This window comes from Streptomyces sp. CA2R106 (assembly GCF_037034245.1).
Classification (GTDB): Bacteria; Actinomycetota; Actinomycetes; order Streptomycetales; family Streptomycetaceae; genus Actinacidiphila.
The window spans coordinates 1-115,343 of record NZ_JBAGKC010000021.1 but is presented as its reverse complement, the minus strand read 5'-3'; the positions used below and the strand labels follow the sequence as shown (position 1 = coordinate 115,343).

General features: G+C 72.2%; 97 protein-coding genes, 2 tRNA genes and 1 pseudogene (1 of these 100 running past the window's edge). 63 read left to right on the top strand and 37 right to left on the bottom strand.

Annotation, left to right across the window (positions count from 1 at the left end; genetic code table 11):
* The 3 genes from WA788_RS25445 to WA788_RS25435 all read left to right on the top strand — a co-directional run.
* Positions 1-367, top strand: the 3' portion of a protein-coding gene (locus tag WA788_RS25445; protein ID WP_335981043.1) for an N-acetylmuramoyl-L-alanine amidase. It extends 1,562 nt beyond the left edge of the window; the window shows 367 of its 1,929 coding nt (coding positions 1,563-1,929); its start codon lies beyond the left edge, outside the window; it ends in the stop codon at positions 365-367.
* 92 nt (positions 368-459) lie between these two features.
* Positions 460-1,839, top strand: a complete 1,380-nt coding sequence (locus tag WA788_RS25440; protein WP_443034096.1) for an IS30 family transposase — start codon at positions 460-462, stop codon at positions 1,837-1,839.
* 251 nt (positions 1,840-2,090) lie between these two features.
* On the top strand, positions 2,091-3,758 hold the full coding sequence (locus WA788_RS25435; RefSeq protein ID WP_335981042.1) for a beta-1,3-glucanase family protein: 1,668 nt from the start codon (positions 2,091-2,093) through the stop codon (positions 3,756-3,758).
* Between the two features lie 116 nt (positions 3,759-3,874).
* Here WA788_RS25435 and WA788_RS25430 read toward each other — a convergent pair whose 3' ends face one another.
* Positions 3,875-4,930, bottom strand: coding sequence for a cytochrome P450 (locus WA788_RS25430; protein ID WP_335981041.1), 1,056 nt, complete (start codon positions 4,928-4,930; stop codon positions 3,875-3,877).
* A gap of 161 nt (positions 4,931-5,091) precedes the next feature.
* Positions 5,092-5,181, bottom strand: a complete 90-nt coding sequence (locus WA788_RS25425; protein WP_335981040.1) for a tryptorubin family RiPP precursor — start codon at positions 5,179-5,181, stop codon at positions 5,092-5,094.
* A gap of 341 nt (positions 5,182-5,522) precedes the next feature.
* Between WA788_RS25425 and pepN the strand changes: the two genes are divergently transcribed.
* Together pepN and WA788_RS25415 are read left to right on the top strand one after the other, a co-directional pair.
* Entirely contained in the window at positions 5,523-8,060 is a 2,538-nt protein-coding gene (gene pepN / locus WA788_RS25420) for an aminopeptidase N (protein WP_335981039.1), read from the top strand.
* 25 nt (positions 8,061-8,085) lie between these two features.
* Complete coding sequence (locus tag WA788_RS25415) at positions 8,086-8,418, top strand: hypothetical protein (RefSeq protein ID WP_335981038.1); 333 nt, start codon at positions 8,086-8,088, stop codon at positions 8,416-8,418.
* Positions 8,419-8,459: 41 nt separating this feature from the next.
* Here the strand turns inward: WA788_RS25415 and WA788_RS25410 are convergent.
* Together WA788_RS25410 and WA788_RS25405 are read right to left on the bottom strand one after the other, a co-directional pair.
* Positions 8,460-8,532, bottom strand: a tRNA-Trp gene (locus WA788_RS25410).
* An 88-nt stretch (positions 8,533-8,620) separates the two neighbouring features.
* Positions 8,621-10,141 (bottom strand): MFS transporter, encoded by a 1,521-nt coding sequence (locus WA788_RS25405; protein ID WP_335981037.1) that lies wholly within the window; start codon positions 10,139-10,141, stop codon positions 8,621-8,623.
* A 173-nt stretch (positions 10,142-10,314) separates the two neighbouring features.
* On the opposite strand from WA788_RS25405, the gene WA788_RS25400 reads away from it, so the two are divergent.
* From WA788_RS25400 to WA788_RS25380, 5 genes are all read left to right on the top strand, one after another.
* Complete coding sequence (locus tag WA788_RS25400; protein ID WP_335981036.1) at positions 10,315-10,962, top strand: TetR/AcrR family transcriptional regulator; 648 nt, start codon at positions 10,315-10,317, stop codon at positions 10,960-10,962.
* Positions 10,963-11,074: 112 nt separating this feature from the next.
* Positions 11,075-12,223, top strand: a complete 1,149-nt coding sequence (locus WA788_RS25395; RefSeq protein WP_335981034.1) for a Fic family protein — start codon at positions 11,075-11,077, stop codon at positions 12,221-12,223.
* A gap of 44 nt (positions 12,224-12,267) precedes the next feature.
* Positions 12,268-13,131, top strand: coding sequence for a Gfo/Idh/MocA family oxidoreductase (locus tag WA788_RS25390; protein ID WP_335981033.1), 864 nt, complete (start codon positions 12,268-12,270; stop codon positions 13,129-13,131).
* The gene (locus WA788_RS25385) at positions 13,128-14,069 is read left to right on the top strand and encodes an ADP-ribosylglycohydrolase family protein (protein ID WP_335981032.1); all 942 of its coding nucleotides are present in this window, start codon (positions 13,128-13,130) and stop codon (positions 14,067-14,069) included. The genes WA788_RS25390 and WA788_RS25385 overlap by 4 nt, the downstream gene beginning before the upstream one ends.
* 440 nt (positions 14,070-14,509) lie before the next feature.
* Positions 14,510-15,631 (top strand): response regulator, encoded by a 1,122-nt coding sequence (locus WA788_RS25380; protein ID WP_335981031.1) that lies wholly within the window; start codon positions 14,510-14,512, stop codon positions 15,629-15,631.
* A 54-nt stretch (positions 15,632-15,685) separates the two neighbouring features.
* On the opposite strand, the gene WA788_RS25375 is transcribed toward WA788_RS25380, so the two are convergent.
* Entirely contained in the window at positions 15,686-16,996 is a 1,311-nt protein-coding gene (locus WA788_RS25375) for a carbohydrate-binding protein (RefSeq protein ID WP_335981030.1), read from the bottom strand.
* A 311-nt stretch (positions 16,997-17,307) separates the two neighbouring features.
* Between WA788_RS25375 and WA788_RS25370 the strand changes: the two genes are divergently transcribed.
* Positions 17,308-17,859 carry a hypothetical protein gene (locus tag WA788_RS25370; protein ID WP_335981029.1) on the top strand — a complete coding sequence of 184 codons (552 nt, stop codon included), beginning with the start codon at positions 17,308-17,310 and terminating at the stop codon, positions 17,857-17,859.
* A gap of 328 nt (positions 17,860-18,187) precedes the next feature.
* Here WA788_RS25370 and WA788_RS25365 read toward each other — a convergent pair whose 3' ends face one another.
* The 3 genes from WA788_RS25365 to WA788_RS25355 are packed head-to-tail and all read right to left on the bottom strand — an operon-like array spanning position 18,188 to position 20,658.
* A complete protein-coding gene (locus tag WA788_RS25365; RefSeq protein WP_335981028.1) occupies positions 18,188-19,039 on the bottom strand; it encodes an alpha/beta fold hydrolase in 852 nt (283 codons plus the stop codon).
* On the bottom strand, positions 19,040-19,243 hold the full coding sequence (locus WA788_RS25360; RefSeq protein WP_335981027.1) for a hypothetical protein: 204 nt from the start codon (positions 19,241-19,243) through the stop codon (positions 19,040-19,042).
* Positions 19,240-20,658 carry an FAD-dependent oxidoreductase gene (locus WA788_RS25355; protein ID WP_335981026.1) on the bottom strand — a complete coding sequence of 473 codons (1,419 nt, stop codon included), beginning with the start codon at positions 20,656-20,658 and terminating at the stop codon, positions 19,240-19,242. Before WA788_RS25355 ends, WA788_RS25360 begins: the two co-directional genes overlap by 4 nt.
* Positions 20,659-20,930: 272 nt before the next feature.
* Here WA788_RS25355 and WA788_RS25350 point away from each other — a divergent pair, with 272 nt between their 5' ends.
* On the top strand, positions 20,931-21,902 hold the full coding sequence (locus tag WA788_RS25350) for a helix-turn-helix domain-containing protein (protein ID WP_335981025.1): 972 nt from the start codon (positions 20,931-20,933) through the stop codon (positions 21,900-21,902).
* Between the two features lie 55 nt (positions 21,903-21,957).
* On the opposite strand, the gene WA788_RS25345 is transcribed toward WA788_RS25350, so the two are convergent.
* Positions 21,958-22,893: an aldo/keto reductase gene (locus WA788_RS25345; protein ID WP_335981024.1), complete on the bottom strand. Its 936-nt coding sequence runs from the start codon at positions 22,891-22,893 to the stop codon at positions 21,958-21,960.
* 503 nt (positions 22,894-23,396) lie between these two features.
* Here WA788_RS25345 and WA788_RS25340 point away from each other — a divergent pair.
* The 3 genes from WA788_RS25340 (at position 23,397) to WA788_RS25330 (ending at position 28,080) form a co-directional block, all read left to right on the top strand.
* A complete protein-coding gene (locus WA788_RS25340; protein ID WP_335981023.1) occupies positions 23,397-25,472 on the top strand; it encodes a hypothetical protein in 2,076 nt (691 codons plus the stop codon).
* 501 nt (positions 25,473-25,973) lie between these two features.
* Positions 25,974-26,696, top strand: coding sequence for a hypothetical protein (locus tag WA788_RS25335; RefSeq protein WP_335981022.1), 723 nt, complete (start codon positions 25,974-25,976; stop codon positions 26,694-26,696).
* Between the two features lie 640 nt (positions 26,697-27,336).
* Positions 27,337-28,080 (top strand): hypothetical protein, encoded by a 744-nt coding sequence (locus tag WA788_RS25330; RefSeq protein WP_335981021.1) that lies wholly within the window; start codon positions 27,337-27,339, stop codon positions 28,078-28,080.
* A 192-nt stretch (positions 28,081-28,272) separates the two neighbouring features.
* Here the strand turns inward: WA788_RS25330 and WA788_RS25325 are convergent, their stop codons facing one another.
* The 4 genes from WA788_RS25325 to WA788_RS25310 all read right to left on the bottom strand — a co-directional run bounded on the left by WA788_RS25325 (position 28,273) and on the right by WA788_RS25310 (position 30,247).
* Positions 28,273-28,677, bottom strand: a complete 405-nt coding sequence (locus WA788_RS25325; RefSeq protein WP_335981020.1) for a type II toxin-antitoxin system VapC family toxin — start codon at positions 28,675-28,677, stop codon at positions 28,273-28,275.
* Positions 28,670-28,948, bottom strand: coding sequence for a type II toxin-antitoxin system Phd/YefM family antitoxin (locus WA788_RS25320; protein ID WP_335981018.1), 279 nt, complete (start codon positions 28,946-28,948; stop codon positions 28,670-28,672). Before WA788_RS25320 ends, WA788_RS25325 begins: the two co-directional genes overlap by 8 nt.
* Before the next feature lie 581 nt (positions 28,949-29,529).
* Positions 29,530-29,988 carry a type II toxin-antitoxin system VapC family toxin gene (locus WA788_RS25315; protein ID WP_335981017.1) on the bottom strand — a complete coding sequence of 153 codons (459 nt, stop codon included), beginning with the start codon at positions 29,986-29,988 and terminating at the stop codon, positions 29,530-29,532.
* Positions 29,978-30,247, bottom strand: coding sequence for a type II toxin-antitoxin system Phd/YefM family antitoxin (locus WA788_RS25310; protein WP_335981016.1), 270 nt, complete (start codon positions 30,245-30,247; stop codon positions 29,978-29,980). Before WA788_RS25310 ends, WA788_RS25315 begins: the two co-directional genes overlap by 11 nt.
* Positions 30,248-30,326: 79 nt before the next feature.
* On the opposite strand from WA788_RS25310, the gene WA788_RS25305 reads away from it, so the two are divergent.
* Positions 30,327-30,707 (top strand): hypothetical protein, encoded by a 381-nt coding sequence (locus WA788_RS25305; protein ID WP_335981014.1) that lies wholly within the window; start codon positions 30,327-30,329, stop codon positions 30,705-30,707.
* A 24-nt stretch (positions 30,708-30,731) separates the two neighbouring features.
* A complete protein-coding gene (locus WA788_RS25300) occupies positions 30,732-31,538 on the top strand; it encodes a Shedu anti-phage system protein SduA domain-containing protein (RefSeq protein WP_335981013.1) in 807 nt (268 codons plus the stop codon).
* 118 nt (positions 31,539-31,656) lie between these two features.
* Here WA788_RS25300 and WA788_RS25295 read toward each other — a convergent pair.
* Positions 31,657-31,730, bottom strand: a tRNA-Gly gene (locus tag WA788_RS25295).
* A gap of 179 nt (positions 31,731-31,909) precedes the next feature.
* Between WA788_RS25295 and WA788_RS25290 the strand changes: the two genes are divergently transcribed.
* Positions 31,910-32,098 (top strand): hypothetical protein, encoded by a 189-nt coding sequence (locus tag WA788_RS25290; protein WP_335981012.1) that lies wholly within the window; start codon positions 31,910-31,912, stop codon positions 32,096-32,098.
* A 155-nt stretch (positions 32,099-32,253) separates the two neighbouring features.
* Positions 32,254-32,829: a dCTP deaminase gene (gene dcd, locus WA788_RS25285; protein ID WP_335981011.1), complete on the top strand. Its 576-nt coding sequence runs from the start codon at positions 32,254-32,256 to the stop codon at positions 32,827-32,829.
* A 30-nt stretch (positions 32,830-32,859) separates the two neighbouring features.
* Here dcd and WA788_RS25280 read toward each other — a convergent pair whose 3' ends face one another.
* Complete coding sequence (locus WA788_RS25280) at positions 32,860-33,327, bottom strand: DUF2000 domain-containing protein (RefSeq protein WP_335981010.1); 468 nt, start codon at positions 33,325-33,327, stop codon at positions 32,860-32,862.
* Between the two features lie 52 nt (positions 33,328-33,379).
* Entirely contained in the window at positions 33,380-34,336 is a 957-nt protein-coding gene (locus WA788_RS25275; RefSeq protein ID WP_335981009.1) for a Yip1 family protein, read from the bottom strand.
* A 141-nt stretch (positions 34,337-34,477) separates the two neighbouring features.
* On the opposite strand from WA788_RS25275, the gene WA788_RS25270 reads away from it, so the two are divergent.
* On the top strand, positions 34,478-35,368 hold the full coding sequence (locus tag WA788_RS25270) for a DsbA family protein (RefSeq protein WP_335981007.1): 891 nt from the start codon (positions 34,478-34,480) through the stop codon (positions 35,366-35,368).
* 130 nt (positions 35,369-35,498) lie between these two features.
* Here the strand turns inward: WA788_RS25270 and WA788_RS25265 are convergent, their stop codons facing one another.
* Complete coding sequence (locus tag WA788_RS25265) at positions 35,499-37,757, bottom strand: (Fe-S)-binding protein (protein ID WP_335981005.1); 2,259 nt, start codon at positions 37,755-37,757, stop codon at positions 35,499-35,501.
* Between the two features lie 311 nt (positions 37,758-38,068).
* Here WA788_RS25265 and dnaK point away from each other — a divergent pair, with 311 nt between their 5' ends.
* The 5 genes from dnaK (at position 38,069) to WA788_RS25240 (ending at position 43,025) form a co-directional block, all read left to right on the top strand.
* Positions 38,069-39,943 carry a molecular chaperone DnaK gene (dnaK, locus tag WA788_RS25260; protein WP_335981004.1) on the top strand — a complete coding sequence of 625 codons (1,875 nt, stop codon included), beginning with the start codon at positions 38,069-38,071 and terminating at the stop codon, positions 39,941-39,943.
* Positions 39,940-40,644, top strand: coding sequence for a nucleotide exchange factor GrpE (gene grpE / locus WA788_RS25255; protein WP_335981003.1), 705 nt, complete (start codon positions 39,940-39,942; stop codon positions 40,642-40,644). Before dnaK ends, grpE begins: the two co-directional genes overlap by 4 nt.
* A gap of 41 nt (positions 40,645-40,685) precedes the next feature.
* Positions 40,686-41,882, top strand: coding sequence for a molecular chaperone DnaJ (dnaJ, locus tag WA788_RS25250; protein ID WP_335981002.1), 1,197 nt, complete (start codon positions 40,686-40,688; stop codon positions 41,880-41,882).
* 4 nt (positions 41,883-41,886) lie between these two features.
* Positions 41,887-42,363, top strand: a complete 477-nt coding sequence (locus WA788_RS25245) for a heat shock protein transcriptional repressor HspR (RefSeq protein WP_335981001.1) — start codon at positions 41,887-41,889, stop codon at positions 42,361-42,363.
* Positions 42,364-42,518: 155 nt separating this feature from the next.
* Positions 42,519-43,025 carry an FBP domain-containing protein gene (locus WA788_RS25240; RefSeq protein WP_335981000.1) on the top strand — a complete coding sequence of 169 codons (507 nt, stop codon included), beginning with the start codon at positions 42,519-42,521 and terminating at the stop codon, positions 43,023-43,025.
* A 10-nt stretch (positions 43,026-43,035) separates the two neighbouring features.
* Here WA788_RS25240 and WA788_RS25235 read toward each other — a convergent pair whose 3' ends face one another.
* From WA788_RS25235 to WA788_RS25220, 4 genes are all read right to left on the bottom strand, one after another.
* Positions 43,036-43,617 carry a hypothetical protein gene (locus WA788_RS25235; protein WP_335980999.1) on the bottom strand — a complete coding sequence of 194 codons (582 nt, stop codon included), beginning with the start codon at positions 43,615-43,617 and terminating at the stop codon, positions 43,036-43,038.
* A complete protein-coding gene (locus tag WA788_RS25230; RefSeq protein WP_335980998.1) occupies positions 43,614-44,174 on the bottom strand; it encodes a thioredoxin family protein in 561 nt (186 codons plus the stop codon). The genes WA788_RS25235 and WA788_RS25230 overlap by 4 nt, the downstream gene beginning before the upstream one ends.
* Before the next feature lie 178 nt (positions 44,175-44,352).
* Positions 44,353-44,760 carry a pyridoxamine 5'-phosphate oxidase family protein gene (locus tag WA788_RS25225; RefSeq protein ID WP_335980997.1) on the bottom strand — a complete coding sequence of 136 codons (408 nt, stop codon included), beginning with the start codon at positions 44,758-44,760 and terminating at the stop codon, positions 44,353-44,355.
* 60 nt (positions 44,761-44,820) lie between these two features.
* On the bottom strand, positions 44,821-46,125 hold the full coding sequence (locus tag WA788_RS25220; protein ID WP_443034095.1) for a cytochrome P450 family protein: 1,305 nt from the start codon (positions 46,123-46,125) through the stop codon (positions 44,821-44,823).
* Between the two features lie 134 nt (positions 46,126-46,259).
* Here WA788_RS25220 and clpB point away from each other — a divergent pair, with 134 nt between their 5' ends.
* The 4 genes from clpB to argG all read left to right on the top strand — a co-directional run bounded on the left by clpB (position 46,260) and on the right by argG (position 51,858).
* On the top strand, positions 46,260-48,890 hold the full coding sequence (clpB, locus tag WA788_RS25215; protein ID WP_335980996.1) for an ATP-dependent chaperone ClpB: 2,631 nt from the start codon (positions 46,260-46,262) through the stop codon (positions 48,888-48,890).
* Positions 48,887-49,447: a YbjN domain-containing protein gene (locus WA788_RS25210; protein ID WP_335980994.1), complete on the top strand. Its 561-nt coding sequence runs from the start codon at positions 48,887-48,889 to the stop codon at positions 49,445-49,447. Before clpB ends, WA788_RS25210 begins: the two co-directional genes overlap by 4 nt.
* A 190-nt stretch (positions 49,448-49,637) precedes the next feature.
* A complete protein-coding gene (locus tag WA788_RS25205; RefSeq protein ID WP_335980992.1) occupies positions 49,638-50,243 on the top strand; it encodes a GNAT family N-acetyltransferase in 606 nt (201 codons plus the stop codon).
* A gap of 163 nt (positions 50,244-50,406) precedes the next feature.
* Entirely contained in the window at positions 50,407-51,858 is a 1,452-nt protein-coding gene (argG, locus tag WA788_RS25200; protein ID WP_335981055.1) for an argininosuccinate synthase, read from the top strand.
* Positions 51,859-51,984: 126 nt separating this feature from the next.
* Here the strand turns inward: argG and WA788_RS25195 are convergent, their stop codons facing one another.
* A complete protein-coding gene (locus tag WA788_RS25195; RefSeq protein WP_335980991.1) occupies positions 51,985-52,305 on the bottom strand; it encodes a DMT family transporter in 321 nt (106 codons plus the stop codon).
* 145 nt (positions 52,306-52,450) lie between these two features.
* Positions 52,451-53,662, bottom strand: coding sequence for a pyridoxal phosphate-dependent aminotransferase (locus WA788_RS25190; protein ID WP_335980990.1), 1,212 nt, complete (start codon positions 53,660-53,662; stop codon positions 52,451-52,453).
* Between the two features lie 379 nt (positions 53,663-54,041).
* Between WA788_RS25190 and WA788_RS25185 the strand changes: the two genes are divergently transcribed.
* The 4 genes from WA788_RS25185 (at position 54,042) to WA788_RS25170 (ending at position 59,130) form a co-directional block, all read left to right on the top strand.
* Positions 54,042-54,563 (top strand): DUF2617 family protein, encoded by a 522-nt coding sequence (locus tag WA788_RS25185; protein WP_335980988.1) that lies wholly within the window; start codon positions 54,042-54,044, stop codon positions 54,561-54,563.
* A gap of 181 nt (positions 54,564-54,744) precedes the next feature.
* Entirely contained in the window at positions 54,745-56,409 is a 1,665-nt protein-coding gene (locus tag WA788_RS25180) for a polyamine aminopropyltransferase (RefSeq protein ID WP_335980986.1), read from the top strand.
* A 236-nt stretch (positions 56,410-56,645) separates the two neighbouring features.
* The gene (locus tag WA788_RS25175; RefSeq protein WP_335980984.1) at positions 56,646-56,939 is read left to right on the top strand and encodes a hypothetical protein; all 294 of its coding nucleotides are present in this window, start codon (positions 56,646-56,648) and stop codon (positions 56,937-56,939) included.
* Between the two features lie 100 nt (positions 56,940-57,039).
* Complete coding sequence (locus WA788_RS25170) at positions 57,040-59,130, top strand: hypothetical protein (RefSeq protein ID WP_335980982.1); 2,091 nt, start codon at positions 57,040-57,042, stop codon at positions 59,128-59,130.
* On the opposite strand, the gene WA788_RS25165 is transcribed toward WA788_RS25170, so the two are convergent.
* Positions 59,125-59,586: a hypothetical protein gene (locus WA788_RS25165; RefSeq protein ID WP_335980981.1), complete on the bottom strand. Its 462-nt coding sequence runs from the start codon at positions 59,584-59,586 to the stop codon at positions 59,125-59,127. The two genes, WA788_RS25170 and WA788_RS25165, sit on opposite strands and share 6 nt — an antisense overlap.
* 173 nt (positions 59,587-59,759) lie before the next feature.
* Here WA788_RS25165 and WA788_RS25160 point away from each other — a divergent pair, with 173 nt between their 5' ends.
* From WA788_RS25160 to WA788_RS25125, 8 genes are all read left to right on the top strand, one after another.
* On the top strand, positions 59,760-60,668 hold the full coding sequence (locus tag WA788_RS25160; protein WP_335980980.1) for a CoxG family protein: 909 nt from the start codon (positions 59,760-59,762) through the stop codon (positions 60,666-60,668).
* A gap of 60 nt (positions 60,669-60,728) precedes the next feature.
* Positions 60,729-61,526 (top strand): aldose epimerase family protein, encoded by a 798-nt coding sequence (locus WA788_RS25155; RefSeq protein WP_335980979.1) that lies wholly within the window; start codon positions 60,729-60,731, stop codon positions 61,524-61,526.
* 75 nt (positions 61,527-61,601) lie between these two features.
* Positions 61,602-62,141, top strand: coding sequence for an orotate phosphoribosyltransferase (gene pyrE, locus WA788_RS25150; RefSeq protein ID WP_335980978.1), 540 nt, complete (start codon positions 61,602-61,604; stop codon positions 62,139-62,141).
* Positions 62,142-62,347: 206 nt separating this feature from the next.
* The gene (gene fbaA / locus WA788_RS25145; protein ID WP_335980977.1) at positions 62,348-63,370 is read left to right on the top strand and encodes a class II fructose-bisphosphate aldolase; all 1,023 of its coding nucleotides are present in this window, start codon (positions 62,348-62,350) and stop codon (positions 63,368-63,370) included.
* A 110-nt stretch (positions 63,371-63,480) separates the two neighbouring features.
* Positions 63,481-63,894, top strand: a complete 414-nt coding sequence (locus WA788_RS25140; protein WP_335980975.1) for a DUF3151 domain-containing protein — start codon at positions 63,481-63,483, stop codon at positions 63,892-63,894.
* 229 nt (positions 63,895-64,123) lie between these two features.
* Positions 64,124-64,960, top strand: a complete 837-nt coding sequence (locus WA788_RS25135; RefSeq protein ID WP_335980974.1) for a tryptophan 2,3-dioxygenase family protein — start codon at positions 64,124-64,126, stop codon at positions 64,958-64,960.
* Positions 64,953-66,317, top strand: coding sequence for a kynureninase (kynU, locus tag WA788_RS25130; RefSeq protein WP_335980973.1), 1,365 nt, complete (start codon positions 64,953-64,955; stop codon positions 66,315-66,317). The genes WA788_RS25135 and kynU overlap by 8 nt, the downstream gene beginning before the upstream one ends.
* A gap of 3 nt (positions 66,318-66,320) precedes the next feature.
* Positions 66,321-67,271, top strand: a complete 951-nt coding sequence (locus WA788_RS25125; RefSeq protein WP_335980972.1) for an alpha/beta hydrolase family protein — start codon at positions 66,321-66,323, stop codon at positions 67,269-67,271.
* A gap of 78 nt (positions 67,272-67,349) precedes the next feature.
* Here the strand turns inward: WA788_RS25125 and WA788_RS25120 are convergent, their stop codons facing one another.
* Entirely contained in the window at positions 67,350-68,024 is a 675-nt protein-coding gene (locus tag WA788_RS25120) for a Crp/Fnr family transcriptional regulator (protein WP_103890795.1), read from the bottom strand.
* A 293-nt stretch (positions 68,025-68,317) separates the two neighbouring features.
* On the opposite strand from WA788_RS25120, the gene nth reads away from it, so the two are divergent.
* The 3 genes from nth (at position 68,318) to WA788_RS25105 (ending at position 71,075) form a co-directional block, all read left to right on the top strand.
* On the top strand, positions 68,318-69,115 hold the full coding sequence (gene nth / locus WA788_RS25115) for an endonuclease III (protein WP_335980971.1): 798 nt from the start codon (positions 68,318-68,320) through the stop codon (positions 69,113-69,115).
* Positions 69,112-69,795, top strand: a complete 684-nt coding sequence (locus WA788_RS25110) for an NUDIX hydrolase (RefSeq protein ID WP_335980970.1) — start codon at positions 69,112-69,114, stop codon at positions 69,793-69,795. Before nth ends, WA788_RS25110 begins: the two co-directional genes overlap by 4 nt.
* A gap of 80 nt (positions 69,796-69,875) precedes the next feature.
* Positions 69,876-71,075 carry a MarP family serine protease gene (locus WA788_RS25105; protein ID WP_335980969.1) on the top strand — a complete coding sequence of 400 codons (1,200 nt, stop codon included), beginning with the start codon at positions 69,876-69,878 and terminating at the stop codon, positions 71,073-71,075.
* Between the two features lie 381 nt (positions 71,076-71,456).
* Here WA788_RS25105 and WA788_RS25100 read toward each other — a convergent pair whose 3' ends face one another.
* The 6 genes from WA788_RS25100 to WA788_RS25075 all read right to left on the bottom strand — a co-directional run bounded on the left by WA788_RS25100 (position 71,457) and on the right by WA788_RS25075 (position 80,241).
* The gene (locus WA788_RS25100; RefSeq protein ID WP_335980968.1) at positions 71,457-72,512 is read right to left on the bottom strand and encodes an alpha/beta fold hydrolase; all 1,056 of its coding nucleotides are present in this window, start codon (positions 72,510-72,512) and stop codon (positions 71,457-71,459) included.
* Positions 72,513-72,525: 13 nt separating this feature from the next.
* The gene (locus tag WA788_RS25095) at positions 72,526-73,002 is read right to left on the bottom strand and encodes a phage holin family protein (protein ID WP_335980967.1); all 477 of its coding nucleotides are present in this window, start codon (positions 73,000-73,002) and stop codon (positions 72,526-72,528) included.
* Positions 73,003-73,083: 81 nt separating this feature from the next.
* Positions 73,084-74,481, bottom strand: coding sequence for a Na+/H+ antiporter NhaA (gene nhaA, locus WA788_RS25090; RefSeq protein WP_335980966.1), 1,398 nt, complete (start codon positions 74,479-74,481; stop codon positions 73,084-73,086).
* Positions 74,482-74,716: 235 nt separating this feature from the next.
* Entirely contained in the window at positions 74,717-76,675 is a 1,959-nt protein-coding gene (gene acs / locus WA788_RS25085; protein WP_335980965.1) for an acetate--CoA ligase, read from the bottom strand.
* Between the two features lie 87 nt (positions 76,676-76,762).
* Complete coding sequence (locus WA788_RS25080) at positions 76,763-79,072, bottom strand: SulP family inorganic anion transporter (RefSeq protein ID WP_335980964.1); 2,310 nt, start codon at positions 79,070-79,072, stop codon at positions 76,763-76,765.
* A 170-nt stretch (positions 79,073-79,242) separates the two neighbouring features.
* Positions 79,243-80,241: an ATP-binding protein gene (locus tag WA788_RS25075; protein WP_335980963.1), complete on the bottom strand. Its 999-nt coding sequence runs from the start codon at positions 80,239-80,241 to the stop codon at positions 79,243-79,245.
* Between the two features lie 105 nt (positions 80,242-80,346).
* Here WA788_RS25075 and WA788_RS25070 point away from each other — a divergent pair, with 105 nt between their 5' ends.
* Positions 80,347-81,204, top strand: coding sequence for an oxidoreductase (locus WA788_RS25070; protein ID WP_335980961.1), 858 nt, complete (start codon positions 80,347-80,349; stop codon positions 81,202-81,204).
* A gap of 369 nt (positions 81,205-81,573) precedes the next feature.
* Here WA788_RS25070 and WA788_RS25065 read toward each other — a convergent pair whose 3' ends face one another.
* Positions 81,574-82,419 (bottom strand): HAD family hydrolase, encoded by an 846-nt coding sequence (locus WA788_RS25065; RefSeq protein WP_335981054.1) that lies wholly within the window; start codon positions 82,417-82,419, stop codon positions 81,574-81,576.
* 449 nt (positions 82,420-82,868) lie between these two features.
* Between WA788_RS25065 and ssd the strand changes: the two genes are divergently transcribed.
* From ssd to WA788_RS36110, 7 genes and pseudogenes are all read left to right on the top strand, one after another.
* The gene (gene ssd / locus WA788_RS25060; RefSeq protein WP_335981053.1) at positions 82,869-83,987 is read left to right on the top strand and encodes a septum site-determining protein Ssd; all 1,119 of its coding nucleotides are present in this window, start codon (positions 82,869-82,871) and stop codon (positions 83,985-83,987) included.
* On the top strand, positions 83,984-85,138 hold the full coding sequence (locus WA788_RS25055) for a TadA family conjugal transfer-associated ATPase (protein ID WP_335980959.1): 1,155 nt from the start codon (positions 83,984-83,986) through the stop codon (positions 85,136-85,138). The genes ssd and WA788_RS25055 overlap by 4 nt, the downstream gene beginning before the upstream one ends.
* A 356-nt stretch (positions 85,139-85,494) precedes the next feature.
* Positions 85,495-86,319, top strand: coding sequence for a type II secretion system F family protein (locus WA788_RS25050; RefSeq protein ID WP_443034094.1), 825 nt, complete (start codon positions 85,495-85,497; stop codon positions 86,317-86,319).
* Positions 86,316-87,137, top strand: a complete 822-nt coding sequence (locus WA788_RS25045; protein ID WP_335980958.1) for a type II secretion system F family protein — start codon at positions 86,316-86,318, stop codon at positions 87,135-87,137. Before WA788_RS25050 ends, WA788_RS25045 begins: the two co-directional genes overlap by 4 nt.
* A gap of 92 nt (positions 87,138-87,229) precedes the next feature.
* A complete protein-coding gene (locus WA788_RS25040) occupies positions 87,230-87,451 on the top strand; it encodes a DUF4244 domain-containing protein (RefSeq protein ID WP_335980957.1) in 222 nt (73 codons plus the stop codon).
* The gene (locus WA788_RS25035) at positions 87,438-87,851 is read left to right on the top strand and encodes a TadE family type IV pilus minor pilin (protein ID WP_335980956.1); all 414 of its coding nucleotides are present in this window, start codon (positions 87,438-87,440) and stop codon (positions 87,849-87,851) included. The genes WA788_RS25040 and WA788_RS25035 overlap by 14 nt, the downstream gene beginning before the upstream one ends.
* Before the next feature lie 47 nt (positions 87,852-87,898).
* Positions 87,899-88,096: pseudogene (locus WA788_RS36110) on the top strand (Rv3654c family TadE-like protein); the annotation flags it as partial.
* Positions 88,097-88,309: 213 nt separating this feature from the next.
* Here WA788_RS36110 and WA788_RS25025 read toward each other — a convergent pair.
* Positions 88,310-90,835 carry a DEAD/DEAH box helicase gene (locus tag WA788_RS25025; protein ID WP_335980954.1) on the bottom strand — a complete coding sequence of 842 codons (2,526 nt, stop codon included), beginning with the start codon at positions 90,833-90,835 and terminating at the stop codon, positions 88,310-88,312.
* Between the two features lie 191 nt (positions 90,836-91,026).
* Between WA788_RS25025 and bldG the strand changes: the two genes are divergently transcribed.
* From bldG to WA788_RS25005, 4 genes are all read left to right on the top strand, one after another.
* Positions 91,027-91,368, top strand: a complete 342-nt coding sequence (gene bldG / locus WA788_RS25020) for an anti-sigma factor antagonist BldG (RefSeq protein ID WP_031520166.1) — start codon at positions 91,027-91,029, stop codon at positions 91,366-91,368.
* A gap of 81 nt (positions 91,369-91,449) precedes the next feature.
* Positions 91,450-91,869: an ATP-binding protein gene (locus WA788_RS25015; protein ID WP_335980953.1), complete on the top strand. Its 420-nt coding sequence runs from the start codon at positions 91,450-91,452 to the stop codon at positions 91,867-91,869.
* Positions 91,870-92,147: 278 nt separating this feature from the next.
* Positions 92,148-92,816 carry a small secreted protein gene (locus WA788_RS25010; RefSeq protein WP_335980951.1) on the top strand — a complete coding sequence of 223 codons (669 nt, stop codon included), beginning with the start codon at positions 92,148-92,150 and terminating at the stop codon, positions 92,814-92,816.
* 49 nt (positions 92,817-92,865) lie between these two features.
* Positions 92,866-94,458, top strand: coding sequence for a DUF7059 domain-containing protein (locus tag WA788_RS25005; protein ID WP_335980950.1), 1,593 nt, complete (start codon positions 92,866-92,868; stop codon positions 94,456-94,458).
* 96 nt (positions 94,459-94,554) lie between these two features.
* Here the strand turns inward: WA788_RS25005 and WA788_RS25000 are convergent, their stop codons facing one another.
* Entirely contained in the window at positions 94,555-94,971 is a 417-nt protein-coding gene (locus WA788_RS25000; RefSeq protein WP_335980949.1) for a DUF2752 domain-containing protein, read from the bottom strand.
* 477 nt (positions 94,972-95,448) lie between these two features.
* Here WA788_RS25000 and topA point away from each other — a divergent pair, with 477 nt between their 5' ends.
* From topA to WA788_RS24980, 4 genes are all read left to right on the top strand, one after another.
* Positions 95,449-98,325, top strand: coding sequence for a type I DNA topoisomerase (topA, locus tag WA788_RS24995; protein WP_335980948.1), 2,877 nt, complete (start codon positions 95,449-95,451; stop codon positions 98,323-98,325).
* Between the two features lie 158 nt (positions 98,326-98,483).
* A complete protein-coding gene (gene tmk, locus WA788_RS24990; RefSeq protein WP_335980947.1) occupies positions 98,484-101,843 on the top strand; it encodes a dTMP kinase in 3,360 nt (1,119 codons plus the stop codon).
* 132 nt (positions 101,844-101,975) lie between these two features.
* On the top strand, positions 101,976-105,401 hold the full coding sequence (locus WA788_RS24985) for an AfsR/SARP family transcriptional regulator (protein WP_335980946.1): 3,426 nt from the start codon (positions 101,976-101,978) through the stop codon (positions 105,399-105,401).
* A gap of 12 nt (positions 105,402-105,413) precedes the next feature.
* A complete protein-coding gene (locus WA788_RS24980; RefSeq protein ID WP_335980945.1) occupies positions 105,414-106,127 on the top strand; it encodes a DsbA family oxidoreductase in 714 nt (237 codons plus the stop codon).
* Between the two features lie 37 nt (positions 106,128-106,164).
* Here the strand turns inward: WA788_RS24980 and WA788_RS24975 are convergent, their stop codons facing one another.
* Positions 106,165-108,408, bottom strand: coding sequence for a sigma-70 family RNA polymerase sigma factor (locus WA788_RS24975; RefSeq protein WP_335980943.1), 2,244 nt, complete (start codon positions 108,406-108,408; stop codon positions 106,165-106,167).
* Between the two features lie 91 nt (positions 108,409-108,499).
* The gene (locus WA788_RS24970) at positions 108,500-109,384 is read right to left on the bottom strand and encodes a TetR/AcrR family transcriptional regulator (RefSeq protein ID WP_335980942.1); all 885 of its coding nucleotides are present in this window, start codon (positions 109,382-109,384) and stop codon (positions 108,500-108,502) included.
* Positions 109,385-109,704: 320 nt separating this feature from the next.
* Between WA788_RS24970 and WA788_RS24965 the strand changes: the two genes are divergently transcribed.
* Both WA788_RS24965 and WA788_RS24960 read left to right on the top strand, forming a co-directional pair.
* Positions 109,705-111,162: an NAD(P)/FAD-dependent oxidoreductase gene (locus tag WA788_RS24965; protein WP_335980941.1), complete on the top strand. Its 1,458-nt coding sequence runs from the start codon at positions 109,705-109,707 to the stop codon at positions 111,160-111,162.
* A 113-nt stretch (positions 111,163-111,275) separates the two neighbouring features.
* The gene (locus WA788_RS24960) at positions 111,276-113,045 is read left to right on the top strand and encodes an ATP-binding SpoIIE family protein phosphatase (RefSeq protein ID WP_335980940.1); all 1,770 of its coding nucleotides are present in this window, start codon (positions 111,276-111,278) and stop codon (positions 113,043-113,045) included.
* Position 113,046: 1 nt separating this feature from the next.
* Here the strand turns inward: WA788_RS24960 and WA788_RS24955 are convergent, their stop codons facing one another.
* Positions 113,047-114,345, bottom strand: coding sequence for an MFS transporter (locus tag WA788_RS24955; protein WP_335980939.1), 1,299 nt, complete (start codon positions 114,343-114,345; stop codon positions 113,047-113,049).
* Between the two features lie 164 nt (positions 114,346-114,509).
* On the opposite strand from WA788_RS24955, the gene WA788_RS24950 reads away from it, so the two are divergent.
* Positions 114,510-115,070 carry a MarR family winged helix-turn-helix transcriptional regulator gene (locus WA788_RS24950; protein WP_335980938.1) on the top strand — a complete coding sequence of 187 codons (561 nt, stop codon included), beginning with the start codon at positions 114,510-114,512 and terminating at the stop codon, positions 115,068-115,070.
* Positions 115,071-115,343 lie beyond the last annotated feature (273 nt).

Here is a 115,343-nt window from a genome sequence, read left to right as displayed (position 1 = left end):
GTACGGCGGCCAGAAGGTGTGGTTCGACAACCCCGACGGCGCCAACACCGTCCGCGCCCGCCACGTGAAGATCCTCACCACGTCCGGCGACACCGCCGCCCCGCTCTACGGCGAGGCGTACCCGGACGCGTCCGAGTACCCCGCGGGCCTGTCGGCGGACTCCGCGCCCGCCTTCACGAAGTACGCCTTCCCGGCCGGGCAGGCGTACGTCGCCACGGCCGCGCCGGCCAACCGGGACGACTTCTACCCGGCCAACGGCACCACCCGCCCCACGGAGACCTACATCCAGGGCGCCGGGACCGTCTACACCATCCAGTACAACCACCGGCTCGCCCTGGTCGACTCCTCGACGGTCACCCAGAGCTGACCCACCCCGCACCACCTCCAGGGCCCCCGCGCGCACCCGGCGGGTTCTAATGATCCCCGCAACGCCCTGTAGTTCAGGGAGTTGCGGGGATCATGGATTTCGTGGTGTTGAAGGCGGGGTTCTTCGAGGCGCTGGATCGGGAGGGCGGCAGCGTCACCGCTGCGGCTCGTGCGGTCGGTGTGAACCCCAACACGGCGTTTGGCTGGGCCCGTAAGGCCGGTGTCCGTGGTCTGGGCAAGCCCCGTAGGGCCGGTCACCCCGGCCGGGCGGAGTACGAGCGGCTGCGCGCGGCCGGGGTCCGGCGCCGTGATGCCGCCGCGCAGGCCAGTGTCCACGAGCGCACCGCCCGGGACTGGGACCAGGGCATCCGGCAGATCGGCCACTCGCGCCTGCACCCCGACGGCCGTCTGATCGACTACAAGACCGGTGTGACGACCACTGCCACCGCCACGGAGCCGTCCGTGGCCGCCGTCGAGGCCGAACTGCATCCCCGGTTCCTGACCGTGGCGGAGCGGGAGCTGATCGCAGACATACGGCGCGAGGGCCGCTCGCTGCGCGCGATCGGCCGGGAATTGGGCCGGCCTGCCTCCACGGTCAAGCGCGAGATCGACGCCCGTTCGGCCGACGGCGCCTACCGGCCCCACCGGGCCCAGCGAGCGTGGGCAAAGAGCCGCGCGCGCCCCAAGGACTCCAAGCTCGCCCAGGACGGCCCGCTGCGCGACGTCGTCGCGGATCGGCTACGGGAACGCTGGTCACCCGAGCAGATCTGCCACGCTCTGCCCATCGAGTTCCCCGACGACGAGAGCATGCGCGTGAGCCCGGAAACGATCTACCAGGCCGTCTACGTCCAGGCCCGCGGCGGACTGCGCCGCGAGGTCGCACACGCCCTGCGCACCGGGCGCACCCGCCGCAAGCCGCACCGCAGCCCGGACCAGCGCACCCGCCGGTTCGTCGACGAGATGGTGATGATCTCCGAACGCCCCGCCGAGGCCGCCGACCGGGCGGTGCCCGGCCACTGGGAGGGCGACCTGATCGTCGGCCCCCGCAGCGAGAGCGCGATCGTGACCCTGGTCGAACGCTCCACCCGCTACGTCCTGCTCGGGCACCTGCCCGGCGGCCACACCGCCGAGGAGGTCCGCAATGTCCTGGTCCCCCTGGTCCAGACCCTGCCGGGACACCTGCGCGGCTCACTGACCTGGGACCAGGGCTGCGAGATGGCCGCGCACAAGCAGTTCACCATCGCCACGGGAGTCCCCGTCTACTTCTGCGATCCGCACTCACCCTGGCAGCGCGGATCGAACGAGAACACCAACGGCCTGCTGCGACAGTACTTCCCCAAAGGAACCGACCTGTCCGTCCACAGTCCCGAAGACCTCGAACACGTCGCCCAACAGCTCAACGGCCGACCACGCAAAACGCTCGGCTGGAGAACCCCAGCCGAGCGCCTGCGTGATCTACTGACGACCACATAGCCATCAGGTGTTGCGAGGACCCCAAGAATCCGCCACCCAGCGCCCGGGGGCCCTGCCACGCCCGGGCCCGGGCCGGGGCGGTTTTGGGGGTTGTGTGGGGGCGGGGTGAGGGCCGGGGACAGGTTTTGCGGGGACTTTCCTTGACGGCATTGGTCCAGTCCAATACCGTCTCGTCCACCCAGCACGCTCGCACAGCGCATCGCCCCCACCCGTCGCGCTACTGACGGAACGTCACCCCCCAGGGAGCATCTGTGGTTTCCCGACGTTCGTTTCTCGCCGCCGCCGGTGTCACCGGCGCCGCGGCCGCCCTCACGCCGCTGACACCGCTGTCGTCACTGCTTCCGCAGGCGTCCGCCGCCGGTGTCTCGCTGCCGCTGAAGTTGGCGAACAACTCCGGCCAGGGCACCGTCTACGCCTACGTCTCCGGTTCGGACAGCAGCGGTTGGCCGGTCTTCGTCTCCTCGGACGGCACCGCGCACCGCCTGCCGAACCCGTCCTCGACGGTCACCCCGATCGCCGACTACTCCATCGCGCTCGGCGCCTCCGGCTCCTCGGTCACGGTCAACCTCACCGACTACGTCATCGGCGGCCGGGTCTGGTTCTCGATCGGCCAGAAACTCCAGTTCTTCGTCAACCCCGGCACTCCCCCCGGGCTCGTCCAGCCCGCGCTGGTCAGCTCGGACCCGAACTGGAACACCAACTGGACGTTCTGCGAGTTCACCTTCAACAGCGCCAACCTCTACGCCAACATCTCCTACGTCGACATGGTCGCGCTGCCGATCTCCATGGCCAGCACCGGCGCGAGCGGCAACCAGTCGGTCAGCCCGCTGCCCACCGGCGCGCTGGCGTCCATCGCCTCCGGCCTCCAGTCCCAGCACGCCGCCGACGGCGCCCCGTGGGACCACCTGGTGGTCACCGACTCCTCCGGCGGAGTGCTGCGGGTGCTGTCGCCCTCGCACGCGCCCGTCGACTTCGGCGGCTACTGGGACGACTACCTCAACCGGGTGTGGACGCACTACGCGAGCACCCCGCTCACCGTCAACGGCCAGGGCAGCATCGGCTCGTACAGCGGCACCGTCTCCGGCGGCGCGATCGTGTTCTCCGGACTGAATGACAACGGTGTCGCCTTCACCAAGCCCAGCGCCGTGGACATCTTCGGCTGCGCCTCGGGCCCGCTCTACAACTCCGGCGCGGACGCGCGCGGCGCGGTGGCCGCCCGGCTCGCCGCCGCGATCAACCGCAGCAGCCTGCTGGTCTCCGGCGGCAACAACCAGCCCGACGGCGTGAGCGCGTCGCAGTACTACCAGGACTCGGTCACCAACCACTACGCGCGCCTGGTGCACCAGTACGCGAACATCGGCTATGCCTTCCCGTACGACGACGTCGGCCCCACCGGCCAGGCGCCGGTCGACGGCCACATCCAGGACGGCGCCCCCACGTCGTGGACGGTCTCGCTCGGCGCGGGCGCCGGCTCGGGTACGGGCGGCGGCGGTGGTACGGGCACCGGCACCAGCGCCTACAGCACCATCCAGGCGGAGTCGTACTCCGCGCAGAGCGGCACCCAGACCGAGTCCACCACCGACTCCGGCGGCGGGCAGGACGTCGGCTACATCGCCAACGGCGACTGGCTGAAGTTCTCCTCGGTGAACTTCGGCTCCTCCTCGCCGAAGCAGTTCGTGGCCCGGCTGGCGTCCGGCGCGGACGCGGGCGTCAGCGGCGCGATCCAGGTACGGCTGGACAGCACCGGCGGCACCAAGGTCGCCGAGATCGACTTCGCCAACAACGGGGGCTGGCAGAACTGGCAGACCGTGCCCGCCAACGTGGTCGCCTCGGCGACCGGCGTGCACGACGTCTACCTGGTGTTCGCGGGCAGCAGTTCGGACTTCGTCAACATCAACTGGTTCACGTTCACCAGCTGAGCGCTGTCACCGCCGGTCGATGATGTGCGGCCGCCGCCGGGGCAACCGGCGGCGGCCGTAGGCGGCTTCGCAACGTGGCTATGCAACGTGGCTTCGCAACACGTATCGCGCAGCGCTCAGTTGCCGCTGCCACGCACCATGCGCAGCTCGGCGATCTCCAGCAGGCCGTCCAACTCGACCTTGGCGCGCGTCTGGTGGGGGCTGACGCGCAGACCGCTCTCCCGGACGATCGTGAGCAGCCGCTCGGCGAGCGGCAGCACCATGTGCCGGCCCCAGCAGCGTTCCGAGGCCGGGCCGAAGGGCAGGTATCCCGGGTGGGTCTCGCTGTCGAGTCCGTCCCAGCGTTCGGGTGCGAACTCGGCCGGGTCCTCCCACAGTCCGGGGTCCCGGTGGCTGAGCAGCGGCAGCAGCAGGACGTCGTCGTCGGCGCGGATGCGGGCGTCGACCGCGGCGAACTCCGGTGAGGCGACGCGGAGGATGTTCCATGACGGCGGCAGCAGCCGCAGCGCCTCCAGGATGACGTTGCGGTCCGGCACGTCGTCGGCGAACGGCGCCCCGAGCCACAGCGCGTTGGTGACCAGGGCGGAGACGGTGAAGCACACCGGCGCCGCCACCCGCCGGTACAGGTACATCGCATAGCGCCGGTCGGCGTACGACGTCGAGCCGAGCACCAGCGCGGCCAGCCGCGACAGGGGTACGTCCCGGCGCGGCGGGCGCAGGAACGCGGCGCCCGAGGCGACGGCGGACCAGGTGATCTTCGGGGTGAGTTCGAGGCGCCGGTCGACCAGCACGCGGAAGCGCAGGCTCTCGTCGCCGAAGACGAGGTCCCGCAGGTAGGTGTGGGCGACGTGCGGCCAGGTGCCGCTGAGGTCCGGCACGGGCCCGCCGGTCCGTTGCAGCGCGGCCCGTACGTCGCCGCCGACGGCCTGCATGAAGGCGGCGGCGTCGGTACGGTCGACGAGGCGGCCGCGGACGGGTTTGAACGTCGGGCGCTCGGCGGCGTTCGCGGGCCGGGTGGCGAGGACGCCGTTCATCAGGTCGGGGCCCGCCAGGCCGACGGTGTCGGGCTCCAGGCGGAACAGCGGGCTGCCGAGGTGGCGGTCGAGCAGCGCCTGGATTCTCGGGGCGAACTCCACCGGCCGGGTGCGGCCACCGGCACGTAGCTCGGGCATGCGCGGACTCCCTGGAGGCGGGTGGGCGGGCCGGGTGCGGGTGGGCGGGGGCGGGCGGCGGGCTCTCCGGTCGCCGGCCGGCACGGGCCTGCTCGGACGGGCTGCGGAACGCCGGACCCGGGCCCGTGCAGGCGGGCCCGGGTCCGGCGCGGCCGCCGCCGTCAGACCCAGCCGTACCAGGCGTACGCCTTCAGGCTCTTCTCCGGACGGAACCTCTTGACCAACCGCACCAGCTTCATGGACACCTCCACACAGCGCGCAGACGCGAACGGGCGATTCGGACGTTCGAAGAGAGCCCGCTGCGCTCCGGCATCGATCCCCGGGGCCCAGAAAGCTCACCGCGAAAGGTGAACCCCTGGGGGAACAAAGGTGCTTACGGGGCTCACGTGGCAAGTATTCCGTGCCCGCGGCCGGTCGAAACGGAATGGGCCGGACCGGGCGGCAGGAGCGCGTGCCGGACCGGGCCGGGGTGTCCGCGACCGGCCGCGGGCGGTACGTCCCGACAGGATACGGTCCGAGAGGGTACGTCCTGGCGGTTCGCTGCCTGCGGAATCGGGTTGTCCGGCGGGCCGCCGTGGGACAGCATGCGGGCATGCCAGCCCTGCTCCGTGACGAAGCCCAGGTCCGCGCCCAGCTGCTCGACGTCCGCTCGTACGCCGTCGCCCTGGACATCACCCGCGGTGCGGACACCTTCCGCAGCACCACCGTGATCCGGTTCGACTGCGCCGAGCCCGGCGCGGCGTCCTTCGTGGACATCGAACCCTCGGTGCTGCTGCGTGCCGAGCTGAACGGCCGCCCGCTCGACCCCGCCACGCTCGACGGCAACCGCCTCCCGCTGCCCGAACTCACCGCTGCCAACGAGCTGTTGGTCGAGGCCGACCTGCCCTACTCGCACACCGCCGAGGGCCTGCACCGCTTCACCGACCCGGCCGACGGCGAGACGTACGTGTACACCGCCTGCGCGCCCGACCTCGCCCCGAAGGTCTTCGCCTGCTTCGACCAGCCGGACCTGAAGGCGCCCTTCACCTTCACCGTGACCGCCCCCGAGGGGTGGACGGTGATCGGCAACGGCGCCACCACGGCGCTGCCCGACGGCAGGTGGCAGGTCGGCGCGATCGGCCCGATCTCCACCTACCTGACCGCGGTCGTCGCCGGCCCCCTGCACCAGGTGCGCGCCGAACACGACGGCATTCCGCTCGGCCTGTACGCGCGCCGCTCGCTCGCCGCCGAACTCGACCGCGAAGCGCCGGAGTTGTTTGCTCTGATGGGCGCCTCCTTCGACCGCCTGCACCAGCTCTTCGACGTGCGGTACCCCTTCGACGGCGGCTACTACCAGGCGTTCCTGCCCGAGTTGAACTGGGCGGCGATGGAGAGCCCGGGCTGTGTCACCTTCGAGGACAAGATGCTCTTCCGCTCCGCGCCGACCGACGCGCAGCGCGCCCAGCGGGCCATGGTGGTGTGCCACGAGATGGCGCACATGTGGTTCGGCAACCTCGTCACCCTCCGCTGGTGGGACGACGTGTGGCTGAACGAGTCCTTCGCCGAGGTGCTCGGCTACCGGATCGCGGCCGAGGCCACCGGCTACACCAGCTCCTGGACGCTCTTCTCCGCCCGCAAGGGCTGGGGTTACGACGCCGACCAGCGCGCCACCACGCACCCGGTCGCAGCCACCGGCGCCGGCTCCGCCGCCGAGGCGCTCGCCGACTTCGACGGCATCTCGTACGCGAAGGGCGCGTCCGCGCTCCACCAGCTCATGCACCGGCTCGGCGACGAGGCGTTCTTCGACGGGCTCAACACGTACTTCGCGCGGCATAGTTGGGGCAACGCCGAGCTGGCTGACTTCATCGACGCGCTCGCCGCCGCGGCAGGGCCGGAGGTGCCGGGGTGGGCCGACGCATGGCTGCGGACCACTGGCGTGGACACGCTGCGGGTCGAGGTCGAGGTCGGGGCTGCGGCCGAGGTGGGGGCTGGGGCTGGGACCGGGCCGGAAGCCGATGCGCCGGAAGGAGCCGTCGCCTCGGCCGTCCTGGTCAACGACGGCACCCGCCCGCACCGGCTGCGTCTGGGCGTGTACGAATGGGACGGCGGCGCGCTCGTGGCGCACCGCCGGCTGGACGTGGACGCCGCGCCCGGCAGCCGTACCCCGCTGCCCGAGCTGACCGGCGGCCCGCGCCCGGCCCTGATCCTGCCCAACGACGGCGACCTGACGTGGGCCCGTATCCGGCTCGACGCCCGTTCGGCGCAGACCGTTGCCGCGGAACTGTCGGCCATCGAGGACGAGTTGAGCCGCGCGGTGCTGTGGGAGCACCTCCGCGACCTGACCCGCGACGCCGAACTCCCGGCCGCCGCCTATCTCGACCTCGTCGCCGCCCATCTGCCGGCCGAGCGCTCGGACAGCATCGTGACGGGCGTACTCGACTTCACCCGGGGCCACGTCGTCGCCCGTTACCTCGGCCCAGCCGATCGGCCCGCCGCCCGACTGCGGATCGGCGCCGCCGCCCGCGCCCTGCTGGCCGCACCTGACGCCGGGCCCGGGCTGCGCATCGCCGCCCTGCACGGCGTGATCGCCCACGCGACGGGGGAGGCACAACTCGCCGAGCTCACCGCCTGGTTGGAAGACCGCGACCTGCCCGACGGCCTCACCCTGGACACCGACCTGCGCTGGGCCGCGCTGGTCCGGCTCGCCGCGACCGGGACCGTCGACGAGGAGCGGATCGCCGCCGAACTCACCGCCGACCCCAGCGACGCCGCCGCACTGGGCGCCGCCCGCGCCCGCGCCGCCCTCCCGGACGACGCCGCCAAAGCCCGCGCCTGGCAGCAACTGTTCACCCCCGGCGCCCTCACCGGTCCCCTCCTCGCCGCCACCGCCGACGGCTTCTGGCACTCCGGTTCACCCACCACCCAACACGCCTACGCCCAGCGCTACTTCGACGAACTCCCCACCGCCGCCGACCGCGGCCCCGCCGTCACCACCGCCCTCGCCCGCCGCCTCTTCCCCACCACCCCCCACCCCGACACCCTCCGCGCCGCCCACCACCTCCTCACCCGCACCGACCTCCCCCCGTCCCTCCACCGCCACCTCTCCGACAGCCTCGACGACCTCCACCGCACCCTCCTCCACCACCCCTGACCCCCGCCCACGGAAGGAGCCGGCGATGCCTGACCACCACGAGGGCACGGCGACCATCGAGTGGTGGGCCAACTCGTCGACGTGCCTGGCCCGCCTCGGCGTGTACGTCACCATCCGCGCTGCCCACGAGTGGACGTGTGAAGCCTGGTTCACACCTGCACTGTCCCCGGAGGACCAGGAGGGCTTCGACTTCCTGATGGAACTCGACCCGCTCTTCACGCTGCGCTTCGATGAGGGCGGCACGCTCCTGGTCGACGTCGTCGCCGTACCGGATGACAGCGGCCGGCTCTCGCTCACTGCCCATGAACCGGCGAACGACCGACGGGCTGGTACGAGGCGGGCAGCTCCCGCGGGCTGAGGAGGAGGGCCCGTCGTTTCGGCGCTCGCCGGGCGGGTGGGTGGAGCCGACCGGATGCGAACCGGCGTCCTCGCGGTTTTGGAGACCGCGCGTCGACCCCTGCGCTACGGCTCCCCCCGCCCCGACCCTGTCCCGGCATCCGCCGACGCCCCCGCTGACGGCTCCGCCCGGCTCCCGCCGCTGTTCGCGGCGGGAGCCGCGGTCAGGCCGGGACCCCGTCGGGGCGTTCCGCGGCGGCGCGGTCCGCGTCGTCCGGGTCCTCGTCGTGGTGCTCCTCGACGCTGTGGGAGTTCGTCAGGCTCAGCGAGCCGCCCGCGGCGATCAGGCCGACGGCGACGGCGATCACGCCGTAGGTGATCCGCTCGCCGTGGAAGAAGGACTCGACGAGGCTCCGGCTCCAGGTGCCTGCCGGGAGTTGGGTGGTGACCAGCGCGGCGATGAGGGTGCCGACCACGGCGGTGCCGATGCTGGAGCCGACCTCCTGGGCGGTGTCGTTGAGGGCCGCGCCGATGGACGTGCGGTTGGCCGGCATCGCGTCGACGAGCGCGACCGCGCAGATCGTCATGATGGTGCGCAGCCCCACCGTCATGACCACCATGCAGACGGCGATGACGGCGTACCCGTGGTAGACGCCCCAGGACATCCCGCCCAGCGCCGCTGCGAGGCAGACCGAGCCGACCAGGCAGGCGACGCGGTGGCCGAACCGGCGCGCGAGCCACTCCGACAGGGGGGTGGCGCCGAGCAACGTCACGATGATCGGCAGGTTCGCCAGGCCCGCCCGCACCGGGCTCCACCCGTAGGCGTACTGGAAGTGCAGGATCAGCCCGAACATCACGCTGGCCATCGCGATCGCCATGCCGATCTGCGCGATGGCGGCGCCGCGGACGGTGCCGTTGGAGAACAGCCGCAGGTCGAGCATGGGCTCCTTGCTGCGCCGCTCGTGCCAGACGAACGCGATCCCGGCCACGAGGGCGCCGGCGATCGACCCGACGGTGGCCGCGGACTGCCAGCCGTTGTCGACGCCGCTGGTCAGGGCGTAGCAGGCGAGCCCGATGGTGCTGATGCTCAGAACGGCGCCGGGCAGGTCGAGCGCGTCGCGGGTCAGGCCCTCCGGACGGTCGGCCGGGACGCCGAGCCGGACGCCGATGCACGCGATCAGCGCGATCGGGGCGTTGACGACGAGCAGCCACTCCCACCGCACATGGGCGAGCGCGGTGCCGCCGAGCAGCGGGCCGAGGACGAAGCCGGACATGCCGACGATGATCATCACGGTCATGGCGCGCATCCGCAGCGCCTTGTCGTCGAACAGCCGGAAGACCAGCGAGTTCGTGATGGGGGCCATCGCGGCGGCCGCGACACCGAGCGCGGCCCGCAGCGCGATCAGCTCGCCCGCGGTGGTGACGGCGATCACGCACAGGCTCAGCGCGCCGAACACGGCGAGGCCGACCAGCAGCACCCGGCGGCGGCCGAGCCGGTCGGCCATCGACCCGGCGGTGAGCAGCAGGCCGCCGAAGGTCAGTGAGTACGCGCCGGTGACCCACTGGAGCGCGGTGGTGCCGCTGCCGAGGTCGCGGCCGATGGTGGGCAGCGCGATCGACAGCAGCGTGTTGTCGACCATCTCGACGAAGAAGGCCAGGCAGAGGGCGGCCAGCGGAATCCAGGCCGCCCGCAGGGACGGATAGGTGGCGGATGGCGCGGTCTGGGGAGGCGGGGCGGTGGTCATGGCGGCCCTCCTATCGAACGAGGTTCGGCTATCGAACGGGGTTTGAATATCGAACGGCGTACGATGAGCTAAGATAGAACAACGTTCGATCGAGAGCAAGTCGCGTGGGGATGTGAGCCATGGCAGAGGTGAGGAGCCGCCCGGGGGCAGGGCGCCGGCGTGCGTCGCATTCGATGGAGTCCGTACTCACCGAGGCGGTGGCCCTGCTCGACGAGGCGGGGGAACCCGCGCTGACCTTCCGGGCGCTCGCGCAGCGGCTCGGCGGCGGCGTCGCCAGCATCTACTGGTACGTCGCGAACAAGGAGGAACTGCTCGACCGCGCCACCGACCACGTCATCGGCTCGGTGCTCGCCGACCTCGAGGCGCTCCCCGAGCGCGACGACCCGATCGACGCCCTCCGCGACATGGCGCTGACGCTCTTCGACGCGATCGTGGCCCGGCCCTGGCTGGGCTCGTACTTCATGCGCAATGTCGGCGTCCAGGGCAACTCCCTGCGCCTGTACGAGCGGCTCGGCCGGCAGACCCTCCGCCTCGACCTCGACGCCCTCCAGCGCTTCCACGCGGTGTCCGCGGTCATCGGCGTCGTCGTCGGCTCCGCGGTCGACCTCGGGCAGGAGCCGCCCCAGGAGGTCCTCGGCGGCGCCGTGAGCCGCGAGGAGTACCTCGGCCGCTACGCCCAGGCCTGGCGCGAACTCGACCCCGAGGAGTTCCCCTTCGTCCTCGAGATCGTCGACGAGTTCGACGGCCACGACGACATCGACCAGTTCCGCTCCGCCCTGGAACTCACCCTCGCCGGCCTCCGCCTCCAGTCCACCACCTGACCGTCCGGGCCCGCCGCGCCGGCATCAGGGCCGACACCCGCGCCGGCGCCCGCGTTCCGACGGCCGGCGTCGGGTCATGCGGCAATGATAGTTAGTAGGTATCATTGGACGCATGCTCTATGCGACGCCGACCCTGACCCCCGACGACGAGCGCGTTCTGGCAGAGGTCGTCGGGATGCGCTCGGAGCTGCGGCACGCGGTGAGCCAGGCGCCGTCGAAGTGGACGCAGGACCTGCGCCGTGCGCTGACGGCGTCGGCGATCGCCGCGTCCAACACGATCGAGGGCTTCCAGGTCGACGTGCGTGACGTCGCCGACCTGATGGACGGTGAACGGGAGGGCATCGACGCCAGCGAGGCCGACAAGGCGGAGACCCTGGCCTGTCAGCAGATGATGACCTACATCCAGTCGCTGTACGACGTCGCGGATTTCACCTACAGCAAGGGGCTCCTCAACGCCCTGCACTGGATGCTGCAAGGCCATCACCACAGCCGCCGCAGGCCGGCCGGGCAATGGCGTCCGATGCCCATCTTCATCAGTGCCGCGGGCGATCCGCTCAGCGTCGAGTACGAAGGTCCGCACGAGGACCGCCTGCCCGCACTCGTCGGCGAGCTGGTGGACTGGCTCAACGAGGGCGACCTCGATGTGGACCCCCTGATCCGTGCCGCCATGGCCCACCTCAACCTCGTGAAGATCCACCCGTGGGTCGACGGCAACGGCCGGATGTCGCGCAGCCTGCAAACCCTCGTCATCGCCAGGGAGCATGTTCTGGCACCCGAGTTCTCCTCGGTCGAGGAATGGCTGGGGATGCCCGGGCATACGTGGGACTACTACAAGGTGCTCCGTGACGTCGGCGGCCCCGTGTACTCGCCGGAGCGCGACACGGGGCCGTGGATCTCCTTCAACCTGCGCGCCTATCACGAGCAGGCGCAGCGCGTACGCCATCGTGTGGAACGTTCGACGGATGTGTGGGTCCTGCTCGACGGCTACTCCGCGGCGCTCGGCGTCAGCGAACGGCAGGTCTCCGCGTTGCACGAGGTGGCCATCACCGGGCGGGTGCGCCGCTCGCGCTACGAGAAGAGCGAAGGACTCAACTCCCAGCAGGCCACGCGGGACATGCAGGCCCTCGTCAGGTCGGGAATCCTCGCCGCCGTCGGGCAGACCAAGGGGCGCCACTACGTGGCCGGCGACCGCTTCCCCCCGGACGTCCTCGAGGCCGCCCACCGCCGCCACACGATCCGCGACCCGTACGATCCTCACTGACCGCCGGTGGCCTGGTCCCGTACCCCGGGCGGCGGAGGAGGGTCATGCGCATCGGCATCGTCGGCACCGAGAGCAGCCATGTCGACCACATCGTGCACCACCTTAACGTCGAGGCCCTGGGCGGCGATGCCCGCGTGGTCGCGCTGAGCGGCGGCGCCTCGGAGCGCAACGAACTCCTGTGCGCGAAGGGCGGGTTGGAGCGGATCGTCGAAGTGCCTACCGATCTGCTGGGCTTGGTCGACGCCGTGATGGTCACCGACCGCGACGGCGCCCTGCACCGCGCCCACGCCGTGCCCTTCCTCGAACAGGGCCTGCCGGTCTTCGTGGACAAGCCGCTGGCCTGCGACATCGCGGACGCGGAGGCGATCATCGCCGCCGCCCGCGCCCACGACGCGCCGCTCACCTCGTACTCGGCGCTGCGCGCGCTGCCCGACACCGACGCCCTCGCCGCCGAGACCGCGGCCCACGGCGGGGCGGAGGTCGTCGCCGTGTCCGGCCCCGCCGACCCGCAAGGCCCGTACGGCGGTGTCTTCTTCTACGGCATCCACGCCGTCGACACGGCCCTGCGCCTGGCCCCCGGCCCCCTCGGCGACATCCACGTGGCCCGCACCCCCACGACCCTCACCGCGACCACCACCGCCGGCACCACCCGCGTCGTCGTCACCCTCGTACGCCCCACCGAGACCGCGCAGATCCCCTTCCACGCCATGGCCGCCACCCGCACCCACCTCACCCAGCGCACCCTCACCCTCGGCGACCACTACCTCCTGCCGGGCCTGCGCACCTTCCTCCACATGGCCCGAACCCGCCAACTGCCCCTGTCCTACGACGCGTTGCTCCACCCGATCCACCTCCTCCACGAGCTCGCCCGCACCCCCGGCGCCCCGACCCCACGGCTGCCGAAATGACACCCCGCGAGGACCGCGCCGCCGGCGCGGTGGTCGGTTCGGCCGTAGGAGACGCGCTGGGCGCGCCGTTCGAGTTCGGCCCGGCGGGCGCCTTCTCGGCCCGCTTCCCCCGCCCCGGTGGCGGCGGGGAGATGTGCGGTGGCGGCGGCTGGGAGCCCGGCGAGGCCACGGACGACACGCAGATGGCGGTGCACGTCGGCGAATCGCTCCTGGAACGGGGCGGGTTGGACCTGCCGGACGTGTTCGCGCGCTTCCGGCGGTGGGCTGCGGCCGACCCGAAGGACATCGGCCTGCAGACCGAGGACGTCCTGACCAACGGCCTGCCCTGGGACAGTGCCGCCGCGGAGCACTTCCGCACCAACCAACGCGCCGCCGGCAACGGCGCGTTGATGCGCGCGGCCACCTCCGCGGTCTACTTCGCCGCACACGGCCGCAGCGCCACGATGGAGGCCGGACGCCGGCTGTCCGCCCTCACGCACGGGGACCCGGCGGCGTGGGAGGGCACCGCGATCCTCCACGAACTGCTGCGCGTCGCGCTGTCCGGCGGCGACCCGCTCACCGCGATCCCCGCCACCCTCGCCGCCGCCCACGACGACCACCGCGACCGCTACGCGACCGTCCTGGCCCCCGACTGGCACCCTTCCCGGGCCTCCGAGTTCAACGGCGCCGTCTGGCCCTGCCTCGGCTCCGCGGTCTGGGCGGTGCGCACCACCACCTCGTACGAGCACGCGGTCCGCGCAGCGATCGACCTCGGCGGCGACACCGACACCGTCGCGGCGGTCACCGGCGCCCTGGCCGGCGCACTCCACGGCATCACCGCCGTCCCCGCCCGCTGGACCACCCCGCTCCACGTCCCCCTCCCGGCAACGCCGGCCCCCCACCGAACCCTCCGACTCCCGCACCTCACCCACCTCGCCCACCGCCTGGCGACCGCCTGACGCGACGCTTCCGGGCAGCCGTGTCACCCGACTGCTGCCAGGGTGTTGCCCGTCCGCTGCGGTGGGTCCCGTTGCGGGCCGCAACGGTGTTGCGTGCCGCCAGTCTGGATGCCGTCGGGCCGATCGGCCGGGCAGGGCGTGCGGCGGCACCCGCCGCGGAAAGAGGTCTTCAGTGCGTACACCGTTACTGACCGTCAGAGCGGCGCTGGTCTTCACTCTGGCCGTGCTGGCGGGACTCGGCGCCGGAGTGGTGTCCGCGGTGGGCGGCGTCGAGCCCACCCAGTGTGTTCTGTGCGGAGCAGGGACTTTCGGTGTGGCGGTTCCCTTCTTCGATCGGCTCATCGGCGGTACCGGGCCCGAGTGAGAGGAGCCGACGCCATGCTTGGCATCGGACCAGAACCGCCCGGTGCGGAGACCTGTGGACAGGAGGGCACGGAGGGATGGGCGAATTAAGGCCGCTGGCCGAAGAGTTGGACGACGACTGCCGAGCGTTCGCGCAGGCGCTGCGTACGCTCTTCGCCGGCTTGGGGGTATCGGTGCGTCGGTACGCTGCCCGGCGCTACCGCGACGCCGGGACGGTCTCCCGCTACCTGGGCGGCACGCGGGTGCCGCCCTGGGAGTTCGTGGTCGAACTCTTCGCCGACCTCGCCGCGGATCACGGCGCTCCGGCGACGCCGCTGACCCTGGAACGCGTCCGTGAACTGCACCGCCTCGCGGTCCAGGGCGGTGTCCCCCCGGCGGACGGGGTGCAGGTCCTTCAGCAGCAACTGGCCGACGCCGACCGTGAGGCACGCCGCGCCACCGCGCAGGAGGACGTGCTCGGCGATGCGTTGCTGGACCGCCAGCACCGCATCGCCGACCTCGAAGTGCGTTTCAGTCTGCTGGAGTCGCAGTGGTTGGCCGAACGCACATCGACCCAGCTGCCGCCGGACGGGTCGGGCAGCGTGGACGACCTGCTCGCCGAGCGCCGGCGACTGGAGAGCCAGGTCAGGACACTGGAGACGGAGCTCGAGGAGACCCGGCTGCGGGTCATGCTCGCGGAGTCCCGGTGCGACGTCCTGGAACGGCAACTTGCCATCGCCGAAGGGCCGTTGCCCGCACTCGGCACGATCGAGCAGGCCCCTGCCGCTGTCCTGGCCCCCCCGGCCGAGGCGATGTTGCGGAACCCGGCGCGCATCCTGATCGTGGACGACAAGCAGCCCAACCTTCTCGCACTCGAGGCGGTGCTGGCCGGTCTGGGGCACGAGGTCGTGACCGCGGACTCGGGCCAAGCCGCGCTCAAGGCCCTGCTGGACAGCGAAGGGTTCGCCGTCATCCTGCTCGACGTGCAGATGCCGGACATGGACGGCTACGAAACGGCCCTCCACATCAAACGCCGGGCCCGCACCCGCAACATCCCCATCGTCTTCCTGACCGCCATGGACCACGACCCGGCGCACATCTTCCGCGGTTACACCGCGGGCGCCGTCGACTACCTGGTCAAGCCGTTCGATCCCTGGATCATCCGTGCCAAGGTCGAAGCCTTCGTCCAGATGCACCTGGAGGCCCGCGCCACGCCGTGACGACGGCGGGCCGCGCACGGGGGTGCCGTGCGCGGCCCGATCGCGGCGGGGCGGTCAGTGCCCGAGGTCGCTCAGGAACTTCTTCGTGTACTCCAGCGCAGTCGTGCTGGGGACGGAGTTGCAGGTGGGGGAGGCGTACGTGTACGAGCAGGGCGTGTCCCGGTCCAGCGACCAGTAGTGCAGCCCGGCCAGGCCGTTGCTGACCGCGTACGACGACAGCGTGTCCACGTCCGCGGCGGTGAAGGTCTCGCTGGTGGCGTCGTTCATGCCGATCATCGGGGTGACGGCGATCTTGCTCGCCGGGACCCCGTAGGTGTGCTCCAGGTTCTTCACGGCCTGGATCGCCGACTGCGCCATCTCGCAGGTGCCGCCGGAGACGACGCACACGCTGCTGGAGGCGTTGCCGTAGTCCATGGTCATCAGGTTGATGACGTACTTCTGGAGGTTGGAGGCGAGGACCGCCTTGACGACCGTGTCGCCGAGCGAGTTCACGCCGCCGTAGCCGCCGTCGGACGCGCCCAGCGTGGCGAGGGTGAAGGAGAACTGGAGGTTCGGGTACTGCGCCTGCGCGCCGGCCGCCGCGGCGACCAGGTTCTGGATGTCCGACGCGCTCTGGCCGCCTTCGATGTCGAAGTCGATGCCGACCAGGTTGGGGCTGGCGTAGCGGGCGATGAACGACTCCATGCCCGCCGTCGAGCCGCAGGTGAAGCTTCCGGCCGCGCCGCCGGTGGACACGACGTAGTTCAGCCCGGCGGACTTCAGCTGCGGCACGTTCTCGGCGGCCCAGGAGGCACCCGGGACGCCGCCCCAGTTCTCGCTGCCGCAGGCACCGGTGGCGAACGAGACGGTGAGCGCGGGCAGGTTCGGCACGTACTGCGACACCAGGCTGCCGGAGCCCACCACCGGCAGCGCGGACCCGGTCACGGCCGACTGCATCTGGTAGGTGTTCCAGTTCATGTTGATGGTGACGTCCTTGTACGGGCTGAAGAGCAGCCCGCTGGCCGAACCCGTGCCGGTCCCGCCGCTGCCGCCGGTGGAGCCGCCCGTGGACCCGCCGGTGGTCCCGCCCGTGGACCCGCCGGTACACGCGCCGGCCGATGTCCAGGGCTGTCCGCTGCCGGCGCCGCCGTTGCTGGTCGCGGGGTCGTTGCCCTGAGTCCAGTAGTTGGCCGTGTAGTTGGTCCCGTTCTCGCTCGCCTGCTGGCCGGCGGTGTAGACCGTGCTGGAACTCCACGCCGCGGCGCAGGTGGAGGCCGCCTGCGCGGCGGGCGCCGAGGCCATCGCGAAGGCCGCGCCGCCGATGGTCAGCCCGAGTGCCGAGCCGGTGATGAGTGCCTTGCGCAGAACGTGTCTTCCGACGCGCATGGGAATCCTCCAGGAGTGAGGGGCGCTCTTGCGTCGCGGCGCCTCGCCCCGCTGACCCGGTGGGTGGGCGAGGCGGCCGCTTCGCACGTGGGGGTGAACGAAGTGGTCCTGAAACGTCGAGCAGATTGGTCAAGACCAATATGTAGGGGCGGCGCGCGGGCCGGTCAACCCTTCAACAAAGTTGCATAATTACTTTGGCCGGATCGGGCGGCAGCCCCCAGGGGGCCGACGGGGGTGGAGACGCGATCTCCACCCCGAGCTCAACCCGTGGGTTGAGGGAACGGGGCCCGCCGCAGCGGATGCTCGATGCCATGACCACCACCGACTGGATCATCGACATCGTCCTCGTGCTCATCGTCTTCCGGCAGATGCGCGAGGAGCGGCTCACCGTCCGGACCGTGCTGCTGCCGCTGGCCATCATCAGCTGGGCGGCGGCCACCTACCTGCACCACATCCCCACCGCCGGCAACGACCTGCTGCTGGCGGGCATCTTCGTCGCCGTGGGCATCGCCTTCGGCCTCGTCGGCGGTCTGCTCACCCGCGTCCGGCTGGCCGACGGCCACGTACGGATACGCGCCTCCGTGGGCGCGGCCGCCCTGTGGGTGGTCAGCATGGGGTTCCGGCTCGGTTTCGCCGTGTGGTCCTCGCACCCCTCCGGTGAGGTCCACGTCGCGCACTTCTCCGCCGCGCACGACATCACCAGCGCCCAGGCGTGGGTGGTGGCGCTCATCCTGATGGCGTTCGGCGAGGTCGTGGTCCGGCTGGGCACCATCGTCCTGCGCGGGCAGCTGCTGCTCGGCCGCGCGAAGCGCGACGGAACGGCCGCCTCGGAGCAGCAGCCCCGGCCCGCCGAGTACGTCTGACCGCCGCGGCGGCCACCCCACCCCACCCCATCCCACCCTTGCCCGGCCCGGGACTCCGACCCGCGGTCGGGCGCAGCGCACCCGGTGGACGCTCCGCGTCAGATGGCGACGACGGTCAGGGAGCCGTCCAGCCCCTTGAATCCGGCGGCGTCGCGGGTGAACCGGGGGAGGCCCTGGACGGAGGCGATGGCGGGGATCGCGAGGTCCGTTCGTCACCTGGCAGCACCATGTGGCCACCGTGTGCCGCTGCTCGCTGCTCGCTGCTCGCTGGACGCCGCCACCGCCGCCGGCCCGCCTCGTCGGTGGCGTCAAGACGTGGCGGGAGCCGTCATCCGTCTGACTCGAGGATGCCGAGCAGGAGGTGTGCGAAACGGTCGGGCTCGCGGATGGGCAGTGCGTGGCCGGAGCCGGGAACGTGGACGGTCCGGACCCCCACCTGCTCCCAGACCGCCTGGCTGGCGGCGGCGTCGAAGATCTGGTCGCCGTCGGCGATGACGGCGGTGACCCGCGCGCGTGCCGATGCGCTGAGCTTCGACAGGAAGGGCCGGAAGTCGATGACGTGCCGCAGTACCCCGGCGACCGACTCGGCCGGCGTGGCCTCGGCGATGGTGGCGACGCACTTGATGTCGTCGGCGTCGGCGGAGGTGTCGTCCGCGCGGTTCGCCAGGATGCGGCGGGCGAACGTCGTGCCGTCGTGCGCGGCTCCGACAAGGGCCCCGACCGCCTCGGGCGTGACGAGCCCTGCGGCCGGATCGTCCAGCGGCACCGGACCGTTGACGTTGGGCGCGCAGGCCAGGACGGCGGCTGCCGCCGGCCCGAGCCCGCCATGGGTCTGAAGCCAGGACTGGATGACGCCGGCGCCGAAGGACCAGCCGACCAGGATCGGCGAGACGGTCCCGGCCAGCACCGCGTCCAGGTCGCGTGACCAGAGTTCCGCGCCGGCCACCGGACCGTCGGCCGTGAGCAGTTCGGGCGCGAGATCGGTGTCGGAGCGGCCGTGGCCGCGCAGATCGAACGCGAGCAGGCGGTAGCGGTCGGCAAGTTCCGGTACGGACATCACGCCTTCCCACATCTGGCTCGAACCGCCGAGGCCGTGGACGAAGACGAGGGGGCGTCCGTCCCCCCGGCCCTTCTCGACGACATTGATGCGAACGCCGTCTTCGGTGGTCACGTCAGGCATTCAGATCTCCGAACACAGGATGAGCGGGGGTGCGACGGCCTGAAGGCCGCGGACCGGTTCCGGGCCGACCCGCACAGCCGCCTCAGCGGCGAACCACGCCAGCAACTCCTCGAGCGCCGAGTCGTCGTGCACCGCACGGTCCGACAGCCCGGCGTACCGGTCGATCACGGTGTCGACCGCGGTCTCGGTCTCGGTGCCGGTCACTGCGCCGCAGCTCCCTCGGTGGCGGCTGCCGCCTTCGCCAGGATCACCGGATCGAACAACGTGCCCGGGTGACGCAGCATGTAGGACACGTTGTTGAACGCTTTTGACACCTCCGGGTCGACGAGGGAGGCACCGACGATCTGTGCCATGGCCAGGCGCTGCTGCCGCACTTCCTCCGACACCTCGGTCCCGTTCTCGGCGTCGAGGCGGGCGGCGTCTCCGCCCGCGGACACGGCCCAGGCCGCGTCGACGACCACCTGCTGGAGGCGGAAGAACTCGGTGGCGGCCTCGTCGAGGTCGGCGCCACTGCCGAGGTAGGAGGCCAGGCAGGAGGCGTGCAGCGCGGCGGAACTCATGCCCTGGCCGTAAACCGGGTTGAAGGACGCCACGGCGTCCCCCACGCTGACCAGGCGCGCCGGCAGGCGTTCGGCCTCGGCGAAGTGGCGCCGCCGGCTCTCCGCCTGGTGGTACGTCACCACGTCGCGGGTGACGCCGCCGCTGGTGACGTCGTTGAAGACCGGAGGCAGCGCGGCACAGTGCGCGCGGAACTCGTCGATCGTCCTGCCGGGCCGGTTGTCGCCGTAGCCCATCAGCATGACGAGCCACTGCTGCCCTTCGACCGCGGTCGCCGCGGCGACGGACACCCCGCCCGACGGGTACTGCGGCGTGAACAGTTGCAGCACCGTCGCCACTTCCAGCTCCGGGAACTTCGCCTGGCGCTCGAACAGGGCGGTGGCGTAGTTGACCGGGGCTTCCAGCCGTTCCAGCCGGGGCTGGTCGTAACCGTCCTGCCCGAGCCAGTGCGAGAGCCTGCTGGAGCGTCCCATGGCGTCCACGACGAAGTCCGCCGCGAGGACTCCCTCCGCCCGCTCGCCCTGACCGCCGGTTCCGGCCTCGGTGAAGCGCACACCGGTGACGGCGCCGCCGCCGCACCGCAACCCGGTCGCCTGCGCCCGCAGGACCGAGACATTGGGCAGGGCGGTGACCCGGTCACGGACGAGGGTCTCCAGCAGCGGACGCCCGATGGCGAGGAACTGGTGGTCCACGCCGTCCGGCGCCTGCCGGGCGTCGTCGTAGCCGACGAACTGCTTGTCCGGTCCGGCCAGCGACGCGCCGCGGTCCCGCGCCTCCTGCGAGACGCCGGGAAGCCACCGCTCGATCCACCGGCGGCCGGCGGGCAGCAGCGTGTGCACCTGCTGGTCCTGGGGCACTCCGGGGCGCGACCGGGCCTGCGCCGATATGTCGTCGGGCTCGACGATGACGACCTCGCGCGCGTGGTCGGAGAGCACCCGTGCCGCGAGGAGTCCCGCGATGCTCCCGCCCATCACGCACGCGGTGTCGAACAGGACGGGTGGGTCGTGCGGCGGCTCAGCGCCGACGAGGCTCTCGAAAAGAGCCACTGCGGATTCGGACACCGAGAACTCCAGCCGGTGAGTGGAACGGACCTGGACCGGCGGATCAGCGCCCAGGCAGTCGGAACCAGGACCCGCGAGGGTCCGGCGGGACCCGCTCCGTCCCGGGGGGGAGGGCGGGAAGCGCCTGCTCATGCTCACAAGGCCCGCACGCCGGAGGCCAGTACCGGCCTGCCGAGTGCGTGGTACTTCCGTGCCACCCGAGACGGCGCCGTGCGCCCGGCCTGGGGTGGTGGGCCGGGAGTGGCGGCCGGTGCGGAGTAACGTTGCGCGGGATGAGCACCGAAGTGAGCGTGTCTCCATGGCGGATCGGGGACCCCTCGACGCCTGTGGTCGACATCACCGTGCCGTACGCGAACGAGAACCGGAACCGTGTGCTGCTCGGGGAGTGGCGGCGTCAGGGCGGCGAGCGGGTGCCGGCGCCGCCCATGCGGCTGCCGCGGCACGGCGCGGGGACGTACCGCGCGCGCATCTGGAAGCAGAACCTGCTCGACCTCTTCCTCGAGGACCAGTACAGCGACGCGGTCGCGGGCAGCACCGGGGGCCCGGGCGGGCACCTGGAGGACCGGATCGTGACGAGCGTGACGCTCAGCGGGGAGTGGCGCTTCGCCACGGAGAGCCAGCGGACCACGGCGGCGGCCGGAATGGTGTGCGTGCGCAGGAACGAGGACCCGTGGGACTTCGAGGTCGCCCGCGGCACCCGGGCGATCACCCTGGTCCTCCCCGCGAGCGAGATCCGCTTCCCGGCGAACACGCGGGCGGTCACCGCGGAACAGACCTCACCCGCCGCGGCCCTGCTGCTCGCCCAGCTCCGGCTCTGGACGGAACTGGCGGACGGACTCGGCGCCGCCGCCGGCGGCGCGGCCCGCAACGCCACCCTGGAACTGTTCAGAGGCCTGATGAACGACCAGGTCATCGACGACGCCGAGTTCGCCCCCGCGCTCCTCAGGGCGGCGATGGACCACATCGAGACCCGGCTGCTCGCCGACCCCGACCTCAGTCCCCGCGGGATCGCGGCGGCCCTGAACGTGTCCGTCCGCACCCTTTACCGCGCGTTCGGCCAAGCGGCCACGCCGCCGGTCATGGGATACGTGCGCGAACGCCGCCTCGAACGCGCCAGGGCGGAGCTGGCCTCGACGCGGCTGACCGTGTCCGAGATCGCCGCTCGCTGGCACTTCGCCGACAGCAGCCACTTCGTCAAGGCGTACAGGAAACGATTCGCCGAGCCCCCCACCGCGGCCCGCTAGGACTCCCCAGGCCGCCGACGGGGCGGCCCCCTTCGAGCCCGCCCCGCTTCCGGCTTCAGGGAACGCGGTGGCCCCCGGCACGGAACAGTTCGTACCACTCGGCCCTGGTGAGCCCAAGGTCGGAGCCCTGGGCGGCGCCCGCGACGCGCTCCGGGTTGGTGGTGCCGAGCACGACCTGCATCTGGGCCGGGTGGCGGGTGATCCAGGCAGTCGCGATGGCGATGGCGGGGACGTCGTACCGGGAGGCGAGCCGGTCGATGACGGCGTTGAGCTCGGGATAGTCCGGCGAGCCGAGGAAGACACCGTTGAAGAAGCCGGCCTGGAAGGGGGACCACGCCTGGATGGTGATGTCGTTGAGCCGGCAGTAGTCGACGATCCCGCCGCCATCCAGGGTCGCCGCCTGCTGCTCATCGAGCATGTTCGCGGCGACCCCTTGCGCGATGATCGGCTCGTGCGTGATCGACAGCTGGAGCTGGTTGGCCACGATGGGCTGGCGTACGAACTTGCGGAGCAGGTCGATCTGGCGCGGGGTGTGGTTCGACACACCGAAGGCGCGCACCTTGCCCGACGACTCGAGTGCGTCGAAGGCCCGGGCCACCTCTTCGGGCTCGACGAGTGCGTCGGGGCGGTGCAGGAGCAGGATGTCGATGCGGTCGGTGCGCAGGGCCGCGAGTGAGCCCTCGACCGACTTGACGATGTGCTCGTAGGAGAAGTCGTAGTACGGCCCGTCCGTCACGATCCCCGCCTTGGTCTGGATCGTGATCTCGTCGCGCTGTGACGGACTCAGCGCCATCGCGTCGGCGAAGCGGCGTTCACACGCGTGCAGTTCGCCCCCGTAGATGTCGGCGTGGTCGACGAAGTCGATCCCCGCGTCGCGTGCGGTGCGGACGAGCTCGCGGACCTCGTCGTCGGACTTGCGGGCGATACGCATCAGGCCGAGCACGATGTTCGGAGCGAGGATGTCGGTGCCGGGCATGATGAACGTCTTCACGGCGGGTTCCTTTCCGGTGTCCAGGTCTGCACAGTACAAGCCGGGGCCTGTCCGCTGCCGTGGGGCGCTCGCAAGGGACTTGAGGACGGTTGCAAGGCGGCCGGCCGCCTCCCCGGAGACACGAAGGTGCTCAGTGACGGCACGACGTCCGAAGCCATCGATGACGTCAAAGCCGATGACACCGTACTGGCCGCCAGCCCGCTGACCGGTGAGACCAGGCCGGAAAAGGTGCGCTGACGGCCTCCGCCTCCCCGACGGCCGCACCACCCGCATCGCCCACGTCCGAGACGACATCGGCCACATCTTCACCTACAACCTGACGGTCACCGACCTCCACACCTACTATGTGCTCGCGGACGCGACACCGGTCGGCGGAGTCGGAACACCTCACTGGCAGCCCGCAAGACAAACATTGATCCCAGCGTAGATGGACAGCGATCTGCGGCGCGCGTCGGCTGCATTGGAAATGCAGTGAATTTTTATTCTGATGTAGAGGGTGGGGAATGAGATATCGCGTGGTTGTCGGGCAGTTGGTGCCTGCCCTGGTGGCAGCCGTGTGGGCCGCGGGCCTTTCCGTTGTGTCGGCCCCCGCCGCGCAGGCGACTGCTCCCGGGAATCCAGGACTGCTGGCGGGCTCGAAGATCATCAACGGGGGTGAGGTGACCACGGCCACGGAGAACCCGGACGGGTCCCGCCTCATCCTGCACCTGATGTCCGGCGGCAATTCCGATCAGGGCGGCGGCGTCTCCTGGGCACCCGACGGCACGCGGGTCGCCTACACCAACGGCGCTCCGGCAGTGGACACCTACCTGCCGGACGGCACCGGCGAGCAGTTCGTCGCTGAAGGCGGGGCCGATCCGACGTACACGACGGACGGTGCCACGATCATCGAGGCGATATCGAGTGGGCCGGACTACACCCAGTACCAGCTCTACAAGTCGCCGGCCGCAGGCAGCCCGACCGGGCAGCAGTACCAGGACCCGCCCCCCTGGTTCGCCGAGCCGACGGGCGGATCGGACCGCTATCCGAGCGTGTCGTCGACGACCGGCGAGGTGATCTTCGAGCACGACGCCGCCGGAGCCTCGGACATCTGGACCGACCACGGCAACGCCACCGCGGGGTTGTTGATCGCCAACGGCCGTCAGCCGGACATCTCGCCGGACGGCTCGTCCATCGCGTTCTACCGCCTCGTGAACGGCTACGACCAGCTCTTCGTGCAAGCCGCGGACGGCTCCGGCACGGCCACTCAGGTGACCAGCGGCTCCACCAACCACACGTACCCCAAGTGGACTCCGGACGGACTGGGGCTGGACTACAACGCCAACCCGGGCACCAACTACCTGGACACCGTCGGCCACCACCTGGTGCTGGCGTCGAAGGCGGACTCCGTCATCCCGGGCGGCCTCTTCTCGGTGAGCCAGCAGCCCACCGGCACCTCGTCGCTCGGACAGGCGGCCTCCTTCCACTCCGTCAGCCCTCAGCGCCTGCTCGACACCCGCAACGGCACCGGCGAGGTGACCAAGGGTGCAGTTCCGGCGAACGGGACCCTCGCGGTGTCGGTCGGCGGCGCCGTACAGGCGCCCTCCCGCTCCCTCACCGCCGCGGTGCTGAACGTCACGGTCACCGGGGCCACCGCCGGCGGGCACCTGACGGTGTACCCGGAAGGCTCCGACCTGCCGAGCACGTCCAACCTCAACTGGTCGACCGGCCAGACCATCTCCAACCTCGTCACGGTCCCCGTCGGCCCTGACGGAGAGGTCGACCTGACCAACCAGAGCAGCGGCAGCACCCAGGTGATCGCCGACCTCCAGGGCTACTACTCCACGCAGGACTCCGGTACGGGCTACACGCCGGTCAGCCCGACGCGCATCCTGGACACCCGAAGCGCCTTGGGCGGCTCCACCCGAACTCCCCTTACCGACAGCACCATCAAGCTCGCCGTGCGCGGCAAGGCCGGGGTGCCGGCCGGCGCCGACTCCGTCGCAGTCAACCTGACCGCCGTGCACACCAGCAGCTCGGGCTACCTGGAGGCGTACCCGGACGGCACCACCACCCCGACCGTCTCCAACGTCAACTGGAACCACTCCGGCGCCACTCTGGCCGGGCTGGCCATCGTCCCGATCGGCACGGACGGCAGCATCGCCATCAAGGTCCACGGCACAGCCGACGTACTCGCCGACGTCTCCGGTTACTTCAGCGCGTCGTCCAGCGGGCACCCTTACGTGAGCCTCGCACCGCACCGCCTCCTCGACACCCGCCATGCCATCGGCGTGACCACCACCTCCGCGCTGGCCGGTGGCCACACCCTCGCCTTCCAGGCCGCAGGCGGCACCACCGGCGTCCCCAGCGGCACCAAGGCCGTCGTCCTCAACATCACGGTGACGGGTTCCACCGCCGCCGGACACGTCATCGCCTGGGCCGACGGCGGCACCCAGCCGACGACGTCCAACCTCAACTGGAGCGCCGGCCAGACCATCGCCAACCAGGTGATCGTGCCCCTCGGCACCGACGGCAAGGCCGAGTTGTACGTCAACAGCACCACGCACCTGATCGCCGACGTCTTCGGCTACTACAGCTGATCCCTCCGGAACCGACCTCCGCCCATGGCGCCCGGCGACCCGAACTCCTCTCGGGCCGCCGGGAGACGCCCGCTTCATCTGGTCGGCCCGTCGCTTTTCCTCAAGCGTCGTCGACAGAGTCGGACAACAACGAAGCCCCCAGATCTTAGATCCAGGGGCTTTCTTATGGAGCGGATGACGGGAATCGAACGCGCGCTCTGAGCTTGGGAATGACGGAATTCCCGGGCATCTGTACCGGCCGGTGGCAGGCACGATCCTGAAGTGCTGGCTGGGGCAGGGCCGTTGGTGGCTGCGTCGACCACGGTGCGTGGTGTGGGAGCGGTGCGGGTCGTACGACTGGACGGCGTCCCCGCTGCGTTGATGTCTCGACCGGCGGCGCGCTCGATGGGACTGTAATCCTTCGGTAGGACGGCGATGGAAGCTGTAACCGTGGAAAGCGCGGGCAGGGGATCTGATGCGGTGCGCCGACTCGGAGAGACTTCGATCTCGGGAGGAGTCCACGTGACAGCGGATGTCTTGCTGCTCCAGCGGCTCGAGGCGCTTATGGATCATCTGGCGCCGGAGGAGAGGGTTCGGCTCGGGGGCCCGCTTCTGGGCCTTGAGCCGGCGCGGCAGCGCTACGAACTCGTGGAGTGCAATCGGCTTGCGCTGGGTCGAGTGCTGGGCCGAGATCTGCGACTTGTGCACCGCCACCAAGCCGAACTGCTCGACCTCCTCTCGCTGGATAGCAATATGACCAACCAGTTGGTGTTCCCGCTCGTTACGGCACTGGGACGGCGGCCGGTCCTGCAGTACATCGTCGACGCAGTCGGCCAAGGGGAGTGGCCGCAGCGGGCGAACGCCTCCGCAGCGGCCTATTGGGTCCCGAAAGGGCCGGGCATCCCCGGTCGAGAGGAGCTCTTCACCGCGGTGAGGGACGGCGTCATGTCGGCAGCCGACGCGAGGGCGAGGCTGCGACGCCTCCGGGCACAGCCCGAACAGACGGGCAACGACTCTGTCGCCGATCTGTGGCCCGAACTCTGGCTTGCGTCCATGAGGGCTTTCGTCGACTGCGACGATGACGGCCTGCGCCTACGGCTGCACAGAGCCTTTCCTCTGGCCGCCGCACACTACCCACCCGAGGCCGCACCACTGCGCGAAGAAGCCGAACGCATCGCGCTGGCACAGCCGGAACGGTTCGGCCGGTTGCTCTGGGGTTCCACGGGTTACGGGCTCGCCATCTGACCGGCCAGGAACCGATGCGACTGCCACCTGCCCAGCCACTTTCCGTACGGTCCACCGATCCGACGGGCGGAGCTGCTGGACGTCGGTGGTGGTCAGGGCGGGGAGCAGGTTCACGGTTCTCCTCGCGTGCGGCTGGGCTGCCTCGCGGTGGGTTCGGTTGGCGTCAGTCCCGGGTAGAGACCTCGGGCAAGATGGCGGAGTAGGGCACGCCGGTGCGTTTCGCGTGGGTGACGATGTCGGTGGTGCCCGCGTAACTGCGGGCGGTTGGCGGCCCAGACGGCCAGGAGGACGTCCACGACACCGCCGAGGATTCCGCTGCCGGCCTGCCCGATCACCGTGGTGAGTGCGGCCCGGACGAGCCGCGCCGCACGGTCCGGCGGTCCGCGGTGGCCGCTGATGCCCAGTCGCACGTCGACCTGCCTTTACTCCGTCGTTGATCAGAGGTGGACGCCGTGGAATCGTTCGTCGAAGTCCCTGGCGGCCCGCGGCGGTGGTCGAGGTGTGGGAGCGGCGAAGGAGCCGGCGGCCTGCTGTTCGTTGGCGAGCGCGGCGCGCCGTTCCGCCGTTCCGCCGCTCGACCTTCGGCCGCGGGTGGCGCGGGCCCCTCCCGTCGGCATGCCGCCGCTATCTTCTTGGAGTTATGGCGGACGACAGCTTCGGTGTCCTGTTGGAACGGCTGGCACTCGGCAAGATGGGCGAACTTGTCGCTGCTGCCCACCAGGCGGGCACGAGGAGCGAGTTGGAGGCTGTGCTCCGTGGCGGGTCGCCGGGATCGGATCTCTTGCGCGTGCTCGCTCCCGTTCTCGGGTGGCATGCTGCTGACGTTTTCGCTCTGGCCGATGTGTCCCTCCCCGACGATCTCCGTCCTGCGGACCGGTCGACGGGAGGCGGGGTTCCCGCGTTGGTCCGGTCGTTCATCGCCTTGGGCTTGGAGCAGCAGGCGGAAGTCCTTCACTTCGTGGCGTCCATGCCTGCCGAGAGGCCGGCGGCGCCGGTTCGGACGCCCCCGCACATGGTCTATCCGTCCGGCCCCGGCGGGATTCTCATGCGCCTGGCCCGGAATCGCGGCCTCGGTTGGAGTGCCACCGCCCAAACGCTGGCGGTCACCACGGGGCGCTACTGGTCGGCGGCGACGTACGGAGGTATGGGCCATGGCCGCGTTTCCCTGAGCTCTGAACTGCTCGGGGATTTCTCTGCTCTGCTCGACATCTCCGAGGAAGATCTCACGGCGGTGACGGGTACCGCTTTTCCCGTTTTCACTGCTGAGCGGAAAGCAGATTTGCAGCGAGTTGGCGACCTGATCTGGCAGGTGCGGTGTTTGAGTGCGAGCCAACTGGGGCAGGCCAGGGCGCGGGCAGACGCGATGGCGGTGAAGGAGCGGTAATCGCCAGCTCGGCAGTCTCAAATTGCACGCCAATGGCGCGCCGATCACGGGGCCGTCGCGAAGCAGATGCTGGTCAGCGCGGCTTCGGGCTGATCAACGTGCATCCTGCAGCCTCCAGCGCCGGCCGAAGCTGACCGCCATGTACCGCTGGACGTGGTGCGGATGTGGTGCGGACCGCGTGGGGCGGGTCTGTCAGACGGCGACGACGGTCAGGGAGCCGTCCAGCCCTTTGAAGTCGTCGGCGTTGCGGGTGAAGAGGGGAAGGCCCTGGACGGATGCGATGGCGGCGATCATGAGATCCATCCTCCGGGGGCGTGGATCGCGCCCTGAGGCGATGGCAAGCGCTACGAGGGTGCCGTAGCGCGCAGCTGCGTCCCCGTCGAACGAGAGGGGGTCGAAATCGGCGACTGCCGCGCCCAGTTTTTCCATGCGGGCGGCGCGGACGGCAGCGTTCTTGGCCATGACGACCCCTTGCTGCAACTCGGCCATCGTGATGGCGGTGAGTTCGGGGACTGCGGGAAGGTCTGCCGGGTCGAGCACGTCCAGATCGATGTACGTGCAGGTGTCGAGCACACCGGCCGGGTGGCGCTCAGCCATGGTTGCGCTGCCAGGGGTCGTCGTCGCCGGCACGGTCTTCGGTCCCGAAGAACTCGTCCGCTTCCTGCCGCATGGCGGCGGCGTCGACGCGCGGCAGTCTGCGGTGCCGTTCCACCAGCTCTTCGGCACTCAGACGGCGCCTGCGGTGCAGGGGACGCAGTTCTGCGACCTCGGTGCCGTTGCGGGTGATGAGGTAGGTCTCGCCGGCTTCGACGGCGTCCATGACGGCTGCGGATCTGTTGCGGAACTCGCGCTGGGTGATGGTCTTCATGACCCGAGTGTAGCGCGTCGTGTCTCACGGTGCTACGAGCCGTTGAGGTGGTGCCGCTGGGCAAACGGGGCTGTGACCGCCGGGTGGCTGCCGTCGTCGAGGACCGAAGTTGGGGCCATGACCAGGAGGAGGCCGACTGTCCAACTTCGCGAACGCACCAAAGACCCGGAGCGAACGCCGGTCATGCCGGGGTGCTCGCGGCCCAAAGCCACCTGACCGCCCCGGCGCGCCCGTGCGGCTCGGACGTTCCAGTCGGCGGCGTGGAGACATCTGGGTGGCGGAGCCGCCGCACTCCGACAGGAGGAGGCGTTGCAATTTCTTTCATCGGGAAATGACGGGGAGGTAATCGAGCCGCGAATGAATTAAGCCCCAGGTCTCTGACCTGGGGCCTTGCAATGGAGCAGATGACGGGAATCGAACCCGCGCTCTGAGCTTGGGAATCATGGGGGTCTTGGTGGCATCTTTGCTGGTCGGCTGTCCGCGCGGGCCCCGAAGTGTCCACGTGTCCACCGCCATTGATGTCCGTGGTGGACCGCACGGCAGTGCTGTACATGGTGCGGATGCGGTGCGACGGCGATGCCTTACCGGTCGTGCAAGACGGTGGGCCGGGTGACGGGGACGACGGTGAGCAGGCCGTCGAGGCCCTTGTAGTCGTCGGGGTTGGTGGTAAAGAGGGGCAGCTCTTCGGCGATGGCGATGGCGGCGATCATGAGGTCGGCGACCCGGCGCCGTGGTTTGCGGCCGGCGCCGATGACGGCTGCGCAGACCCGACCGTAGATCCGGGCGGCGTCGGCGTCGAACGGGATGGGGTCGAACTCGTTCTCGGCGCGTTGCAGGATGTCCAGGCGGCGGCCCCGTTCGGCGTGCTCGTCGTAGTCGCTCTGCTCTTCGTTCCGGCGCACCTCGTGGGGGCCTGCGGAGAGTTCGGCGAGAGTGATGGCGCTGATCGCCACCTCGTCCGGGAGTTCGGCGGGGTCGAGCCACTTACGCAGGATGACGATGTTGGTGTCGAGCAGGCCCTGCGTGTACTCAGCGGGCATAGGGGTCGTCCGCTTCCTGCTCGGCGGTGGCGTCTTGGTCGGCCCTGAAGGCCTCCAAGGAGACGTCCGACGCGGTGCGGGACATTGCGGCGAACTCCGCACGCGGAACGAACCGCCGACGGCGGCGCAGCGGGATCAGCTCCCCGATCTGATGCCCGTCGCGGGTGACGGTGAAGGACTGTCCGCTCTGGACGGCGTCCATGATCTCTTTGGATCGGCTGCGCAGGTCGCGCTGGGTGATCTCGGGCTGCGCTGACATGGCTCTACGGTAGCACACGGTGCCACCACGTGCTGCGCTGGCTTGCGGCCCTGTCAGTCCCTTCAGTCAGACTCGCGGTATGAGTGTCAGATCGGATTTTTCACTGGATTTGCAGCTGAAGCGTGTCCTGGACGTGGCTGTTCATCCCGAGGTGAAGGCGGCTCTCGTATCGGCGCGGGCGCACATGAACAGCGGAAGGGGAGGGCATCGCCGAGGCGGACAGGCCCTCATCCCGTTGCTGGAGGCGGTTCGCAGTTGTGCGGCCGTTTTCGGTGAGTGGCAGGTCGTCCGGTTGGTCCAGGACTCCCTGGACTACGCCGAGGGCCGGATACTCAAGCCTGACTTCGATGAGCGATACCGCCTGTTCCAGGACGGAGCGCGAAATGAGAATCAGCGGGAATTCGTCGGAAACATGCTGTGGAACACCTTCCGCTTTGTCGCGGAGGCGAGCCGCGAGTAGGTGGATCAACACCCCGAGGCCGGAGTGAACGAACTGATCGCGCACTTCGGTTCGCTCTCGCAGGACGCGCGGTTTCTCGACGCGCCCGAGGACCGTCCGGGGCGCTACCGGGTGCTGCGTGGGCGGGCTGAGGCAGCGGCGTGGTTGGAACGCGTCCTGCGTGAACGAGTGGACATCGAGGCGCCCGCCGAGGCCGCCCGCAGGATCGTCACCTCTCCCGAGGCGGTGGCCCTCCTTGCTGCCGACACGGAGGGGCAGATGCTCCTCAGAGCGGCGGAGTTGCAGCGACGGGCAGCCGGCCTGGAGGCTTTGCGCAGGGTCGTCGAGGACACCACGGCTTCCGAACACGCGCTTCAGCGCGCGTTGGAGGGGCAGTACTGGATCTTCGGCGGGCGGTTCGTCGGTGAGGCGGCCCACCGCAGGTTGGTGCCCGGGGACGAGGTCGACATTCCTCTGATCCGTGGTGACGGCGCCCTGCACGTCGTTGAGTTGAAGCGCTCAGCGAGCCTGGTTGGCCCGATGGTGAAGAAGCACCGAGGTTCGTGGGTACCTACCGCGCAGGTGCACGACGCTGTCGGCCAGGCGGTGAACTATCTCGTCGGCTTGGACGAGAGCCGTCGGCGGCTCCGCGAAGAACTCGGCATCGAGACGCGACGGACCAGCGCGATGGTGCTGATCGGACACCCCTCGGTTCAGCCCTCCGTTCCAGAGGAGTCGATCAACGAAGCACTTCGCATCTTCAATACCCATGTGAATCGTGTGGAGGTGCTTACGTACAAGGAGTTGGTCGATAACGCCGAGCGCTCCTTGGGTAGCGAGCCTTCGCTGTAATCCCGCAGGCATCAGGACAGCCTGCGGCTTGTCCTAGGAATCGCCGAGCTCTGCAGGGCGGCGATAGTGGTTTGCGGGCCAAGAGAAAGCCCCAGGTCTCCGACCTGGGGCTATGCAATGGAGCGGATGACGGGAATCGAACCCGCGCTCTGAGCTTGGGAAGCTCATGTTCTACCATTAAACTACATCCGCGTGTGAGCGGCTTCGGGAAGACGCTGCGGGGATACTGTACCGCATGGCGGGGGTGGGAGGGGGAGGGGTTCGGGGGTGGGGGAGGGGTAGGTTGGGGGTCGGTGTGGTGGAGCCCCGGTGGGCGGGACATCCCCTAATGTGTGGGTTCGTCGGCCACGCGGAGTTGGGGAAGGGGCTACATGGAGCGCACGGTTGTTCGGTGTGCGGAGGGACATGTGTTCAGTACGGCGTCGTTTCCGATGCAGCATCTCGGCGCTGAACGCTTGGGCCCTGGACGGTTGTTGAGGTGCCCGAAGTGCGCGCGGCTGCGGCACGCGGTGCCGGTGGGCGAGCCCGCCGGTGGCCTGCACGGGGCCACGGGAAAGTAGCGGGCACGTAGACGGGAAGCGGGGCGACCGTTCCCGGCGCCTCGCCCCCCGTACGCCCTGCCCCCGTACGCCGTGCCCCCTGCGGCACGAGCACCCGTACGGCGTGGCACGCCCACCCACACGGCACCCTGATCAGGGTCGGTTAGTCTCGGGGGGTGCTTCTCTCAGACAAGGACATCCGGACCGAGATCGACAACGGCCGGGTGCGGGTGGACCCCTTCGACGCGGCGATGGTGCAGCCCTCGAGTATCGACGTGCGGCTGGACCGCTTCTTCCGGGTCTTCGAGAACCACCGCTACCCGCACATCGACCCCGCGGTGGAGCAGCCCGACCTGACCCGGCTGGTGGAGCCGGAGGGCGACGACGCGTTCATCCTGCACCCGGGCGAGTTCGTGCTCGCCTCGACGTACGAGGTCATCACGCTCCCGGACGACATCGCGTCCCGGCTGGAGGGGAAGTCCAGCCTCGGCCGGCTCGGCCTGCTGACGCACTCCACGGCAGGCTTCATCGACCCCGGCTTCTCCGGCCACGTGACGCTGGAGCTGTCCAACATGGCGACCCTGCCGATCAAGCTGTGGCCCGGGATGAAGATCGGACAGCTGTGCCTGTTCCGCCTGTCCTCCCCCGCGGAGTTCCCGTACGGGTCCGCCCGCCACGGCTCGCGCTACCAGGGGCAGCGCGGCCCCACGCCCTCCCGCTCGTTCCTCAACTTCCACCGCACGCAGGTCTGAACGAGCCGCCCGCCCACCGCGGTCGGGCCCTCACGGGTGCATCCGCGCACCCTTGAGCACCTTGTCCACCCCGTTCTTCGGCCCGTACACCGCGAGCCCCACCAGGTCGAGCCCGTCCCGCGGCACCGCCCGCACCGCCGCCCGGTTGTCCCGGTCGTTGCCGGTGGCGAAGAGGTCCGCGGTGAACAGCGACCGCGGCAGCGCGCGGGACAGCGCCCGGGCGTGCGCGGTGGTCAGCATCTGCTGGTCGCCCTCGAAGACCAGCACCGGCTGCCGGAACATCGGCAGGTAAGGCGTCCCGTCGGCGTCCTCGTACGGCTCGCCCATCACCTCCGGCACGTGCGAGCCGAGCCCGCTGACGAGGAAGGCGGTGACATTGAGCCGCTGCCACGTCTCGAGGTCCTCCCGCAGGAGTACGGCGATCTTCGTGTCGAAACGGATCGGCTCGGGCGGCTCGGGTGCGATGTCGCTCTCGGTGCTGTCGTTCTCGGTGCTCATGCACCCACCCTCGCGCCCGGGCCCGCCCCGGATCTTGTACGTTCCTGACCGATCAGATCAGCGGCAGCTTGAAGAGCATCAGCAGCGCCACCAGCTGGATCGACGCCGCCCCGAGCGCCTTGTGCCAGGGCAGGTCGTGCGACTTGGCCACCATCGACGTCAGCAGCGCCCCGCACGCGATCCAGGTCACCCACCCCAGCAGCTGCACGAAGCCGTTGCCGCCGCCGAGGAACATCGCGAACAGCAGCCGGGGCGCGTCCGTGAGCGAGCTGACCAGCATCGCCAGGCCGACCGTCGGCGCCCAGACCCCGTCCCCGCCGAGCTGCCGGGCGAGCGTGTTGGTGACCGCGCCGAGCGTCAGCCCGCACAGCACCACCATGACCGCGGTGGTCAGCACCCACGGCACGCTCGCGGTCAGCGTGGAGTTGAGCACGTCGCTGCGGGCGGCGTCGAAGCCGAAGACGGCGAGCAGCCCGTAGACGAACGTCACGCCCAGGGCCGGGCCCCACACGGAGTGGTCCCGCATCTGCCAGAACGTACGGCCCGGGCGCAGCACGATCCCGCTCAGCAGCTCCTTCCAGTGCAGCCGGGGCCCCGCGGGGGGCGCGCTGGCCTGGCCGGCACGGTAGGTGGCCACGTTGTCGCCGCCGTAGGCCGCCCCGTCGTCGTAACCGCCCCGCCCGTCGTCGTAGCCGCCGTACGGTGCGCCGCCCCCGTACGGTGCCCGGTTGTCGTACGCCTGGCCCGCGTACGGGTCGTCGCCGTATCCGTCGTTCGCGCCGAGGGTGAAGGAGCGGGTGCTGCCGGGGGAGTCGTCGTACGAGGGGGCCCCAGGCGCACTGCGGTAGCCGGGCGCACCGGCGCCGTACCCCGGCGCACCGCCGTACCCGGGACCGTAACCCTGACCCGAGCCCTGCCCGGCGCCGCCGGCCCCGGACGCCCCGTACCGTGCCGAGGGCGCCCCGCCCTGCCGCCCGCCGCCGCCCCGTCGTCCCTTGAAACCTGCCACGCCTTCGAACGTACCCGCTACCGCGAGTGCCGGGACGATCGTCTGTCCGAGTGCGGGCCATTGCTGCCAACCTGTGACACGCCCCGGTAGCCTGCCGGGCGACGACGGGGACGGGCTGGACCGGGTACGGGGAGGGTGACGATGGACAAGGCTGCCGAGGCGGTCCTCGGATCGGACGCGGAGGGCGCGGCCGCGCGGGAGGGGGCCGTCCGGGTGAAGCGCACCGCCGCGCCCGGCGCCCGGCGGGCGGCCCTCTTCGCCGCCGCGGTCGCCGCCCTCGCCCTGCCCCTGGCGGCCTGCTCCAGCGGCCCGGGCCCCGGCTCGCGGCTGCCGGACTCCGGCACCAGCGCCGCGCGTACGTCGGCCGCGCCGACCGGCACCGCCGCCGGGGCCACTCCCACCGCGAGCGGCGGCACGGAGACCACCGGAACCACCACCGGCACCGGGAGCGCGATACCGGCCCGGCTGGAGGCGGACGGCACCACCGTCACCGTCGGCGACCCCGCCGCGGCGCACACCCTCACCGTCTACGAGGACCCGCGCTGCCCGATCTGCGAGCAGTTCGAGCAGGCGAACGCGGCGCAGATCCAGGCGCTGGAGGCGGCCGGCAAGATCCGCGTCCAGTACACCTTCGCGTCGTTCATCGACCAGAACAGCGGGGGCGGCGGCTCCAAGCGGGCGGTGAACGCCCTGCGCGCCGCCCTGGCCGCGTCGGCGGACGGCGGCGGCTTCGTGGCGCTGCACACGCTGGTCTACCAGTACCAGCCGAACGAGCAGACCGACGGCTTCACCGCGGACTTCCTGCTCCAACTCGCGGGCAAGGTGCCGGGGCTGCGCTCGGCGGCCTTCGATGCCGCGGTGCGCGGGCAGAAGTACGCGAGCTTCGTCAGCGCCTCGGAGAACGCGTTCATCAAGAGCGGGGCGGGCGGCACCCCGATGGTGAAGATCGACGGCGACAAGGTGTCCAACGACGACGGGATCTTCGACGCCACCTCGTTCAGGAAGATCCTCTCCCAGCACGGGGTGTCCTGAGCGGTCCGGAGCCTGACTGCCGCTTCGCCTCCTGGGTGCGGACGCGCGTCCGGCCTCCTAGGTGCTCAGGCACTGCTCAGGCACCTAGGAGGCCGGACAGGGTCCAGGACCGGTGGGCGGGGTGCTCGGCTCAGCCCGCCGGCGCCGCCTCCGCCGTCGCCTCGGCCGGCGTCTTCACCGAGTCGAGCAGCAGCTGTGCGACGTCCACCACCTGGAGGGACTCCTTCGCCTTGCCGTCGTTCTTCTTGCCGTTGACGGAGTCGGTGAGCATCACCAGGCAGAACGGGCAGGCGGTGGAGACGATGTCCGGGTTGAGCGACAGCGCCTCGTCGACGCGCTCGTTGTTGATGCGCTTGCCGATCCGCTCCTCCATCCACATGCGCGCGCCGCCGGCGCCGCAGCAGAAGCCGCGCTCCTTGTGGCGGTGCATCTCCTCGCTGCGCAGCCCGGGCACCTTGGCGATGATCTCGCGCGGCGGCGTGTAGACCTTGTTGTGCCGGCCGAGGTAGCAGGGGTCGTGGTAGGTGATCAGGCCCTCGACAGGGGTGACCGGGACCAGCTTCCCGTCGTCCACCAGGTGCTGGAGCAGCTGGGTGTGGTGGATGACCTCGTACTCGCCGCCGAGCTGCGGGTACTCGTTGGCGATGGTGTTGAAGCAGTGCGGGCAGGTCGCGACGATCTTCTTGGCGGCGCGCGGGCGGCGCGAGGACGCGACCACCTTGCCGTCGTCGTCCAGCTCCTCGCCGAACGCCATGTTGAGCATGGCGACGTTCTCCTGGCCGAGCTGCTGGAACAGGAACTCGTTGCCCAGGCGGCGGGCCGAGTCGCCGGTGCAGTTCTCCTCGCCGCCCATGATGGCGAACTTGACGCCCGCGATGTGCAGCAGCTCGGCGAACGCCTTGGTGGTCTTCTTGGCGCGGTCCTCCAGCGAGCCCGCGCAGCCGACCCAGTACAGGTACTCGACCTCGGTCAGGTCCTCGACGTCCTCGCCGACGACCGGCACCTCGAAGTCGACCTCCTTGACCCATGCCAGCCGCTGCTTCTTGGGCAGCCCCCACGGGTTGCCCTTCTTCTCCAGGTTCTTCAGCATCGTGCCGGCCTCGCTGGGGAAGGCCGACTCGATCATCACCTGGTAGCGGCGCATGTCCACGATGTGGTCGACGTGCTCGATGTCCACCGGGCACTGCTCGACGCAGGCGCCGCAGGTGGTGCAGGACCACAGCACGTCGGGGTCGATGACCCCGTTCTCCTCCAGGGTGCCGATCAGCGGGCGCTCGGCCTCGGCGAGCGCGGCGGCGGGCACGCCGGCGAGCTGCTCCTGGCTCGCGCGCTCCTCGCCCTCGGCCGACTTGCCGCCGCCGGCCAGCAGGTAGGGCGCCTTGGCGTGGGCGTGGTCGCGCAAACTCATGATCAGCAGCTTCGGCGACAGCGGCTTGCCGGTGTTCCAGGCCGGGCACTGCGACTGGCAGCGGCCGCACTCGGTGCAGGTGGAGAAGTCGAGGATGCCCTTCCAGGAGAACTGCTCGACCTGGGAGACGCCGAAGACGTCGTCCTCGCCCGGGTCCTCGAAGTCGATCGGCACGCCGCCGCTGGTCATCGGCTGAAGCGCGCCCAGGGCCACCGGGCCGTCGGCGTTGCGCTTGAACCAGATGTTGAAGAAGGCGAGGAAGCGGTGCCAGGCGACACCCATCGAGGTGTTCAGGCCCAGGGTGATCGCCCAGATCATGGTGACGCCGAGCTTGATCATCGCGACCAGGTACACCGTGTTCTGGAGGGTGCCGGTGCTCAGCCCGCGCAGGCCGGCCACCAGGGGGTACGACACCCAGTACGCCGCCTCGTAGTGGTCGACGCCGTGCAGCGCCCCCTCCAGGCCGCGCAGCATCAGGATGGCCAGGCCGATGACGAGCACCACGTACTCGACGAAGTACGCCTGCCAGGCCGTCGATCCGGCGAAGCGCGACTTGCGGCCGGCCCGGGACGGCAGGTTCATCAGCCGCACCGCGATGAGCACCAGGATGCCCAAGGTGGTGAAGAGGGAGATGAACTCGACGTACACCTCGTAGGGCAGCCAGGTGCCGATCACCGGCAGGATCCAGTCGGCCTTGAAGAGCTGGCCGTAGGCGTTGACGATGGTCAGGCCGAGGGTGAGGAAGCCGACCGCCACGAACCAGTGGGCGACGCCGATCGGCCCCCACTTGTTCATCCGGGTGTGGCCGACGAACTCCTTGGCCAGCGTCTTCGTGCGCGCCACCGGGTCGTCGGTGCGGCTGCCCGCGGGTACGGGCTGGCCGAGCCGGACGAACCGGTAGATCTGCGCGACGGCGAGGCCGATCAGGGCGACGCCGACCGCCGTGAGGACCAGCGACACGATGATCGCGGCGAGCTGCATGAGGGCTCCTCGGGCCTGCTGCGAGCAAAAACGTACTAAGCGGTAACTTACTCCGGTCTCGGCTGAGGGTACCCGGGAATTCCGGGGCCATAAAGCCGCCCTGCTGGTGATCTGTGTCGCGGGCCGGGCACCCGGGGTCCGGAGGGTGCCGCCGTTCGGGCGAACCGGGGTGTGCGCAGGGTGTCTCCTGGGTAGTGCGTCGGATGCGCGCCGTTAAGTTGAGCCGCTATGACTCATGTCAATTGACTTCCGGCTCGCGGTCAGGCATGGTTGAGCCAGTTGCACTCAAGTCAGTTGTTGGAGGATTAACCATGGCACGTGCGGTCGGCATCGACCTGGGCACGACTAACTCCGTCGTCAGCGTTCTCGAAGGCGGCGAGCCCACCGTCATCACCAACGCAGAGGGCGCCAGGACCACGCCGTCCGTCGTCGCCTTCGCCAAGAACGGCGAGGTGCTCGTCGGCGAGGTGGCCAAGCGCCAGGCGGTCACCAACGTCGACAGGACCATCCGCTCCGTCAAGCGCCACATGGGCACCGACTGGCGGATCAACCTCGACGGCAAGGACTTCAACCCGCAGCAGATCTCCGCGTTCATCCTGCAGAAGCTGAAGCGGGACGCGGAGTCGTACCTGGGCGAGAAGGTCACCGACGCGGTGATCACCGTCCCCGCGTACTTCAACGACTCCGAGCGCCAGGCCACCAAGGAGGCCGGCGAGATCGCCGGCCTGAACGTGCTGCGCATCGTCAACGAGCCGACCGCGGCCGCACTGGCGTACGGCCTGGACAAGGACGACCAGACGATCCTCGTCTTCGACCTCGGCGGCGGCACCTTCGACGTGTCCCTGCTGGAGATCGGCGACGGCGTGGTGGAGGTCAAGGCCACCAACGGCGACAACCACCTCGGTGGTGACGACTGGGACCAGCGCGTCGTGGACTACCTGGTCAAGCAGTTCCAGTCCGGCCACGGCGTGGACCTGGGCAAGGACAAGATGGCGCTCCAGCGGCTGCGCGAGGCCGCGGAGAAGGCCAAGATCGAGCTGTCCTCCTCGACGGAGACCTCGATCAACCTGCCCTACATCACGGCCTCCGCCGAGGGCCCGCTGCACCTGGACGAGAAGCTCACCCGGGCGCAGTTCCAGCAGCTCACCTCCGACCTGCTGGAGCGCTGCAAGACCCCGTTCCACAACGTGATCAAGGACGCCGGCATCCAGCTGTCCGAGATCGACCACGTGGTCCTGGTCGGCGGCTCGACCCGGATGCCCGCCGTCGCGGACCTGGTGCGCGAGCTGACCGGCGGTAAGGAGGCCAACAAGGGCGTCAACCCGGACGAGGTCGTCGCCATCGGCGCGTCCCTCCAGGCCGGCGTCCTGAAGGGCGAGGTCAAGGACGTCCTGCTGCTCGATGTCACCCCGCTGTCCCTCGGCATCGAGACCAAGGGCGGCATCATGACCAAGCTGATCGAGCGGAACACCACGATCCCGACCAAGCGCTCGGAGATCTTCACCACCGCCGAGGACAACCAGCCGTCGGTGCAGATCCAGGTCTACCAGGGCGAGCGCGAGATCGCGGCGTACAACAAGAAGCTCGGCATGTTCGAGCTGACCGGTCTGCCGCCGGCCCCGCGCGGGATGCCCCAGATCGAGGTCACCTTCGACATCGACGCCAACGGCATCATGCACGTGGGCGCGAAGGACCTCGGCACCGGCAAGGAGCAGCGGATGACCGTCACGGGCGGCTCCTCGCTGCCCAAGGACGAGGTCGACCGGATGCGCCAGGAGGCCGAGCAGTACGCGGACGAGGACCACAAGCGCCGCGAGGCCGCCGAGACCCGCAACCAGGGTGAGCAGCTCGTCTACCAGACCGAGAAGTTCATCGCGGACAACAAGGACAAGCTCCCGGAGGACGTGAAGTCCGAGGTCGAGACCGCGGTCGCCGACCTGAAGGAGAAGCTGAAGAACGAGTCGTCCGACGACAGCAACACCGCGGCGATCCGCGAGGCCACCGAGAAGGTCGCGGCCACCAGCCAGAAGCTCGGCCAGGCGCTGTACGCCAACGCGCAGGCCGAGGGCGGCGCGGCCCCCGGTGCCGACGCGGGCGCGCCCGGTGACTCGGCCCAGGCCGCGGACGACGACGTCGTGGACGCCGAGATCGTCGACGACGAGGGCAAGAGGGATGGTGCCGCGTGACGGAGGAGCCGAAGGGCTTCGAGGAGCCCGACGTCCCCTCCGACGCCGCCGAGGAGCCGGCCGCCGGCAAGGCGGGCAAGTCCGGCTCGGGCAACGGGACCGCCGGTAAGGCGGGCCCGTCGTCCGGGGGCGGGGACGACGCGACCTCCCAGGAGCTGACGGCCGTCAAGGCGCAGTTGGACCAGGTGCGCACCGCGCTCGGCGAGCGCACCGCCGACCTCCAGCGCCTCCAGGCCGAGTACCAGAACTACCGCCGCCGGGTGGAGCGGGACCGCGTCGCCGTCAAGGAGGTCGCGGTCGCCAACCTGCTGACCGAACTGCTCCCGGTGCTCGACGACATCGGCCGGGCACGGGAGCACGGCGAACTGGTGGGCGGCTTCAAGTCGGTCGCCGAGTCGCTGGAGACGGTCGCCGCGAAGCTGGGCCTCCAGCAGTTCGGCAAGGAGGGCGAGGCATTCGACCCGCTGGTGCACGAGGCGCTGATGCACAGCTATTCGCCTGACGTCACGCAGACGACATGCGTGCAGATCCTCCAGCCGGGGTACCGGATCGGGGAGCGCAATCTGCGACCCGCCCGGGTCGCGGTGGCCGAACCCCAGCCGGGCACGCACGGCAAGGACGAGCAGTCCGAGCCGGGCGAGGCCGAGTCGGCCGACCGCAAGGCGGACGACGAGGAGACCGGTGGTCCGTCCGAGGGCTGACGACGGGCGCGGGACGTGGACGGAGAGGAGGGACGCCGAGGATGAGCATCAGTAGGGACCTGTTGGAGAAGGACCTGTACAAGGTCCTCGGCGTCCCCAAGGACGCCACCGACGCCGAGATCAAGAAGGCGTACCGGAAGCTGGCCCGGGAGTTCCACCCCGACGCCAACAAGAACGACGCCACGGCCGAGGAGCGCTTCAAGGAGATCTCCGAGGCCAACGACGTCCTGTCCGACACCAAGCGCCGCAAGGAGTACGACGAGGGCCGCGCGCTGTTCGGCAACGGCGGCATGCGGCCCGGCCCCGGCGCGGGCGGCACCGGCGGGTTCAACTTCGACCTGGGCGACCTCTTCGGCGGTGCCCAGGGACCCGGCGGCACCACGACCGGCGGCCAGGGCGGCGGCTTCGGCGGCGGTCTCGGCGACGTGTTCGGCGGCCTGTTCAACCGGGGCGGCGGCGGCACCCGTGTGCAGCCGCGGCGCGGCCAGGACATCGAGTCCGAGGTGACGCTCAGCTTCACCGAGGCCGTCGACGGGGCCACGGTCCCGCTACGGATGTCCTCGCAGGCGCCCTGCAAGGCGTGCTCCGGCACCGGCGACAAGAACGGCACCCCCCGGGTGTGCCCGACCTGCGTCGGCACCGGGCAGGTCTCCCGCGGCGGCGGTGGCGGCTTCTCGCTGACCGACCCGTGTGTGGACTGCAAGGGCCGCGGCCTGATCGCGGAGAACCCCTGCGAGGTCTGCCACGGCAGCGGCCGGGCGAAGAGCTCGCGCACCATGCAGGTGCGCATCCCGGCGGGCGTCACCGACGGGCAGCGGATCAGGCTGCGCGGCAAGGGCGCCCCCGGTGAGCGCGGCGGACCGGCCGGCGACCTGTACGTGGTCGTGCACGTCGGCCGGCACCCGGTCTTCGGCCGCAAGGACGCGAACCTGACGGTCACGGTCCCGGTGAGCTTCACCGAGGCCGCGCTCGGCGGGGAGATCAAGGTGCCCACCCTGGGCGGGCCGCCGGTCACCCTGAAGCTGCCGGCCGGCACGCCGAACGGCCGGACGCTGCGGGCCCGCGGCAAGGGCGCGGTGCGCAAGGACGGGTCGCGCGGCGACCTGCTCGTCACCGTCGAGGTGGCGGTGCCCGCGCAGACCGAGGGCAAGGCGCTGGACGCACTGGAGTCGTACCGAGAGGCGACCGCGGACATCGACCCGCGGGCGGAGCTGTTCAAGGCCGCGAAGGGAGCGTGAACGGATGGGCATCGACGGCGGCGGGGCTCCCGGGCCCCGCATGGGACGTGGCCGCAATCCGTACCAGTTGACGGAGGAGTCACCGGTCTACGTGATCTCGGTGGCGGCCGAGCTGTCCGGGCTGCATCCGCAGACCCTGCGGCAGTACGACCGCCTCGGCCTGGTCTCGCCGGACCGGGCGGCCGGGCGCGGGCGGCGCTACTCCGCCCGCGACATCGAGCAGTTGCGGGAGGTGCAGCGGCTCTCGCAGGACGAGGGCATCAACCTCGCCGGCATCAAGCGGATCATCGAACTGGAGAACCAGGTCGCCGCGCTCCAGGCCCGGGTCGCCGAACTCTCCGCCGCCGTCGACGGCGCAGCCGCCGTCATCCAGCAGCGCGAAGCAGCGGTGCACGCCTCCTACCGGCGCGACCTGGTGCCGTACCAGGACGTGCAGCACACGAGCGCGCTCGTGGTGTGGCGCCCCAAGCGGGACGTCTGACCGGGCTGTTCACGCCGGGCTGTTCACGCAGCACACACGGTCCCCGCGCCCTCCCGAGGGTCGCGGGGATCTCGTGCGTCGGCCCGCCGTGCGGCCGGCGGGCCGCCGGTAAATGCGGCGACAGCGGCGCCGGGCGCTTGTTAGCTTCGGTCGTCATGGACCCACTTGGCGAGGCGCAGATCCGGGACTCCTTCGTGAACTGCTCGAAGGGGGAGGCGAAGCGCGTCCGGCTGCCGCGGGACCTCGCGGAGGTGCCGTGGGACGACCTGGACTTCTTCGGCTGGCGCGACCCGGGCGCGCCCGACCGCGCCTACCTGGTGACCGCGGGCGAGCAGCCGGTCGGCGTCACCCTGCGGGTGGCCCCCGGCGCGCGCCGCAACCTGATGCGCAGCAGCCTGTGCTCGGTCTGCCTGACCGGCCACTCCGGCGGCGGCGTCGACCTGCTGGCCGCGCCGCTGGCCGGCCCGGCCGGCCGGCAGGGCAACACCGTGGGCATCTACATGTGCGCCGACCTGGCCTGCTCCCTCTACGTCCGGGGCAAGAAGACCTCCGTACTGGCCAAGCGGATGGACGAGACCCTCACCCTGGCCGAGCAGATCGACCGCACCCTGCGCAACCTCGACGGCTTCCTCACCAAGATCACCGCTCCCCAGCCGCACTGACCGCCTGGCGTCAGCGCGGCGGAACGGCCAGCGTCACCGGGTGCGCCCGGACCGGCGCGAGGCAGGCGCCGTCGGTGGAGCAGGCTCCGTAGGTGAGCAGGACCCGCGCGGAGGCCGATCCGTCGGCGCTGCCCGCGAGCCGCGTGGCCAGGCTCAGGGTCACCGGCCCGTCGGGGTAGACCGGGAGCGCCAGGTCGAGGCCGGCGGGGCGCACCTCGTGCGGGGCGACGGAGGACGTCACCGGGCCGGTCGCGGTGAGCGGCGCGCCGACCGTCAGGCGGGTCGGGATGCCGAGACCGTCGACCCCGTCGTCGGGCAGCGTGAGGCTGTAGAGGTGGAAGCCCTTCTGCCGCGGGCTGAGGGTGGCGCGCACCGCCACCGTGTCCGCGCCCGACCGTTCGAGCGTGACGGCGACGTCCACCCCGCCCGCGGTGAAGGACGCCCGCGTACGCGTCGGCGCCGCGTGTGGCGAACCGCCGTGGCCGCCCTGGCCACCCTGTCCGCCCTGGCCGCAGCCGACCGTGCAGAGCAGCAGGGCGACGGCGGTGGAGCGGACGGCGTTCCTTCGTACGGCGGCCGGGGCCCTTCTCACGCCCACGTCTTCAGGAAGGCGTCGACCTGGCTCTCCGGCATACTGCGGGCGTTGGAGAACTGGCCCTGGTTGGTGGCCGTCTCGGTGGTGCCGTGCCGGTCCACCACGGCGAGCGCCGGAATGCCGCTGGAGTCGAGGTCGACGTAGCGCGCGGCGAGCGACAGGTTGTGGTCGAACTGGCCGACGTCGACCCGCACCACGTGGTACTTGGCCAGCAGGGCGGCCGTCGCCGGCTCGGTGAAGGTGCGGCCGAGCACCACGCAGTCCGGGCACCAGTCCGCGCCGAAGTCGATCAGTACGGGTCGGCCGTCCTTGGCCGAGGCGTGCTCGGCAGCGGTCACGTCCGCCGCCGCGTCCCGCGTGGGGTCGTAGCCTTCCGGCGACGCCGTGGCGGGCGTCGTCGCGGCAGGCGCCATCGTCGGGGTCGTCGCCGTCGGAGTGCTGCTCGTGGCGGCGGGCTTCGTAGTCGGCGCGGACGCGTCGGACGACGCTCCGTCCGAGGCTCCGCAGCCCGCGAGGAGCAGCGTCACCGCCGCGGCGCCCCCCGCCGCCAGCATCCGCGTTCCCGTGCTGACCGCGGTACGTCTCCGCGCGTCACGGCGCGCTCGTCCCCACATCGCCAACTGCCCCCCAGCTCGACCGAGTCAGCGCACTGTAGCAGGCGCCGCACCCCGCGTGAGCGCGTGTTCGCGCAGGTGGGGGCGGGCGTGGGGCCGGGTGGTCGGGGAGTGCGGGTCAGGCGTTGCCCATGGCGCGGGTGAGGGCGATCTCGATGACGACGCGGTCGGGGTTGGGGGCGGGGGTGCGGTCGTAGCGCTCGGCGTAGCGGCGGACGGCGTCGGCGACGCGCTCGGGGTCGGTGGAGACGGTCGCGAGGCCCTCCAGGGTGGCCCAGCGGCCGCGGTCGGCCTGGCAGACCGCCACCCGGGCGCCCGCGGGTCCGGCGGCCCGTACGTTGGCGGCCTTGCGGCTGCGGGTGTTGGTGATCACCCGGGCGAGCCCCGCGTCGGGGTCGTAGGTGACGCCGACCGGGACGACGTGCGGGGAGCCGTCGGGGCGCGTGGTGGTCAGCGTGCACAGGTGGTACTCGCGCCAGAACTCCAGGAAGCCGGGTTCGGGGGAGCGGGGATCGCGGCGGGCCATGGGGAAACGGTAGCCCGTCCCCGCCCCGCCCCGCCCCGCCCGGTCAGGGCACCCGACCGCTCAACCGCCCAGCCGCACCGGCAGTTCGCTGACGCTGTTGCCGACGAAGCCCGGCAGCGGCGGCAGTTCGGCCTCGGGTACGGCGGTCGCCAGCCGCGGCCACGCCCCGTACAGCGTGCGCAGCGCGACCGCGGCCTCAAGGCGGGCCAGCGGGGCGCCCAGGCAGTAGTGGGGGCCGTGCCCGAAGGACAGGTGGCGGGTGCCGGGCGGCCGGGTCACGTCGAACCGGTCGGCGTCCGGGCCGTACTCCCGGGAGTCGCGTCCGGCGGCGGCGTATCCGGCGAGCACGGGGGTGCCGCGCGGGATGACGGTGCCGCCCACGTCGAGGTCGGCGGTCGGGTAGCGGAAGGGGAAGTTGGCCACCGGGCTGTCCCAGCGCAGCGTCTCCTCGACCACCGCGTCCCAGGAGGCGCCGCCGGTCAGGACGAGGTCGCGCTGGTCCGGGTGGCGGCACAGGGCGCGCACCGCGTTGGTGATGAGGTTGAGGGTGGTCTCGTGGCCGGCCACGATCATCAGCAGCAGGGTGCCGGCGACCTCCTCGTCGCTCAGCCGCTCGGCGCCGCCCGCCCGGTCCTCGTCGCGGGCCGCGACCAGCGCGCCGGCCAGGTCGTCGGCCAGGTCGTCGGCCGGGTGGGCCCGGCGCTCGGCGACGACCTCGGCGAGCACCGCGTGGATGCCGCGCTGCGCGGCCATCGCCTCGGCGGCCGAACTGGAGGTGCTGACCAGCAGCCCGGTCAGGTCGTGCAGGTGGTCACGGTGCCCGGGCGCCACCCCGAGCAGGCGGCTGATCACTCCCATGGGGAGCGGATAGGCGAAGTGCGCGCGCAGGTCCACGACGCCGTCCGGCCCGGCGCGGTCCGGAAGGGCGGACACCAGCCCGCCGGCCAGCTGCTCGATCCAGGGCCGCATGGCGGCCACCCGTCGCGGTGTGAACGCCTTGGCGGCAAGGCCCCGCAGCCGCCGGTGGTCGTCGCCGTCGGCCGTGGTCATGCCGTTGACCAGGGCGAAGGCGTTGAGCTGCCACTGCGCCGGGACCCGGCCCTCCGTCAGGGCAGCGAAGTGGCGGGCGTTCTTCGCCACGGCGGGGTGGGCGAGGAAGTCGCGCAGCTCGCGGTGGCGGGAGACGATCATGCCGGGGACTCCCCCCGGCAGCATCACCGGGCAGGCGGCGGCGCGCTCGCGCAGATCGTCGGCGTCGGCCCGTACGGAGGCGCCGCCGGCACCCAGGGTGTACGGCTGGGTCGGGTCCGGTGTCGCCGGGTGCGGATGTGCCGGGTCCGGTGTCGCCGGGTGCGCCGAGGTCATGGGTCCTCCCAAAAAACGCGTGCTCTTCTGTGCCCGGAATCACCTTGAGTGGAATAGACTCAACTTGCTTCATGTTGAGGTAGTCAGGTTGAGGTACATGCTAGCGACGTACGTATGAGGAGGACAGAACGCCCGTGGAAGCCGAGCTGACCAACAAGAGCCGGGAAGCGCTCAACAGCGCGAACGCCAAGGCCGTCACCGAGGGGAACCCGGACCTGACGCCCGCGCATTTGCTGCTCGCTCTGCTGAGCGGCGCCGACAACGAGAACGTGCTCGACCTGCTGGCGGCCACCGGCGCCGACCCCGCCGCCGTGCGCGCCGGCACCGAGCGCCTGGTGGCGGGCCTGCCGTCGGTCCAGGGCGCCACCGTCGCACCCCCGCAGGCGAACCGTGACATGCTCGCGGTCATCGCCGACGCGTCCCAGCGCGCCAAGGACCTCGGCGACGCGTACGTGTCGACCGAGCACCTGCTGATCGGGATCGCCGTCAAGGGCGGCCCGGCCGGCGACCTGCTCAACGCCGCGGGCGCCAAGGCCAAGGCGCTGTTGACGGCGTTCGAGGACGCCAGGGGAGGGCAACGGGTGACCAGCCAGGACCCGGAAGGCACCTACAAGGCGCTGGAGAAGTACGGCACCGACTTCACCGCGGCCGCCCGCGAGGGCAAGCTCGACCCGGTGATCGGCCGGGACCAGGAGATCCGCCGGGTGGTCCAGGTGCTCTCGCGCCGGACGAAGAACAACCCGGTGCTCATCGGCGAGCCCGGCGTCGGCAAGACCGCCGTCGTCGAGGGCCTGGCCCAGCGCATCGTCAAGGGCGACGTGCCCGAGAGCCTGCGCAACAAGCGGCTGGTCTCCCTCGACCTGGGCGCCATGGTGGCCGGCGCGAAGTACCGCGGCGAGTTCGAGGAGCGCCTGAAGGCGGTGCTCGCCGAGATCAAGGACAGCGACGGGCAGGTCATCACCTTCATCGACGAGCTGCACACCGTCGTCGGCGCGGGCGCGGGCGGCGACTCCGCCATGGACGCGGGCAACATGCTCAAGCCGATGCTGGCCCGCGGCGAGCTGCGGATGGTCGGCGCCACCACGCTCGACGAGTACCGCGAGCGGATCGAGAAGGACCCGGCGCTGGAGCGGCGCTTCCAGCAGGTGCTGGTCGCCGAGCCCAGCGTCGAGGACACCGTGGCGATCCTGCGCGGCCTCAAGGGCCGCTACGAGGCGCACCACAAGGTGCAGATCGCCGACTCCGCGCTGGTCGCCGCCGCCACCCTCTCCGACCGCTACATCACCTCCCGCTTCCTGCCCGACAAGGCCATCGACCTGGTCGACGAGTCCGCGTCCCGGCTGCGCATGGAGATCGACTCCTCGCCGGTCGAGATCGACGAGCTGCAGCGCTCGGTCGACCGGCTGCGGATGGAGGAGATGGCGCTCAAGAACGAGACCGACCCCGGCTCCGTGCAGCGCCTGGACAAGCTCCGCAAGGACCTCGCCGACCGCGAGGAGGAGCTGCGCGGCCTGACCGCCCGCTGGGAGAAGGAGAAGCAGGGCCTGAACCGGGTCGGCGAGCTGAAGGAGCGCCTCGACGACATCGTCACCCGGATCGAACGCGCCCAGCGCGACGGCGACTTCGAGACCGCCTCGAAGCTGATGTACGGCGAGCGGCCCAAGCTGGAGGAGGAGCTGGAGGCGGCCACCCGCGAGGAGGAAGAGGCCGCCGCCCAGGGCCCTTCGACCAACATGGTCAAGGAGGAGGTCGGCCCGGACGACATCGCCGACGTCGTCGCCGCCTGGACCGGCATCCCCGCCGGCCGCCTGCTGGAGGGCGAGACGCAGAAGCTGCTGCGCATGGAGGACGAGCTCGGCAAGCGGCTGATCGGCCAGACCGAGGCGGTCCGCGCGGTCTCCGACGCGGTGCGCCGCTCCCGCTCCGGCATCGCCGACCCCGACCGCCCGACCGGCTCCTTCCTCTTCCTCGGCCCCACCGGCGTCGGCAAGACCGAACTGGCCAAGGCGCTCGCCGACTTCCTCTTCGACGACGAGCGGGCCATGGTCCGCATCGACATGAGCGAGTACGGCGAGAAGCACTCGGTGGCCCGCCTGGTCGGCGCCCCGCCCGGATACGTCGGCTACGAGGAGGGCGGCCAGCTCACCGAGGCGGTCCGCCGCCGCCCCTACAGCGTGGTGCTGCTCGACGAGGTGGAGAAGGCGCACCCGGAGGTCTTCGACGTCCTGCTCCAGGTGCTCGACGACGGCCGCCTCACCGACGGCCAGGGCCGCACCGTCGACTTCCGCAACGCGATCCTGATCCTCACCTCGAACCTGGGCAGCCAGTTCCTGGTCGACCCGGCCCTGGACGCGGAGCAGAAGAAGGCGAGCGTCCTGGCCACCGTCCGCGCCTCGTTCAAGCCGGAGTTCCTCAACCGGCTCGACGACATCGTGGTGTTCTCCGCGCTCGACCAGGACGAGCTGCGCCGGATCGCCCGGTTGCAGACCGACCGGCTCGGCGCCCGCCTCAAGGACCGCCGGCTCACCCTGGACATCACCGACAGCGCGCTCGACTGGCTCGCCGAGGAGGGCAACGACCCGGCGTACGGCGCCCGCCCGCTGCGCCGGCTGATCCAGACCTCGATCGGCGACCCGCTGGCCAAGGCGATCCTGGCCGGAGAGGTGCTCGACGGGCAGACCGTCCGGGTGGACCGGACGGTCGACGGGCTGATCCTCATGGGGGAGGATGGCGGGGAAACGTCACGAAGGGAACCCTCACGGTGAGCATCGACCCCTCCTCGATCCCGAACTTCGGGAGCCAGCCGGAACCGGACCAGCCGAGCGGAGGACCCGCGGCCCCCAGCGTGGTGATCCCGGACCAGGACCTGGTCACGCAGCTCCTCGACCAGATGGGCCTGAAGCACGCGGTCGACGACGAGGGCGACCTCCTCGCGCCCTGGGAGGAGTTCCGCACCTACTTCATGTTCCGCGGCGAGGCGCAGCAGCACGTCTTCGCGGTGCGCACGTTCTACGAGCGCGCGTACTCCGTGGACGAGAAGGCGCAGCTCCTCGAGGCGCTCGACGAGTGGAACCACCTCACGCTGTGGCCGAAGGTCTACACGAACACCGATGACGAAGGGGTCGTCCGCCTCATCGGCGAGGCCCAGATGCTCATCGGCATGGGCGTCGGCCTCGACCACTTCGTGGCCACCACGGTGAGCTGGGTCCAGGCGTCCATCGAGTTCAACAAGTGGCTCGGCGAGCGGCTGGGCCTCGAAGGGGCCGCGGACGACGACGAGTCCGGGGAGCCGGGCGAGTCCGGCGAGGGCTCCGAGGGCTGAGCGGGTCCACCGCGTCGAGCGCCCGGGACCGGTACGCGAGCCGTACGGGCCCGGGCGCTCGCCTGTGTATGTGCGGGCAGTGGGGTGGAGCGGGAGCCGTACGTGCATCCGTGCGTACCGGCGTGTGGACCGGCGTCCGTACGCCAAAACCTGAGGTCGGGCGGAGCGCCGGATCAGTAAGGTGTTGGCCATGGCCTCTCCGCGTGGTGCCGACCTCCTGGCGCCGACCGTCCTGCGTGCCCACGGGCTGCTGCTCCGCCCGGTCGTCGCGGCCGACGAACCCGCGGTCAGGAAGGCGATGGCCGACCCCGGCATCCTGCGGTGGGCCGCCGGCATGGCGGTGATCGGCTCGCCGCCGAAGGACCGGGGCACCGTGTGGCTGTCGGCGCGGCTGTCCGCGTGGACGACGGGCACCGCCGCGTTCGCGGTGACCGACCCGGCGAACGACGAGATGCTCGGCTACCTCGGTCTGCGCGACGTGCACCGCGTGCCCGACCAGGCGGTGGCCGGGTACTGGGTGACGCCCTCGGCGCGCGGCCGCCAGATCACCGCCCGCGCTCTGGACGCCGCCGCGACCTGGGCGTTCCGCCCGCCCCAGGACGGCGGTCTGGGACTGCACCGCATCCACCTCGACCACGTCCTCCACAACGTCGGCTCCTGCCGGGCCGCGCTGCGGGCGGGCTTCGCGCAGGAGGGCGTGATGCGCGGGTCGTTCGTCGAGCCCGACGGCACCCGGCACGACTGCCACCTGCACGCCCGCCTCGCCACGGACCCGGCCGTCCCGCCCTTCGACTGACCGGGGCGCGCTGCTTCGAGCGCCGATTCTTTGCCTGAGCGCCAACCCGTGCTGCCCCCTCGACGGCGGCCCGACGACCCGACCTGACCGGCGCCTTACCGTCCGGCGAAGCCATCGGCAACCCGACATTGCATGATCATGCGTAATCATGCATACTCTTGCTATGTCCAAGGTCCTCACCACCCTCCCCGCCGGCGAGCGCGTCGGCATCGCCTTCTCCGGCGGCCTCGACACTTCGGTGGCGGTCGCGTGGATGCGCGACAAGGGCGCTGTCCCGTGCACGTACACCGCCGACATCGGCCAGTACGACGAACCCGACATCGCCTCGGTCCCCGATCGCGCGCTGGCCTACGGCGCCGAGGTCGCGCGCCTGGTCGACTGCCGCGCGGCGCTGGTCGAGGAGGGCCTGGCCGCGCTCGCCTGCGGGGCGTTCCACATCCGCTCCGCCGGGCGCGTCTACTTCAACACCACCCCGCTCGGCCGCGCCGTCACCGGCACGCTCCTGGTGCGGGCGATGCTGGCCGACGACGTCCAGATCTGGGGCGACGGCTCGACCTTCAAGGGCAACGACATCGAGCGGTTCTACCGCTACGGCCTCCTCGCCAACCCGCACCTGCGGATCTACAAGCCCTGGCTGGACGCGGACTTCGTGACCGAACTCGGCGGCCGCAAGGAGATGTCCCAGTGGCTGCTCGACCACGGGCTGCCCTACCGCGACAGCACCGAGAAGGCGTACTCCACCGACGCCAACATCTGGGGCGCCACCCATGAGGCCAAGACGCTGGAGCACCTGGACACCGGCGTCGAGACTGTCGACCCGATCATGGGTGTGCGGTTCTGGGACCCGTCGGTCGAGATCGCCGTCGAGGACGTGACGATCGGCTTCGACCAGGGCCGCCCGATCACGGTCAACGGCGTGAAGCTCGGCCCCGTCGAGCTGGTGACCGAGGTGAACGCCATCGGCGGCCGCCACGGCATGGGCATGTCCGACCAGATCGAGAACCGGATCATCGAGGCCAAGAGCCGCGGCATCTACGAGGCGCCCGGCATGGCGCTGCTGCACGCCGCGTACGAGCGCCTGGTCAACGCGATCCACAACGAGGACACCCTCGCCCAGTACCACACCGAGGGTCGCCGCCTCGGCCGGCTGATGTACGAAGGCCGCTGGCTGGACCCGCAGGCGCTGATGATCCGCGAGTCCCTCCAGCGCTGGGTCGGCGCGGCCGTCACCGGCGAGGTGACCCTGCGGCTGCGCCGCGGCGAGGACTACTCGGTCCTCGACACCACCGGCCCGGCCTTCAGCTACCACCCGGACAAGCTGTCGATGGAGCGCACCGAGGACTCCGCGTTCGGCCCCGTGGACCGGATCGGCCAGCTCACCATGCGCAACCTCGACATCGCCGACTCCCGCGCCAAGCTGGAGCAGTACGCCCAGCTCGGCCTGATCGGCTCCGGCAGCCCCGCCATCGGCGCCGCCCAGGCCGCCGCCACCGGCCTGATCGGCACCATGCCGCGCCTGCCCGAGGGCGGCGCCGAGGCGATCGCCTCCCGCGGCGAGGCCACCGAGGACGACGAGCTGCTCGACCTGGCCGCCATGGAGTCCGGCACCGACTGACCCGCGCAGCCCCGCCCGCAGGCGCACAGAGCACGGCGGAACCCCAGGTCGCGTCCCTCGTGACCTGGGGTTCCGGTGTTCCGGACCGGACCGGACCGGCTCGCGCGGCGCCCGGCGGCCGGGCTCTCAGTGGGAGGTGTGGACGTTCAGCAGCACCACGCCCGCGATGACCAGGGCGATCCCCGCCCACTGCACCCGCCCCAGCGACTCGCCGAACGCCGCCGCCCCGATCGCGGCCACCGCCGCCGTACCGGCGCCCGACCAGACCGCGTACGCCACCGACACCGGGATGCGGACGAGCGCCCGGCCGAGCAGCGCGAACGACAGCACATAGCCGATGACCACCGCCACCGTCGGCCACAGCCGGGTGTACCCGTCGGTGAGCTTCAGGCAGCTGGTGGCGCAGACCTCGGAGGCGATGGCGAGCGCGAGCAGTATGTAGGGCACGGTGACTCCTGAGCGGGTCCGGCGGCGGCGGACCGCCCGCCGGCACGACGACGTCGACGACGCCCCCAAGGCTGCCAAGCGCCCCCGACCCCCCTACCTCCGGCCCGCCGACCACCCCGCGCGACAGCCCTGAGCGGCGTCGGTCTCAGCCCGTGAACGCCTGCCGCAGGCGCTCGGCGGCATCGCGGAGCACCTCGGGGCGTTTGCAGAAGGCGAAGCGGACCTGGGTACGGCCGGCGGTGGGGTGGTCGTAGAAGACGGAGTTGGGGACGGCGACCACCCCGGCCCGCTCCGGCAGGGCGCGGCAGAAGGCCAACGCGTCCATGCCCGGGGCGAGTCCGGCGATGTCGGTGGTGATGAAGTAGGTGCCGCGTGGCGCGTACACCTCGAAGCCCGCGTCGGCGAGTCCCGCCGCGAGGATGTCGCGCTGCGCCCGCAGGCCGTCGCGCAGACCGGTGAAGTACGCGTCGGGCAGCGCGAGGGCCTCGGCGGCGGCGTACTGGAACGGCCCCGAGGCGACGTAGGTGAGGAACTGCTTCGTGGTCCGCACCGCGGCCACCAGTTCGCGGCTGCCCGTGACCCAGCCGACCTTCCAGCCGGTGAAGGAGAAGGTCTTGCCCGCCGAGGAGATGGCGACGGTGCGCTCGCGCATGCCCGGCAGGGAGATCAGCGGGATGTGCTCGGCGCCGTCGTACGCGATGTGCTCGTAGACCTCGTCGGTGACGACCAGCAGGTCGCGGGAGACGGCGAGTTCGGCGATCGCGGTCAGCTCGTCGCGGGTGAGGACCATGCCGGTGGGGTTGTGCGGGCTGTTGAGCAGGAGCAGCCGGGTGCGCGGGGTCACCGCGGCGCGCAGGGCGTCGAGGTCCGGGCGGAAGTCGGGTGCGCGCAGGGTGAGCGGGACCCGGACGCCGCCGGCCATCGCGATGCAGGCGGCGTAGGAGTCGTAGAACGGCTCGAACGCGATCACCTCGTCGCCCGGCTCCAGCAGCGCCAGCATCGCCGCCGCGATCGCCTCGGTGGCACCGGCGGTGACCAGCACCTCGGTGTCGGGGTCGAAGTCGAGCCCGTAGAAGCGCTTCTGGTGGTCGGTGACGGCGGTGCGCAGTTCGGGGACGCCCGGGCCGGGCGGGTACTGGTTGCCGCGGCCGTCGCGCAGCGCCCGTACGGCCGCCTCGCGTACGGACTCCGGCCCGTCGGTGTCGGGGAAGCCCTGCCCGAGGTTGATCGCGCCGGTGGCAACCGCCAGCGCGGACATCTCGGCGAAGATCGTCGTCCCCAGGCCGGCCAGCCGGCGGTTCAGGAAGGGGCGCCGGGACGCGTCAGGGCCGTCCGCCGCGCCCACCGTGCCTGCCATCGAGGTCCACCCGCTCTCCACGCACCAGCCCAACCGATCAGCCGATGGTACCGGGTTGTCATATCGGAACACCTGAACTCGTAAGCGCTCCAAGGGATGGAAAGTACGCGCAGATGGGTAAAAACGCTGAGCGCGGCGTGTGATCCGTGGTTCCGTAGGTCCCGGATCGCCGCGGGAGTCGTCGGGGCCTCCCGATCATCCAGATCACCCCGAACCCGCCGGGCCGAGCCAGGTCCACCGGCGATCCGTGCCTGAACGATCCCTCATCCACCTGGCCCCCACACCGGCGCAAGCCACCGCACCTCCGCCTCGCGGCGCGGGCGGGACGGCCTGTTCGCGCCGGGTGTGCGATCCCCAGCGTGCACCGCGGAGCCCTCCCATGCTCACCACCATTGACACCGCATACACGGACACCCGGGCAGGCGATCTCGCCTGGTGCCTGGACAAGGAAGCGCTGCCCGCGCTCGCCACCCTCGGCGTACGGGTCGGCGAGGCCGCGGCGCTCCATGCCGACGTCGAGTTACGCCTGCTCGGCGCCTCCCACCAGGTGCTCGTCGACGCCGGCCGCGACAACTGCTCCGAGACGGTGGCGTGCCTGCCGGGCAGCCAGGCACCGCTGCCGTTCGGCGTATCCCGCCGGGTCGGCACCTGGGAGTACGAGTTCGCGGCCCGCATCGAGCACCTCACGCCCGGCTCCTTCACCGCCCGCGCCCAGGAGTTGCTCGCCCTGGTCACCGACCACCCGCAGGGCCTGGCCGGCACCTTCCCGGGTGACCCCAACGCGTTCACCGCGATGCTGGTGCAGTGCAGGGAGGGCAGCGTGCGCTGGCGGACCTGGCACGCCTATCCGCAGGAAGGGCGGTTGGTGGCGACCCGGACCAGGCTGCGGGTCCCGTGCTGACCGGCCCCGGCGCGGCTCCACCGCCCGCCGCCCCCGGGGCGCGTGCCGTACGGCATGGGGCCCGGCCGTACCCCTGCGCGCTTCCGGGCGCCACCGCCCGCCGCCACCCGCCCGCCTGTACGGACGAATTGCACCCTTGTGGGTGACGGGTGACGGCGCAACCCTGACATAGCGTGCATTCATGCTCGACCAGCGCGGACGACCGCAAACCCCCCGCCCGCTCGCCTTGGCGTTGCCCGTCCCCGTGCGGGCGGCCCGCGCGCTGGTCCTCGCGGCCGTCTTCGTCTGCGCCGCCTGCGGGCTGGTGTACGAACTCGAACTCGTCGCCCTCGCCTCGTACTTGGTCGGCGACTCGGTCACCCAGGCGTCAGTGGTGCTGTCGGTGATGGTCTTCGCGATGGGCTGCGGCTCGCTGCTGGCAAAACGGTTGCGCAGCCGCGCCGCCGCCGCGTTCGTCGCCGTCGAGTCCGCGCTCGCGCTCGTCGGCGGGCTGTCGGTGATGACGCTCTACGCGGTCTTCGCCTGGTACGGCCAGGCCCGGTTCGCCATGATCGGCTGCGCCTATGTGATCGGCGTGCTGATCGGGGCGGAGGTGCCGCTGCTGATGACGCTCGTGCAGCGCATCCGCCGCCAGGACGCGGGCGGTGCCGTCGCCGACCTGTTCGCCGCGGACTACGTCGGCGCGCTCCTCGGGGGCCTGGCCTTCTCCTTCGTTCTGCTGCCGTTCCTGGGGCAGTTGACCGGCGCGCTCGCGACGGGCGCGGTCAACGCGGTCGCGGGCGGCAGCATCATGCTGTGGCTCTTCCGCGGCGACCTGTCCGCCCGCGCGCGCGGTTGGCTGCTGACCGCCAACGTCGGCGTGCTCGCCCTGCTCGCGTGCGCGGCCGTCGGCGCCGGGCCGTTCGAACGCGCCGCCCGGCACGCCGTGTACGGCGACGGGGTGCGCGTCGCCGAGCAGACCGGCGCGGAGGAGATCGTGCTCGCCGGCGGCACCGGCACGGGCGGCGGCGCCTCGCTGCGGCTGTACGTCGACGGCGACTTGGCGGTCTGCGGCGCCGACGAGGCCGTCCACCACCAGGCGCTGGTGGCGCCGGCGATGAGCGGGCCGCACGCCCGGGTGCTGGTCCTCGGCGGCGGTGACGGGCTCGCGCTGCGTGAAGTGCTGCGCCACCAGGGCGTGTTGGCGGTGACCGTCGTCCCCGGCGACACCGAGGTCGCCCGGCTGGGCCGCACTGACCCGGGGCTCACCGCGCTCAACGGGCACGCGTTCGGCGACCCGAGGGTGCGGGAGGTGGGGGGCGACGTGTTCGGCTGGCTGCGCCGGTCCGTACGCGGAGGGAGCGCGGCCCGGCAGCGGTACGACGTGATCATCGAGGACCTCCCCGCGCCCGGCGACTCCGACAGCGCGAAGCTCTACTCGCAGGAGTTCTACGGGCTGGCCGCGCGTGAACTGGCAGCCGGGGGGCGGATCGCCGTTCACGCGGGTTCCGTTGTCCACAGCCTGTGGACAACGGACGCGACGCTTCGGGCCGTGTCCCTGCGCGGCACCCCGTACACGTTGCCCGCCTCCGGGGCGTGCGGCGCGACGCAGGACTGGAACTTCCTGCTGGCCGCGCCCACTTCGGTGCCGCCTCGGCTCAGGCTTCCGCCGGAGCGGCCGGGAGTGTCGGACGCGAGGGGCGAGTCGGCCCCGGCCGGTGCGGCTCCGTCGGGTTCCGCCTCGCCCGGGTCCGGTTCGGCGCTCACCGCTGCGGACCTCGGTGCCGCCGCCCGCCGGGCAGAGCGGGAGCGTCCGTCCCACCCGGTGCCGCCGTCCACGCTGCTGCGTCCGCGCGTCGCGGAGTAGTGGGGTGCGGGGCGGTTTGGCGCGGGGCGTCACCGTATCGTGTGTACGCAAAGTGATGGGCGATGCCCGGGTTGTGTCAGAATTGCCGTGGTGAGTAGCGGAGTTGGTGACCCTTCGCGGTGATCGCGGGTGCCTGGGATGCCTTGGGGTGCCCGGGTGCGCTCGGTATGCGCGGGGGAGACGTACGACGGTACGACGGGAGGCGGCGGGTGGCGGCGGACGACAGCCACGGGCCCATGGTGGACAACCCGTGGCGAGAGCAACTGGTCACCCTCAGAACGGATCTCCTCAAGGAGATGCACGACCTTCGCGCCCTGCTCAAGGGCCCGTGCGCCGACATCGGCCAGGGGGAGATCTGGGTCGGCCCGACCGCCGACACCTGGCACACCGAGGCGCAGGCCCGCCGCACCGACCTGCTGGCCCAACTCGACCTGCTGGTACCGCTGGTGGACACCGCGATCGGCGCGTGTGCGCCGCAGGTGACCGTGGGAGAGGCGAAGAGCCTCCAGGTGGACCTGCTCCAGCCGTAGTTGCCGCCGGGGCGAGACCGCCCCTGACCCCCGTACGTACGTACCCGGGCCCGCGCACAGCCGCCGCGTCCGCGTGCACGGAAGCACCGTGGGACGACACATGGGACACCCCCAGCGGAAGCCGACCTTCTCCGGCATCGACCCGGACCGGCTGCCCGGCACCATCAACTCCCTGGAGAGCGACACCAAACGGCTGCATGACAGCGCCACCCGCTTCCGCAACCGCTTCGCCCACTACGACCTCGACACCCGGCCGCTGGACCGGCTGCTCGCCATCTCCCGCTGGGCCGACGGCGAACTCCCCCTGCTCCGCCGCCGCCAGCGCCTCGCGGCCGCCATCGGCGAACACAGCTCGCAGCGCACCCTGATCTCCGTCCCCGACAGCGCCGTCACCCCTGGCGCGGCCGCCCGCGCCACCGCCCAAGGCAGCGCCCTCGCCCGCGACTTCGACCAGCAGATGGCCGACCACTACGGCGCCGTCCCCGAGCACCTCTTCGCCGAACTCGCCGCCGGCGGCTACGACGGCGACTTCCTCCGCGGCTTCTACACCACCCTCGGCCCCCGCCGCCTGTCCCAACTGTCCAACGCCATGTCCGGCAGCCCCTACGACCGCCGCTACCCGGACCACCCCGACCAACTCGCCTATGACCGCGACGTCCTGGCCCGTACCTTCGGCGGGTTCACCCGCGTCGCGGCCGACACCAGCCCCGAGCGCGACCGACACGCCTTCTGGTCGACCTGGTTCGACCGCTTCGACGACCCCGGCCAAGGGTTCCGCCCCGACCTCCTCCTTCCCCTCGTCGACAGCGGCACCTACGCCCCCGACTTCCTCCTCGCCCTCACCGACCGCGCCTTCACCACCGACCCGTCCCGCAGCGTCACCCCGCGTATGTCCGGTTCCCCCGCCGTAGAGGACGCCTGGCACGCCGACCACTACGTCCAGCTCTTCGACGCCCTCGCCAAGTGCCCGCTCGCCGCAGGCCAGTTCGTTGCCCGGCGCCCCGACATCGCCGCCAACGCCCTCTACCCGGGCGGCGGCAGCACCACCCCCGAGCGGATCGCCGCCTTCACCGCCACCCTCAAGGCCGCGACGGTCACCCTCCGCGACACCCACCCCGCCCTCTCCGACCGCAACACCGCGTGGCTCCTCACCACCAACCTCGCCCACTCCCAGGACCCGTCCCTCCGGACCGCCCACCCCTACCCCGCGGTCTCCCTCCTCTTCTCCGAGATCCTGGCCCAGCACTGGGACGACCTCCAGTACGCGATCACCTCCCCGGCCCAGGACGCCTTCTGGCCCGCCCCCACCTGGAACCCCACCGCTTTCACCCACTCCCAGAACCCCACCCGCGACGGCCTCGAACTCCACCCCTCCGTCTGGAAGGCCTTCATGGAGGAGTCCATCCGCAACCCCCAAGCAGCCGCGAGCATGAGCGCACTCTTCGAGGCGAGCGGCCGGAAGCTCGTGAACGACGCGGAGACCGCGGGGCTCAGCGAGGAGGACCAGGACGCGGTCGCGTACCTCAGCTTCTCGAAGGGCCTGATGGACGGTTTCTACGGTGACGTCTTCACGACGACCGAGCAGCAGCTCGGCGCCGAGAGCCAGGCGTGGGCGGACGCGATGACCAGCTCACGGGAGAACCTCGTCCGTGCGGCCGCCACCCTCGCCACGGGCCCGGACGGCGCTGCCGGTTTCGCAGAACAGACGGGCCAGGAGATCGCCACGGGAATCCTGGAGAGCTGGATTCACCAGACGGTCATGGCGACGCCCGGAGAAGCGCCGAAGGACCTGGTGGACGGGCTGAAGGGCCTCCAGGACGCAGAGCTGAGCACGACGTGGTGGGCTACGTTCGCCAGCCACGCCTCAGCGCTTCTTGGCTCGGCTGCCACCATCAAGAGCATCCGGCCGGTCGCGGTGCAGCTGCCTGGCCATAGCGCGCCTACGACGTACACGGGCGATCCATACGGGCGCGGCGGGAGCGCGGTGAAATACATCACCGGCCCGGAGGACGACTTCGTCTCGGTCATGAGGAAGTACGGCGGGCAGCAGGCACTCGCGAAGATGACGCCGCGCCAACTGGGCTCCTACAGCGACTGGATCGAGGACCCGGCGGTGGTGACGAGGCTCGCCGGACGCGGCGCGTTCGACTCGTTGCTCGGCCGAGGCGTCACTCGCGGGGACTCCTCATGACGGGATGATCTGCCACGACAAGTAGCCGGATGGCGGGTAGATGTCACTTGGTTCGAACGCGAACGCGACGAGGTTGTCACCGCTGAAATAGGACCTGGTAACGCCGTCTCCGCAGCGCACTTCCGGTTCGGCGTCGTTGTCCCGCTGCTTCGTGTTCCAGTAAAGCTCCACCGCCCCCGACCCCGCACACGCCGCCTCCAGGACGTACTTCCCGGCGGGAAGCCGTGGGGTCGTCCGGCCCAGCCGGCGCCGCTTCTCGACGGCGCCGGTCCACCGCAACCGGACGTCGGACGACGGTGTCAGCCGCGCCTCCGCCTGCCGGCGCAGTTCCCCCTCGCTCCGGGTGGTGCCGGCGGTCGGGCGGACCGGGTGGCGGGACGTGCCGCAGCCCGCGGTGAGGGGGAGGACAGCGGCGGCCACGAGGGCTACGACGGTGCCGTACCAGGATCGCGACATGGTCTGCTCCGGACTTCCCGGCGGAATCGGGCAGAAGTGAAGATAGTGCACCTCTGTTCGTGGCAGCGGTAGGCGGGCCGGGCGGCCTGGAGGGGGCGGGGGAGGGGCGGGCGGGTGGGGGAAATGCGGACGGAGAGCCGTCAATCCGGTTCCGCGTGGGTAGGCTCCGCCGCATGGAGCACGAGTCTTTCGTCCCGACCCCGTCCGCCCGGCTGGCGGAAACGTTCCGTACCCCGGGCGCCGCGGCATCCGCCCTGCCGGGCTGGCAGCCGGACCCGGACACGGCCACGGACGAGCGCGTCGCGCGGGGGCGCCTGCGCCTGCGCATCGCCGGCTCGACCATCACCTACCGCGGCTCCGTCACCGTGACGGGCGACGCCCCGCCCTTCACGCTGGAGGCACGGGGCACAGAGGTACGCGGCGAAGGCGTGGTCGAGGCCACCCTCCAGATCACCCTCGCGGACATCGACGTGCCCCGGTCCGGCTGCACCATCACCTACCGCGGCGAGGCGACCGCGAACGGCCGTCTCACGTCCTACGACCCGGCGGTCGCGGAAGCCGCACTCCGCCGCCTGCTGGACCGTTTCTCCGCGGGCGTCGCCGAGCTCGAACCGCCCGCCGCGCAGGAGGAACCTCCCACCGGCCCCGAGCCCATCGCCGACGCCGATGAGCCGGGCACCGAAGCGCCGGACGCCCAGAAACCGGGCAGCGCCGGAGAGCCGGGCACCGAAGAGCCGTCCGCCGCGGAGCCGGACTCTGAGGAACCCGACATCGTGGACGACCTCGGTGACCCGGGCGCCGACCTGGAGGAGTTCGAACTCGTCGAGGTCGAGGTGGACGTCCCGGAGAGCGCCGCCGCGCTGGACGACCTGGTGCCGCCCGCCGAGGCCGCCCACGCCCGGCGGACGATGATCGGCCGCAGCGCGGAGGAGGTCGACCACGCGCCGCCGCGCGGCCGGTACGCGCCCGTGCCCGCCCCGGACTCCTCCTCGGCGGCGACGCTGCGCTGGGCGGCGCCGGCGGCCGCGGCGCTGCTGGCGTCGGCCGTCGTGGTGGGCAGGGTACTGCGCCGCCGCAGATGACCCGCCTGCCCGGGCGAGCGCGCGTGAGCCGGCGCGGTATCGGCCGCTACGCTCGCTTCCGTGGAGACTGAAACGAAACTGACGGCGGGCGACGCCGAACTGACCCTGCGGCCCGAGCAAGGCTGCCGGATCGCCTCGCTGAAGGTCGGCGGAACCGAACTCCTCCGCCAGGGGGACAAGTTCGGCGCCTTCCTGATGGTGCCGTGGTGCGGCCGCACCGAGAACGGCGTGTTCCGCAACGGCGGGGTGAGCCACCAACTCCCCGTCGACGCGCCGCCGCACGCGATCCACGGCACCGGCCGGCACTCCGTCTGGCACGAGGCCGCCCCGGCCACGCCGACCACCGCGGCCTTCTACTACGACCTCACCGACCCGTGGCCGTATCCGGGACGGGTGACCCACACCGTCGAACTCGCGCCGCACTCCGCGAAGCTGACGCTGAGCGTCGAGGCGCGCGGCGACTCCTTCCCGGCGCAGGCCGGCTGGCACCCGTGGTGGCTGCGCAACCTCGGCCAGGGCGGTCAGGACGTCGAGCTGGCCTTCAGCGCCGCCTGGCAGGAGGAGCGCGGCGACAACCACCTGCCCAACGGCAACCGCATCGACCCCAAGCCCGGCCCCTGGGACGACTGCTTCGGGATGCCGGACGGTGTGGAGGTCGCCCTGAACTGGCCCGGGGAGATGGCAGTGCGGGTCAGCAGCCCGAGCGAGTGGGTCGTCGTCTACACCGAGCAGCCCGAAGCGGTGTGCGTGGAGCCGCAGTCGGGACCGCCCAACGGCCTGAACACGCATCCGCGCCTGGTCACCCCGATCGAACCGCTGGAGATCAGCACGGTGTGGAGCTGGCAGAAGGTCGGCTGACGGGAGCCGGGAGACCCGCTTCCGCCCTTCTGTCCGGAACATACCCATGCCCGCGGCTCGGCTAATCTCATCCGTATGAGCGACGTACGCACCGCCCTCCTGCGGCAGATCAAGGACAAGGCCGTCGTGCACGGCAAGGTGACCCTCTCCTCGGGCCTCGAAGCCGACTTCTACATCGACCTGCGCCGGATCACCCTGGACGGCCAGGCCGCACCGCTCGCCGGGCAGGTGATGCTCGACCTCACCGCGGACCTGGAGTTCGACGCGGTGGGCGGGCTGACCCTCGGCGCCGACCCGGTCGCCACGTCGATGCTGCACGCGGCGGCCGCCCGCGGCCGGCGGCTGGACGCGTTCGTGGTGCGCAAGGCCACCAAGACCCACGGCCTGCAGCGCCGGATCGAGGGCACCGAGGTCAAGGGCCGCCGGGTGCTGGTGGTGGAGGACACCTCGACCACCGGCGGGTCGCCGCTGACGGCCGTCGAGGCGGTCCGCGAGGCGGGCGGCGAGGTCGTGGCGGTCGCGGTCATCGTCGACCGGGGCGCCGCCGCGAAGGTGGCCGAGGCGGGCCTGCCCTATCTGGCGGCGTACTCTCTGGCTGATCTCGAATTGTCCTGAACACCGGCTTTACCTGCGATGCCGCGGTTCCCGGGATGTTCCACGTGGAACATCCCGGGAGCAGTTCGCGCGCACAGGGCGCGCCCGCGGCCGTCCTGGTGTATGGCGAGCTGGTGTATCCGTTCGAGTCTGGGAAGATGAGGGCGACGATGACGTCGCCACGCATGCCAGCAGTACCACCCGCACAGCCATGAGGAGCGGAAACGATGCCCATCGCAACCCCCGAGGTCTACGGCGAGATGCTCGACCGGGCGAAGGCCGGAAACTTCGCCTACCCGGCCATCAACGTCACGTCGTCACAGACCCTGCATGCGGCCCTGCGCGGCCTGGCCGAGGCGGAGAGCGACGGCATCATCCAGATCTCCACGGGCGGTGCGGAGTTCCTGGGCGGCCAGTACAGCAAGGACATGGTGACCGGTGCGGTCGCGCTCGCCGAGTTCGCGCACATCGTCGCCGAGAAGTACCCGGTCACGGTCGCGCTGCACACCGACCACTGTCCCAAGGACAAGCTCGACGGGTACGTCCGCCCGCTGCTGAAGATCTCCCAGGAGCGCGTGGCCGCCGGCCGCAACCCGCTCTTCCAGTCCCACATGTGGGACGGCTCCGCCGAGACGCTGGACGACAACCTCGCCATCGCCAAGGAGCTGCTGGCCGAGGCGGCCAAGGCGAAGATCATCCTGGAGATGGAGATCACCCCGACCGGCGGTGAGGAGGACGGCGTCTCCCACGAGATCAACGACTCCCTCTACACCACCGTCGACGACGCGTTCCGCACCGTCGAGGCCGTCGGCCTCGGCGAGCACGGCCGCTACCTGCTGGCCGCCTCCTTCGGCAACGTGCACGGCGTGTACAAGCCGGGCAACGTGGTGCTGCGCCCGAGCATCCTCCGCGAGCTCCAGGACGCGGTCGCCGAGAAGTACGGCAAGGCCAACGCGTTCGACTTCGTCTTCCACGGCGGCTCCGGCTCGACGATCGAGGAGATCACCGAGGCGCTGGAGAACGGCGTGGTCAAGATGAACATCGACACCGACCTCCAGTACGCGTTCACCCGCCCCGTCGCCGGCCACATGTTCAGCAACTACGACGGTGTGCTGAAGGTCGACGGCGAGGTCGGCAACAAGAAGGCCTACGACCCGCGGGTGTGGGGCAAGGCCGCCGAGGCCGGCATGGCCGCGCGCGTCGTCGTCGCCGCCCAGGACCTGCGCTCGGCGGGCAACCGCCGCAAGTAGCCGTCCGCCGCGCCGGCTTCGGCGCGCGGCACCACGGCCACCGCGCTCGCCCGAGGCCCCCGGCACCTGCCGGGGGCCTTACGCGTGCCGGCTCGGGCAGACTGGAGCCCATGGCCAATCACGAGAACCTGCTCGGGGGTCCCGCCCCCACCCACCTGCCCGACGACCCGGAGCCGCGGGAACTGCTCGCCGCCGGTGCCGCGCCCGCCGAGGTGGCGGCGAAGTACCCGTCCTCCTCGCTCGCCTGGGCACAGCTCGCCGACGACGCGTTCGCCGGCGGCCGGGTGGTGGAGTCCTACGCCTACGCCCGGACCGGCTACCACCGCGGCCTGGACGCCCTGCGCAGGGCCGGCTGGCGCGGCCACGGCCCCGTACCGTTCGAGCACGAGCCGAACCGCGGCTTCCTGCGCGCCCTGCACGCGCTGGCCCGTGCCGCGCAGGGGATCGGCGAGCAGGACGAGTACGAGCGCTGCACGACCTTCCTGCGCGACAGCTCGCCGACCGCCGCGGACACGCTGGGCTGACCCTCGCGTGGACCGGCCGAAGCCGGTCCACGCGAACCTCCGCCGCGGCCCGCCCCGACCCGGGCGGGCCGCGGCGTACGTGCCCCACCCGCGGCGCCGGGCTCGTACGGCCGGGGCGCGACCCGGTCCACCTCCACCCTGCTGCCTGTCGGCCCTTGCCGGATCTGCCCGCACCGCAGATGATCGCCGCACAGGCCCGGCGACCCCGGGGCACGATGGAGGTAGCACCATGCCCGACACACCGATCGACGAGGCGGCGACCCCGAACCTCTCGTTCGAAGGCAGCACGCCCTACGAGGACTACGTCCAGGCGTCCGTCCTCACCCACCTGCAGCACCCGCTCTCCGACGAACCCGGGGAGATGGCCTTCCTCGTCACCACCCAGGTGATGGAGCTGTGGTTCACCCTGCTCGTCCACGAGTGGAGCCACGCGGCCGCGGCACTGCGGCAGGACGACCTGGCAGGGGCGACGGCCGCGCTGCGCCGCAGCCTGCCCGAGCTGGAGTCCCTCAACGCCTCCTGGAAGCCGATCGCGCATCTCACCCCCGCGCAGTTCAACGCCTACCGGTCCGCCCTCGGCGAGGGCTCCGGCTTCCAGTCCGCGATGTACCGCCGCCTGGAGTTCCTGCTCGGCGACAAGTCCGCGTCCATGATCGTGCCGCACCGCGGCACCCCCAGCGCGCACGCCGAACTGGAGAAGGCCCTCACCGAGCCGAGCCTCTACGACGAGGTGCTGCGGCTGCTGGCCCGCCGCGGCTACGACCTGCCCGCCGACGTGCTCGACCGCGACCCGGCGCTGCGCTATGAACCGCACCCCGCGGTCGAAGCCGCCTGGCAGGCCGTCTACGCCGCCGAGGACCAGGACTCCGACCTGGTGCGGCTCGGCGAACTCCTCACCGACGTCGCCGAACTGGTCTGGCGGTGGCGCAACGACCACCTCGTCGCGACCCGGCGCGCCATGGGCGCCAAAGCCGGCACCGGCGGCTCGGCGGGGGTGGCCTGGCTGGAGAAGCGTGCCGCGAAGAACGTCTTCCCCGAGCTGTGGACGGCGCGCAGCCATGTCTGAGCTCCCCGCGACCCGCCCCCACGCCCAGGACAGCCGGGAGGACCGGACCGTGCAGGACACCCTCGCCGACCGCGCCGCCGCCCTCGACGCGGCCGACCCGCTCGCGCCCGTCCGGGACCGCTTCACCCTCGGCGGGGCCCCGGTGGACGGCTCCCCGGAGAGCGCCGTCTACCTCGACGGCAACTCGCTGGGCGCCCTGCCCACCACCGTGCTGCCGCGGCTGACCGACGTGGTCGGCCGCGAGTGGGGCGAACTGCGCATCCGCTCCTGGGAGGAGAGCGGCTGGTGGACGGCGCCCGAGCGGATCGGCGACCGGATCGCCCCGCTCATCGGCGCCGCGCCCGGGCAGGTCGTCGTCGGCGACTCCACCAGCGTCAACGTCTTCAAGGCGCTGGTCGCCGCCGTCCGCATGGCACCCCAGGACCGCGACGAGATCCTGGTCGACGCCGCCACCTTCCCCACCGACGGCTACATCGCGCAGTCCGCGGCCCGCCTCACCGGCCGCACCGTCAGGCCGGTGCCCGCCGACGGGATCGCCGAGGCGGCCGGGCCCCGCACCGCCGCCGCCCTCGTCAACCACGTGGACTACCGCACCGGACGGCTGTACGACCTGCGCCACGTCACCGCCGCCCTGCACGCGGCCGGCGCGCTCGCCGTGTGGGACCTGTGCCACAGTGCGGGCGCTCTGCCGGTCGCCCTCGACGCCGACGGCGTGGACCTCGCGGTGGGATGCACCTACAAGTACCTCAACGGCGGCCCGGGCGCGCCCGCCTACCTCTACGTGCGGGCCGAGCACCAGCCGCGCTTCGACTCCCCGCTGCCCGGCTGGAACTCCCACGCCGACCCCTTCGGCATGGCCCCGGACTACGTGGCCGCCGACGGCGCGGCGCGCGGGCGCGTCGGCACCCCGGAGATCCTCTCCCTGCTCGCGCTGGACGCGGCCCTCGACGTCTGGGACGGAGTCACGCTCGCCGACGTGCGCGCCAAGAGCCTCGCCCTGACCGACTTCTTCCTCGCGTGCGTGGCGGCGACCGACCCCCGCGGCCGCCTGCGCTCCGTGACACCCCAGGCGCACGCGGAGCGCGGCAGCCAGGTGTCGCTGCGCTGCGCGGACGCCGGCGGGGTGATGCGCGCGCTGATCGCCCGCGGCGTCGTCGGCGACTTCCGGCAGCCCGACCTGCTGCGCTTCGGCTTCACCCCGCTCTACACCCGCTACGCGGACGCCTGGCACGCCGCCCGCGTGCTGGCCGACATCCTTGACGCACGCGACACCGCCGGCCCGGGCACCCTCCCGGGCGCCGGCACCCACCCCCGACCCGAAGGCCAGCCCGAGGGCGACCGCGAAGGGACCCCGTAACCGATGACCGCTGCCGTGCCCCGCCCGACCCCGCCGCCGCCCGCCGACCGGGCGGCGGCCGAGGAGGCATCGGCGTTCGGCCACGCCCCTGTGCCCCCGGACGCCACCGCGCGCTACGGGGACGGCCCCGACCAGGTGATCGACTTCTACCGGCCCGCCACCACCGGCAGCGGCGCCCGCCCGGCGCCCCTGGTCGCGCTGCTGCACGGCGGTGCCTGGCGGGCCGCCTACGACCGCGCCCACGCTTCCCCGCTCGCCGCGCACCTCGCGGCGGCCGGCCTCGCGGTGGCCTCGGTCGAGTACCGCCGCGGCGGAGCGGACCGCACGGCGATACGCCCGCAGCCCCCTGGCGACCACGCGGACGGCATCGCGCCCGCGCCTGCCCCTGCCGGGCGCTGGCCCGACACCTTCGACGACGTCGCCGCCGCGCTCGACGCCCTGCCCGCGCTCGCCCGCGAGGCACTCGGCGCGGACAGCGTGGACACCCGCCGCGTCGTGTACACCGGACACAGCGCGGGCGGGCACCTCGCACTGTGGGCCGCCGCCCGCCACCTGCTGCCCGCCGCTTCCCCTTGGCACTGCTCCACACCTCCAGCCCTCCGCGGCGTGGTGGCCCTCGCCCCCGTCGCCGACTTCACCTCGGCGATCCGGCTGCGCGTCTGCTCCGGCGCGGTGCTCGACCTCCTCGGCGGCCCCGACCACGCCACCGACCGCCTGCTCCACGCCGACCCGGCCGCGCTGCTGCCCACCGGTATCGCCACCACCATCGTGCACGGCACCACTGACAACGTGGTCCCGCCGCAGGTCAGCGCCGCTTTCGTACGCGCTGCCAGGGCGGCGGGGGAGGAGCCCACCGTGGCGTGGCTGCCGGACGTCGGGCACTTCCCGCTGATCGACCCGTCGAGTGGTGCCTGCGCGGCCGTGGTGGAGGAGATCGCCCAACTCGCCTGGTGACGGCGCCGCTGCGGCCCCCGGACACAGCAAAGCGGCCCCCTTGCGGGGGCCGCCGGCCGGTGGACGATCAGATGCCGGTCACCGGCTGCGCTTCGCGAGCCGCTCCACGTCGAGCAGGATGACCGCGCGGGCCTCCAGCCGCAGCCAGCCGCGCCCGGCGAAGTCGGCGAGCGCCTTGTTCACGGTCTCGCGGGAGGCGCCGACGAGCTGCGCCAGCTCCTCCTGCGTCAGGTCGTGCACCACATGGATGCCCTCTTCGGACTGCACACCGAAGCGCCGGGACAGGTCCAGCAGGGCCTTGGCGACGCGGCCGGGCACGTCCGAGAAGACCAGGTCCGACATGACGTCGTTGGTACGGCGCAGACGGCGGGCGACCGCGCGCAGCAGCGCCGTGGAGACCTCGGGCCGTACGTTCAGCCACGGCTGGAGGTCGCCGTGGCCCAGGCCCAGCAACTTCACCTCGGTGAGCGCGGTACCGGTGGCGGTGCGCGGGCCGGGGTCGAAGAGCGACAGCTCCCCGATCAGCTCGCCGGGTCCCACGACGGCCAGCATGTTCTCCCGGCCGTCGGGCGACGTGCGGTGCAGCTTCACCTTGCCCTCGGTCACGACGTACAGCCGGTCCCCGGGGTCGCCCTCGTGGAACAGCGCGTCGCCACGCGCCAGCGTGACCTCGGTCATGGAGGCACGCAGTTCAGCGGCCTGCTCGTCGTCGAGCGCCGCGAAAAGCGGGGCACGGCGCAGAACGTCGTCCACGAGCTCTCTCCTTGTCGACTGTCGACATCACCGGGTTGTCAGCCGGGCTGTCCCCATGATGCATGACACGGGAAACAGTGCGATCAATCACAAGTTTGTCTTATGTGTGCGCGCCGCCGTGCTCCGGGGGTCCGATTGGCGGCCGGAATTGCGTGGTTGGGGGCCGCCGCGCCGCCGAACGGGTGGCGGCCACCGGGTGTTCCGCTGTCAGCGAACACGCTACCGGACCTGGCCCCGTACCGCAGTCGTGTGACCGGCCCCACGCTGTCGGACCTTCGGCGTAGCCTTCGTACATGGCAGAGAGCAAGGTCGGCAAGGCCCCCGCAGCGGAATCCCAGGTCGCGAAGGTCCGCAGGGCCCGCCGGATCAACCGCGAACTCGCCGAGGTGTATCCGTACGCCCATCCCGAGCTGGACTTCCAGAACCCCTTCCAGCTCCTGATCGCCACGGTGCTGTCCGCGCAGACCACCGACCTGCGGGTCAACCAGACGACACCCGCGCTGTTCGCGAAGTACCCCACGCCCGAGGACATGGCGGCCGCCGACCCGGCGGACCTGGAGGAGATCCTGCGCCCGACCGGCTTCTTCCGGGCCAAGACCCGCTCGGTGCTGGGCCTGTCCGCCGCCCTGCGGGACGAGTTCGGCGGTGAGGTACCCGGCCGGCTGGCCGACCTGGTGAAGCTGCCCGGCGTGGGTCGCAAGACGGCGAACGTGGTGCTGGGCAACGCCTTCGGCGTCCCCGGCATCACCGTGGACACCCACTTCGGCCGGCTCTCGCGCCGCTTCGGCTGGACCACCTCGCAGGACCCCGAGGAGGTCGAGCGCGATGTGGCCGCGCTCTTCCCCAAGTCGGACTGGACGATGCTGTCCCACCGCGTCGTCTTCCACGGCCGCCGGATGTGCCACGCCCGCAAGCCCGCCTGCGGGGTCTGCCCGATCGCCGCGCTCTGCCCGTCCTTCGGCGAGGGCGAGACGGACCCGGAGAAGGCGAAGAAGCTGCTGAAGTACGAGAAGGGCGGCTTCCCCGGGCAGCGGCTGAACCCGCCGCCGGACTATCCGGGGCAGCCCGCGCCGCCGCTGGGCGCCTCATGACGCGGTCCTGGGAGGCCGGCGCGCCGAAGGTGGACGTCAGCGCCGGCGGGCTGCCGAGGTGGCTGGAACCGGTGGCCGCGGCCGCCGGGACGGTGCGGCCCGAGCAGCTCAGCCGGTTCCTGCCGCCCGACGGCGGCGGCCGGCAGTCGGCCGTGCTCGTGCTGTTCGGCGAGGGTGAGCAGGGCCCCGACCTGCTGCTGATCGAGCGGTCCGCGGCCCTTCGGGCGCACGCGGGCCAGCCGTCCTTCCCGGGCGGCGCGCTCGACCCGGAGGACGGCGACCCCGAAGGCGACGGCCCGCTGCGGGCGGCGCTGCGCGAGGCCGAGGAGGAGACCGGCCTCGACCCGGCCGGAGTGCAGCTGTTCGGCGTGCTGCCGCGGCTGTACATCTCGGTGAGCGGCTTCGTGGTCACCCCGGTGCTGGGCTGGTGGCGCGAGCCGAGCCCGGTCCGCGCGGTCGACCCTGCCGAGACCGCACGCGTCTTCCGGGCCCCCGTGACGGATCTCACCGACCCGGCCAACCGTGCGACGCTGGTGCACCCCAGCGGTTTCCGCGGCCCCGCTTTCCTCGTCCAGAACGCCCTGGTGTGGGGCTTCACCGCAGGTCTGATCGACAAGTTGCTGCACTACGCGGGGTGGGAGCGGCCCTGGGACCGGGACCGGACCGTACCGCTCGGCTAGCCCGTCCGCATCGGGCGCCGTGACGACCGGCAGCGCCGTACCGCCCCACACGCTCAGGCCGACGTGAGACCGTGTTCCCCGTGAACGTGCTGGACATCCTGCTCATCCTCGCCGCCGTGTGGTTCGCCGTGATCGGCTACCGGCAGGGCTTCGTCGTCGGCATCATGTCGGTGGCCGGCTTCCTGGGCGGCGGCCTGGCCGCGGTCTACCTGCTGCCGCTGCTGTGGGACAAGGCGACGGACACCGCGACCCCCGGCTCGGTCGCGGTGATGTCCGCGGTCGTGATCGTCATCGTGTGCGCGTCCGTGGGGCAGGCGTTCACCACCCACCTGGGCAACAAGCTCCGCACCCGCATCACCTGGTCCCCGGCCCGGGCCCTGGACGCGAGTGGCGGCGCGCTGGTCAACGTCCTGGCGATGCTGCTGGTGGCGTGGCTGATCGGCAGCGCGCTGGCGACCACGACGCTGCCGACGATAGGGCGCGAGGTGCGGTCCTCGAGGGTGCTCATCGGGGTCTCCCGGGTGATGCCGCCGTCGGCCGACACCTGGTTCAACGACTTCAGCGACACCCTCGCGCAGAACGGCCTGCCGCAGGTCTTCGGCACCTTCGGCTCCGAGCCGATCACCTCGGTGCCCGCGCCCGACCCCGCGCTGGTCGGCAGCCAGGCGGTGACCGACGCCCGCGGCAGCATCGTCAAGGTCGTCGGTACCGCCCCCAGCTGCGGGAAGGTGTTGGAGGGCTCCGGCTTCGTCTTCGCCAAGGACCGGGTGATGACCAACGCCCACGTCGTCGGCGGCGTCTCCGAGCCCACCGTGCAGATCGGCGGCAAGGGGCGGCTGCACGACGCCCGGGTGGTCCTCTACGACTGGCAGCGCGACATCGCTGTCCTCGACGTGCCCGGGCTGGACGCCCCCGCGCTGCACTTCAGGACACAGCCCGAGCAGAGCCGCGACGACGCCATCGTGGCGGGCTTTCCGGAGAACGGGCCCTTCGACGTACGCGCCGCCCGGGTCCGGGACCGGATCAGGGCCAGCGGTCCGGACATCTACCACCGCGGCACCGTGCACCGCGACGTGTACTCGCTGTACGCGACGGTCCGCGCGGGCAACTCCGGCGGCCCGCTGCTGACCACCGACGGCGAGGTGGCCGGGGTGGTCTTCGCCAAGTCCCTGGACGACGCGCACACCGGCTACGCGCTCACCGCCGCCGAGGTGGCCCCGGACGTGACAGCAGGGCGTACGGCGACCAGGCAGGTGAGCACGCAGGGCTGCGCGCTGTGACGGACCGGTGAGGCGGGCTCGGCGCGCGGCGCCGGGTGCTGCGCGGTGCCGCCGTCAGTCCCTCACATGGCGCAGCCGGGCACTGACCCAGCGGGCCCGGCGGCCGAGTATGCGGGGGATACCGAGGCGACCGGCCCCGGTGGGGAGCAGCGTCATCGGAATAGCCCGATCGGCGGCTGCGAGGTTTCGGTGAGTGCGTGATACGTCACGGTAGTCGTGCGTCGAACCCATACGGTGCTACGTGCCCGCGCCATCGGGTCGGTAATCGCCTTCAGGTCGTCCGATTGGCTTATGCGCCCGGCATTTTGGGGATCATCGGATCATCGCAGTGGGCGGGTTCGGCAGGCGTACCGGACGGCTCCGCTGTCGTACCGGGCGGGTTCAGCGGTCCGGTTCGGGGTCCTGGAGCCAGTTGACCAGCTCGGTCGAGAAGGCCACCGGGTCCTCTTCGTGCGGGAAGTGCCCGAGGCCGTCGAAGAGCCGCCAGCGGTAGGGCGCCTCGACGTACTCCCCGCTGCCCGCCACGTTCCTGGTGCCGACCGCGGGGTCGAGCGAGCCGTGCATCTGCAAGGTGGGCACCCGTACCGGGCGCTTCATCCGGCGGTTGAACTGGAGGCCGTCCGGCCGGGCCATCGACCGCACCATCCAGCGGTACGGCTCGACCGCGCAGTGCGCCGTGGACGGGATCTGCATCGCCTCGCGGTAGACGTCGATCGCCTCCTCGTCCAGCGGCCCGGGCCCCGTCCAGTCCCGGATCAGCCTGCCGACCATCGCCGCGTCGTCCGCGACGAGCTGCCGCTCGGGCACCCAGGGGCGCTGGAAGCCCCAGATGTAGCCGCCGGCCCTGCTCTGCCGCAGGTCGGTGAGCATCGAGGTGCGCCAGCGCCGGGGGTGCGGCATCGAGCACACGACCAGGCGGCGCACCAGCTTCGGCCGCATCGCGGCGGCGGTCCAGGCCAGGTAGCCGCCCAGGTCGTGGCCGACCACCGCGGCGTCGGGCTCGCCCAGCGAGCGGATCACGCCGGTCACGTCGAGCGCCAGGTTTCCGGGGTCGTAGCCGCGGGGCGTACGGTCGCTGCCGCCGACCCCGCGCAGGTCCATCGCGACCGCCCGGAAGCCGGCCTCGGCCAGTGCGGTCAACTGGTGCCGCCAGGTCCACCAGAACTGCGGGAAGCCGTGCAGCAGAAGCACCAGCGGGCCGTCACCGGCTTCGGCGATGTGGAACCGGGCGCCGTTGGCGGCCACGTCGCGGTGGGTCCAGGGACCGTCGAGACGGGGGACCTGGCTGCCGCGGGTGGGCGCGGGGGCGAGGGGGGCGCTGCGCTCCAGCGGGTCGATCCGGCCCGGCACCGGTTCGGGCCGGTCGGGCTGCTCGGACCTGGCGGACCTGGCGGGCCGACTGGGTTGGCTGGGCGACGACCCGGCGGGAAGGCTCATGGTGTCGAGCGTGTCACATCTTCGATTCGAGCGCGGGCGCCGCGACGGTGGCGCCCAACTGCCCGGCGTCCTTCGGCGCGGTGTCGCGCGGGCGCGGCTTGGCCTTCTGGAGCACCACGGCGGTCTCCTTCGCCGAGGCGATCGAGCGCTCCGGCTTCTTCACCTTCTTGAAGCGGCTGTAGGCCAGCAGGCCGAGCAGCACGCCGAGCAGCACGAACGCCCCGCACACGATGCCGAACGACGCGTCCAGCGGCAGCCCGGTGCGGTGGATGACGTACGCCAGCGCCATGCTGCCCATCGGCACCGCGAACAGGCCGAGCGCCAGCGCCACGACCAGTGCGCCGCTGCCGATCGCGGCGCGCTTCACGTCCTGCCGAATCTCGGTCTTGGCCAGCGCGATCTCGTCGTGCACCAGGGCGGACAGTTCCGCCGTGGCGGAGGAGAACAGCTCGCCGAGGCTGCGCTCGTCACCGTTCGAGGCTGGGCTCATCGAGTCCTCCGTGGTCGTCGCACCGCTTCGCTCGCGGGTCGTGGTGGTCCGGGCAAGTGAATGTCTGCCCCCGATCATGCCTTACGTGCCATCAGGGCCGCCCGCCTGCCGCCGCCGGGCGAGCGCGGCGAGCCGGCGGTGCTCGGCCGCCTGCCGCTCCAGGATCTCGGCCATCCGGACGTGGTAGGCGGGTTGGTCCTGCTCGTAGACGTCGGGCACGCCGTCCCCGGTGTCGTCGCGCTCCTCGTCCGCGGTGAGCCGGCGGTAGCGGTTGTTGCGCGCCTTGAGCAGGATCGCGGCCAGGACGGCGGCGGTGACCGAGCCGAGCAGCACGGCGGCCTTGGCCTCGTCGGCGAGCTGCGGGTGGTCGGCGAAGGCGAGTTCGTCGATCAGCAGGGACACGGTGAAGCCGATGCCGGACAGTGTCGCGAGCGCGAAGACGTCCGGCCAGCGCAGTTCGGGGTTCAGCTCCGCGCGGGTGAAGCGGACCGCCAGCCAGGTCCCGCCGAACACGCCGATCGCCTTGCCGCAGACCAGGCCGAGGACGATGCCGAGGGTCTCCGGGCGCCGGAAAACGTCGCCGAGCGCGCCGCCGGAGACCGACACACCTGCTGCGAACAGGGCGAACAGAGGTACGGCCAGTCCCGCGGAGAACGGCCGCACCAGGTGCTCGACGCGCTCGGCCGGCGGGTGCTCCTCGCCCTCCCGGCGGTCGCAGCGCAGCAGCAGTCCCATGGCGACGCCCGAAATCGTGGCGTGGACCCCGCTGTTGTACATCAGCGCCCAGGTGACGAGCGCGAGCGGCACGTACACGTACCAGCCGCGCACGCCGCCGCGCTGCAGCAGCCAGAACAGCACCAGGCACGCCGCGGCGCCCGCGAGGGCCACGTAGTCGATGCCGGAGGTGAAGAAGACCGCGATGATCAGAATCGCGAAGAGGTCGTCGACGACGGCGAGGGTGAGCAGGAACGCGCGCAGGGACGACGGCAGGGCGGTGCCGAGGACGGCGAGTACGGCGAGCGCGAAGGCGATGTCGGTGGCGGTGGGTACCGCCCAGCCCTTGAACGAGCCGCCCCCGGCCGCGGCGACCGCGGTGTACACGAGCGCGGGTGCCGCCATGCCGCACAGCGCGGCGACGACGGGGAGTACCGCCTTGGCCGGTTCGCGCAGTTCGCCCGCGACGAGTTCGCGCTTCAGCTCGATGCCCGCGACGAAGAAGAACACCGCGAGTAGGCCGTCCGCCGACCAGTGCGCCACAGACAGGTGCAGGCCGAGCGCGGACGGGCCGAAGTGGAAGTGGGCGGTGGCGTCGTAGCTGTGCTGCAGGGTGTTCGCCCAGATCAGGGCGATGACGGCGGCGATCAGCAGGAGGACGCCGCCGACGGTCTCGGCGCGCAGGGCGTCGGCGATGAAGTTCCGTTCGGGCAGTGGGAGCCGGCCGAGAAGAATGGAAGAGCGGCGGCGGGGCTGCTCGGTCACGGGGGCGGCCTCCTGGGCGTCGTAGCCGGCTTTCGGACACAGGTGTCCTGTGTGCCGACCAGACTTCCCGGCGCGCCCATCAGTCTCGTCGCGATGGTGAGGCGACGTGACGTCACTTTAACCCGAACGAGTGGCGGAGTGCGGCGGTCTAGGGCCCGCCACGCCGAGGGGCGCCCGCACTGCTCGGAGTGCGGGCGCCCCTCGGGGAACGGTCTCGGCGGGGCCGGGGCGGGTCTCAGTCCTCGCTGGGCGCGGAGGGCAGCTTGCTCTGGATGAGGTCCATGACCGAGGAGTCGGTGAGCGTGGTGACGTCGCCCAGTTCGCGGTTCTCCGCGACGTCCCGCAGCAGGCGGCGCATGATCTTGCCGGACCGGGTCTTGGGCAGCTCGGCGACGATCAGCACCCGCTTGGGCTTGGCGATCGGGCCGAGTGTCTTGCCGACGTGGTCGCGCAGTTCGGCGACGAGTTCGGCGCTGTCCTCGGCACTGCCGCGCAGGATGACGAACGCGACGATGGCCTGTCCGGTGGTCTCGTCGGCGGCGCCGACCACCGCGGACTCGGCGACCTTGGGGTGCGAGACGAGCGCGGACTCGACCTCGGTGGTGGAGATGTTGTGGCCGGAGACCAGCATCACGTCGTCCACCCGGCCGAGCAGCCAGATGTCGCCGTCCTCGTCCTTCTTCGCGCCGTCACCGGCGAAGTAGCGGCCGGGGAAGCGGGACCAGTAGGTGTCGATGTAGCGCTGGTCGTCGCCCCAGATGGTGCGGAGCATCGACGGCCACGGCTCGGTGAGCACCAGGTAGCCGCCCGAGCCGTTGGGCACCTCGTTCGCCTCGTCGTCCACGACGGTGGCCACGATGCCGGGCAGCGGGGTCTGCGCCGAACCGGGCTTGGTCTCGGTGACGCCGGGCAGCGGGCTGATCATCATGGCGCCGGTCTCGGTCTGCCACCAGGTGTCCACGATCGGCGTCTTGCCGGCGCCGATGTGCTCCCGGTACCAGACCCACGCCTCGGGGTTGATCGGTTCTCCTACGCTGCCCAGGACCCGCAGGCTGCTGAGGTCGAAGTTGGCGGGGATGTCGTCCCCCCACTTCATGAACGTGCGGATCGCCGTCGGAGCGGTGTAGAGGATCGTCACGCCGTACTTCTGCACGATCTCCCAGAAGCGGCCCTGGTGCGGGGTGTCGGGGGTGCCCTCGTAGATCACCTGGGTGGCGCCGTTGGAGAGCGGGCCGTAGACGATGTACGAGTGGCCGGTGACCCAGCCGATGTCCGCGGTGCACCAGTAGACGTCGGTCTCCGGCTTGAGGTCGAAGACGGCGTGGTGGGTGTAGCCGGCCTGGGTGAGGTAACCGCCGGAGGTGTGCAGGATGCCCTTCGGCTTACCGGTGGTGCCCGAGGTGTAGAGGATGAACAGGGGCTGCTCGGCCTCGAACGCCTCGGGGGTGTGCTCGGTGGACTGGCGGCCGGTGACCTCGTGCCACCACAGGTCGCGGCCCTCGGTCCACTCCACGTCCTGGCCGGTGCGGCGGACCACGAGGACGTGCTCGACCTGCGGGGTGCGGGCCACCGCGTCGTCGATGGCGGGCTTGAGCGCCGACGGCTTGCCCCGGCGGTAGCCGCCGTCGGCGGTGATGACCAGCTTCGCGTCGGCGTCGTCGATACGGGAGGCGACGGCGTCGGCCGAGAAGCCGCCGAAGACCACGGAGTGCGCGGCACCGATCCGGGCGCAGGCGAGCATCGCCACCACGGCCTCGGGGATCATCGGCAGGTAGACCGCGACGCGGTCGCCCTTGCTCACGCCGAGTTCGGTCAGGGCGTTGGCGGCGCGGGACACCTCGTCCTTCAGCTCCGCGTAGGTGATCGCGCGGCTGTCGCCCGGCTCGCCCTCGAAGTGGATGGCGACACGGTCGCCGTGGCCGGCCTCGACATGGCGGTCCACACAGTTGTAGGCGACGTTCAGACGTCCGTCCGCGAACCATTTCGCGAACGGCGGGTTCGACCAGTCAAGCGTCTGGGTGGGCTCGGTCTCCCAGGTCAGGCGGCGGGCCTGCTCGGCCCAGAAACCCAGCCGGTCGGCCTTGGCCTGTTCGTACGCGGCCGCGGTGACGTTGGCCGCAGCGGCCAGTTCGTTCGGGGGAGCAAAACGCCGCTCCTCCTTCAACAGGTTGGCCAGGCTCTCGTTGCTGCTCACGCCAGCTCCTTGTCAGGGTGTCCCAGATGTCCCGCCCCTACCTCATCAGTCCTGGCGCACCCTGACAAGGGTTCCTGGAGAACTGGTTTAGACCTTTGTGGCGGGTATGGCTGCTGACGTGGCAGCTTCCCCGCCCGGTGCCCCCGGTACTCCGGTTCCGGGCCGGACCGGAACGAAGACGCCGGTGGGAGGGTCGAGGATGTACGCCTGGGCCTCGGCGACATGGAAGTACATGCCGTGCAGGTGGAGGGTGCCGTCGGCGACCCGTTGGGCCACGCACGGATGGGCCGTCAGATTCTCCAGCTGCGTCATCACGTTGATCAGTGCGAGGAGTTCCTGATCGTCGGCCGCGGGGCGGTCCTCGAAGCGCGGGAGCGCGGATGGGACGGGCGCGGCATCGCTTCCGGGGGCCGTACGTGGGGCGGCCGCGCCGACGGGGCCGGCGGCTGTGGCCGCGGTGAGCCGGCTCAGGCCCGGCCGGCCGTGCCGCAGCCATCGGGCCAGCGGCGTCTGTGCACCCGGTTCGTGAGCGGAGCCGAGCAGCGCCTGCATCGCGCCGCATCCGGAGTGCCCGCACACCGTGATGCTGGATACCTCGAGCACGTCCACCGCGTACTCCACGGCGGCGGCGACCGAATCGCAGGACGCGTCCGACTCCGGCGGTGGCACCATGTTGCCGACGTTGCGGACGGTGAACAGGTCGCCCGGGCCGCTGGAGGTGATCATGCTGGTCACCAGCCGGGAGTCCGCACAGGTCAGGAAGAGCTGGCCGGGCTGTTGGCCTTCGCGGGCTAGCCGGGCGAGTTCGTCGCGCACCAGCGGCGCCGTGTGGCGCTGGAAGTTTCCCACCCCGCCCAGCAGTTGGCCGCCGCTGGTGGCCGGGACGGCCGTCGGGCGGGTGCAGTGGTGGTTGCGCCAGGGCGTCCAAGGGCGGCAGGTGTGCGCGCTGACCGGTTCGCTGACCGCCCGTCCGTCGCCGTCGCCGAGCACCACCCTCCCGCCCCGCGAACGGTGCCGCGTGCTCCACGCGTTCAGCGCCTCATAGGCGGCATGGTCCATGAACGAACCGTCCAGCTCCACGACGACGTTCGCACCCGCCGGCACCTCGGCGAAGGCCTTGGCCAACCGGGGAACCGCGAGGAACGTCAACTGCCCGCTGGCGCGGACCCGATGGCACCCGCCTTCCTGGGTGACGGTGACCCGGATACGGGTGATCCGGTGCAGTGCCAGGGCGGCGGCGACCGCGATGCCCGCGGCCACCCCCTGGAGCACCCCGAAGACCACCACGGTGCCGAGGGTGATCGCGTACACGGGGAACTCGCGGTGCCGCTGGATGTGCCGGATGTGGGCGAAGCTGACCATGCGCACGCCGACGAGCATCACCAGCGCGGCGAGGGCCGCGAGCGGGATCTCCTCGAGCACTCCGGCGGCGAACCCCGCGCACAGCAGCACCCACACGCCGTGCAGCACCGTGGAGCGCCGGGTCAGGGCACCCGCCTCGACGTTGGCCGAGCCGCGCATCGCGCCACCGGCCACCGGCAGGCCGCCGAGCAGTCCGGACACCACATTGGCCGCGCCCTGGCCGAGCAACTCGCGGTCGAGGCGGGCCGGAGGAGCGTGCGGCCCCGGGCGCCGCGTCTGGAGTGCGTCCACCGCGACGGCCGACAGCAGCGACTCCATGCTTGCCACGAGCGTGACGGTCAGGACGGCCGCGACGATCGCGGTGGCCGGGCCGCCGGGTGGAGCGGGCAGACCAGGTGCTGTCCAGCGTGGCAGGTCGACCCGGGGCACCGACCACGCCGCACTCACCGCCGTGGCCATCGCGACTGCGGCGAGCGGCGCCGGGACCGCCCGTAGCGCCCGGAACCGGCTCCGCAACCGCGGCCAGCCGAGCAGGACGGCCGCCGTCGCCGCGCCGATGACGGGCGTGACGGGGTGGCTGTGCATCAACTGGTCGGGCAGCGCAGCGATGTTGTCCACCGCGGAGACCTGCGGGCTGCCGCCCAGCACCACGTGCAGTTGCCCGATGGCGATGACCGTGCCGATACCGGCGAGCATGCCGTGCACGATCGCCGGACTCACCGCGAGCGCGGCCCTGGCCACCCGCAGTCCGCCGAGCAGCAGTTGGACCAGGCCGGCCAGCACGGTGATCGCGCACGTCGCCCGCCAGCCGTAGCGCTCGACAAGGCCCGCGGTGACCACGACCAAGCTCGTCGCGCCACCACTGACCTGCAAGGGGGTCCCTCCGAGCAGCCCTGCGACGATGCCGCCGACCGCCGCGGCGACCAGACCGGACTGCAACGGCGCGCCGGTGGCCAGCGCGATGCCGAGCGACAGGGGCACGGCGATCAAGAACACGGTGATCGACGCGGACACGTCGTGCCGGTGGTGTCTCATGAGCTCTTCACTCCTCTCATTCCCTTTCGCGCTCTCCAAGCATCTGTAAATGGAGAGTAATGGAATGACTGCGGAGAGTGAAGGCTTGAGCCCGAATCCATGTACTATTTCCGTCTTTGGAGTGAATCTGAGGATGCGGGAAGGCGGTGTATCGGTGCGCCGCGGAGGTGTTAGTGGGACAGCACGGCAGGCGCCTCGACCAGATCCTCACTCAGCGTGAAGTCGGGGTCGATCTGGGCGGCGAGGTCGGCGCCGGTCCGGGCATTGCCCCAGCTCTCGGCGTTCCTGCGGTGGAAGTGCGCCATCTGCTGGGTGTAGCGGTGCCAGTCGCGGGACTGGTACGACCGGTCGGCGCGGTCGTGCATCACGCACAGGGCCTGGCGGTTGGCGGCCTCCAGCAGTTCGAAGCCGGGCGGGCTGCTCCGCTCCATCGCCCGCACCCAGTCCGAGTATCCGACCGTGATGAGCAGGTCGTCCCCGACCTCGGCCCGCAGGAAGGCGAGGTCGTCCTCCCCGTGCACCTTGTTGCCGACCACGGCCAGGTTCACCCCGAAGTCGCGGGCGTACTCCTTGTACTGGCGATACACCGAGACGCCCTTGCGGGTCGGCTCGGCCACGAGGAAGGTCAGGTCGAACCGGGTGAACAGCCCCGAGGCGAAGGAGTCGCTGCCCGCGGTCATGTCGACCACGAGGTACTCGTCCCGCCCGTCCACCAGGTGGTTCAGGCACAGCTCCACCGCCCCGACCTTCGAGTGGTAGCAGGCCACGCCGAGGTCGGACTCGGCGAACGGGCCGGTCACCATCAGTCGCGCGGTGCCGCCGGTGCCGAGATCGACCTGCCGGGCGCACGCCGCGTAGACCGGGTTCTCCTCGCACAGCCGCAGAAGGCGCGAGCCGCTACCGGGCGGGGTGGTCTTGATCATGCTGTCGGCCGAGGGGATGAGCGGGTTGGCGCCGCGCAGGTACTCCTTGATCGCCGGCAGGTGCGCGCCGAGCGAGGGCAGCGCCGCGGCGTCCTCCTCATCGAGCCCGAGCGCTGGGCCGAGGTGCTGGTTGATGTCCGCGTCGACCGCGACGACGGGGACGCGGGCTGCGGCGAGGTGGCGGATGAACAGGGACGACAGCGTCGTCTTGCCGCTGCCGCCCTTCCCAACGAAAGCGATCTTCATGTTCGCTAAGCGTAGGGGCGGTGTGCCGCGCGAACTGACGGGGAGTGGGGAAGGCCACTCGATCGTGGTCTTTCCGGGCCGTGGGGGGTGCGTAGGGTCAGGGACATGGCTACGAACGCTGCTCCTTCCCCACCTTCCGGGCAGGCGGACCCGCTGGCCGTGCTCGCCGCGCTGCCGGGAGTGCCCGACGCGGTGGAGTCCGTGCGCCAGGCGGTGGACCGGGTCTACGGCCACCGGGTGATGCGTCGCCGGGCCGGTGAGATCGCCTCGGAAGCCGCCCTTCGCGGCGCCCGGGCCTCCGCCGCCCTCTCGGGCGCCGACTGGCCGCTGGAGGAGGTACGCCGCCGCAGCGATTTCTCCGCCGACGACCAGTCGCGCACCGTTGGTGCTGCCCTTCGGGTGACGGCCGAAGCCGGCCAACTTCTCAGCGTATGGCGGCGGTCCCCGGTGCAGGCACTTGCCCGGCTGCACCTGACCGCGGCCGGCGGGGCCGCTGAGGAAACCACCGTCGGGCGGCCGCGACTGGCCGGCGAGCCGGTGACCGACGAGGTGGTCGGCTTCGAGACGGTCCCGCTTCCGGAGCCCTCCGAGGTCGCCGCGCGGCTCGACGGACTCGCCGAACTGCTGCGGGCCGGTTCCACCGCGCCCGCGCTCGTGGTGGGCGCCGTCGTACACGGCGAACTGCTCTGCCTGCGCCCTTTCGGCTCATTCAACGGGCCGGTCGCGCGCGCCGCCGAACGCATCGTCCTGGTCGGCAGCGGGCTGGACCCCAAGTCCATCTGCCCGGCCGAGGTCGGCCACGCGGAGCTGGGCCTGGCCGGATACCTCAAAGCCCTCGAGGGGTACGCCTCGGGCACTCCCGAGGGCATGGCCGAGTGGATCGGCCACTGCGGGCGCGCGCTCGAACTCGGGGTGCGTGAGAGCGTCGCCGTCTGCGAGGCCATGCAGCGCGGCGCCGCCTGAACCGACGAGCGGCGGCACCCGTCGGTGCCGCCGCTTGGGCACGTCCGCCGAGTTACCAGTGCGTGCTCGAATGTTGCCCATCAGGGCGGGGACTTTGCCCGCTGCCTGGTGCGGCTGGCCCGGTTGGCGGGTCGGCTACGCGTGGGTGCCCGGCTTCTGTGCTCGGTCCGTGGGGCCGCCAGCTGAACTGCGGTCTTCCTCTCGGAAGTCCGTGGTCTCGCGGGCCGTTAACTCTTTTGTACTCCCGACCGACAGGTAGCGGAACCCCTGGCTACACTTTTTACTTTTGCTGCCAAGTCGGACATTCTGCTCGGCCGATCGTTGGCTCACGTCGCCTTGGTCCCGTCGGCCACGAGGGGTCTCGGTCGGTCAGGAAGCCGCCAGCGGCCGGCGTCGGCGCGCAGCGAGCCAGACCAGTCCCGCGGTGGCGGCAGCAGCACCGATCGCGGCGGCCGCCAGGACCGGGCGCGGCGGCATCGACAGCGACTGGATGCGCTGCTTGAGGCGCACCGGACGGTCGAAGGTGAGGATCGGCCAGTCCCGTGCGACCGCCTCCTTGCGCAGCGCCCGGTCAGGGTTGACGGCGTACGGGTGGCCGACCGCCTCCAGCATGGGTAGGTCCGTAGCCGAATCGCTGTAGGCGAAGGACCGCTGCAAGTCGTACCCCTCGGACTCGGCCAGCCGGGCGATGGCTTCGACTTTCGCCGGACCGTAGACGTAATGCTCGATCTCGCCGTTGTACGCGCCGTCGGCCACGACCATCCGAGTGGCCACCACGTGGTCGGCGCCGAGCATCTCCCCGATCGGCTCGACCACTTCGGACCCCGAGGCGCTCACGATCACCACGTCGCGGCCGGCCGCGTGGTGCTCCTCGATCAGCGAGGCGGCTTCGTCGTAGATGATCGGGTCGATCAGGTCGTGCAGCGTCTCGGCGACGATCTCCCGGACCTGCTGCACATTCCAGCCGCGGCACAGATCAGAGAGGTATTTGCGCATACCCTCCATCTGGTCGTGATCGGCGCCACCGACGAGGTATACGAACTGGGCATATGCGGTGCGCAATACCGCTCGCCTGTTGATGAGTCCACCGTGGTAGAAGGACCGTCCGAAGGCGAGCGTGCTCGACTTGGCGATCACGGTCTTGTCGAGATCGAAGAACGCCGCAGTACGCGGGGGCAGGTGGTTTTCCACGGGACGAGCATAGGCAACCACCATTCGGCCTAAGGCCTGGCGTGTGGGTTTGCCTGGGCGGGCCGTCGGGTACACCATGGAAGTCACGGATCGTTCGCGACCGTGCTAACCCGGTCTGGCTCCTCCCCCCCCGAGTCGGACCGTGGGGACGACCCCCGCTCTCCCCCCCGGCGGGGGTCGTCGCATGTCCGCATGCGTACGGGGAGTTGGCGGTGGGGGCTGCGGCGTACGTCGACGTGTTCATGGCGTTCCTCTCACTCGTGCGCGTGTGCGTTTCTATGCGTATGACACGTGACGTTCGGTAATCGTCCCGCTGGTCCCGGTGAACCCACTCGTCCGGGTGGTGGAGTTATCCACAATCGCCGAGTTATCCACAGATTCCGACCAAGATCGTCTCAATTCCACTTCCTGGCCCAAGCTGATCGCAGGCGCAGCACACCGTGCTCGCACGACAAGCGACAGGGGACAGGGAAATGGTTCGAACCAGTGCATCCGATCGACCGCGCGAAGCCGCCGAAGGCATCCGCGGACCGCTGATTGTCACGGAGGACGAAAGCCTCCTCGACGATCTGCTCCGACTGTGCGCGGCGGCCGGCGCAGAACCGGAAGTCGCCTTCACCGCGCCCCCGCGCAATGCGAGTTGGGAGAACGCACCGCTTGTCCTGGTCGGCGTGGAGGCATCCGGAAGAGTCCAGGGAGCAGCGCGGCGCAAGGGCGTTCTGCTGGTCGGGAGCGGCGGCGCAGACTCCGCCGACTCCGAAACATGGCGCCGGGCCGTCGCGGTCGGCGCCGACCACGTCCTGTTCCTGCCGGCCGCCGAGGCGTGGCTGGTGGACCGGCTGGCGGACCTGGCAGAAGGCGGCGGCGGGCCCGCTCTGACGATCGGCGTGGTCAGCGGCCGGGGCGGCGCCGGTGCCAGCACGCTGGCCTGCGGCCTCGCCGTGACCGCGGCGCGCACCGGCCTTCGCGTCATGCTCGTCGACGGCGACCCGCTCGGCGGGGGCCTGGACATCATGCTCGGGGCTGAACGCACCGGCGGGCTGCGCTGGCCCGATCTCGCCGACTCGCGCGGCCGCGTCAACAGCGGCGTGCTGGAGGAATCCCTGCCCCGGCTGGGCTCGCTCAGTGTGCTGAGCTGGGACCGCGGACAGTCCATGCTCATCCCGCCCCAGGCCATGCGGTCGGTGATGGGAGCTGCCAGGCGGGGCGGCGGCCTGGTCGTCGTCGATCTGCCGCGCAAAGTGGACGACACCGTCACCGAGACGCTCGGCCAGATCGATGTGGGACTGCTGGTGGTGCCCGCTGAACTCCGCGCGGTGGCCGCCGCCTGCCAAGTGGCGGCTGCCTTCGCCCCGGCGCTGGACGACCTGCGGGTGGTCGCGCGCGGGCCGTTCTCCACCGGCCTGGACGGCGACGAGATCGCCCGGCTGATCGGACTGCCGCTCGCAGGTGAGTTGCGGCCCGAACCCGGTCTGGCCGATCCGATGTCCGGCGGCGCGCCACCGGGCTCCTCCACTCGCGGCCCCCTCGCGCGATTCAGCGGAGCCTTCCTCGGACAGGCGCTCGCGGCCGCCGGGTGCGTGATGGCATGAGTGCGGCACTGCTCGACGCGGTCCGGCTCCACCTGGCCGAACACGGCGGCGAACCCACCCCCGCCCGCGTGGCCGCGGCGCTGCGCGCCCAAGGACGCCTGATCGGGGACTCCGAAGTGCTCGATGTGGTCGCCGCGCTGCGTTCCGAACTGGTGGGCGCCGGACCGCTGGAGCCACTCCTGGCCGACCCGGACGTCACCGACATCCTCGTCAACGCACCCGACCAGGTCTGGATCGACCGGGGCCGCGGCCTCGAACGCAGCCCGATCCGGTTCGCTGACACCGCGGCGGTGCGACGTCTCGCCCAACGGCTCGCCACGACCGCAGGCCGCCGCCTCGACGACGCGCGGCCGTGGGTCGACGCCCGGCTGCCCGACGGCACACGGCTGCACGCGGTACTACCACCCGTTGTGGTCGGCTCGCCCTGCCTGTCACTCCGTGTCGTACGGGCCCGCGCGTTCACGCTCCCCGAACTCGTCGCGGTCGGCACCCTCGACGAGGAGACCGCCGCGCTGCTGCGGGCGATGCTGGACGCACGGCTGTCGTTCATGATCAGCGGCGGCACCGGCTCGGGAAAGACCACGCTGCTGAGCTGCCTGCTCGGCCTTGTCGACCCCGCGGCCCGCATCGTCCTCGCCGAGGACTCCGCCGAACTGCGCCCGGACCATCCGCACGTCCTCCGGCTGGAGACCCGGCCCGCCAACCAGGAGGGGGCCGGCGAGGTCACCTTGCGGGACCTGGTGCGGCAGGCGCTGCGGATGCGGCCCGACCGGCTCGTGGTCGGCGAGGTGCGCGGCGCCGAGGTGCTGGACCTCCTTGGTGCCCTGAACACCGGTCACGAGGGCGGCTGCGGGACCGTGCACGCCAATGCGGCTGCGGATGTGCCCGCGAGGCTGGAGGCTCTGGGCTCGACCGCGGGCCTGGACCGGGCCGCTCTGCACAGTCAGTTGGCCGCCGCGCTGTCGGCGGTCGTCCACCTCGTGCGGGACGGTGCGGGTCGGCGCAGAGTCGCCGAGATCCACGTGGTGAGCCGTCGGCGGGACGGCTTGGTCGGCACGGTACCGGCGCTTGTCCGCGACGGATGTGGCGGGGTGGAACGCGGACCGGGCTGGAGCCGGTTGGCTCAGCTGTGCTCGGCAGGTGTGTCGTGAACGCCGCGACATGCCCGCCGGTGACTCCCGCTCTGGCGCTGTGGGCCGCGCTTCTGGTGGCCTGTCTGCCCGCGTGGACCGCTCTGCAGCGGCACGGATACCGGCGACGCGTGCACGGGTTGCTGACGCGCGCACAGACCCCTGCAGGCGCTATGGCGGGCAGGGTTGAGCAGTGGCGGAACCGATGGGGTCGTGTGGTCGAGGCCGTCCGGGCGTGGATCGGTGGACGGCGCCCGCACTGGCGCGGTCAGCCCGAGCGGAAGTCCTTGCGGGCCTGGCGGCGTGAACGGCCAGGCAGGCGCGGTGCTCCCGGCGGCGCCCGGCAGCGGATGGCCGGGACAGCAGAGGCGCGGCTCGTGCGAGGCGGTCCGGAGTGGCTGTGCCTGCCCGCCGGGATGGTGCTCGCGGCGGTCACCTGGTCGGTGGTGCCGGTGGTCGGCGCGGCGGTCGCGGTCCCGTTGGTGCGAAGGGCACTGCGCGACCGGGCCGAACGGGCGGTGGCGGAACGGACCGCGGCCGCGGTGAGCGGCCTGTGCGGCACGCTTGCGGGCGACCTGCGGGCAGGACGGCCGCCGCACGTGGCGCTCGCGGAGGCGGTGCAGTCGGCCGGGTGGCCCGGGTCGCCGGAACTGGCACGGATCGCGGGCCTGCTGCTGTCTGCCGCCCGGTTCGGCGGGGACGTGCCCGGCGCACTTCGGACGGCGGCTCGGTCAGGGCCGGGCGCGCAGGGACTCGGTGCGGTGGCCGCGTGCTGGCAGGTCGCGGTGGACGGAGGCGCTGGGCTGGCCACGGCCCTGGACCGGGTCGCCGCCGCGCTACGAGCCGAGGCCGAGCAACGGGAGGACCTGCGAGCGCAGTTGGCCGGCCCGCGCGCCACCGCGGTGCTGCTGGCGCTGCTCCCGGTGTTCGGGTTGGTGTTGGGCACGGCGTTGGGAGCCGACCCGGCCGAGGTGCTGCTGCACACGCCGGCGGGGCTGGGCTGCCTGGTCGTGGGCGCGCTTCTGGAGTGGGCCGGGCTGGCCTGGACCGCGCGGATCATCCGGGCTGCCGAGGGCGGCCCGCCGACCGGGACGGATCGTGGTCGGGGCGGCTCCGCGTGGGGCGGCCCCGGCCCGGGGAAGGCGGAGCCGCGGTCCGCCCAGGCGTCGAGTGAGCCCGTTGTGGAAGGGGACCGGTCGTGAGCGGCGAGGTTGTCCACAGCCTGGGGATGACGGTGGCCGTCGTACTGGCGGTGTGTGCGGCAGTCGGCGCGGCTGTGGCGGGGAGGAACAGGCGTGGCGGCGTGCGCAGGTTGAGTCTCCTGCTGGAGGAAGCCCAGCCGGTGAAGGCGCCGCGCGCGTGGCGGGGAAAAGCCCGAGACGCCGGACGGGTCTGGCTGCCGGTGGTCGCGCCGGCGCTGGGGACAGCGGCGTTCGTGGGGAGCTTCGCTGGGGTGATGGCCGGGGCCGTGGTCGGGGTCGGCGTGCGGATGGTGCTCGTCCACCACCGGTCGAAGGCCACGGGGCGGGCGGCACAAGAGCAGGCGGACCACGCGGTATCCGGTCCGGGCGAACTGCCGCTGTGCGCCGACCTGATGGCGGCTTGCCTGGCCGCGGGGGCCACGCCGGGGGAGACCGCGGGGGCGGTGGGGCGGTGCCTGGACGGGCCGTTGGGAGCCGCGCTGCTGCGGGCGGAGGCGGAGTTGCGGCTCGGTGGGGAGCCGTCGGAATGCTGGGACAGGTTCGGCCGACTGCCTGCGGCCCGGGCGATGGGCCGTTGTCTGGCGAGGGCGTCGACGACCGGCAGCGCGCCGGTGGCGGAGATGGCGCGGCTGGCCGCGGACTACCGCGCTGAGCACGCCCGTTCGTCGGTCGCCGGGGCTCGCCGGGCCGCGGTGCTGGCCACCGCACCGCTGGGCGTGTGCTTCCTGCCCGCCTTTCTGTTCGTGGGCGTCGCGCCGGTGGTGATGGGGCTGGCCGGGGCGGTGCTGGGAGGCCCGGTGGGCGGTGGCGGAGGTTGAGGCCCGCGGCAGGACGCGCGCCCCCTTCGGCCGGTCGGGACGGCGCACGGAATCAGTAGGAATCACAAGAAACCAACAGGAGGAGAACGGAAATGACGAGGCGGAAGTTGGCTGAGCGGGTGGCGGTTCGGTGGGCCGGGTGCGTCCGGCGGTGCCGGGTGGCGGCCGATGCGGGGATGAGCACCGCGGAGTACGCGGTGGGCACGATTGCGGCCTGCGGGTTCGCGGCGGTGCTCTACAAGATCGTGACGAGCGGGCCGGTGCGGACGGCGATGACCTCGGTGATCGAGAAGGCGCTCCATGCGCCGTTCTGAGTGGGTGAGGCGATTGCGCGGCGCACACGGGTCGGGATGGGTCGGGTGGGTGCGCCGTCGTGGGGACCAGGGATATGTGACGGCGGAGGCGGCCGTGGTGATCCCGACGCTGGTGGCGCTGACGGGGCTGCTGACGTGGGGGTTGATGGCGGCGGCTGCGCAGATTCGGTGCGTGGACGCCGCCAGGGCCGGGGCGCGCGCTGCTGCGCGGGGGGAAGGGGCGGGGGATGTGGTGAGGGTCAGCCGCGCGGCAGCGCCGAAGGGAGCGGAGGTCAGGGTGAGCCGGGGCGGAGGGATGGTGAGGGTGCGGGTGACGGTGGAAAGACCGCGGTTTCCGGTGAGGTTGACGGCGGAGGCGGCCGCGTCGGACGAGGAGACGGTGGGGAGTGGTGGGCCGTGAGCCGGGAGCGGGACCGGGGGTCGGCGACGGTGTGGTCGCTCGGGCTGATGGCGGTGTTGATCGCGGTCTTCGCGGGAGTGGCGCTGATGGGGAGGGCGGTGGTGGCCAGGCACCGGGCGGGCGGCGCCGCGGACTTGGCCGCGTTGGCCGCTGCGGACCACGCGCTCGACGGTGAGGAGGCGGCGTGCCGGCTGGCCGCGCGGGTGGCGGCCGCTCAGCAGGCGGTGCTGCGTGAGTGCGTGGTGGTGGGGGAGGTGGCCGACGTCGTGGCTGAGGTAGGGGGAGCGCGGGTGAGGTCGCGGGCGGGCCCGCCGCTTGCCTCGGTGCCGGTGCCGGTGCCGGTGCCGGTGCCGGTGCCGACGCCGACGCCGGTGGTCCGTTCAGGCCGACGCGGGGCGCAGGGGCTGGAGACTGACGGGGGCGTGTTCCCGGGGGCACCGACGGTGGAGGAGCGCCGGTCAGGGCCGGGGGTCGGGTTCCTTGGCGGAGGCGAGCAGGCAGTCCAGCAGGCGGACGGAGGCGGCTTTGTCGAGCGGGTCGTTGCCGTTGCCGCACTTGGGCGACTGCACGCAGGAGGGGCAGCCGTGGTCGCATTCGCAGGACGCGATGGCCTCGCGGGTCGCGGCGAGCCAGCTGCGGGCGGTGTGGAAGGCGCGTTCGGCGAAGCCCGCCCCGCCGGGGTGGCCGTCGTAGACGAAGACGGTGGGCAGGCCGGTGTCGGCGTGCAGCGGTATGGACACGCCGCCGATGTCCCAGCGGTCGCAGGTGGCGAAGAGCGGGAGGAGGCCGATGGAGGCGTGCTCGGCGGCGTGCAGGGCGCCGGGCAGTTCCTCCGGGTGGATGCCGGCGGTGTCGAGTTGGTCGTCGGTGACGGTCCACCAGACGGCGCGGGTGCGCAGGGTCCGCGGCGGGAGGTCGAGTTTGGCCTCGCCGAGGACCTCGCCGGTCAGCAGTCGGCGCCGCAGGTAGGACACCACTTGGTGGGTGACCTCCACGGAGCCGAAGTGGATGCGGGCGTCGCCCCAGGGTTCGTCGATGTCGGTGGACAGCACGCGGATGTCAGTGGTGTCGCGGGCCATCGTGCTGAAGGGCGGGTCGGCGCGCTCCACCAGGGCGACGGAGTCCTCGAGGTCCAGGCGCCGTACGAGATAGGTGCGGCCCTGGTGGAGGTGGACGGCGCCCTCGTGGACGGTGGTGTGGGCCGAGGAGGCGTCCACGGTGCCCAGCAGCCGCCCGGTGCCGGCTTCGACGACCTGGATCGGGGTGCCGCCCTCCCCGCGGATGTCGGTGAGGTCGGCGGCGCGTTCCCGGCGGGTCCAGTACCATCCCGACGCCCGGCGGCGCAGCAGCCCGCGCTTCTCCAACTGCGCCACCAGACCGGCGGCTTCGGGGCCGAAGAGAGCCAGGTCGTCCTCGGTCAGCGGGAGTTCGGCGGCGGCGGCACACAGGTGCGGTGCGAGCACGTACGGGTTGTCCGGGTCGAGGACGGTGGACTCGACGGGCCGTTCGAAGATCGCCTCGGGGTGGTGGACGAGATACGTGTCCAGGGGGTCGTCGCGGCCCACCATGACCGCCAGCGCGCCCTGGGCCGAGCGCCCGGCCCGCCCGGCCTGCTGCCACAGCGAGGCGCGGGTGCCGGGATAGCCGGCCAGCAGGACCGCGTCGAGCCCGGAGACGTCCACGCCGAGCTCGAGGGCGGAGGTGGAGGCCAGGCCGAGCAGGCGGCCGGAGTGCAGGTCGCGTTCGAGGGCACGGCGCTCGTCGGGCAGGTAGCCGCCGCGGTAGGCGGCGACGCGCTGCGGGAGTGAGGAGTCGATCTCGGCGAGGCGCTCCTGGGCGATGAGGGCGACGAGTTCCGCACCGCGCCGGGAGCGGACGAAGGCGACGGTCCGTACGCCCTGCAGGACGAGGTCGGTGAGGAGCTCGGCGCACTCCGCGGTGGCGGTGCGGCGGACCGGGGCGCCGTGTTCACCGGACAGTTCGGTCAGGGGCGGTTCCCACAGCGCGAAGGCCACCTCGCCGCGCGGGGACGTGTCCTCGGTGACCTCGGCGACGGGCACGCCGGTCAGGCGGGCGGCGGCCTGACCGGGGTCGGCGGAGGTGGCGGAGGCGAGCAGGAAGACCGGGTCGGCGCCGTAGCGGGCGCAGATCCGCCGCAGGCGGCGCAGTACCTGGGCGACGTGGGAGCCGAACACGCCGCGGTAGGTGTGGCACTCGTCGATGACGACGTAGCGCAGACCGCGCAGGAAGGAGGACCAGCGGGCGTGCCCGGGCAGGATGCCGCGGTGCAGCATGTCGGGGTTGGTCAGGACGTAGGTGCCGTGCCGGCGGACCCACTCGCGTTCCTCGTACGGCGTGTCGCCGTCGTAGACCGCGGGACGCACGGCGTGGCCGAGCGGCGCCGCGAGGGCGCTCACTGCGCGGCGCTGGTCGGCGGCGAGCGCCTTGGTGGGGGCGAGGTAGAGCGCGGTCGGCCCGCGCCCGCCCTGTGCGGGCACCCGGACCCGGCCCCGTCCGACGGCGGCCACGGTCCCCGCGGCGCTCCCGGCGCTCCCGGCCCCTCCGCTTCCCCCGATCGGCCCATCGGCGGCGACCGACCCGCTGTCACGGTCACCATCAGCGGCGCCCCCGGCGCCCCCGGCGCCCCGCGGCTCCGGCAGCAGCGCGCTCAGCACGGGTGCGAGGTAGGCCAGCGACTTGCCGGAGGCGGTGCCGGTGGCCACGACCACCGACTCGCCGCGCAGCGCGTGCTCGGCGGCCAGCGCCTGGTGCTCCCACGGACGGTCGATCCCGGCGGCCCGGATCGCGGCGACGACTTCCGGACGGACGCCCTCCGGCCAAGATGCATGACGCCCGACCCGCGGGGGCAGGTGCTCCGTATGGGTGATGCGTATGGCGCGGTCAGCCCCCGCGGAAAGCCGCTCCAAAGCGGTCCGTGGGGACGGTCGGCCGTGCGCCGACTGCGGAAGTTGATCCTGGGCCATCGGCACTCAGTGTGTCACCGGCATGACGGACAATCGCAGTAAGGCGTCGTGCGGGCCCACCGCGAAGTGATTGAATGCCATCGCGGCCCAACTCCTTCCCCCACCGCTCGGTGGAGGAGTCACCACTACCGTTAACGTTTCGGTGGAGGCCCCAGGGGGGCGCCGCGTCGATGCAAGGTGCTGGAGGATCAGTGGACCTGTCCCTGTCGACCCGAACCGTCGGCGATCGCACGATCGTCGAGGTCGGCGGCGAGATTGATGTGTACACCGCGCCCAAGCTGCGGGAGCAGCTCGTGGAGCTCGTGAACGACGGGAGTTACCACCTCGTCGTGGACATGGAGGGAGTCGACTTCCTCGACTCGACCGGCCTGGGTGTGCTCGTCGGCGGGCTGAAGCGGGTGCGTGCGCACGAAGGATCGCTGCGTCTGGTGTGCAACCAGGAGCGCATCCTGAAGATTTTCCGAATCACCGGTCTGACCAAGGTGTTCCCCATCCACACCTCGGTCGACGAGGCTGTCGCGGCGACCGACTGACGTTCGTCCGAGAGGGGCACCGGACGGACCGCCGTCCGGTCCCCTGTGATGCCCAACCACAGGACCGGAGGGGGAAGCCCCATGCCCACCGTAGAACTGCTCTTCAGCGCCCAGCCCGAGCATGTGCGCACCGCACGGCTCGTGGCCGCCCAGGTGGCGCGCCGAGCGGGGGTGGACGAGGCGTCCTTGGACGAGGTCCGGCTGGCGGTCGGCGAGGCGTGCAGCCGTGCCGTCGGCCTGCACCGCAACAACGGCGTCGAGCAGCCGGTGCGCGTACTGCTCAACGAGGACGAGAAGAAGTTCTCCATCGAGGTCGTGGACGAGGTCGCCAGCACTTCGGCCGGTGGCGGCCACACCGACGGCCCGCCCACCGATGACGCCGCCGAGGACGAGGGCGAGATGGGCCTCGCCGTCATCAGCGGCCTGGTCGACGACGTCGAGGTGATCGACGGCGACCGCGGCGGCGTGATCCGGATGACCTGGCCGACCGTCACCGTCTAGCCGACCCGACCCGACCCGACCCGGTCCGCCGCGCGCAGCGGCCCCTGTCCCCGGTCCTGGCTCCGTGGGAATGGTCACACCACCGCGCCCGCGGCCGCCGGACGGGCAGCACTGTACGAGGCCCGCGGGCCCGCCGCTCACCTGCGGTGCAGGCTGTGGCGCGAACCGATCGAAGAGCAGGTGAAAGGGGTCAGCAGAGTTCGGCGCCGCCGGAGCCGTACCGCCCGGCCGTGTATGTTCCGGGGCCGAAGGCCACGGAAGGGACCCACCCGGTGAAGGTGAAGAAGAAGCTCCTGGCCGCGCTGTCCGGCAGCGCGGTCGCACTGCTCGCGCTGTCCGCGTGCGGCGGGGACGACACCGCCAAGAAGCAGGACGACTGGGCGAAGGGCGTCTGCGACCAGGCACAGGTCCAACTCGGCAAGATCAACACCGCCAACGCGTCGTTCGGCCAGGTCGACAGCGGCGGCAAGCCGCAGGACGTGAAGAGCGCCGACTCCGCCGCCTTCCAGTCGATCTCCGACGCCTACACGTCCCTCGCCGGGATCTTCCAGAAGGCCGGCGCCGCCCCCGGCGACGACGGCGCGACGTTCCAGAAGAACGCGGTCACGGTCTTCACCCAGCAGTCCACCCAGTACGCCACGCTGAAGAAGCAGGTCGACGGCCTGGACGCCAGCGACCAGACCAAGTTCGCGACCGGTCTCGGCGACGTCTCGACCTCGCTCCAGCAGACCGCCGCCAAGGGGCAGACCTCCCTCGACACCCTCCGCAAGGGCGAGATGGGCAAGGCCCTCGCCCAGCAGGCCGGCTGCCGCGGTGTCTCCGGCGGCAAGGTGACCACCCCGACGGCCGGTGCGACCACCCCGACCACCCCCACCACCCCGGCCGCCTCGGCGACGACGACCGCCACACCCACCACGATGACGAGCGCCGACCCGAAGAAGTCCTGACCCCGCCTCCTGCGGCACGGCGGCGCGCCCCGCCCCGAGTTCCGGGACAATGAGCGGCGTGAGCGATCCGAGCAACCCCACCCGGCCGACCGGCGATCCCCATCACCCCGGCAGCCCGGGCGGCCCCGGCCGCCCCCTGCCCGACCCCGCCGCCGCGCCCGCCCTCCGCGCCGATCTGCTCGCCGCCGACTTCACCGCCGACGGCTGCCTGGAACTGCTCGGGGCCGTCGCCTACGCGGCCCTGTCCCGCGCCGAGACCGTCCCCGCGCTGCGCGCCACCCGCGGCGGCAGCCCGCTGGAGACCCTGGTCCGGCTCTTCCTCCTCCAGCAGGCGGTCCCGCTCGCCGGCGCCCGAACCGCCCTCGGCGGCGGGGGCCTGGACCGTTACGAGGCGGCGGGCTGGCTGCTCCGCGACGGCGCCGAGGTCCGCGCCACCGTCGACGTACGCCCGTACGCCGGGGACGAGGGCGCGGACTGGTGGATCGTCTCCGACCTCGGCTGCGCGGTCGGCGGCGCGGCCGGTATCGGCAGCGCGCCCGGTGTGGACCGCGCCGACCTCGTGCTGGGCGTAGGCGGCGCGTCCACCACGCTCGCCGGGCTGACCGTGCGCGAACCGGTGGGCAGCGTGCTCGACCTCGGTACGGGCTCCGGCGTGCAGGCGCTGCACGCCTCCCGACACGCCACGCGGGTGACGGCCACCGACGCCAACCCGCGCGCCCTGCACTTCGCCCGGCTCACCCTCGCGCTGTCCGGCGCGGCCGAACCCGACCTGCGCGAGGGCGGGCTCTTCACGCCGGTCCGGGACGAGCGGTACGACCTGATCGTGTCGAACCCGCCGTTCGTGATCTCCCCCGCCGGCCGGTTCACCTACCGCGACGGCGGGATGGCGGGCGACGACCTGTGCCGCGAACTCGTCCGTCAGTCCGCCGACCACCTCACCGAAGGCGGCTACTGCCAGCTCCTCGCCAACTGGCAGCACACCGAGGGCGAGGACTGGCGTGAGCGCGTCACCTCCTGGCTGCCCGCCGGGTGCGACGCCTGGATCGTGCAGCGCGAGGTGCAGGACGTCGCGCAGTACGCCGAGCTGTGGCTGCGCGACGGCGGTGACCACCACGCCGACCCGGCCGCGTACGCACGCCGCTATGACGCCTGGCTGGAGGACTTCGAACGGCACAAGGTCAACGGCATCGGCTTCGGCTGGATCACGCTGCGCAGGTCCGGTGCCGCGCAGCCCTCGGTCACCGCCGAGGAGTGGCCGCACCCGGTGGAGCAGCCGCTCGGGCCGTACGTCGCCGACTGGTTCGGGCGGCAGGACTTCCTGCGCGGCCACGACGACGCCGCGCTGCTCGCCGCCCGGTTCACCCTCGCGCCCGACGTCGTGCAGGAGCAGGTCGGGATGCCGGGCGCGGAGGACCCCGAGCACGTGGTGCTGCGCTCCGCGCGGGGCATGCGCCGGGCCACCAAGGTCGACACCGTGGGCGCCGGGTTCGCCGGGGTCTGCGACGGCACGCTGGCGGCCGGCCGCATCGTGGACGCCATCGCCCAGTTGCTGGACGAGGACCCGGTGCTGCTGCGCGACCGCACCCCCGCGTCGATCCGCCTGCTGGTCGAGCAGGGCTTCCTCAACCCGGTCACGGAGTAATCGGAGTAATCCGAGTAACCGGCGTAACCGGCGTAACCGGAGCAATCGGAGCAACGGGACCGGACGGGGCAGCGTACGAAGCAGCCGGCCCCGGCGTCAGCGCAGGTTCCGCACCACCGTCCAGCACACCGCCGCCACCAGCAGCGCGTACTGGGTCCGGGGACGCAGCACCGGCTGCCACCGCCGGCCGCGCAGCCCCTCGACCACCCAGCGGCCGGCCATCCAGGCCAGCGCCGGCGACAGGACCAGCAGCAGCGCGTTGTCATGGAACGCCCGGACCGGGTCGCCGTGCAGCAGGTCGTACGCGAGGCGGGTGCCGCCGCAGGCCGGGCAGAGCAGCCCGGTGAGCCAGTTGAAGGGGCAGCGCGGCAGGAAGTGCCCGCTCTGGTGCGGGTCGGTGCGGTAGAGGTACGCGGACCCGGCGGCCGCGGCGGCGAGCGCGGCCAGGGGTAGGACCGCCGGGTGCGGGCGGCGCCGCACCGGCCGCACCCCCGCGCCGGTCGGAGTGCTCACCCGCTCACCTGCTAGCCGCGACCTGTCCGGATACGGACCCTGGTCGGACATGCCCCGTCCCCCCGCCCCTGCGTTCCCACCGTTGCGCGGCGGGCGCGGCTGCCCACCCGCCCGTCCGCGGCCATTTTCGCAGCCCCCGGTGCGCCGCGTCCCGTACCGCCCTTGATACAAACCGGCTACAGAACCGCACGGGGCCGTCCCGCGCCCGCCGCCCGGCCCGGCCGCCGCGGACCCGCCGGGGGCCGGTCGCCGCGGCGGTTTTCGGCCGCGAGGATCGGAACCCGCGATTTCGGGCAGGATCAGGCGGGTGGACGTAGCCTGCTGGGGGAAGCCGCCGGCGGACCCCGGCGGTGTGGATAGAACGTACATCGGGTTACCGTTCGAGTGGCGTTGCGGACTTTTCCCGTTTGACACGGGCCCAGGAGGTACGGTCACACTCCGCAGCGACACCCCTTCGAACCGGAGAGAAGAGCGAAGTTGTCCCCGACCCGCGAGACCGCACAGGGCGGCCGCCGACTCGTCATCGTCGAGTCGCCTGCCAAGGCGAAGACGATCAAGGGCTATCTCGGCCCGGGATACGTCGTCGAGGCCAGCGTCGGGCACATCCGCGACCTCCCCAACGGGGCCGCCGAAGTGCCGGCGGAGTACAAGGGCCAGCCGTGGGCGCGGCTGGGCGTCAATGTGGACAGCGATTTCCAGCCCATCTACGTCGTGAACGCGGACAAGAAGGCACAGGTCAAGAAGCTCAAGGATCTCCTCAAGGAGTCCGACGAACTATTCCTGGCCACTGACGAGGACCGCGAGGGCGAGGCCATCGCCTGGCATTTGCAGGAAATCCTCAAGCCCAAGGTCCCGGTGCACCGGATGGTGTTCCACGAGATCACCAAGGACGCCATCCAGGCGGCCGTGCGCAATCCCCGCGAGCTGAACCAGCGGCTGGTCGACGCCCAGGAGACCCGCCGCATCCTCGACCGGCTGTACGGCTACGAGGTCTCCCCGGTGCTGTGGAAGAAGGTCATGCCGCGGTTGTCGGCGGGCCGGGTGCAGTCAGTGGCGACCCGCCTGGTGGTCGAGCGCGAGCGCGAGCGGATCGCGTTCCGCACCTCGGAGTACTGGGACCTGGTCGGTGTCTTCAACACCGGCCGGGCTGGCGACCCGTCCGACCCCGCCACGCTCAACGCCCGGCTCGTGTCCGTCGACGGCCGCCGGGTCGCCCAGGGCCGGGACTTCGACGCCTCCACCGGCGCCCTGAAGCAGAACGCCGCCGTGCTGCACCTCGACGAGGAGCACGCCCGGGCGCTGGCCACCGCGCTCGCCGACGCGCAGTTCTCGGTGCGCAGCGTCGAGTCCAAGCCCTACCGCCGCTCGCCGTACGCGCCCTTCCGCACCACCACCCTCCAGCAGGAGGCGTCGCGCAAGCTCGGCTTCGGCGCGAAGGCCACCATGCAGGTCGCGCAGAAGCTGTACGAGAACGGCTTCATCACCTACATGCGTACGGACTCCACCACGCTCTCGGAGACCGCCGTCAGCGCCGCCCGCGCCCAGGTCACGCAGCTCTACGGCGCCGACTACCTGCCGGACAAGCCGCGCGTCTACGCGGGCAAGGTCAAGAACGCCCAGGAGGCCCACGAGGCGATCCGCCCCTCCGGCGACCGCTTCCGCACACCGGCCGAGACCGGCCTGACCGGCGACCAGTTCCGGCTCTACGAACTGATCTGGATGCGCACCGTCGCCTCCCAGATGAAGGACGCGACCGGCCAGTCCGTCACCGTCCGGGTCGGCGGCGCCGCCTCCGACGGCCGCGACGCCGAGTTCTCCGCCTCCGGCAAGATCATCACCTTCCACGGCTTCCTCAAGGCCTACGTCGAGGGCGCCGACGACCCGAACGCGGAACTCGACGACCGCGAGCGCCGGCTGCCGCAGGTCGCCGAGGGCGACGCGCTGACCGCCGACCGGATCACCGCCGACGGCCACTCCACCAAGCCGCCCGCCCGCTACACCGAGGCGAGCCTGGTCAAGGAGCTGGAGGAGAAGGAGATCGGCCGCCCGTCGACGTACGCCACGATCCTCGGCACCATCCTCGACCGCGGCTATGTCTTCAAGAAGGGCACCGCGCTCGTCCCGTCCTTCCTTTCCTTCGCCGTGGTCAACCTGCTGGAGAAGCACTTCGGCTGGCTGGTCGACTACGACTTCACCGCCTCCATGGAGGACGACCTCGACCGGATCGCCCGCGGCGAGGCCGAGGCGGTGCCGTGGCTGCGCCGCTTCTACTTCGGCCAGGAGAACCAGGGAGGCCAGGACGGCAAGGACGGCCAGGACCGCGGGGCCGCCGCGTCCGGCGCCGCACAGCCCGACCCCGCCGGCGGCGACCACCTCGGCGGCCTGAAGGAACTGGTGGAGGACCTCGGCGCGATCGACGCCCGGGAGATCTCCTCGTTCCCGGTCGGCGACGGCATCATGCTGCGGGTCGGCCGCTACGGGCCGTACGTCGAGAAGGGCGAGCGCGGCGAGGAGGACCACCAGCGCGCCGACGTCCCCGAGGACCTGCCGCCGGACGAGATGACTGTCGAACTGGCGCAGGAGCTGTTCGCCAAGCCCAGCGGCGAGTTCGCGCTCGGCACCGACCCGGAGACCGGCCGCCCGATCGTCGCCAAGGACGGCCGCTACGGGCCGTACGTCACCGAGGTGCTGCCCGAGGACACCCCGAAGACCGGCAAGAACGCGGTGAAGCCGCGCACCGCCTCCCTCTTCAAGTCCATGTCGCTCGACACCGTCACCCTCGCCGACGCCCTCAAGCTGATGTCCCTGCCCCGGGTGGTCGGCACCGACGCCGAGGGCGTGGAGATCACCGCGCAGAACGGGCGCTACGGCCCCTACCTGAAGAAGGGCACCGACTCGCGCTCCCTGGAGAGCGAGGACCAGCTCTTCACCATCACGCTGGAGCAGGCGCTGGCGATCTACGCCCAGCCGAAGGTGCGCGGCCGCGCCGCCGCCAAGCCCCCGCTGAAGGAACTGGGCACCGACCCGGTCAGCGAGCGCCCCGTCGTGGTCAAGGACGGCCGCTTCGGCCCCTACGTCACCGACGGGGAGACCAACGCGACGCTGCGCCGTGACGACGACGTCGAGACGATCACGCCCGAGCGCGGCTACGAACTCCTCGCGGAGAAGCGGGCGAAGGGCCCGGTGAAGAAGAAGACGACGGCGAAGAAGGCCCCGGCCAAGAAGGCCCCGGCCAAGAAGGCGGCGGCGAAGAAGTCCGCTTCGTCGTCGACGGCCGCCAAGAAGGCGCCCGCCAAGAAGGCCGCGGCCGCCAAGAAGACCGCGGCGAAGAAGACGAGTTCCACCGCGGAGTGAAGGGCGCCGGCCACGGCGCCGAGGGCGGCCGCCCCGATCCAGGGGCGGCGCCCGGCCCCTCAGCACAGGAGACCGGCCCCCCTAGCGCAGGAGAGGGGTCACTGTCCGTTTGTTCGGGCGGAGACGTTTGGTTCGGGTGAGACGGATAGGCTGTCAGAATGACGCGATCCGAGCAGCCAGCGCAGCCCGCGGCGGACGTCACCGAGGCGTTCGCGAAAGACCTCTCGGCGGACTCCCGTGAGCGGGCCGTGGGCGCGCTGCTGAAGATTCCGCCGCTGCGCAAGCTGTGGAGCGCGCAACTGACGGGCGCGGTCGCCGACCGCCTCGGCCTGCTCGTGCTGGTGTTGCTCACGGTGCAGGCCACCGCGACCGCCCACTCCTTCGGAGGCGGCTACCGCGGGGTGGCGTACAGCGTCGCCGCGGTGTTCGGCGCCCGCCTGGTGGCCACCTTGCTCTTCGGCGCGGTGCTGCTCGGGCCGCTGACCGGCCTCACCGAGGAGAGCGGCCCGCTGGACCGGCGCTGGACGATGATCGGCGCCGACGGCGTACGGCTCGCGCTGTTCATCGTCGCGCCGCTGTGGGTCACCTGGACCCCGCACTCCGCGCACCTGTGGCTGCTGGGCACGGCGTTCGCTGTCGGGCTCGCCGAGCGCCTGTGGGCGATCGCGAAGGACGGCGCCGCCCCGGGGCTGCTGCCCGCGCCGGGCGACACCTCGGTGCGGCCCGCGCCCGACCTTCTCGCCACGCTGCGCCGGCTCGACCTGCGGACGAGCTTCGTCGCGCTGCCGATCGCCGCCGCGTCCCTGGTGGCCGTCACTCTCGTCAACACGCTGATCGCGGTGGGCGTCGACTGGTTCCACCTGCACCAGGTCGCGCTGTCGTCGTACGTGGCGGCCGGGCTCTTCTCGTCCTCGATGGCGATGCTGTACCTGCTGGAACTGCCCGCGGGCGGCGCCAGGAAGCCCCGCTCCCCGCTCCAGGGCCTGCGGCTGCCGAAGGGCCCGGCGGGCGCCGAGCAGGGCCGTACCGGCGCGCTGCCGCTGCTGGTGCTCGCCACCTCCGCGGTGTCCGGCGCGATCGCGGTCGCCGTCGCGGTCGCCGTCCTGCACGCGCTCGCCCTCGGCTTCGGGCCGACCGGCTTCGGCCTGCTGGTGCTGGCCCTGACCGCGGGCACCGTGGTCGGCATCCGGATCGCCCCGCACACCCTGCCCGGGCTCTCCCGCCGCCGCCTGCTGGCCGTGGGCACCGGCGTCACCGGTATCGCGCTGCTGCTGACCGGCGTCGTACCCGACCAGACCACCGTGCTGGCGCTGTCGCTGCTGGCCGGTGTCGCGGCCGGTGTCACCGCGAACGCCGGGCACACCCTGATCGAGCAGGAGACCGAGGAGAGCCGCAGGACGCGGACCGTCGAGCACCTGCACGCCGTGGTGCACGCCGCCCTCGGGGTGGCCGCGGTCGGCGGGCCGCTGGTCGCCGCCGCGATCGGCCCGCACCGCGTCCAGAACGGCCACTTCACCTTCGATCACAGCGGCGCCGCCTACACGCTGATCCTGGTCGGCGCGCTGCTGCTGCCGGTCGCCGCGCTGGTGCTGGGCAAGACCGACGATCGCAGCGGGGTGCCGCTGCGCCGCGACCTGCGCGAGGCGCTGCGCGGCGCGGAGCCGGCCACCGGCCCTGCCGCCAACGGCTTCTTCATCGCCGTCGAGGGCGGTGACGGCGCCGGCAAGTCCACCCAGGTCGAGGCGCTCGCCGAGTGGATCAGGGCCAAGGGCCACGAGGTCGTGGTCACTCGCGAGCCGGGTGCCACCGCCGTCGGCAAGCGGCTGCGCTCGATACTCCTGGACGTCTCCTCCGCCGGGGTCTCGCACCGCGCCGAGGCCCTGCTGTACGCCGCGGACCGGGCCGAGCACGTCGACACCGTCGTGAAGCCCGCGCTGGAGCGCGGCGCCGTGGTCATCTCCGACCGCTACATCGACTCCTCCGTCGCCTACCAGGGCGCCGGGCGGGACCTCGCGCCGACGGAGGTCGCCCGGATCTCCCGCTGGGCCACCGACGGGCTCGTCCCGCATCTGACGGTGCTGCTCGACGTGCCGCCGGAGACCGCCAGGGAGCGCTTCACCGAGGCCCCGGACCGGCTGGAGTCCGAGCCCGCCGAGTTCCACCAGCGGGTGCGGTCCGGATTCCTGACGCTCGCCGCCGCCGACCCCGCGCGGTACCTCGTCGTCGACGCCGCGCAGGACCCCGAGGCGGTCACCACCGTCGTACGGCACCGGCTCGACCGCATGCTGCCGCTCTCCGCCCAGGAGATCGAGGCGCGGGCCGAGGCCGAGCGCAAGGCCGCCGAGGAGGCGGCCCGGCTCGCCGCCGAGGAGGCCGCCCGCAAGGCCGAGGAGGAGCGGCTGGAGCGCGAGCGCCAGGAGCAGCTGGAGCGGCTGCGGCGCGAGGAGGAGGAGCGCAGGCTCGCCGCCGAGGAGGCCGCGCGCCGCGAGATCGCCGAGCGCAAGGCCGCGCAGGAGGCGGAGGCGGCCCGGCTCGCCGCGGAGGAGGCCGCCCGCCGCAAGGCCGAGGAGGACGCCAAGCGCGCCGCCGAGGAAGCGGCGTACGAGGCCGAGCAGGAGCGGCTGCGGCGCCTGGCGGACGAGCAGGCGCGGCTGCGCGCCGAGGCCGCGGAGAAGCGCGAGGAGAAGCAGCGCAAGGCCGAGGAAGCGCTGATGCGGGCGGAGGCGGCGCGGGCCGCCGCCGCGGCAGCGGCTGCCGCAGCGGCGGCCGCGGCCGACTCGGATGAGACCGCGGTGCTCCCGGCGGTGTCGGACGCGCCTCCGGAGGGCTCCGGCGACGGCGCCAGGCAGGACGACGGTACGGGCGAGGGCGGCGACGCTTCGCACGGCAAGGCTTCGGGCTCGGGTGCCGACGAAGGCCCCGCATCTGGCTCGGACCGCGGTTCTGGCTCGGACGCGGGGTCCGGCTCGGGGTCCGGCTCGGGTCCGGCTTCCGGTGCGGGCTCCGGCTCCGGCCAGGCGTCCGCCTCGACGTCCGACTCCGAGGCGACCACGGTCATGTCGTCCCTGCCCGCCGACCCCGGCCCGGCCGCGGGTGGGCCGGACGCCGAGGCGACCACGGTGATGTCCGCCGTGCCCGCAGAGGGCGGCACCGACGCCGACGCGACGACGGTGCTGCCGGCCGTCACGCCGCCGGCGTCGTCCTCCTCGGAGACCACCACCGTGATGGCGCCGATCGTGGACGAGCCCGCCGGCAGCAGCGACGAGACCACCGAGCTGCCGCCGCCGGTCCCCGGCACGGCCCGCTCCGAGGACCCCACGGACCGGGTGCCGCCGTGGCTCTTCCGCCCGGATCAGCCCACCGGCGACGAGCGCACCCGGGAGATCCCCGCGGCCCAGTCGGGCCAGTCGCGCCGGCCCCGCCCGCAGTGGGCCGAGGAGACCCCCCTCGACGACCTGCCGTCCCTCGCCGACGAACTGCTCGGCCCCCGGGACCAGGAAGACCCCCCGCGCGCCTGACCCCGCCGCCCGGACCACCGCCTGCCCCCGCCCGACGCGCGGGGGCAGGCGAACGTACGGGCGGGTGGACGACAGCAGGCGCCGTACACGACGAGCCCGCGCGAGGACCGCGCGCGGACGAGCGGAGGCGCCGTGCGCTACTTCGTCCTCGGAGTCACCGAGGCCAGGTCGGAGGACGGCACCGTCCTGCCCCTGAGCGGGGCGAAGGTCCGTACGGTCCTCACCGTGCTCGCCGCGCACGCCGGCCGGCCGGTCGCCCCGGAGACCCTGATCGCCGAGGTCTGGACGCAGGACCCGCCCGCCGATGCCGCTGGCGCACTCCAGGCCCTGGTCGCCCGGCTGCGCAAGGCCCTCGGCCGGGACGCGGTGGCGTCCGAGCCCGGCGGCTACCGGCTGAACACGCCGCGGGAGAACGTCGACCTGTTCGCGTTCGAGGCGCTGCTGCGCACCGGCGAGGCGGAGCTGCGGGACGGGGACCCCGACCGGGCGGCGGCCACCCTGGACCGGGCGCTCGGGCTGTGGCGCGGCCCGGCGCTGGCGGACCTGCCGGACCGGGACGCGGCGGCGGCCCGTACGGACGCGCTGCGCCTGGCCGCGCTACGGGCGAAGTTCGAGGCGGAGTTCGCCCGCGGGCAGACCGCCGCCGTGCTTCCGGCGCTGCGGGAGGCGGTGGTCGCGCACCCGCTGGACGAGCCGTTCCACGCCCAGCTCATCCGCGCGCTGCGGGCGACCGGCCGCGGGGCCGATGCCCTGGCTGCGTACGAGGAGGCCCGGACGGTCCTCGCCGAGACGCTCGGCGCCGACCCCGGGCCGGAACTGCAGGCCCTGCACGCGGAACTGCTCCAGGCACCGCAGCAGACGCCGCACCGAACACCGCGGTACGCGGGCCGACCGGACGGCCCGGGCACGCCGGGCACACCAGGCGGGCCGGGCGGGTCGGAGAAGACCGATGACGGGCGCCGCCACGCCGCGTCCACGCCGCCCGCACCCCCACCCGCGCCGCGGGGCAACCTGCGGGCGCGGCTGACCAGCTTCGTCGGCCGGGAGACCGAACTCGCCGCGATCGGCGCCGACCTGGCGGCCACCCGGCTGGTGACGCTCACCGGCCCGGGCGGCTCGGGGAAGACCCGCCTGGCGCTGGAGGCGGCCGAGGCCGCGCAGACCGGGTACCCGGACGGCGTGTGGCTGGCCGAACTCGCGTCGCTGGACGACCCGTACGCCATCCCGCACGCCGTGCTCAACGCGCTCGGGCGCCGCGACACCGTCGTCCTCGGCACCGCCCGCGACGCGCTCGGCGGCGAACATCCGATGGAGCGGCTGGTGGAGTACTGCACCGGCCGCCGCCTGCTGCTGGTGCTGGACAACTGCGAGCACCTGATCGGGGCGGCCGCGTACCTGGCCGCGGAGCTGCTGGCGCGCTGCCCGGAACTGACTGTGCTCGCCACCAGCCGCGAACCGCTGGGTGTGCCGGGCGAGGTGGTCCGCGCGGTCGAGCCGCTGCCGCCGCGCACCGCCTACCGGCTGTTCACCGAGCGGGCCGGCACCGCCCGGCGGCGGGAGATCCCCGGCCCGGCCGCGGACCGGTCCGCCGACCCGCACGTCGAGCCGTCCCCGGGGCAGGACGGAGCCGGCACGCGCGGTACGGGGACGGACGACGCCGCCGCGGTCCGCGAGATCTGCCGCCGGCTGGACGGCCTCCCGCTGGCGATCGAACTCGCCGCGGCCCGGCTGCGCGCCCTGTCCCCGCGGCAGATCGCCGACCGGCTCGACGACCGGTTCCGGCTGCTGACCGGCGGCAGCCGCACCCTGCTGCCGCGCCAGCAGACCCTGCGCGCGGTCGTGGACTGGAGCTGGGACCTGCTCGACGAACGGGAGCGTACGACGCTGTGCGCGCTCAGCGTCTTCTCCGGCGGCTGCACGCTGACCGCCGCCGAGGCCGTGTGCGGCCCCGACGCCCTGGACGCGGTGGCCCAACTCGTCGACAAGTCCTTGGTGGTGGCCGAGCACGGCGGCCCGTCCGGCACCCGCTACCGGCTGCTGGAGACGATCCACGAGTACGCCCTGGAGCGCGCCCACGAGCGACCCGCCGAACTCGCCGCGGCAGGCGAGCGGCACACCGCGTACGTGCGCGAACTGACCGGGACCGTGGACCCGTTGCTGCGCGGCAGCGACCAGCTGCACTGGTTCGAGGTGATGGAGGCCGAACTCGACAACGTCCGGGCCGCGCTGCACCGCGCGGTCGGGCACCGCTCGGAGGCCGACGCCGTCCCGATCGCGCTGGCCATGGGGTGGTTCTGGTGGCTGCGCAACTACGGTGACGAGGCGGTCGGCTGGCTCACCGAGGTGGCCGCGCTCGGCGCGGACCGGCTGGACGACACCGGCGACCCGATGTACTGGCCGCGCCTGGACCTCCAGTTGCTGCTGCTGTTCGTGCAGGGCGACCGGGCCACCGAGGAGCAGTGGTCGGCGCCGGAGGTGGCGGTGACGGTCGACCGGCTCGTGGCGGCCTATCGGAACGCGGGGGAACCCGCCGCCCGCTTCCCCGGGATGCTGTGGCCCTTCACGCTGTACGTGGCAGGCCGCGGCCGGATGGCCCCCGGCCTCACCGACCACGTCGTCGACAACTGCCGTGCCCACGGCGGCGACTGGGAGCTGGCGGCCGCGTTGATGTTCCGGCTGCACCTGACCGTCGACTCGCCGGGCGGTACGACGCGGGTGGACCGGGACTGGGTGGAGCTGAGCGAGCTGGCCGAGCGGCTGGGGGACCGCTGGATCAGGGCGCAGGTGCACGGTGCCCGCGCCGAGATCGCGGCGCTGCGCGGCGACCACGCGGCGGCCCGCGCGGGCTTCGAGGCGGCCTACCGGCTCGGCCGCGAGCTGGGCGCCTTCAGCGAGGGCGCGTTCCTGCTCGGCCGGATGGCCGAACTGGCCTACCGGTGCGGCGACAACGACGAGGCCCACCGGCTCCTGGACGAGGCCGCCGAGGAGGCCGAGCGGTATGTGGTGATGGACGCCCGCACCTACATCCGCTACCTGCGCTCGGCGGTCCTGCTGCGGCAGGGCGACGTGCCGCGGGCCCGGGAGCTGTACGGGGCGGCGGTGGACCGGATCGCGGACGGCACCCCGCCGCCGATGTTCCACGTCCTGCTGCGCGGGCTGTCCGCGCAGCTCACCGCCGCCGAGGGCGACCTGCCCGGGGCGCTGCGCGAGGCCGCGGCGGCGGTGCGGATGGCGGCGGAGGAGGGCTGCACCGAGGCGGTGACCGGCGCCCAGTTCGACACGGCGGCGGCGGTTCTCGCCGCGCTGGGCGAGGTACGGGCGGCGCTGCGGATGTCCGGCGCCGCGGACACGATCCGCGGCGACCTGCCGCGGACGCTGCCCGAGCGGGCCGACGACGACGCGGTACGTGCGGCCGCCGCGGCGGTGCTCCCCCGCAGGAGGCGGCCCGGGAGCGGGCGCGCGGGGCGGGGTGGAGCCGGCAGGAGGCGGGGGAGGAGCTGGCCGGGCTCGCCCGGACGAGTGATTGATGTTTCAATCGATAGTCTGATGGTCCGCTGAAGGCTCCCGGGAGTGACTGCCGTGAAGGTCGAGATCTATTCGGATATCGCGTGCCCGTGGTGCTACCTGGGCAAGGCCCGCTTCGAACGGGCGCTTTCGGCGTTCCCGCAGGGCGGCGCGGTCGAGGTGGTCTACCGCCCCTTCCAGCTCGACCCGCACGCGCCGCACGAGCCGCTCCCGCACCGCGAGGTGCTGGACGCGAAGTACGGGCCCCAGTCCGCCGCCATGGACGAGCGGCTCGCGCAGCTCGGTGCCGCCGAGGGCCTGACGTTCGCCTTCGACTCGGTGTTGGAGAACAACTCGCTGCTCGCCCACCGGCTGCTGCGCTTCGCGCTCGACGAGTACGGCGCACCCGCGCAGCGCCGGCTCAAGGGGGAGCTGATGGCCGGGCACTTCACCGCGGGCATGGACATCGGCGACCCGGAGCAGCTCGCGGACGCCGCGGCCGCCGCCGGGCTCGACCGCGCCGCGGTGGCCGCCTTCCTGGCAGGCGACGCGCTGACGGACGAGGTCGTCGCGGAGATCGCGCATGCCCGCGAGATCGGGATCACCGCGGTGCCGACCTTCGTCTTCGAGGGGCAGTGGGCGGTGCAGGGCGGCCAGGAGACCTCGACGTTCCTGCGCGTGCTGGAGCAGGTGGCCAAGGAGACGGCGGCCGACGGCTCCGCCGCCTTCGACGCTTCCGGTGCGGACGGCTGCGCCGACGGGGCCTGCGCGGTGGAGTGACCCGCGCGCCGGGCGGCCCAGTTGTGCTTACGGGCGTTCACTTACAGGTGATCACCGAGTCGGCCCAGTCCGCCAGGTTGGCGAAGGCCAGGGCGCTGGAGTCGGGTGTGACCTCCAGCTGGAGCGTCTTGCGGCCGGTGAGGTCGACGTGCACCGGCACGGCCGCGTCGCCCGGGTGGACCGGGCCGGACTGCCACAGCCGGCTCCCGTCGGCGTACACCGCGAAGGTGACCGAGGTGCGCAGCAGCGGCGTGACCAGGTCGTCGATCCCGGCGCGGGCGTCGTAGGACACGCAGGAGCGGTTGAGCGCGATGTTCACCGTGGAGGGCGCGTGGACGCTGATGCCGTGGTCGTAGGTGGTGCCGCCGATGCCGGGGTCGGAGCGGTCCCACCACCAGCTGTTCAGGCCCTGCGGGACGATCGCCGGCTCGTCGGCGGCAGCGTTGACACCCATCACCGGCAGCGAGTTGACCTGGTAGGCGACCGGGGCCGGCGGCGGTGTGGGGGTCGGCGTGGGTGTCGGGGTCGGGGTCGGGGTGGGAGTCGGCTTCGGGGTGGGCTTGGCCGTGGTCGGCTTCGGCGTGGGCCGGGGTGTCGGCTCGGGCTTCGGCGGCGCCGTGGTCGGCGCGAGCGCCGGCGGCGCGGGGGCCGCGGGCTTCGGGGTCGGCTTCGGCGCCGGGCTCGCCGGGGGAGCGGAGCTGACCGCCACGGTGGCCGGCGGCTTGGCCTGCGGCTTCGGCGGGGCCTTCTCGTGGCCCCCGGTCAGCGCGAAGGCGAACGCGACCCCGGCGGCGGCGACCACCACGGCCGCGGCGATCCCGGCCTTGGCCGGTGCCCCCAGACCCTCGCCCGCCGCGGCGCCACCGGCGGCGGCGCCAGTGCCGCCGGAACCGGTGGCCGCGGCTGCCGCGCCACCCGCCGCGGCGGTGGCGGCCGCACCGCCCGCGACCACGATCCCGGCGGCCTTGGTGGCGTAGACGGCGGCGAACCAGCCGATGTACGCGACCGGCAGCAGCCCCTTGAGGGCGGAGTTGAGGTCGGCGAGCTCGGCCGAGGCAGCGGTGCAGCGCGCGCACTCCTTCAGGTGCCGGTTCAACTCCCGGTCCGCGCGCACCCGCAGGCCGCCGCGGGCGTGCGCGCCGAGCCGGTCGGCGTACCGGGCGCACGCGCCCTCGGCGGTCAGCGTGCTGCTGACGTGGGCCTGGAGGTAGGCCTGGCGCAGGCCCTCTCGGGCCCGATGCGCCAGCACCGCCGCCGCGTTGGGCGTCAGGCCGAGCAGCGGGGCGATCTCGCTGGGCGACTCGTCCTCGACCGCGGTGTGCCACAGCACCGTCTGCCACCGCTCGGGCAGGGTGCGGAACGCCCGGATGGCCAGGCTGCGTTCGGCCTCGTGCATGGCGCGGACGTCGGCGCCGAGGTCCGCGCTGCGCTCGGTGGCCGTGGAGCCGGCCGCGGAGACCGCGAACACCGCGAAGTCCTCGACGAGCTGCTCGCGGCGCGCGGTGTTGCCCCACGACGCGGCGACCCGCCGCACCGTGGTCAACAGGTAGGCGCGGACGGCGGATTCGGGGCCGCTGCCCCCCCGGATGGCCTGGAGCGTGCGGGCGAAGACCTCGCCGGTCAGGTCCTCCGCGGTGTGGGCGTCGCGGCAGCAGGTACGCGCGTAGCGTCGTACGGACTCGGCGTGGCGGCGGTACAGCTCCTCGTACGCGCTGTCCTGACCGGCCCTGACCTGGTCGACCAACTCGGCGTCCGAGTAGCCGGATCGGGCGGGCGGGGCGCCGGAGGGCGCGGACTGCGCCGGTACGGTCCCGGTCGCCGCGGCGGCCTCGGTCGGCTGGGTGTCGTCGAGGTCGGCGTCCGCGACGGCTGCGACGGCTGCGACCTCGGCCGGGGGAGGCCCGTCAGGGGCCTTACCGGCCTCAGCCGCCTCTTCCGGTTCCATGCCGGGGTGCCCGGCCGGGCGCAGGTCGGCGTCGGCCGGCAACTCCGGTGCCGGGGCGGGCGCGTCGATGCCGGCCGGGCCCGGAACGGGCAGGCCCGCGCCGGGCGCGTCGGCGGCCGGGGCACCGGTGGGCAACCCGGCCGGCCCTGCCGCGGGGCCCGTTGCGGGCGGGGCGGCAGGGCCCGGGGTCGGTGCGGGAGCCGGGGTCGGCTCCGGTGCGGCGGGCTCGGGCAGCGCGAACGGGTCGCGCTGCCCCGGCACTCTGCGCGGCATCGCCGCGTCGCCGGTCTCCTGGCCCGCGGCCGCGGAGCCGGCCTCGCCGTTCAGCTCATCCACGGGGAAAGCGTGACACACGACCCCACAGCGGCGTCAGGGGTTCAGGAGGAACCACTCATCCGTGGCCACACCGTTCACACATCCTCCACTGTCACTCGATCGGGTCCGCGCCCGCGTGGTGGTCGACTTCGGCGGTGCGCCCGGCCTCCCCGCGGCGGGCCCCCGGTCGCGGACGCAGCCCTTCCAGCAGGATGTCCAGCAACCGGGCGGAAGCGGCCTCCTGCTGCTGGGCATCGGGCAGCGCGGGCGGCGAGGTGGCGATGACCAGCAGGACGTCGGCCACCGACACGTCAGTGCGCAACTCACCTGCCTGACGGGCGCGTTCGACCAGCTGGCCGACGACGTCGAGCAGGGTGCCCACCCCGTCGTCGTCCACCCGCGACTCGGCGGCGGAGCGGCCCGGCCCGGCGCCGTTCGGGCCGGTGTGCTCGGGCGGGAGCGCTCCCGTGTGATCGGTGCCGGCCGCCGCAGCCTGGTCGGGCGCGCCGCCCGCCGGGCTCACCGGCACCGGAGTGCGCTGCGACGGCACCCGGACCGGCTCGTCGCCGCCGGGCCGCGGCTCCTTCCCCCCGGGCCCGCCGTCCACCCGCAGGACCTGCGGCGGCAGCAACCGCCCGGCGCCCGAGGCGGCGGACGTGCGCAGGAAGCGGGCGAGCGCGGACCACGCCTCGTCCTCCTGGCCGAGCGCGGTCCGCGCCTGCTCGGTCAGCCGCGCCGTCTCCTCCTTGGCGATCCGCCTGACCAGGACGTCCTTGCTGGGGAACCGCCGGTAGACGGTGCCGACACCGACCCGGGCCCGCCGGGCCACGTCCTCCATCGGTGCGCCGTAACCGAGTTCGCCGAAGACCTCGCGTGCGGCGCGCAGTACGTGTTCGAGATTCCGCTGGGCGTCGACCCGCAGTGGCGCCGGGCGCTCGACGCCTGCGGGACGGTCCGAATCGGCAGCCGAAGTACGGCGAGAATCCTGAATGTGCATTTGTCCCATCCCCCGGTGAATCACTGTCTCCCCCCGGAGACTCCTCACCCATAGTGAAGATCGCCGCGCCCGTGGCGCGGTACTACGAGACACGAACATAGTTGAGGCCGCGGCCAGAATGAAGAGGGTCTGCTTCCGGTCCGCCACATGGCGGCACGCGCCGCCCCCGCGGCCGTCACCCTCCGCGGTCGCCAACTCCTCCTCGTTCCAACCGTGCTGACCTGGCGCCTTGCCCGCGCTCCGGAAAGGTCGTGTCCGTACTGTGGACAAACGGCCGCGGTCCATTGCGTCATGGAGCAATGACGACGGAGTCAGCAGTCATGGCCAGGACCAGCACACCGCGCATTCTCGTCATCGGCGGCGGCTACGTGGGGATGTACACCGCCCTGCGGCTCCAGCGCCGGCTGAAGCGCCATGAGGCCGACATCGTGGTCGTCGAACCGCAGCCGTACATGACCTACCAGCCCTTCCTGCCCGAGGCGGCGGCCGGCTCGATCTCCCCGCGGCACGTGGTGGTGCCGCTGCGCCGGGTGCTCGACCAGTGCCGGATCATCGTCGGCGAGGCCCGCGCCATCGACGCCGACAAGCGCACCGCCACCGTCGACACGCTGGTCACCACGGAGGAGGGCGGCAACGCGCTGGAGATCCCCTACGACCACCTCGTGCTCGCCCCCGGATCGGTCTCCCGCACCCTCCCGGTGCCGGGCCTGGCCGAGAACGGTATCGGGTTCAGGACCGTCGAGGAGGCCATCGGCCTGCGCAACCACGTCCTGGAGCAACTCGACATCGCCTCCTCCACCCGCGACGCCGAGGTGCGCGAGGCCGCGCTGACGTTCGTCTTCGTCGGCGGCGGCTACGCGGGCGTGGAAGCCCTCGGCGAGCTGGAGAACATGGCGCGCTACGCCGTGCGGTACTACCACAACATCGGCACCGACGACCTGCGGTGGGTGCTGGTCGAGGCGTCCGACCACATCCTGCCCGAGGTCGGCCCGGCCCTGGGCCGGTACGCGCTGCGTGAGCTGCGCGGCCGCAACATCGACATCCGGCTGGAGACCCGCCTCGACTCCTGCGAACACCGGATCGCGGTGCTCTCCGACGGCGACCGGCTGCCGACCCGCACCCTGGTGTGGACCACCGGGGTCAAACCGGCACCGCTGCTCGCCGCCACCGGGCTGCCGCTGAGCCCACGCGGCCGGCTGCGCGTCGATGCCACGCTGCGGGTGGAGGGCAGCGAACGGGTGTGGTCGGCGGGCGACGCGGCCGCCGTCCCCGACCTGGGCGCCGTCCCCGACCGGGGCGCCGCACCGGCCCCGGGCACCAGAGGACAGGGAGAGGCAGGAAAACAGGCCGAAGAGCGGGCCGGAGGGCTGGGGGAGCGGGAAGCACACGGCCGCGACGAGCTGCCGGAGTGCGCCCCCAACGCCCAGCACGCCGTACGCCAGGCCCGTGTCCTGGCCGACAACCTCATCGCCGTCCTGCACGGGGGCACGCTCACCGACTACCGGCACGTCTCCGCCGGCGCGGTGGCCTCACTGGGCCTGCACGAGGGCGTCGCTCTGGTCCGCGGCCGCGCCATCAAGGGCTACCCGGCCTGGCTGATCCACCGGATCTACCACCTCAGCCGGATGCCCACCTTCAACCGCAAGGCCCGCATCCTCGCCGAGTGGGTGCTGTCCGGCCTGTTCAAGCGGGAGATCGTCTCGCTCGGCTCGCTGGAACACCCGCGCGCAGAGTTCGAACTCGCGGCCGGTTCCGAGCGCAAACCCGACGCGCCCTGACCCCGCCCGGCCGCTCAGCGATTCCCGACCCCGCCGAGCTTCGGCCACACTGGACGCGTGACCACGCGTGCAACAGCACTGACAAAGAGTGACAAATACGAGGAATCGGACGTTTGAACCTTACGCGCTGGAGCGCCCGGCTCCCCGGAACACAGCGACGCAGTGCCGTACCAGCAGCACGCGGCAAGGCCGGCGACCCCGTATCCGCCACCACCGGCCCGGCCGGCGGCGCCGACCCCACCGGTGCCGCCACCGCCCCCGCCGAGCGCGGCAACGCCGCCGGCAACCCCGGCGGCGCGGCCCCCGACGACGGCGCCGGAGCCCAGGACACCCCGGCGGCGGACGACACCACCCCCGCGAGTGAACAGTCCGTCCGCGGGGTGCTCAGCCGCCTCCCCGCACTCATCGCCGTCACCCGCGGCCCCGGCCACGAGGTCCGCTTCGTCAACGACGCCTACACCGACCTCTTCGGCGCCCGCACCACCGGCACACCCGCTCGCGAAGCCCTGCCCGAACTCGGCGAGCTCGGCCTGCTCCCGCTGATGGACCAGGTCCACCGCAGCGGCCGCCCCCGAACCGTCAAAGCCCGCAAGGTCGCCCAAGGCACCCGCCCGGGCCCCGGCACCGCCACCCGCGACGGCTACTTCACCTTCACCTGCACCCCCGTCCAGCTCGGGCACCTCGACCCCGAGCAGCGCGGCGTCCTCGTCTTCGGCGCCGACGTCACCGACCAGGTACGGTCCGCCGAACGCCTCCGCGAGAGCGAACGCCGCCTCCGCGACACCGCCGTCACCCTCCAGCGCAGCCTGCTGCCCCAGGAACTCGAACAGCCCGACGACCTCCGCGTCGCCGCCACCTACCAGCCCGGCGGCACCGACGCGGCCGTCGGCGGCGACTGGTACGACGTCATCACCCTCGGCGCCGGCCGCACCGCCCTGGTCATCGGCGACGTCATGGGCCGCGGGGTGCGCGCCGCCGCCGTGATGGGCCAGCTCCGCACCGCCGTACGCGCCTACGCCCGGCTCGACCTGCCCCCGCACGAGGTCATCCAACTCCTCGACGAACTCGCCGCCGAGATCGACGCCACCCAGATCGCCACCTGCGTCTACGCCGTCCACGACCCCAGCGAGGGCCGCCTGCACTACGCCAGCGCCGGCCACCTCCCCATCCTCATCCGCGACCCCGACGGCGCCGTACACACCGTCGAGGAACCCACCGGACCGCCCCTGGGCACCGGCGGCTGGATTCACAGCTCCGGCACGGTGCCGCTCGGCCCCGGCTGCACCGCGGTGCTCTACACCGACGGCCTCATCGAACGCCGCGACCAGGACATCGACGAAGGCGTCGCCGCCCTCACCCGCGCCCTGGCCGGCGCCACCGGCGCACCCCAGGTGATCTGCGACCGACTGCTGCGCTCCCTCGGCGTCACCTCGGAACACGACGACGACGTGGCCGTCCTGGTGCTTCAGTACCCCGAGCACACCGGCGCCGACGCGGAACTCTTCCGCAACGCCTCGCTCGACCTGCTCGGCGGCATCGAGGCCGCACCCCGCGCCCGCGCGTTCGCCTCCGGGGTGCTCGCCTCCTGGCGCTTCCCCACCGAACTGCGGGACCTCGGCGTGCTCGCGGCCGGTGAACTCGTCGCCAACTCGCTCAAGCACGGCATCCCGCCGATGCGGCTGCGGCTGCGGCGCACCGACCGGCGGCTGATCATCGAGGTCACCGACGGCGACGAGCACCTGCCTCGCCGCCAGCGGGCCGACCTCGCCGACGAGGCCGGCCGCGGCATCTCGATCATCGCGACCATCGCCACCGGCTGGGGCTCCCGCCGCACCCCGGGCGGCGGCAAAGCCGTCTGGTGCGAGTTCACCCTGCCGACCTGACTCAGCCCGGTATGCGCTCGGCCGCGGTCGGCTCCGGACGGGCCGACTGCGCCACCACCCGCGCCACCGGCGCCGGGCTGTCCTGCACCGGTGAGAGGTGCCGCGCCATCCGCAGCGCCGTCACCGATATCGCCAGCGAGCACACCACCAGCAGCACGATGTAGGCGTCATACGCCCCGGCCGCCGCGATCACCCCGGCAGCCGCCGGGCCCAGCGCGAGCGCCAACTGCTTCACCAGCGCGAACGCCGAGTTGTACTGCCCGACCATCCGCTCCGGCGCCAGATCGGCCACCAGCGGATTCACGGTGGGCGCCAGCATCGCCTCGCCCAACCCGAACAGCGCGTACGTCGAGATGATCGCCGCGACCGCCAGCGTGTGACTGCCGCTGATCAGCCCCGACACGCCGGCCGCGAGCCACGCCACCGCCCACACCAGGCCGACGGCCGCGATCACCCGGCTGCGCCGCCGGCGCTCCACCAGCCGCAGCACCACGAACTGCGCCAGCACGATCATCGCCGTGTTGGCTGCAAGTGCAGCCCCGAGCGTGGCCGGCGAGATGTGCGTGACCTCCACCGCGAACGCCGACAGCCCCGACTCGAACTGTCCGTAGCAGGCGAAGAACATCACGAAGCCGAGCACGCAGACCATCACCATCGCCCGGTCGCGCAGCAGCGCCCGCCAAGCGGCCCCGGCGCCGGGCTCGGTCCGGCCCACGGCCGCGATACGCGGCGCCCCGGGCACCCGCGCGGTGGCGATCACCGCACCGAGCACCAGGAACATCGCCGCCTCGATCGCGAACAGCCGGATGAACGAGGACGGATGCGCGGTGTCCACGATCAGGCCGCCGATCAGACCCCCGACGCCCAGCCCCAGGTTGTTCAGGAAGAACTGCATGGCGAACGCCCGCGACCGCGTCGCGGTGGTCGAGCACCACACGATCATCGTCGCCAGCGCCGGCTGGACCACGGCTATCCCCGCGCCCAGCGCGCCCGCCGCCGCGATGACGCCCGCCTCGCTGCCGGACAGCCCGAGCCCGAGCGAGCCGCACGCGGCCAGCACGGTGCCCACCACGGCCACCGGCACCGGACCACGCCGGTCGATGGCCCGACCGGTGAAGGGCAGCACGAAGAGCGCGGCGACGGCGAACGTCGCCAGCACCGCGCCCGCGATACCGGCACCCAGCCCCCGCACCTGCGACACGTAGACAAACGTGAAGGGCACGGTGAAGCCGTTGCCGAACGCGCTCAACGCGTTCCCCAGCTGGATACGGCGCAGCGCGGCGCCCATCGCGGTGGTCACACTCACCTCACTCGATACGGCCGCGCCCTCTCCAGGCACGGCACCAGCCACATCCTCCGAACCGCAACAGCTTCGGAGTGAAGACTTCATCTCTAAACTTCGAAGCTAAAGACTACACAGCGAAGGGCTTTAGCGCAATCTCTTTCCGTGGCATACTCAGGGGCATGACCGCAGCCCCGGGCTCCGCGGGAACCCCGCAGGAGCTGGACCTCGACGAACAGATCGCCGCCTACCAGCGCGAGTTCCCGGAGGTCGACCCGCAGGTCGAGAAGGTCGTCACCGCCCTCGGGCGGCTCAACCGCCGGATGAACGTCGCCTACGGGCGCCAGCTCGTCGACCTCGGCATCAGCAACTCCGAGTGGGAGGTCCTCAAGGCCCTCGTCGTCGTCGGCCGGCCCTACCAGCTGGGTCCCGGCGACCTCGCGAAGCGCCTCGGGCTGACGCCGGCCGCCATGACCCACCGGATCGACCGCATGGTCACCGAGGGTCTGGTCACCCGGGCCCGCGACGAGTCCAACCGCGTGCGCGTCATCGTCGAGCTGACCGACGAGGGCCGCGAGAAGTGGCTCCAGACGATGCGCCTGGCCGCGGTCTTCGAGGACGAGCTGCTCCAGGACCTCACCCCGATCGAACGCGTGGCGCTCGGCGAGATCCTGACCCGCCTGCTGCGCCGGGTGGAGTCCGACCAGCCCGACGCCGGCGGCCGTCTCGAAGACCTGGACTGAGGTCCTCCTCGCCGCGGAATTCGCCGCAGAACCCGCGCGGTTCCTCGCCTCTGACCGGCCGGTCGACCCGGCGGTTGACATCACCGGGACGGATGCGTAACGTACCGCGAGCTGTCCGACGTGAGCGCCGATCTTGGTCGGTCCCGGGCCAGCCATCCCGCAGTGACCTCTCGACTCGATACGCGCTTCGGCGTGTCCTCGTTTTGGTGTGCGTTTTTGCGGAATGCGAGCGGAGTTTCGAAGGACCGGGCCGATTTGGTCCGACCGGCCGAG

What these genes read in the sequence shown, in the direction of transcription:
- WA788_RS25330 (WP_335981021.1), top strand. Translation starts at nt 27,337, where the DNA reads ATGGCGGACGACAGCTTCGGTGTCCTGTTGGAACGGCTGGCACTCGGC.
- WA788_RS25265 (WP_335981005.1), bottom strand. Translation starts at nt 37,757, where the DNA reads ATGCAGCTCGCCGCGATCATCGTGTCGCTGGTCCTCACGGCGGTCGGC.
- WA788_RS25160 (WP_335980980.1), top strand. Translation starts at nt 59,760, where the DNA reads ATGGAGCACGAGTCTTTCGTCCCGACCCCGTCCGCCCGGCTGGCGGAA.
- WA788_RS25370 (WP_335981029.1), top strand. Translation starts at nt 17,308, where the DNA reads ATGACCACCACCGACTGGATCATCGACATCGTCCTCGTGCTCATCGTC.
- WA788_RS25290 (WP_335981012.1), top strand. Translation starts at nt 31,910, where the DNA reads ATGGAGCGCACGGTTGTTCGGTGTGCGGAGGGACATGTGTTCAGTACG.
- WA788_RS25430 (WP_335981041.1), bottom strand. Translation starts at nt 4,930, where the DNA reads ATGCCCGAGCTACGTGCCGGTGGCCGCACCCGGCCGGTGGAGTTCGCC.
- ssd (WP_335981053.1), top strand. Translation starts at nt 82,869, where the DNA reads ATGGTTCGAACCAGTGCATCCGATCGACCGCGCGAAGCCGCCGAAGGC.
- nth (WP_335980971.1), top strand. Translation starts at nt 68,318, where the DNA reads ATGGCAGAGAGCAAGGTCGGCAAGGCCCCCGCAGCGGAATCCCAGGTC.
- WA788_RS25035 (WP_335980956.1), top strand. Translation starts at nt 87,438, where the DNA reads ATGCGCCGTTCTGAGTGGGTGAGGCGATTGCGCGGCGCACACGGGTCG.
- pepN (WP_335981039.1), top strand. Translation starts at nt 5,523, where the DNA reads ATGCCAGCCCTGCTCCGTGACGAAGCCCAGGTCCGCGCCCAGCTGCTC.
- WA788_RS25240 (WP_335981000.1), top strand. Translation starts at nt 42,519, where the DNA reads ATGGACCCACTTGGCGAGGCGCAGATCCGGGACTCCTTCGTGAACTGC.
- WA788_RS25380 (WP_335981031.1), top strand. Translation starts at nt 14,510, where the DNA reads ATGGGCGAATTAAGGCCGCTGGCCGAAGAGTTGGACGACGACTGCCGA.
- WA788_RS25075 (WP_335980963.1), bottom strand. Translation starts at nt 80,241, where the DNA reads ATGAAGATCGCTTTCGTTGGGAAGGGCGGCAGCGGCAAGACGACGCTG.
- WA788_RS25220 (WP_443034095.1), bottom strand. Translation starts at nt 46,125, where the DNA reads ATGACCTCGGCGCACCCGGCGACACCGGACCCGGCACATCCGCACCCG.
- WA788_RS25405 (WP_335981037.1), bottom strand. Translation starts at nt 10,141, where the DNA reads ATGACCACCGCCCCGCCTCCCCAGACCGCGCCATCCGCCACCTATCCG.
- fbaA (WP_335980977.1), top strand. Translation starts at nt 62,348, where the DNA reads ATGCCCATCGCAACCCCCGAGGTCTACGGCGAGATGCTCGACCGGGCG.
- WA788_RS25310 (WP_335981016.1), bottom strand. Translation starts at nt 30,247, where the DNA reads ATGTCAGCGCAGCCCGAGATCACCCAGCGCGACCTGCGCAGCCGATCC.
- dnaJ (WP_335981002.1), top strand. Translation starts at nt 40,686, where the DNA reads ATGAGCATCAGTAGGGACCTGTTGGAGAAGGACCTGTACAAGGTCCTC.
- WA788_RS25055 (WP_335980959.1), top strand. Translation starts at nt 83,984, where the DNA reads ATGAGTGCGGCACTGCTCGACGCGGTCCGGCTCCACCTGGCCGAACAC.
- WA788_RS25225 (WP_335980997.1), bottom strand. Translation starts at nt 44,760, where the DNA reads ATGGCCCGCCGCGATCCCCGCTCCCCCGAACCCGGCTTCCTGGAGTTC.
- argG (WP_335981055.1), top strand. Translation starts at nt 50,407, where the DNA reads ATGTCCAAGGTCCTCACCACCCTCCCCGCCGGCGAGCGCGTCGGCATC.
- WA788_RS25165 (WP_335980981.1), bottom strand. Translation starts at nt 59,586, where the DNA reads ATGTCGCGATCCTGGTACGGCACCGTCGTAGCCCTCGTGGCCGCCGCT.
- dnaK (WP_335981004.1), top strand. Translation starts at nt 38,069, where the DNA reads ATGGCACGTGCGGTCGGCATCGACCTGGGCACGACTAACTCCGTCGTC.
- WA788_RS25110 (WP_335980970.1), top strand. Translation starts at nt 69,112, where the DNA reads ATGACGCGGTCCTGGGAGGCCGGCGCGCCGAAGGTGGACGTCAGCGCC.
- WA788_RS25040 (WP_335980957.1), top strand. Translation starts at nt 87,230, where the DNA reads ATGACGAGGCGGAAGTTGGCTGAGCGGGTGGCGGTTCGGTGGGCCGGG.
- WA788_RS25340 (WP_335981023.1), top strand. Translation starts at nt 23,397, where the DNA reads ATGAGATATCGCGTGGTTGTCGGGCAGTTGGTGCCTGCCCTGGTGGCA.
- WA788_RS25385 (WP_335981032.1), top strand. Translation starts at nt 13,128, where the DNA reads ATGACACCCCGCGAGGACCGCGCCGCCGGCGCGGTGGTCGGTTCGGCC.
- WA788_RS25270 (WP_335981007.1), top strand. Translation starts at nt 34,478, where the DNA reads ATGGACAAGGCTGCCGAGGCGGTCCTCGGATCGGACGCGGAGGGCGCG.
- WA788_RS25315 (WP_335981017.1), bottom strand. Translation starts at nt 29,988, where the DNA reads ATGCCCGCTGAGTACACGCAGGGCCTGCTCGACACCAACATCGTCATC.
- WA788_RS25025 (WP_335980954.1), bottom strand. Translation starts at nt 90,835, where the DNA reads ATGGCCCAGGATCAACTTCCGCAGTCGGCGCACGGCCGACCGTCCCCA.
- WA788_RS25325 (WP_335981020.1), bottom strand. Translation starts at nt 28,677, where the DNA reads ATGGCTGAGCGCCACCCGGCCGGTGTGCTCGACACCTGCACGTACATC.
- WA788_RS25170 (WP_335980982.1), top strand. Translation starts at nt 57,040, where the DNA reads ATGGGACACCCCCAGCGGAAGCCGACCTTCTCCGGCATCGACCCGGAC.
- WA788_RS25205 (WP_335980992.1), top strand. Translation starts at nt 49,638, where the DNA reads ATGGCCTCTCCGCGTGGTGCCGACCTCCTGGCGCCGACCGTCCTGCGT.
- WA788_RS25390 (WP_335981033.1), top strand. Translation starts at nt 12,268, where the DNA reads ATGCGCATCGGCATCGTCGGCACCGAGAGCAGCCATGTCGACCACATC.
- WA788_RS25095 (WP_335980967.1), bottom strand. Translation starts at nt 73,002, where the DNA reads ATGAGCCCAGCCTCGAACGGTGACGAGCGCAGCCTCGGCGAGCTGTTC.
- WA788_RS25440 (WP_443034096.1), top strand. Translation starts at nt 460, where the DNA reads ATGGATTTCGTGGTGTTGAAGGCGGGGTTCTTCGAGGCGCTGGATCGG.
- kynU (WP_335980973.1), top strand. Translation starts at nt 64,953, where the DNA reads ATGTCTGAGCTCCCCGCGACCCGCCCCCACGCCCAGGACAGCCGGGAG.
- WA788_RS25080 (WP_335980964.1), bottom strand. Translation starts at nt 79,072, where the DNA reads ATGAGACACCACCGGCACGACGTGTCCGCGTCGATCACCGTGTTCTTG.
- WA788_RS25305 (WP_335981014.1), top strand. Translation starts at nt 30,327, where the DNA reads ATGAGTGTCAGATCGGATTTTTCACTGGATTTGCAGCTGAAGCGTGTC.
- WA788_RS25125 (WP_335980972.1), top strand. Translation starts at nt 66,321, where the DNA reads ATGACCGCTGCCGTGCCCCGCCCGACCCCGCCGCCGCCCGCCGACCGG.
- WA788_RS25400 (WP_335981036.1), top strand. Translation starts at nt 10,315, where the DNA reads ATGGAGTCCGTACTCACCGAGGCGGTGGCCCTGCTCGACGAGGCGGGG.
- WA788_RS25015 (WP_335980953.1), top strand. Translation starts at nt 91,450, where the DNA reads ATGCCCACCGTAGAACTGCTCTTCAGCGCCCAGCCCGAGCATGTGCGC.
- WA788_RS25070 (WP_335980961.1), top strand. Translation starts at nt 80,347, where the DNA reads ATGGCTACGAACGCTGCTCCTTCCCCACCTTCCGGGCAGGCGGACCCG.
- WA788_RS25365 (WP_335981028.1), bottom strand. Translation starts at nt 19,039, where the DNA reads ATGCCTGACGTGACCACCGAAGACGGCGTTCGCATCAATGTCGTCGAG.
- tmk (WP_335980947.1), top strand. Translation starts at nt 98,484, where the DNA reads ATGACGCGATCCGAGCAGCCAGCGCAGCCCGCGGCGGACGTCACCGAG.
- WA788_RS25100 (WP_335980968.1), bottom strand. Translation starts at nt 72,512, where the DNA reads ATGAGCCTTCCCGCCGGGTCGTCGCCCAGCCAACCCAGTCGGCCCGCC.
- WA788_RS25185 (WP_335980988.1), top strand. Translation starts at nt 54,042, where the DNA reads ATGCTCACCACCATTGACACCGCATACACGGACACCCGGGCAGGCGAT.
- WA788_RS25280 (WP_335981010.1), bottom strand. Translation starts at nt 33,327, where the DNA reads ATGAGCACCGAGAACGACAGCACCGAGAGCGACATCGCACCCGAGCCG.
- WA788_RS25415 (WP_335981038.1), top strand. Translation starts at nt 8,086, where the DNA reads ATGCCTGACCACCACGAGGGCACGGCGACCATCGAGTGGTGGGCCAAC.
- WA788_RS24965 (WP_335980941.1), top strand. Translation starts at nt 109,705, where the DNA reads ATGGCCAGGACCAGCACACCGCGCATTCTCGTCATCGGCGGCGGCTAC.
- WA788_RS25005 (WP_335980950.1), top strand. Translation starts at nt 92,866, where the DNA reads ATGAGCGGCGTGAGCGATCCGAGCAACCCCACCCGGCCGACCGGCGAT.
- WA788_RS25135 (WP_335980974.1), top strand. Translation starts at nt 64,124, where the DNA reads ATGCCCGACACACCGATCGACGAGGCGGCGACCCCGAACCTCTCGTTC.
- WA788_RS25180 (WP_335980986.1), top strand. Translation starts at nt 54,745, where the DNA reads ATGCTCGACCAGCGCGGACGACCGCAAACCCCCCGCCCGCTCGCCTTG.
- WA788_RS24970 (WP_335980942.1), bottom strand. Translation starts at nt 109,384, where the DNA reads ATGCACATTCAGGATTCTCGCCGTACTTCGGCTGCCGATTCGGACCGT.
- WA788_RS25175 (WP_335980984.1), top strand. Translation starts at nt 56,646, where the DNA reads ATGGTGGACAACCCGTGGCGAGAGCAACTGGTCACCCTCAGAACGGAT.
- WA788_RS25190 (WP_335980990.1), bottom strand. Translation starts at nt 53,662, where the DNA reads ATGGCAGGCACGGTGGGCGCGGCGGACGGCCCTGACGCGTCCCGGCGC.
- WA788_RS24950 (WP_335980938.1), top strand. Translation starts at nt 114,510, where the DNA reads ATGACCGCAGCCCCGGGCTCCGCGGGAACCCCGCAGGAGCTGGACCTC.
- WA788_RS25375 (WP_335981030.1), bottom strand. Translation starts at nt 16,996, where the DNA reads ATGCGCGTCGGAAGACACGTTCTGCGCAAGGCACTCATCACCGGCTCG.
- WA788_RS25395 (WP_335981034.1), top strand. Translation starts at nt 11,075, where the DNA reads ATGCTCTATGCGACGCCGACCCTGACCCCCGACGACGAGCGCGTTCTG.
- WA788_RS25140 (WP_335980975.1), top strand. Translation starts at nt 63,481, where the DNA reads ATGGCCAATCACGAGAACCTGCTCGGGGGTCCCGCCCCCACCCACCTG.
- WA788_RS25065 (WP_335981054.1), bottom strand. Translation starts at nt 82,419, where the DNA reads ATGGTGGTTGCCTATGCTCGTCCCGTGGAAAACCACCTGCCCCCGCGT.
- WA788_RS25230 (WP_335980998.1), bottom strand. Translation starts at nt 44,174, where the DNA reads ATGCTGGCGGCGGGGGGCGCCGCGGCGGTGACGCTGCTCCTCGCGGGC.
- WA788_RS25320 (WP_335981018.1), bottom strand. Translation starts at nt 28,948, where the DNA reads ATGAAGACCATCACCCAGCGCGAGTTCCGCAACAGATCCGCAGCCGTC.
- WA788_RS25350 (WP_335981025.1), top strand. Translation starts at nt 20,931, where the DNA reads ATGAGCACCGAAGTGAGCGTGTCTCCATGGCGGATCGGGGACCCCTCG.
- WA788_RS25245 (WP_335981001.1), top strand. Translation starts at nt 41,887, where the DNA reads ATGGGCATCGACGGCGGCGGGGCTCCCGGGCCCCGCATGGGACGTGGC.
- pyrE (WP_335980978.1), top strand. Translation starts at nt 61,602, where the DNA reads ATGAGCGACGTACGCACCGCCCTCCTGCGGCAGATCAAGGACAAGGCC.